Annotated in this window: 91 protein-coding genes and 2 tRNA genes (2 of these 93 cut by a window edge); 53 read left to right on the top strand and 40 right to left on the bottom strand. The window is 61.5% G+C overall.

All coding sequences use genetic code 11. The features are described from left to right. The 7 genes from FH041_RS03785 to FH041_RS22640 form a co-directional block, all read right to left on the bottom strand. A protein-coding gene (locus tag FH041_RS03785; RefSeq protein ID WP_177438141.1) for a hypothetical protein crosses the window boundary here: on the bottom strand, positions 1-618 show its start. Its footprint begins 972 nt before the window's first position; the window shows 618 of its 1,590 coding nt (coding positions 1-618); it begins with the start codon at positions 616-618; the stop codon falls past the left edge of the window. Next, complete coding sequence (locus FH041_RS03780; protein WP_088523333.1) at positions 587-1,639, bottom strand: nucleoid-associated protein; 1,053 nt, start codon at positions 1,637-1,639, stop codon at positions 587-589. The genes FH041_RS03785 and FH041_RS03780 overlap by 32 nt, the downstream gene beginning before the upstream one ends. A gap of 843 nt (positions 1,640-2,482) precedes the next feature. After that, positions 2,483-3,139: a hypothetical protein gene (locus tag FH041_RS03775; RefSeq protein WP_140174184.1), complete on the bottom strand. Its 657-nt coding sequence runs from the start codon at positions 3,137-3,139 to the stop codon at positions 2,483-2,485. Then, a complete protein-coding gene (locus FH041_RS03770) occupies positions 3,108-6,488 on the bottom strand; it encodes a hypothetical protein (protein WP_140174183.1) in 3,381 nt (1,126 codons plus the stop codon). The genes FH041_RS03775 and FH041_RS03770 overlap by 32 nt, the downstream gene beginning before the upstream one ends. A 148-nt stretch (positions 6,489-6,636) precedes the next feature. Beyond that, complete coding sequence (locus FH041_RS03765; protein WP_140174182.1) at positions 6,637-8,064, bottom strand: site-specific integrase; 1,428 nt, start codon at positions 8,062-8,064, stop codon at positions 6,637-6,639. 217 nt (positions 8,065-8,281) lie between these two features. Further along, positions 8,282-8,371 (bottom strand) — tRNA-Ser (locus tag FH041_RS03760). A 39-nt stretch (positions 8,372-8,410) separates the two neighbouring features. After that, positions 8,411-8,509 (bottom strand) — tRNA-Ser (locus FH041_RS22640). A gap of 127 nt (positions 8,510-8,636) precedes the next feature. On the opposite strand from FH041_RS22640, the gene FH041_RS03755 reads away from it, so the two are divergent. The 8 genes from FH041_RS03755 (at position 8,637) to FH041_RS03720 (ending at position 14,421) form a co-directional block, all read left to right on the top strand. Then, positions 8,637-9,308 (top strand): Bax inhibitor-1/YccA family protein, encoded by a 672-nt coding sequence (locus tag FH041_RS03755; protein WP_023534840.1) that lies wholly within the window; start codon positions 8,637-8,639, stop codon positions 9,306-9,308. 229 nt (positions 9,309-9,537) lie between these two features. Further along, positions 9,538-10,917 carry a nucleobase:cation symporter-2 family protein gene (locus tag FH041_RS03750; protein WP_028686523.1) on the top strand — a complete coding sequence of 460 codons (1,380 nt, stop codon included), beginning with the start codon at positions 9,538-9,540 and terminating at the stop codon, positions 10,915-10,917. 68 nt (positions 10,918-10,985) lie between these two features. Continuing rightward, the gene (gene tusD, locus FH041_RS03745) at positions 10,986-11,378 is read left to right on the top strand and encodes a sulfurtransferase complex subunit TusD (protein ID WP_027916164.1); all 393 of its coding nucleotides are present in this window, start codon (positions 10,986-10,988) and stop codon (positions 11,376-11,378) included. Continuing rightward, positions 11,379-11,738, top strand: a complete 360-nt coding sequence (tusC, locus tag FH041_RS03740; RefSeq protein WP_027916165.1) for a sulfurtransferase complex subunit TusC — start codon at positions 11,379-11,381, stop codon at positions 11,736-11,738. Then, a complete protein-coding gene (gene tusB, locus FH041_RS03735) occupies positions 11,738-12,034 on the top strand; it encodes a sulfurtransferase complex subunit TusB (RefSeq protein WP_027916166.1) in 297 nt (98 codons plus the stop codon). The genes tusC and tusB overlap by 1 nt, the downstream gene beginning before the upstream one ends. Then, positions 12,031-12,366 (top strand): TusE/DsrC/DsvC family sulfur relay protein, encoded by a 336-nt coding sequence (locus FH041_RS03730; RefSeq protein WP_023534859.1) that lies wholly within the window; start codon positions 12,031-12,033, stop codon positions 12,364-12,366. Before tusB ends, FH041_RS03730 begins: the two co-directional genes overlap by 4 nt. Then, positions 12,363-13,364, top strand: coding sequence for a glycosyl transferase family protein (locus FH041_RS03725; protein WP_028686525.1), 1,002 nt, complete (start codon positions 12,363-12,365; stop codon positions 13,362-13,364). The genes FH041_RS03730 and FH041_RS03725 overlap by 4 nt, the downstream gene beginning before the upstream one ends. A gap of 94 nt (positions 13,365-13,458) precedes the next feature. After that, a complete protein-coding gene (locus FH041_RS03720; protein ID WP_028686526.1) occupies positions 13,459-14,421 on the top strand; it encodes a glutathione S-transferase family protein in 963 nt (320 codons plus the stop codon). 27 nt (positions 14,422-14,448) lie between these two features. Here the strand turns inward: FH041_RS03720 and FH041_RS03715 are convergent, their stop codons facing one another. After that, positions 14,449-15,231, bottom strand: coding sequence for an SDR family NAD(P)-dependent oxidoreductase (locus FH041_RS03715; protein ID WP_033695162.1), 783 nt, complete (start codon positions 15,229-15,231; stop codon positions 14,449-14,451). Between the two features lie 87 nt (positions 15,232-15,318). Continuing rightward, the gene (locus FH041_RS03710) at positions 15,319-16,350 is read right to left on the bottom strand and encodes a sigma-54-dependent Fis family transcriptional regulator (RefSeq protein ID WP_081783923.1); all 1,032 of its coding nucleotides are present in this window, start codon (positions 16,348-16,350) and stop codon (positions 15,319-15,321) included. A gap of 159 nt (positions 16,351-16,509) precedes the next feature. On the opposite strand from FH041_RS03710, the gene FH041_RS03705 reads away from it, so the two are divergent. Beyond that, positions 16,510-17,433 (top strand): LysR family transcriptional regulator, encoded by a 924-nt coding sequence (locus FH041_RS03705; RefSeq protein WP_042139073.1) that lies wholly within the window; start codon positions 16,510-16,512, stop codon positions 17,431-17,433. 69 nt (positions 17,434-17,502) lie between these two features. On the opposite strand, the gene FH041_RS03700 is transcribed toward FH041_RS03705, so the two are convergent. Genes FH041_RS03700 through FH041_RS03690 form a run of 3 tightly spaced genes read right to left on the bottom strand, consistent with a single transcriptional unit; the run spans position 17,503 to position 21,218 of the window. Then, the gene (locus FH041_RS03700) at positions 17,503-18,294 is read right to left on the bottom strand and encodes an SDR family NAD(P)-dependent oxidoreductase (RefSeq protein WP_042139069.1); all 792 of its coding nucleotides are present in this window, start codon (positions 18,292-18,294) and stop codon (positions 17,503-17,505) included. A 12-nt stretch (positions 18,295-18,306) separates the two neighbouring features. Further along, positions 18,307-20,187, bottom strand: coding sequence for a TRAP transporter large permease subunit (locus tag FH041_RS03695; protein ID WP_050437972.1), 1,881 nt, complete (start codon positions 20,185-20,187; stop codon positions 18,307-18,309). Next, positions 20,187-21,218 carry a TRAP transporter substrate-binding protein gene (locus tag FH041_RS03690; RefSeq protein ID WP_028686529.1) on the bottom strand — a complete coding sequence of 344 codons (1,032 nt, stop codon included), beginning with the start codon at positions 21,216-21,218 and terminating at the stop codon, positions 20,187-20,189. Before FH041_RS03690 ends, FH041_RS03695 begins: the two co-directional genes overlap by 1 nt. Positions 21,219-21,606: 388 nt before the next feature. Between FH041_RS03690 and FH041_RS03685 the strand changes: the two genes are divergently transcribed. From FH041_RS03685 to FH041_RS03665, 5 genes are all read left to right on the top strand, one after another. Beyond that, positions 21,607-22,776: an acetyl-CoA acetyltransferase gene (locus FH041_RS03685; protein ID WP_028686530.1), complete on the top strand. Its 1,170-nt coding sequence runs from the start codon at positions 21,607-21,609 to the stop codon at positions 22,774-22,776. After that, positions 22,773-24,353 (top strand): acyl-CoA synthetase, encoded by a 1,581-nt coding sequence (locus FH041_RS03680; RefSeq protein WP_028686531.1) that lies wholly within the window; start codon positions 22,773-22,775, stop codon positions 24,351-24,353. The genes FH041_RS03685 and FH041_RS03680 overlap by 4 nt, the downstream gene beginning before the upstream one ends. Next, positions 24,350-24,901: a hypothetical protein gene (locus tag FH041_RS03675; protein ID WP_027916177.1), complete on the top strand. Its 552-nt coding sequence runs from the start codon at positions 24,350-24,352 to the stop codon at positions 24,899-24,901. The genes FH041_RS03680 and FH041_RS03675 overlap by 4 nt, the downstream gene beginning before the upstream one ends. Next, positions 24,898-25,296 carry a PPC domain-containing DNA-binding protein gene (locus FH041_RS03670; protein ID WP_028686532.1) on the top strand — a complete coding sequence of 133 codons (399 nt, stop codon included), beginning with the start codon at positions 24,898-24,900 and terminating at the stop codon, positions 25,294-25,296. Before FH041_RS03675 ends, FH041_RS03670 begins: the two co-directional genes overlap by 4 nt. A gap of 65 nt (positions 25,297-25,361) precedes the next feature. After that, complete coding sequence (locus tag FH041_RS03665) at positions 25,362-26,687, top strand: OprD family porin (RefSeq protein WP_027916179.1); 1,326 nt, start codon at positions 25,362-25,364, stop codon at positions 26,685-26,687. A 142-nt stretch (positions 26,688-26,829) separates the two neighbouring features. Here FH041_RS03665 and cysG read toward each other — a convergent pair whose 3' ends face one another. The 6 genes from cysG to FH041_RS03635 form a co-directional block, all read right to left on the bottom strand. Beyond that, positions 26,830-28,221, bottom strand: a complete 1,392-nt coding sequence (cysG, locus tag FH041_RS03660; RefSeq protein ID WP_028686533.1) for a siroheme synthase CysG — start codon at positions 28,219-28,221, stop codon at positions 26,830-26,832. Beyond that, a complete protein-coding gene (serS, locus tag FH041_RS03655; RefSeq protein ID WP_027916181.1) occupies positions 28,222-29,502 on the bottom strand; it encodes a serine--tRNA ligase in 1,281 nt (426 codons plus the stop codon). A 29-nt stretch (positions 29,503-29,531) separates the two neighbouring features. After that, entirely contained in the window at positions 29,532-29,906 is a 375-nt protein-coding gene (gene crcB, locus FH041_RS03650; RefSeq protein WP_027916182.1) for a fluoride efflux transporter CrcB, read from the bottom strand. Further along, positions 29,903-31,228: a replication-associated recombination protein A gene (locus tag FH041_RS03645; protein WP_027916183.1), complete on the bottom strand. Its 1,326-nt coding sequence runs from the start codon at positions 31,226-31,228 to the stop codon at positions 29,903-29,905. The genes crcB and FH041_RS03645 overlap by 4 nt, the downstream gene beginning before the upstream one ends. A 12-nt stretch (positions 31,229-31,240) precedes the next feature. Then, entirely contained in the window at positions 31,241-31,864 is a 624-nt protein-coding gene (gene lolA / locus FH041_RS03640; RefSeq protein ID WP_088523337.1) for an outer membrane lipoprotein chaperone LolA, read from the bottom strand. 62 nt (positions 31,865-31,926) lie between these two features. Further along, the gene (locus FH041_RS03635) at positions 31,927-34,461 is read right to left on the bottom strand and encodes a DNA translocase FtsK (RefSeq protein ID WP_176417772.1); all 2,535 of its coding nucleotides are present in this window, start codon (positions 34,459-34,461) and stop codon (positions 31,927-31,929) included. Positions 34,462-34,904: 443 nt separating this feature from the next. On the opposite strand from FH041_RS03635, the gene aat reads away from it, so the two are divergent. The 3 genes from aat (at position 34,905) to infA (ending at position 36,669) form a co-directional block, all read left to right on the top strand. After that, entirely contained in the window at positions 34,905-35,585 is a 681-nt protein-coding gene (aat, locus tag FH041_RS03630) for a leucyl/phenylalanyl-tRNA--protein transferase (RefSeq protein WP_027916186.1), read from the top strand. A gap of 56 nt (positions 35,586-35,641) precedes the next feature. Beyond that, positions 35,642-36,349 (top strand): arginyltransferase, encoded by a 708-nt coding sequence (locus FH041_RS03625; protein WP_027916187.1) that lies wholly within the window; start codon positions 35,642-35,644, stop codon positions 36,347-36,349. A gap of 101 nt (positions 36,350-36,450) precedes the next feature. After that, positions 36,451-36,669: a translation initiation factor IF-1 gene (infA, locus tag FH041_RS03620; RefSeq protein ID WP_002553999.1), complete on the top strand. Its 219-nt coding sequence runs from the start codon at positions 36,451-36,453 to the stop codon at positions 36,667-36,669. An 86-nt stretch (positions 36,670-36,755) separates the two neighbouring features. Here infA and clpA read toward each other — a convergent pair whose 3' ends face one another. Beyond that, a complete protein-coding gene (gene clpA, locus FH041_RS03615) occupies positions 36,756-39,026 on the bottom strand; it encodes an ATP-dependent Clp protease ATP-binding subunit ClpA (RefSeq protein WP_023534842.1) in 2,271 nt (756 codons plus the stop codon). 30 nt (positions 39,027-39,056) lie between these two features. After that, complete coding sequence (clpS, locus tag FH041_RS03610) at positions 39,057-39,419, bottom strand: ATP-dependent Clp protease adapter ClpS (protein ID WP_023534830.1); 363 nt, start codon at positions 39,417-39,419, stop codon at positions 39,057-39,059. A gap of 229 nt (positions 39,420-39,648) precedes the next feature. On the opposite strand from clpS, the gene cspD reads away from it, so the two are divergent. The 11 genes from cspD (at position 39,649) to FH041_RS03555 (ending at position 52,892) form a co-directional block, all read left to right on the top strand. Further along, a complete protein-coding gene (gene cspD / locus FH041_RS03605) occupies positions 39,649-39,906 on the top strand; it encodes a cold shock domain-containing protein CspD (RefSeq protein ID WP_088523364.1) in 258 nt (85 codons plus the stop codon). A 462-nt stretch (positions 39,907-40,368) separates the two neighbouring features. Beyond that, on the top strand, positions 40,369-42,594 hold the full coding sequence (locus FH041_RS03600) for an NADP-dependent isocitrate dehydrogenase (RefSeq protein WP_027916189.1): 2,226 nt from the start codon (positions 40,369-40,371) through the stop codon (positions 42,592-42,594). Between the two features lie 95 nt (positions 42,595-42,689). Continuing rightward, entirely contained in the window at positions 42,690-43,130 is a 441-nt protein-coding gene (locus FH041_RS03595) for an NUDIX hydrolase (RefSeq protein ID WP_088523338.1), read from the top strand. Positions 43,131-43,188: 58 nt separating this feature from the next. Then, complete coding sequence (mnmA, locus tag FH041_RS03590; RefSeq protein ID WP_088523339.1) at positions 43,189-44,313, top strand: tRNA 2-thiouridine(34) synthase MnmA; 1,125 nt, start codon at positions 43,189-43,191, stop codon at positions 44,311-44,313. Continuing rightward, positions 44,310-44,936, top strand: a complete 627-nt coding sequence (gene hflD, locus FH041_RS03585) for a high frequency lysogenization protein HflD (RefSeq protein ID WP_027916192.1) — start codon at positions 44,310-44,312, stop codon at positions 44,934-44,936. Before mnmA ends, hflD begins: the two co-directional genes overlap by 4 nt. Before the next feature lie 273 nt (positions 44,937-45,209). Continuing rightward, positions 45,210-46,580 (top strand): adenylosuccinate lyase, encoded by a 1,371-nt coding sequence (purB, locus tag FH041_RS03580; RefSeq protein WP_023534849.1) that lies wholly within the window; start codon positions 45,210-45,212, stop codon positions 46,578-46,580. Between the two features lie 81 nt (positions 46,581-46,661). Next, positions 46,662-47,828: a cupin domain-containing protein gene (locus FH041_RS03575; protein ID WP_059183843.1), complete on the top strand. Its 1,167-nt coding sequence runs from the start codon at positions 46,662-46,664 to the stop codon at positions 47,826-47,828. After that, complete coding sequence (locus tag FH041_RS03570; RefSeq protein ID WP_027916195.1) at positions 47,821-48,255, top strand: GNAT family N-acetyltransferase; 435 nt, start codon at positions 47,821-47,823, stop codon at positions 48,253-48,255. Before FH041_RS03575 ends, FH041_RS03570 begins: the two co-directional genes overlap by 8 nt. A 298-nt stretch (positions 48,256-48,553) precedes the next feature. Beyond that, positions 48,554-50,524, top strand: a complete 1,971-nt coding sequence (locus tag FH041_RS03565) for a DNA topoisomerase III (protein WP_088523365.1) — start codon at positions 48,554-48,556, stop codon at positions 50,522-50,524. 81 nt (positions 50,525-50,605) lie between these two features. Then, positions 50,606-51,979, top strand: coding sequence for a glutamine synthetase family protein (locus tag FH041_RS03560; RefSeq protein ID WP_140174181.1), 1,374 nt, complete (start codon positions 50,606-50,608; stop codon positions 51,977-51,979). 133 nt (positions 51,980-52,112) lie between these two features. Then, a complete protein-coding gene (locus tag FH041_RS03555) occupies positions 52,113-52,892 on the top strand; it encodes a TSUP family transporter (protein ID WP_027916198.1) in 780 nt (259 codons plus the stop codon). 59 nt (positions 52,893-52,951) lie between these two features. Here the strand turns inward: FH041_RS03555 and nudC are convergent, their stop codons facing one another. Both nudC and FH041_RS03545 read right to left on the bottom strand, forming a co-directional pair. Further along, positions 52,952-53,785: an NAD(+) diphosphatase gene (nudC, locus tag FH041_RS03550; RefSeq protein ID WP_027916199.1), complete on the bottom strand. Its 834-nt coding sequence runs from the start codon at positions 53,783-53,785 to the stop codon at positions 52,952-52,954. Positions 53,786-53,820: 35 nt separating this feature from the next. Next, complete coding sequence (locus tag FH041_RS03545; RefSeq protein WP_028686540.1) at positions 53,821-54,633, bottom strand: crotonase/enoyl-CoA hydratase family protein; 813 nt, start codon at positions 54,631-54,633, stop codon at positions 53,821-53,823. A 180-nt stretch (positions 54,634-54,813) separates the two neighbouring features. Here FH041_RS03545 and FH041_RS03540 point away from each other — a divergent pair, with 180 nt between their 5' ends. After that, positions 54,814-55,374, top strand: a complete 561-nt coding sequence (locus FH041_RS03540) for a lipocalin family protein (RefSeq protein WP_027916201.1) — start codon at positions 54,814-54,816, stop codon at positions 55,372-55,374. Between the two features lie 30 nt (positions 55,375-55,404). Next, positions 55,405-56,364 (top strand): MBL fold metallo-hydrolase, encoded by a 960-nt coding sequence (locus tag FH041_RS03535; protein ID WP_111475320.1) that lies wholly within the window; start codon positions 55,405-55,407, stop codon positions 56,362-56,364. Positions 56,365-56,706: 342 nt separating this feature from the next. Here FH041_RS03535 and FH041_RS03530 read toward each other — a convergent pair whose 3' ends face one another. Then, entirely contained in the window at positions 56,707-57,990 is a 1,284-nt protein-coding gene (locus FH041_RS03530; protein WP_111475319.1) for a Zn-dependent hydrolase, read from the bottom strand. A 76-nt stretch (positions 57,991-58,066) separates the two neighbouring features. Further along, positions 58,067-59,557, bottom strand: a complete 1,491-nt coding sequence (locus tag FH041_RS03525; protein ID WP_027916204.1) for an NCS1 family nucleobase:cation symporter-1 — start codon at positions 59,555-59,557, stop codon at positions 58,067-58,069. A 338-nt stretch (positions 59,558-59,895) separates the two neighbouring features. Here FH041_RS03525 and hydA point away from each other — a divergent pair, with 338 nt between their 5' ends. From hydA to preA, 3 genes are all read left to right on the top strand, one after another. Beyond that, positions 59,896-61,335 (top strand): dihydropyrimidinase, encoded by a 1,440-nt coding sequence (gene hydA / locus FH041_RS03515; RefSeq protein ID WP_027916205.1) that lies wholly within the window; start codon positions 59,896-59,898, stop codon positions 61,333-61,335. 139 nt (positions 61,336-61,474) lie between these two features. After that, the gene (locus tag FH041_RS03510; RefSeq protein WP_028686543.1) at positions 61,475-62,842 is read left to right on the top strand and encodes an NAD(P)-dependent oxidoreductase; all 1,368 of its coding nucleotides are present in this window, start codon (positions 61,475-61,477) and stop codon (positions 62,840-62,842) included. Then, on the top strand, positions 62,843-64,117 hold the full coding sequence (preA, locus tag FH041_RS03505; protein WP_088523344.1) for an NAD-dependent dihydropyrimidine dehydrogenase subunit PreA: 1,275 nt from the start codon (positions 62,843-62,845) through the stop codon (positions 64,115-64,117). 201 nt (positions 64,118-64,318) lie between these two features. On the opposite strand, the gene FH041_RS03500 is transcribed toward preA, so the two are convergent. The 5 genes from FH041_RS03500 to gnd all read right to left on the bottom strand — a co-directional run bounded on the left by FH041_RS03500 (position 64,319) and on the right by gnd (position 69,757). Then, the gene (locus FH041_RS03500; RefSeq protein ID WP_088523345.1) at positions 64,319-64,939 is read right to left on the bottom strand and encodes a TetR/AcrR family transcriptional regulator; all 621 of its coding nucleotides are present in this window, start codon (positions 64,937-64,939) and stop codon (positions 64,319-64,321) included. Then, the gene (locus FH041_RS03495) at positions 64,939-65,295 is read right to left on the bottom strand and encodes a VOC family protein (RefSeq protein WP_027916209.1); all 357 of its coding nucleotides are present in this window, start codon (positions 65,293-65,295) and stop codon (positions 64,939-64,941) included. The genes FH041_RS03500 and FH041_RS03495 overlap by 1 nt, the downstream gene beginning before the upstream one ends. Positions 65,296-65,383: 88 nt before the next feature. Continuing rightward, a complete protein-coding gene (locus FH041_RS03490) occupies positions 65,384-67,177 on the bottom strand; it encodes a glycoside hydrolase family 15 protein (protein ID WP_027916210.1) in 1,794 nt (597 codons plus the stop codon). A gap of 91 nt (positions 67,178-67,268) precedes the next feature. After that, positions 67,269-68,777, bottom strand: coding sequence for a glucose-6-phosphate dehydrogenase (gene zwf / locus FH041_RS03485; protein WP_088523346.1), 1,509 nt, complete (start codon positions 68,775-68,777; stop codon positions 67,269-67,271). Further along, positions 68,774-69,757 (bottom strand): phosphogluconate dehydrogenase (NAD(+)-dependent, decarboxylating), encoded by a 984-nt coding sequence (gnd, locus tag FH041_RS03480; RefSeq protein WP_027916212.1) that lies wholly within the window; start codon positions 69,755-69,757, stop codon positions 68,774-68,776. Before gnd ends, zwf begins: the two co-directional genes overlap by 4 nt. A gap of 663 nt (positions 69,758-70,420) precedes the next feature. Here gnd and glgA point away from each other — a divergent pair. The 6 genes from glgA to glgX all read left to right on the top strand — a co-directional run bounded on the left by glgA (position 70,421) and on the right by glgX (position 81,170). Further along, a complete protein-coding gene (glgA, locus tag FH041_RS03475) occupies positions 70,421-71,980 on the top strand; it encodes a glycogen synthase GlgA (RefSeq protein ID WP_088523347.1) in 1,560 nt (519 codons plus the stop codon). Between the two features lie 13 nt (positions 71,981-71,993). Then, entirely contained in the window at positions 71,994-73,742 is a 1,749-nt protein-coding gene (gene treZ, locus FH041_RS03470; protein WP_028686549.1) for a malto-oligosyltrehalose trehalohydrolase, read from the top strand. Continuing rightward, positions 73,739-75,808: a 4-alpha-glucanotransferase gene (gene malQ, locus FH041_RS03465; RefSeq protein ID WP_088523348.1), complete on the top strand. Its 2,070-nt coding sequence runs from the start codon at positions 73,739-73,741 to the stop codon at positions 75,806-75,808. The genes treZ and malQ overlap by 4 nt, the downstream gene beginning before the upstream one ends. Next, positions 75,805-78,579 (top strand): malto-oligosyltrehalose synthase, encoded by a 2,775-nt coding sequence (locus tag FH041_RS03460; RefSeq protein WP_088523349.1) that lies wholly within the window; start codon positions 75,805-75,807, stop codon positions 78,577-78,579. Before malQ ends, FH041_RS03460 begins: the two co-directional genes overlap by 4 nt. Before the next feature lie 16 nt (positions 78,580-78,595). Then, on the top strand, positions 78,596-78,889 hold the full coding sequence (locus FH041_RS03455) for a DUF2934 domain-containing protein (RefSeq protein WP_027916217.1): 294 nt from the start codon (positions 78,596-78,598) through the stop codon (positions 78,887-78,889). 127 nt (positions 78,890-79,016) lie between these two features. After that, positions 79,017-81,170, top strand: a complete 2,154-nt coding sequence (gene glgX / locus FH041_RS03450) for a glycogen debranching protein GlgX (protein WP_049695751.1) — start codon at positions 79,017-79,019, stop codon at positions 81,168-81,170. Between the two features lie 308 nt (positions 81,171-81,478). Here glgX and glgB read toward each other — a convergent pair whose 3' ends face one another. The 3 genes from glgB to FH041_RS03435 all read right to left on the bottom strand — a co-directional run bounded on the left by glgB (position 81,479) and on the right by FH041_RS03435 (position 89,095). After that, positions 81,479-83,689, bottom strand: a complete 2,211-nt coding sequence (glgB, locus tag FH041_RS03445) for a 1,4-alpha-glucan branching protein GlgB (protein WP_028686553.1) — start codon at positions 83,687-83,689, stop codon at positions 81,479-81,481. Then, positions 83,686-87,006, bottom strand: coding sequence for a maltose alpha-D-glucosyltransferase (gene treS, locus FH041_RS03440; protein ID WP_088523350.1), 3,321 nt, complete (start codon positions 87,004-87,006; stop codon positions 83,686-83,688). The genes glgB and treS overlap by 4 nt, the downstream gene beginning before the upstream one ends. Before the next feature lie 70 nt (positions 87,007-87,076). Next, positions 87,077-89,095, bottom strand: a complete 2,019-nt coding sequence (locus FH041_RS03435) for an alpha-1,4-glucan--maltose-1-phosphate maltosyltransferase (RefSeq protein WP_140174180.1) — start codon at positions 89,093-89,095, stop codon at positions 87,077-87,079. A 391-nt stretch (positions 89,096-89,486) separates the two neighbouring features. Between FH041_RS03435 and FH041_RS03430 the strand changes: the two genes are divergently transcribed. After that, complete coding sequence (locus FH041_RS03430; RefSeq protein ID WP_088523351.1) at positions 89,487-89,732, top strand: hypothetical protein; 246 nt, start codon at positions 89,487-89,489, stop codon at positions 89,730-89,732. Positions 89,733-89,764: 32 nt separating this feature from the next. Here the strand turns inward: FH041_RS03430 and FH041_RS03425 are convergent, their stop codons facing one another. Beyond that, positions 89,765-91,441 carry an AMP-binding protein gene (locus tag FH041_RS03425; RefSeq protein ID WP_088523352.1) on the bottom strand — a complete coding sequence of 559 codons (1,677 nt, stop codon included), beginning with the start codon at positions 91,439-91,441 and terminating at the stop codon, positions 89,765-89,767. 232 nt (positions 91,442-91,673) lie between these two features. Here FH041_RS03425 and FH041_RS03420 point away from each other — a divergent pair, with 232 nt between their 5' ends. From FH041_RS03420 to FH041_RS03405, 4 genes are all read left to right on the top strand, one after another. Continuing rightward, positions 91,674-92,837, top strand: coding sequence for an isovaleryl-CoA dehydrogenase (locus tag FH041_RS03420; protein WP_023534776.1), 1,164 nt, complete (start codon positions 91,674-91,676; stop codon positions 92,835-92,837). A gap of 96 nt (positions 92,838-92,933) precedes the next feature. Then, positions 92,934-94,541 (top strand): carboxyl transferase domain-containing protein, encoded by a 1,608-nt coding sequence (locus FH041_RS03415; protein ID WP_132578221.1) that lies wholly within the window; start codon positions 92,934-92,936, stop codon positions 94,539-94,541. A gap of 4 nt (positions 94,542-94,545) precedes the next feature. Further along, the gene (locus tag FH041_RS03410) at positions 94,546-95,361 is read left to right on the top strand and encodes a gamma-carboxygeranoyl-CoA hydratase (RefSeq protein WP_088523353.1); all 816 of its coding nucleotides are present in this window, start codon (positions 94,546-94,548) and stop codon (positions 95,359-95,361) included. Then, positions 95,358-97,310 carry an acetyl/propionyl/methylcrotonyl-CoA carboxylase subunit alpha gene (locus FH041_RS03405; protein WP_088523354.1) on the top strand — a complete coding sequence of 651 codons (1,953 nt, stop codon included), beginning with the start codon at positions 95,358-95,360 and terminating at the stop codon, positions 97,308-97,310. The genes FH041_RS03410 and FH041_RS03405 overlap by 4 nt, the downstream gene beginning before the upstream one ends. Before the next feature lie 64 nt (positions 97,311-97,374). On the opposite strand, the gene FH041_RS03400 is transcribed toward FH041_RS03405, so the two are convergent. Then, positions 97,375-98,028, bottom strand: coding sequence for a LexA family transcriptional regulator (locus FH041_RS03400; protein ID WP_140174179.1), 654 nt, complete (start codon positions 98,026-98,028; stop codon positions 97,375-97,377). A gap of 130 nt (positions 98,029-98,158) precedes the next feature. Between FH041_RS03400 and FH041_RS03395 the strand changes: the two genes are divergently transcribed. Both FH041_RS03395 and FH041_RS03390 read left to right on the top strand, forming a co-directional pair. Then, entirely contained in the window at positions 98,159-98,470 is a 312-nt protein-coding gene (locus FH041_RS03395; protein WP_027916229.1) for a DUF6124 family protein, read from the top strand. Between the two features lie 439 nt (positions 98,471-98,909). Then, on the top strand, positions 98,910-99,425 hold the full coding sequence (locus tag FH041_RS03390) for a DUF4880 domain-containing protein (RefSeq protein ID WP_027916230.1): 516 nt from the start codon (positions 98,910-98,912) through the stop codon (positions 99,423-99,425). Between the two features lie 37 nt (positions 99,426-99,462). On the opposite strand, the gene FH041_RS03385 is transcribed toward FH041_RS03390, so the two are convergent. From FH041_RS03385 to FH041_RS03370, 4 genes are all read right to left on the bottom strand, one after another. Further along, positions 99,463-100,716, bottom strand: a complete 1,254-nt coding sequence (locus FH041_RS03385; protein WP_104926340.1) for an OprD family porin — start codon at positions 100,714-100,716, stop codon at positions 99,463-99,465. A 63-nt stretch (positions 100,717-100,779) separates the two neighbouring features. Beyond that, the gene (locus FH041_RS03380; RefSeq protein WP_027916232.1) at positions 100,780-102,084 is read right to left on the bottom strand and encodes a CitMHS family transporter; all 1,305 of its coding nucleotides are present in this window, start codon (positions 102,082-102,084) and stop codon (positions 100,780-100,782) included. Between the two features lie 118 nt (positions 102,085-102,202). Then, on the bottom strand, positions 102,203-103,522 hold the full coding sequence (gene dctA / locus FH041_RS03375; protein ID WP_027916233.1) for a C4-dicarboxylate transporter DctA: 1,320 nt from the start codon (positions 103,520-103,522) through the stop codon (positions 102,203-102,205). A 72-nt stretch (positions 103,523-103,594) separates the two neighbouring features. Next, positions 103,595-104,674, bottom strand: a complete 1,080-nt coding sequence (locus tag FH041_RS03370; RefSeq protein ID WP_027916234.1) for a 4-oxalomesaconate tautomerase — start codon at positions 104,672-104,674, stop codon at positions 103,595-103,597. A gap of 147 nt (positions 104,675-104,821) precedes the next feature. On the opposite strand from FH041_RS03370, the gene FH041_RS03365 reads away from it, so the two are divergent. The 4 genes from FH041_RS03365 to FH041_RS03350 all read left to right on the top strand — a co-directional run bounded on the left by FH041_RS03365 (position 104,822) and on the right by FH041_RS03350 (position 108,652). Continuing rightward, positions 104,822-105,715, top strand: coding sequence for a LysR family transcriptional regulator (locus tag FH041_RS03365; RefSeq protein ID WP_027916235.1), 894 nt, complete (start codon positions 104,822-104,824; stop codon positions 105,713-105,715). Positions 105,716-105,795: 80 nt separating this feature from the next. Further along, complete coding sequence (locus tag FH041_RS03360; RefSeq protein WP_027916236.1) at positions 105,796-106,590, top strand: substrate-binding domain-containing protein; 795 nt, start codon at positions 105,796-105,798, stop codon at positions 106,588-106,590. 98 nt (positions 106,591-106,688) lie between these two features. Next, entirely contained in the window at positions 106,689-107,609 is a 921-nt protein-coding gene (gene glsB, locus FH041_RS03355; protein WP_023534785.1) for a glutaminase B, read from the top strand. 116 nt (positions 107,610-107,725) lie between these two features. Then, entirely contained in the window at positions 107,726-108,652 is a 927-nt protein-coding gene (locus tag FH041_RS03350) for a methyltransferase domain-containing protein (RefSeq protein WP_140174178.1), read from the top strand. 280 nt (positions 108,653-108,932) lie between these two features. Here the strand turns inward: FH041_RS03350 and FH041_RS03345 are convergent, their stop codons facing one another. Next, positions 108,933-109,649, bottom strand: a complete 717-nt coding sequence (locus tag FH041_RS03345; protein WP_049695742.1) for a hypothetical protein — start codon at positions 109,647-109,649, stop codon at positions 108,933-108,935. Between the two features lie 122 nt (positions 109,650-109,771). After that, complete coding sequence (locus FH041_RS03340; protein WP_231977275.1) at positions 109,772-111,007, bottom strand: hypothetical protein; 1,236 nt, start codon at positions 111,005-111,007, stop codon at positions 109,772-109,774. 181 nt (positions 111,008-111,188) lie between these two features. Here FH041_RS03340 and FH041_RS03335 point away from each other — a divergent pair, with 181 nt between their 5' ends. The 3 genes in view from FH041_RS03335 to FH041_RS03325 are tightly spaced (each overlapping or abutting the next) and all read left to right on the top strand, a layout consistent with a single transcriptional unit that may run on beyond the window. Then, entirely contained in the window at positions 111,189-113,357 is a 2,169-nt protein-coding gene (locus FH041_RS03335; RefSeq protein ID WP_140174177.1) for a type VI secretion system Vgr family protein, read from the top strand. Then, the gene (locus FH041_RS03330) at positions 113,327-114,277 is read left to right on the top strand and encodes a DUF4123 domain-containing protein (RefSeq protein ID WP_373456137.1); all 951 of its coding nucleotides are present in this window, start codon (positions 113,327-113,329) and stop codon (positions 114,275-114,277) included. Before FH041_RS03335 ends, FH041_RS03330 begins: the two co-directional genes overlap by 31 nt. Further along, positions 114,270-115,343 carry the start of a T6SS effector BTH_I2691 family protein gene (locus FH041_RS03325; RefSeq protein ID WP_140174176.1) on the top strand. 1,914 nt of this gene lie beyond the right edge of the window, so only the first 1,074 of its 2,988 coding nucleotides appear in the window; the start codon lies at positions 114,270-114,272; its stop codon lies off the right edge, out of view. Before FH041_RS03330 ends, FH041_RS03325 begins: the two co-directional genes overlap by 8 nt.

Below are 115,343 nucleotides of genomic sequence, written 5' to 3'. Positions count from 1 at the left end.
GCTACCACTGGTGTCGATTTCGTTCGCAAAGCAACGGCTGAGAGCACCGAACGCCTGCCCTGCCCAGAGCATGTGTAAAGGATCAGTCTCATCGAGATGGTGTCCTTCTGCGAGCAACCAATGGCGCACATCCTCCGGTACTTTGCGGAGGGTCGCTGATTCTTTCACCAGGAGCCGAGGTGACTTGGTCGCCTGTGATTCGGTGTAGTCGCCCCCTTCACCCCAACCACAATATGCCCTCGCTCTGGTATTGAAAGGCTGAGTGAGGCCAAGCAGGTGCCAACGTGCAGCAGCGTGTCCATTGACCAGGAACGCCTTGAAGCCTACTTCCGTCGCCACATAGAGGGCCTGTTCCTGGACATGGTCTTCCGGAAGTGGTTTCTCCAGCTCAACGCGGAACGGCCCGAAATCTTCATCCTCGTCATCGACGTCAGTTTCGCTACTCGCGCAGTCGTAAATCGTGAATGACCAGGCAGCATCGACAGCGGCTTTCTTGATCGACCGAGCAGTTTCCGCTGATAGGTCGGAAACGATGAGGGTAAGGTTGCCCTCTGTGATTAGGGCCTGACGCTTGCGCGATAGCTCGTTAATCAGGCTGGCCAGGCTTTGGTGTGACAACGCTGTCCTCCTTGACTCGATCTGTATCGACGATGATTTGTTTCTTATCTCCGTCGAGCTGTATCACCTGGACGTTGGGATTTTCCTTCCGATCAGGGAAGAGAATGGTGACGCCCTCAGCCGTGACGATCTTGCGCATGTAGGGCTGACGGAGGATCCGGCGGTCGGGCTTGAAGCTCAGCTCGTGAAGCTTGCTCTTCCTGACACGACTCCGAGTCTCACGCTCCAGGCGGTTGGCTATTTTCTCATCCTCAGGATGACCCGCTGCCATCATCACTGCCTCAACGATCGTCTCTTCATCAATGCGTCGACGAGTGCCCAAGTTGGCTTGGGCCCGCTGCAGCGCCTTGGCTATATCCTGACCGGGCAGGTGCTCAATGCAGGTCTGCAGTGCAGCCTTTAGGACTTTGCGGGTTATCTCGCTCAGCTCAGTGTCCGAGACTGCTCTGCTCACAGCCAAGAAATCGGCGAAGTAGTCGGCAAGATCCACCCCTTGCTTGGTGCGATCGGTAGCCGAAATGTTCTGGTCGGCAACCCCGCTGATCACCCGAATCAGTGCCGTTTTCTGAATGGCCTTTTTCTCGTCTACCAAAGCATTCACGATACGCCGCAGCTTCTTTCCTGGAGCACCGTCGTTCTGCTCCAACGCAAGCTTGTAGTCGTACTTGATCAGGCTGTAGATCTTCACATCCGGGTCTGCGACCGACAGCTCGAACATCAACAGAACGCCATCAGCACTGCCGCCCACGTGCGCACGGTTGAAACTGGCGGCTAGGGCCTGAGCGCCGGCCACGAAGGACGTGTCCGCACTTGCGATCGCCTCGACCTCGTTACGGGTCACCGATACCGCTTTGAACATGAAGACCGGCGCGGTGGCCATGTCTACGATCTTGCCGATGAAGAACGCTTCCTCCTCCAGAGCCCGCTCTGGCATGGCCGCGAAGTCCTTGGTACCCACTACATGCAAGATCATCCGTGTGATCTTGAGTGAATCAATCTCTTCGTCTGAAAAAAAGCTCATGCCATCTCCATGGAATCCGCCCCGTCCTAAGCAGGAAGAGGAACCACCCGCCTCGGCATGCGCCCAGACGACAATTACGCATCAATTGCAGCCTGCAGAGCCGATGGCCATTTCCGCGTAGGGCTGGATGTGATGCTGTGGCAGGAGCATATCCGGAAAGAATGGCCAGCGGCCAGTACAACAACGCTGTGGGTGCATTAGCCAACTTAAGCAGCGTAAGGCCATCCCACAGCTGCAACGCCGATCAGCTTTTGCTGCCAGAAATCTTCACAACCGCCTGGCTCCTCCATTAAAGAGTACATTTGTACTCAAACGCTACAAGTTTCTGTGTTGAGTTTATCAATGGACGAAACTCTGCTAATTCACATGACCCGGAATAGATGAAAGAGTGAGCGATGAAGGAAGGTTGCGTATCAACAGAAAATAGTTAGAGGAGTCATTGAAATATCATTGAAACCAATAACACCTAACCAAGGAGTCAAGGCTTGGAAAATCGTCAGATAGGTTGAAGAATTAGATACTGAGTGAAGCCATCATGCTTTAACCAAGAACTAACCTCAAACGCCTAATTCGCTCTAACACTGCGCCATTTATGAATGGCGATGCAACTCAGCAGAACCACCGGCAAGGTGAGCTTCCAGCGGAGCGATATTATAAAGTCAAGCACTCTACCTACTTACCCCCGTCACCCACGCCATCTAAATGCTCTTAAAACCGCTTGATATCTAATAGCACAAAATATAAAGCAAGGGAGACTGACTTTTAGCCCATTGATTTATAGCGGACACACTAAAACCCGGAAAATTCCGAGCAAAGTTAAAAAGGGAAAAACTTGAATGCTCTTTAACCCAATCGTTTCCTAATTCTATCTAGCTCTCTAAGCTCATCCAATGTCGATATCTTAGCCCACGGCCCATAAAACCCTGGCTCTGGGAAGTTTTCGGATTCCTCCCCTTCTAGAACTGTTTTATATATATCTGCCGCTTGCTCTACCATGCCATCAATCATCTTTAAGAATGTAACCAACGCATGCCTTAAAATCTCATACTCATCCACCACAGCTTGGTCTATCTTTCCCTGCGCTGGCAAAGCTACTAAATCAATGCTTCTAATCTTTTCTTTAAGCAATAAATTCTGCGACTCAAGGCTCGCATTGCGTATTCTTAAAGCTTCTATATCGGTTATGACACTACCTGAAATTGCCTCCACGGAGGCCTCCATCCCCAAAAAGTCTTCAAGTAGCTTACGGTAACTTGTATTCCTGAGCAGCGTAACGTGGCTCACAGGCTTACAAAGCTCCTCACGCTCTGAACCCATCTGAGCGAAGAACGCTTTCAACTCAAACTCCGTTACCAGCTTAGCCACATCCTTGGCTAACCTGGTAACATTATTATACTTAGCATTAGAAAGAACAATCAGTGCCTTCCTAATGAACTCTATACGCTGTTGTCTATGATTTTCCCTATACTCATCGAACGTGTCCTTTTTCGGGTTCAGCATCGTGTTTCTCCACTTGGCCGTGCCCGATCCTCTTGGTTATCAGCAAATCGGGTTTCACGGGCACTGGCGGTTTGGCTGCCGCCTGACTGATCTTGAAGACGTCCATAACGTCTAGTGCCTGTGAATTTACCATACTGCCAATTTGCGAAGCTAACGCCACGCCTGGTGGATGCTCACTGATATTGAGGACGCTATCTAGATCCCCCTGCTTCATTTGCAACATTGCTCGAAGATAGGCGAATTTAGTGTCCAGATCGGCGCTAGATGCGTCCGGAAAATTCTGGACGTCGATGAGACGCTTGACCAAATGCTCCCCCTCGGTGAGCTCCACCCGCTTGAAGTGGATCAACAGATCATCCTTCCTGGGCACGAACAGCTTATCCGCCTGCCCATTGAGTGCCATTTGGTACAGCTGCTGCTCGATAGCCTCGTACGCAAAGACCTCACGAGCATATCTATCGTGATCCTCACTCAGCGTCTCGATCACCTGCCGATCAGCTGCGGTGCGCTTCAGATTCCGATAATGTTGCAGCTTGCGAAGCACCTCTACCATTAACTCCTTGCATTTGTCCTTTTCGGCACTGATCGTCGGTAGGTGACAAACTCCGCGAATGGCGTAATGACACATATCACAGGGCCTGCCAGCCCCCAGCAGCTCCAGAATCTCTTTGGGGCACCGATTGTTGAATGGACAGATGTGAGTTGGGTTGAAGGCAAATACCGTATCCTTACGAGCCCTTAGAATCTCAATTCCGCTTTGATCTTCCTTCACTCCAATCAAGCTCATCAGCCCATGCGTTTTAATAGCTTGAGCGGGATCAGTTTTGATGTCAGCAGCTAATCGTGCATTGAGCTTGATGACCGCAGCAGCCAGCTCCGGAGCCTCTGCATCATTGAGTTTCTCAGTATTTTTCAGCAAATAATTCGCTAGTAGTTTCTGGTGACTCGGAAGGTCATCTTCTTCAAATACAGAGTAATACCACACATGCGGCTCGGACTGACCTGTCATATATTGACCGACAACCCATGCAGGGAGGAACCTGACTGCTTCCGAGACGAAGCCAGCGCGCAGCCCGTGAGGCGTATAATCACTGACCATAGAGTCAACAGTGATCCCCGCAAAAAATTCGTCGGTGTAAACAATAGGGATCTCACCCCCACCATTTCTCCTTCTTACGAAGACCAGGTCAGGGACTTTCAGATCTTTGAGTTGATTATGAATAAAGCACTGCAAAATCGACAGCATCACAGGATAATATCGATAGCTAGCCCAACTATTTTGCCCTTCCAGCGGCATTCTGAACAATGGCTTGAATTTGCCAAATTTAGAGCTCTCCTTATTTCCATACCATAAAGGCTCTCTATAGTTTTGCGCACTGCACTGTCCGTACCATTTCCTCTGCCTGTCAAGGATGGCCATCACCGGACGAGCAACAATCGCAGTCCACTCGCCATGCGACTTATCACTACTAACAAACAGCGGCGACAGCTGGCTACCACTGCTGCGATCCAGCATGCAATCGTATCGATCCTTATCAAGCCAGATGAGATGCTTCTGACGAAGGCCTGTCTCACACATAAGTTGCGTCAGGCGAACGTGATTAGGCACGATCCTTGGCACAACTTCGCCCCCAATTTCATAATCGATCGTACGATAGAAGCGGGGAAGAAATTCAAACTTATGGATTTTTCCATCGCAGTAGAAAATAGGACAATAGTTTAATTTACTCTGATCAATAACCGTGACCCGAGCCGCCCCCCTACCCCACATCGACTCCCATTCAGAAGATTCTTGTAGTTCGGCCAGGCTAGGTTGATACAGCGACCCCTGAATGACCCCTGGCATTTGACCGTCAGCCATCATATTCAGGTGCATAACCAAATATTCCATGGAATAAAGCATACTCACAAAGGCACCAAAGTACGCTCGGGGAATTGGCCGTTTGACTGTACCGTTCCGCCGCCTCAACGGTGGATAGCAGGCTGACGAGAAATTATTGGTAAAGCGATCAGCATTTGGGATGGTGAACCGGTGCTCTTGCACCCAATCACAAAACTCGTCTGCACAAAGGACGCGCGAATACCACGACTCATTCCCCCAATCGTTAAACTTAGCGTAGCACTCAAGAAACTTCAGAAATGTCATGGGAGGTTCTTTCTCATACACAAGAACCCCATCTACAAAGTTAGCCTCACGAGTAAAATACAACACGCAATCGTAATCATTGAAAGACGCCGGGTAATTTCGCAGATCTCCATCGCGAGCCAGGAAGAAATTAGGCAGATAGGTCGACAAGTATGCCAACTGCAAATTCAGCAGAAAAATCTGAGTTTTTTCGCTTTGCAACCGCTTCGATTTTACAAATGATCGGAAGGTGGCGTCCACTCCAGCACAGAAGACCCTGACCTTCTCAGGCAACCTAGCATAAAACTTCGCACCACCCTCTTGCATATCAAATACAGGTTTAAGCATGTACGACTTGACGCAACGAGTGAAAAGAGCATCAAGATCTACGGGCTTAATGCCATTCCCATACTCGACGCCCTCGTCAAACGCGATGTCTGCAGCGGCCTTTTTTGCAGGCTTCTTCCTGTTTTCCCGAGCAATTTTATTGACGTCGTCGATTTCCCTCCTGACTTCCGTGACAACCTCTTCTACCATTTCCCGAGCTGCAACGTTATCCCCGGCCAAAAAATACAGGAACTGCAACACACGGTATTGACCAAGAGGCTTTTTTCGCCCAATACTATCTTTATAAACCGCAACACAGTACTCCCGAGTCAAATCATCTGAAGAGTAAACCTGACCACTTAGCAACAGCTTAGTCCAACGTGTATAAGCGCTCTTGTCAAAATGACGATCGTGCTTGCTGGCGTATAACTTGTCATGATTCATATTCTTTCGTATCTGTTGGAGCGCAGGCGCGCCACCCAATGCGATCACTTTTTCGAGGACGCTATCCAGGTGGCTTACGGCCCTCATCGAAAGAGGCAGGATGACCTGCCTCCTCGACCACATGAGAATAAAGACTAGCTTGAAGAAATTTGCGAGGGCCTGTTCTTGCCGTGGAGTGCACGAAGTCAGCTGGGGATGAACATCCGCGAATTTCGCATCGGGATCATCAGTGCAGCAATTCACCAGCGCGCGATAGTGAGATTTCTCCCACAACGAGAAGTTAATAAACGCCCCCTGAAAATAGCTATCAACCTGATAGGTTGCATCGGGAGTTACCCCTGAAGAGTGTTCCTGATAGAAAGCTCTGACCTCTTTGCAAGCGCCTTGAATCGCAGATGCGATCTCCGACCCAGGAATCAACCACATCATCGAGTTTTTGTATAAAATCTTCATACCATGTTTACTCTTTAAGCAGAACGAAATAGCGAATTTTGGACAAGAGAAGCCCGCAGGCCGCACTTTATAATTACGTGCACCCGGATATTCCGCGCGTTTTTTGACTAGACGTTATTTACAGGGGCCAAATAGCACCAAAGGTAGATCAAGTCTCGCTGCTTACAAATTTTTCAAGATGAGCAATTTGCTGCCTCAAGTGCTCAATCTGTACCTTAGCTACATTGAAGGTACTATCTCGCATTCTCATAAGGTTCATCGCAGCCATGGACGCTCGAAGCATGTGGCTATCTTTGCGCGCATACCGCTCGACTGCAGTAGCAGAGGAGTGCCCAAGTAATTTCTGGACAACGCCAAGCTCGAAGCCAAACGCACCAGGTTTGAAAGGATTTGGGCAGTGGTTGTGCAAGTAGTATGCATACATATGGCGAAGAGAATGAAATCCATAGCTCTCACCCGTCAACGCTTTAGCGGCTGCGTTGAAGCGCTCCCACACGGCTTGATAGGAGGATGGCATGCCCTCTCCGTTGAGAAGATTTCTAAACAGAAAGCGATGCGATACAGGCCTGTGGCGCTTCATTTCCAGAGCACGCTGTTCGGCGATGTAAAGATCTAGATTCACCCAAAAATGAGAAGCGAACGGCTCTATCAGGAAGGTTTCGGGGTGCAAACGCCCTTTGTGGCTCAGCTTGCTGATAGCCACATCGGTCATGAAGCGGGACAGCTCTTTGATTCGACTGTTCGGATCGATGATCTGAACGTAGCTGTCAGCTGGCTTCCCAGGATAGATACATACATCAGACGTAAACATAGTCAGCGCTTCTGAGATACGGCAACCGCAGGCCGCTAGCAGTGACCATAGCGTCTTGTCCCTGAGGCACGTCGCGCTCTCAATAAGCTTCACACATAGGTCAATCGGAAAGACTTTTTCATCGCCACCATAGCTATCAGTATGTGCCATGGTTGACGGCTTGGAGGTGGCGACCAGCCCCACCTGTCGTATCCGTTTTGCCCCACCCGCTATGCATCCTGCCAACCAGCTACTGTTGCCGATTGCAACGCTGATCTTCCTGGGCGCAGCTACGTACTGGGAGGTGATTGCCGGCAGCGCTGAAATGAGATCTTTGCCTACGTAGCCGGTCTCCTGGAGCTGAAAGATTGCCTTTCTGAAAGTCTCACTCGCGTCGATGAAGTTGTTGACGGCAGTAAGGTGCTTCCGGATCGAGCTACCCCCCATTTTCCGGTTACCCAAAATCCTCGCGACGGATCGGCTCAGCTTGACAGTACTGCCCGTGCCATAAGCCAGGAAATTCTCGTACCCCTCGATCGCTTCAGTCAGAAGCAAAGGCGTGAGGCCCCCATTCCGATCGGCGACCACCTGGATGTATTGGATGAACAGCAGCACTGCTGGGCCATAGGATTTCACGGTGTTCCAGGCCTGACGCTTCGAGAGCTCGAAGATCCAGGTGTCAAAGAACTCGCTGGTCACCACGTCAGCAGAAAGCATGCGGTACGTTGGCCTTCCGGCGCGAAACGTCTCCATGATGCTGATCGACACATCTACCACTGCAGCCATTAAGCCCCCGTCTTGGATGTAGGTTTGCTGGAATGGGCAAACCCCTAAGATGCAACTACCAGTTGCAACGGATGGCGATACTGCAACAAGACGCAACAACACGCAACAAAAACGTTGCACGCTTTAGTTTTCTTGTGGGCTTAGCGAGGTCGGGGTTAAGAAAATCGAGACGAAAAAAAGGGCCTAGATTGCTCTAGGCCCTTAATTCATTGATGTTTGGCGGGAAACCAGGGATTCGAACCCTGGGAACGCTCTCACGTTCGCCGGTTTTCAAGACCGGTGCATTCAACCACTCTGCCAATTTCCCGGGGTGTTCGTAGCGCCACTGGACAACGGCGCTATAAGATGCAACTAGAAGGGGCTTTAGATAAGAACTCTAGGATAGTTGCCCATCGACGGTTTTCAAGACCGTTGCCTTAAACCACTCGGCCACGCTTCCAGCTGCTTTGCGGCCGCCATAATACCGGAATGAAACACGCTGTCAAACTCTCTGTGTCGCGGGTTGCAGGAGCTCTGGTAGACTCCTACCATCTTCGACGTTTCATATCTCAGGTTCACCAAGGAGTGTCGCCATGCGCGAACAGGATTATGCCGTACACCACGGCCAGCAGGTCGAGCAGCAGGAGATCAGCAAGGTCCTGCGCAACACGTACAGCCTGCTGGCACTGACCCTCGCTTTCAGCGGTCTGATGGCCTTCATCTCACAGCAGATGCGGTTCGCGTACCCGAACGTGTTCGTCGTGCTGATCGGCTTCTATGGCCTGTTCTTCCTCACCGCCAAGCTGCGCGACTCGGTATGGGGCCTGGTCTCCACCTTCGCCCTCACCGGTTTCATGGGCTTCATTCTCGGCCCTATCCTCAACCGCTACCTGGGCATGAGCGGCGGCGCTGAAGTCGTCAGTTCGGCCTTCGCCATGACGGCGCTGGTGTTCGGTGGCCTGTCGGCCTATGTGCTGATCACCCGCAAGGACATGAGCTTCCTCAGCGGCTTCATCACCGCAGGCTTCTTCGTCCTGCTGGGTGCGGTCGTGGCCAGCTTCTTCTTCCAGATCAGCGGCCTGCAACTGGCCATCAGCGCCGGCTTCGTGCTGTTCTCGTCGGTGTGCATCCTGTTCCAGACCAGCGCCATCATCCACGGTGGTGAACGCAACTACATCATGGCGACCATCAGCTTGTACGTTTCGATCTACAACCTGTTCATCAGCCTGCTGCAGCTGTTCGGCATCATGGGTCGTGACGACTGATACAACGACGTGTGTGAAGAAGCCCGCCTACGCGGGCTTTTTTTGTCCCTGCCGTTTCTACCGAACATGCACAGTCGCAAAGCGGTGGCTGCGCTCAGACTTATTGACTTAAAAGTCAGGTAACGAAGGCGATGATCGTCGAACAGGCGGCTAACCGGCATTCCCCTACCGCATTCCCCATTCTGCCCGTAGAATGCGCTCCTTTTTTATAGACGGGCAGCGCTGCGCAATGAGCTCACAGGAACACAGCCCAGGTGCGACAGCGCCTGACAACGAACTAGTACTGGGTCTGGAAGACAAGCCGCGGCTGCTCATCGGCTTGCTGGCAGCGCTGCAACACCTGCTGGCGATCATTGTGCCCATCGTCACCCCTGGCCTGCTGATCTGCCAGGCGTTGGGCGTCTCTGCCCGTGATACCAACCTGATCGTGTCCATGTCCTTGGTCATCTCCGGCATCGCCACCTTCATCCAGTGCAAACGCTTCGGCCCCTTCGGCGCCGGCCTACTGATCGTGCAAGGCACCAGCTTCAACTTCGTCGGCCCGCTGATTGCCGGCGGGGCCTTGATGGTCAAGCAAGGCACGCCTGTAGAAGGCGTCATGGCCGCCATTTTCGGCGTGGTGATTGCAGGCTCTTTCGTCGAGATGGGCGTCTCGCGCATCTTGCCTTTCGTCAAACGGCTGATCACCCCGCTGGTGACCGGTATTGTTGTGCTGATGATCGGCCTGACCCTGATCAAGGTCGGCCTGATCAGCATGGGCGGTGGTTTTGGCGCCATGGCCAACGGGACCTTTGCCAACGGCGAGAACCTGCTGCTGTCAGGCGTGGTGTTGGCAATCATCGTCATCCTCAACCGCATACCTGTGGTCTGGCTGCGCAGTTGCGCCATCGTCATCGCACTGGCGGCGGGCTATGCCCTGGCCGGCTACCTAGGCCGCCTGGACTTTACCGGCATGCACGAGGCCGCGCTGTTCCAGGTGCCGACACCCATGCACTTTGGCCTCGGTTTTTCCTGGGCGCTGTTCATCCCGATGCTGGTGATCTACCTGGTGACCTCTCTGGAGGCCATCGGTGATGTGACGGCCACCAGCAAGGTCTCGCGCCAGCCCGTGGAAGGTCCCGTGTGGATGCAACGGATCAAAGGCGGTGTGCTGGTCAACGGCGCCAACTCACTGCTGGCTGGCGTGTTCAACACGTTCCCAAGCTCGATCTTCGCCCAGAACAACGGCGTCATTCAGCTGACGGGTATCGCCAGCCGTCACATCGGTGTATGGATTGCGGCGATGTTGATACTGCTCGGCTTGTTCCCCAGCGTTGCCGGGGTGATCCAGGCGGTTCCGGAGCCTGTGCTGGGCGGTGCGGCCATGGTCATGTTCGGTGCCGTGGCAGCTTCGGGTATCAATATCCTGGCCAGCACCCGCCTCGATCGCCGCGCCCTGTTAATCATCGCCGTATCGCTGGCCTTGGGCCTGGGCGTGGCACAGGTACCCGAGTTCCTCGCCCATATGCCAGCGGCGATTCGCAATGTGATGGAGTCGGGGGTTGCCACCGGAGGCATCTGTGCTTTGGTCCTGAACTGGTTCTTGCCTGAGGGCAAGGAGAAGGCCTGACGACCACAGGCCTGCAGCAGCCAGGCCTTTTTGTTTATCATGGCGCGATTCCATAGCACGAGTTCGCCATGAAATTCGCTATCGCGGTGTTTTCCCCCGCACAGGCGCCCGCTTCCCGCCGGGCGCTGCGCTTTGCCGAGGCAGCGTTGGCTGCCGGGCACGGCATCACCCGCTTGTTCTTCTACCAGGACGGTGTGCACAGTGCTTCATCCAATGTGGTAGCCCCTCAGGACGAACAGGACATCGCGCAGCAATGGCGCACGTTCCTACAGGCCAACCAGCTGGATGCGGTGGTGTGCATCGCCGCTGCCCTGCGCCGTGGCGTATTGGACGAACGCGAAGCCAGCCGCTATCAGCGCCCTGCCGTGAACCTGCAGCAACCCTATGAACTGTCCGGGCTCGGTCAGCTGCATGAAGCCGCGCAAACGGCCGACCGGCTGATCTGCTTTGGAGGCGATTGAATGGCCAAGTCCATGTTGATCATCAGTCGCCAGGCGCCCTGGAGCGGGCTGTCTGCTCGCGAAGCGCTGGATATCGTCTTGGCCGGCGGCGCCTTCGATCTGCCGCTGGGCATGTTGTTTCTGGACGATGGCGTGTTCCAGCTTGCCTGCGACCAGCACCCCACCGCCCTTGAGCAAAAAAACCTGGCGGCGAACCTGCAGGCATTGCCCATGTTCGGCGTGGACGCGCTATACGCCTGTGGCCACAGCCTGGCACGGCGCGGCATGGCCCACGCAAGCCTTGGCCTGCCGGTAGAGGTACTCGACGATGCGCAGCTTGCGGCATTGATCGCACAGTTCGACCAAGTGGTGACGCTCTGATGACAACCCTGCATGTAATAGCCCACTCCCCGTTTGGTGACGAACGCCTTCACAGCTGCCTGCGCTTGCTGGGCAGCGAAGACGCCGTACTGCTGTGTGGCGATGCGGTCTACGCCCTGCTCTCGGGCAGCGAGCCTTTGCGTCTGCTGGAGCAGGCCGAGTTGGTCGGTCGCCTCTATGCCCTGGAAGAAGACATGCAAGCCAGGGCCATTTCTTCCTCGCTGGCAACGACGGTCGACTACCCAGGCTTCGTTGCGCTGTCCCTGCACCATGACAAGGTCAACAGCTGGTTATGAACACGCTCGATATCGAAGGCAAGGCCATTGCCCTGGACAAGGACGGCTTTCTGGTCAACCTTGAGGACTGGTCACCGGCCACCGCGCAAGGCTTGGCCACCCGCGAAGGCATCGCCCTGACGCCTGACCATTGGGAAATCCTGTCATTGCTGCGCACGTTCTACCAGGAGTACCAGCTCTCGCCCGCCACGCGCCCGCTGATCAAATACGCAGCGCTCAAGCTGGGCCCGGAAAAGGGCAACAGCGCCCATCTGAATCGCCTGTTCAATGGCACTCCCGCCAAACTTGCCGCCAAGCTGGCGGGCCTGCCCAAGCCGACCAATTGCATATGACCAGCCCTCGCCCACTGACCCTGGAAACCCCCGCTGAACACCCCTTCGCCGAGTACGTACGCATCCTTGGCAAAGGCAAGCGTGGCGCGCGCGGCCTGACACGCGAAGAAGCCCGCGCCGCCATGGGTTTGCTGCTGGAAGGTAAAGTCGAAGACGCGCAGCTGGGCGCCTTCCTCATGCTGCTAAGGCACAAGGAAGAAAGCGCAGAAGAGCTCGCCGGCTTCACCGAAGCGCTGCGCGCGCACCTGCAAGCGCCTGCCATTGCAGTGGACATCGACTGGCCGAGCTATGCCGGCAAGAAGCGCCATTTGCCGTGGTACCTGTTGGCAGCCAAGTGTCTGGCCAGCAATGGGGTGCGTATCCTGATGCACGGTGGCGGCGCGCACACCGCAGGCCGCCTGTACAGCGAGCAACTGCTCGCGCTGTTGCACATTCCCCTGTGCCGCGATTGGCAGGCTGTCAGTGAAGCCCTGGACCATCACCACCTGGCCTTTTTCCCACTGCAGGACTGGGCGCCTCAACTTCAGCGCATGATCGACCTGCGTAACACCCTGGGCCTGCGCTCGCCGATCCATTCCCTCGCACGGGTGCTGAACCCGCTCGGCGCACGCTGTGGCCTGCAGAGCATCTTCCACCCGGGTTACCAGGCCGTACACCGCGAGGCCAGTCGGTTATTGGGCGATCACGCGGTAGTGATCAAAGGTGACGGTGGCGAAATCGAGATCAACCCGGATGTCATCAGCCATCTCTACGGCACCACTGACGGTAAGGCCTGGGGCGAAGAATGGCCCGCGCTGAGCGAGCGTCGGCACGTCAAGCCGGCATCGCTTGAGCCCGAGCACATGCTGGCCTTCTGGCGTGGTGAAGTTGAAGACAGCTATGCCCAAAAAGCGGTGCTGGCCACAATGGCGCTGGCGCTTCGTGGGTTGGGGCAAGACCGCGAGCAGGCGTTTGCCCACGCGCAAGGGTGGTGGGCTGATCGCGATCGATCGATTTAACCGATCATACCGCCCCACTCTTTGCGCTATTGGTTCGAACGTCTTTCTCTAGACTGAGCTCCAACGACAAATCGCTTTTGTTAAGGAGCTCATCATGGGCCTGTTGGTCGACGGTCGCTGGCATGACCAGTGGTATGAAAACGGCAAGGACGGCGCGTTCAAGCGTGAAGACTCGCAGCGGCGCAACCCGCTGCCTGCCGCCGAGCCAGGTCGTTACCACCTGTACGTTTCGCTGGCCTGCCCCTGGGCGCATCGCACCCTGATCATGCGCGCGCTCAAAGGCCTTGAGCCGCTGATCGACGTCTCGGTGGTCAGCTGGCTGATGCAAGGTGACGGCTGGACCTTCGACCGCCAGAACGGCTCATCCGGCGATCACCTCGATGGGCTCAAGTACCTGCACCAGCGCTACACCCAGGACGATCCCCATTACACTGGCCGCGTGACGGTGCCGGTGCTGTGGGACAAGCACGAAAACCGCATCGTCAATAACGAGTCGGCGCAGATCGTGCGGATGTTCAACCATGACTTCAATTCGCTGACCGGCAACCTGCTCGACTTCTACCCGCAGCCGTTGCGAGCGGACATCGACGCCTTGAACGAACGCATTTACCCGGCGATCAACAACGGCGTTTACCGCGCCGGCTTCGCGACGACACAGCAGGCCTACGAAGCGGCCTTCGACGAGGTGTTCAGCGAATGGGATCACCTCGAAGACGTGCTCAGCCGACATCGCTACCTGGCAGGCGAGTACCTCACCGAGGCCGACGTACGCCTGTTCACCACGGCGGTACGCTTCGATGCCGTTTACCACGGCCATTTCAAGTGCAACCTGCGCCGTCTGAGCGACTACCCCAACCTGACCCACTGGCTGCGGGAGTTGTACCAATGGCCAGGGGTAGCCGACACGGTAAACATGCAGCACATCCAGAACCACTACTACCTCAGCCACACCACCATCAACCCCAACGGGATCGTGCCAAAGGGGCCGCTGTTGGACTTCAGCCTGCCCCACGATCGCGCTCGCTTGCCCGGGAAGGGTATATGGGGTGGGAGCTGAATCAGCCTGTGCCCTGGCCAGATGGCATCAGTCGCGCATGAACCCGCCATCGACGTCCATGATCTCGCCGGTCACGAACCCGGCCTCCCGCGAGGCCAGGAAGCATACGGCGGCGGCGATGTCGCGCGGCGTGCCGGCGCGGCCAAGCGGCATCTGTGCGAGCACTTCGGCCCTGGCCTGAGGCGCTAGCGCGCTGGTCATCTCGGTGTCGGTCAGCGCCGGCGACACGGCATTGACGGTGATGGCATAGGGGCCGGCTTCTCGCGCCAGCCCTTTGGTCAACGCGATCACCGCGCCCTTGGCTGCCGCGTAGCAGCTATTGCCCAGCAAGCCCCCCCCACGCTTGCCTGCCACCGACGCGATATTGATGATGCGCCCACTCTGGCGCGCCATCATGCCCGGCAGCACGGCCTTGGCGCAGAAAAACACGCTGTTCAGGTCAATGGCCATTACCCGGTTCCATTCCGCAGTGGTGACCTCCAGCAAGGGGCCGGTCGAAACGATCCCTGCGTTGTTCACCAGGATGTCGACCCCTCCCAACATAGCTTGCACCTGGCCCACCATAGCCTGCACCTGGGCCTCATCGGCAACATCCGCTCCCACCCCAACAGCCTCGATCCCGACTTCTCGCAACCGAGCCGCAGCCGCCTCGGCCGCCTCGGCATCCAAATCGCACACCCCTACTCGTGCACCGGCCTGGCCCAGTGCCATGGCGATCGCATGACCAATGCCACGGGCAGCGCCCGTTACCAGGGCCGTGCGGCCGGTCAGGGTGAAATTGAGTGCAGCATGCACAACGGGAGTGCTCATGATCGTCATCCATCGAAAGTGGCCGCAGCCAGGCGCGCCTGCTCATTGGCAGCAGGCGGTCGTCAAAGGTGTTGGAGGGTCAGGGCATCAGGCGGTGCCGCAGGCGCCGAGCGCTAATTGCTCCTTGAGCGGGGGAATGTCCAGCCGGCGCATCACCCGGTACAACGAGGGCCGGCAAATCCCCAGAGCGCGGGCCGCCGCCGACATGTTCCAGTGGCAGCTCTGCAAAGCGTGCAACACGTCACTGCGCTCATCGCCTGACGGGGCCGCCCGGCGGATGGGCGTGATGTTGGCAGGCAACGCAGCCGGGGCCTGGCACTGCTCGAGAACGTCCAGCGGCAGGTCGCTGCGCAGCATACGCGGGCCTTCCATCACTGCGCAGGCGTAGCGCACGACCGCCCGCATCTGGCGCAGATTCCCAGGCCAGGTATGGGCCATCAGCAAACTCCACACCTGCGCCAGTACCTGGCGAGGGTCACAGCCTGGAAGCTCATGGGCCACCATGTTGCACAGCAGCTCACCACGGTCCTGACGCTCGCGCAGCGGCGGTAACTGCACTACGCCTGTGGCGATGCGATAGAACAGGTCCTCGCGGAAACTGCCCTCGGCAACACGCGCCGAGAGGTCCTGGTGCGTCGCGCAGACCAGTGCGAAGTTGACCGGGATGCTGCGCTCGGCACCCAGGGGCGTCACCTCACGTTCGGCAATCACCCGTAGCAGGCGCGTTTGTTGTTCCAGGGGCATGTCGCCGATTTCATCGAGAAACAGCACGCCGCCATCGGCTTGCTGAACCTTGCCTTTCTTGCCGCCCGGCAGAGCACCCGAAAACGCCCCGCGGCTGTAGCCGAACAGCTCGCTTTCGATGAGGGTTTCGGGAATGGATGCGCAATTGAGCGCCACCCATGGCGCCGCGCGGCGCTGACTGTGTGCATGCAGAGCGCGGGCGAGGATTTCCTTGCCGGTACCGGTCTCTCCGCGGATCAGTACGGCGATGCCACGCTCCATCAGCCGCAAGGCCCGGTTGAAGGCCTGGCGCACTCCAGGGTCACTGTCTTGAGCGATGTTGCACGCCTCCACGACGGGTTGGGGCGCACGCACGGCAGGGTTACAAGCGGTCATTAGCGTCACCTTTTTTCTTGTTCTATAGCTTTTGACTATGTCGACGGGCGGGCTTGTGACACCGCCTGGGCCGAATGACGTTGCACGGTTCACATTAGGGAGGCGCAGTTATATTTTCCAATACATAATCATGCATCGACTGATACCTTCGAGAGCATCATGATCGAGCTGAGGCATCTGCAGTATTTCCGCACGCTGGCCGAAACCCTTCACTTCGGCCGCGCGGCCGAGCGCTTGCATATTTCACAGCCACCGTTGTCGCGGCAGATCGCGCTGTTGGAAGAAGAGCTGGGGGTCAAGCTGTTCGACCGTTCACGGCGCAGGGTCGAGCTGACGGAGGCCGGCCAGCGTTTCTACCTCGACACCGGCACGGTGTTCGCCGCCTTCGAGCAAGCCAAGCGCAATGCCCTGGCCGCCGCGCGCGGTGCGGCGGGGGCGCTTTCCGTGGGGTTCATGATGTCCACCGCCTACAGCATCACACCGGCGATCACCCGCCGTTATGCCGCGCTGTTTCCCCAGGTGAACTTGAAATTGACCGAGACGCTGCCATTGGACCTGGCCCAGGACATCACCAGCGGCAACAAGGATGTAGCGATCATGTACCGGCCTCAGGACTGCACGGGCCTGGAAACCGTCACGTTATACCGCGAGGAAATGACCCTGGTACTGCCGCCCGGCCACCGCCTGGCCGAGCAAACCGTTGTGGAGCCACGTGAGCTTGCCGGTGAAACCTTCATCATCGTGCCACGGCGTATTGCTCCTGCCCTGCATGACATGATCTGCAACTACTGCCTCCAGCATGGGGTCACCCCGAACATCGGCCTTGAGATCAACATGCAGCAGACCATCGTCAACCTGGTGGGCGAAGGCCTGGGGGTGGCTATGGTCCCCCGGTCGATGCGCAACATGCGCCTGGCCAGCACCAGCTTCAGGCCCCTGCGCGAAGCACCGGTCATCGAAGTGGTGGCCGTGTGGAAGGCCGACAACCACAACCCCTGCATTGCCACCTTCGTCGAGACGGCCCTGCAAGCCGGGGAACAGGCGACTCGAGAGGATGAGGCGCAACGCGGCGCAGAGCAGTGAGGAACTGATCTGGAAGCCGGCGAATTGTCATGTGAGGCCGAAATCCTGGGGCTGCTCGGCAGCCCCCGCTCAAATCTCCAGAATCCCGGACGCCATGAACCCCCCGTCCACCGGGATCACATGCCCACTGATGTAGGACGCATCATCGGACGCAAGAAACGCCACCGCCCCCGCCATCTCCGCCGGTGTGCCATAACGGCGCAAAGGCACCGCACGGGCATAGGATTCGCGTGTCGCCGCAGAATGCAGTGTCTGCGTCAAGGGCGTGTCCACCGGGCCCGGGGCAATGCCGTTTACCGTAATGCCATGCTCGGCCAGTTCGATGGCCATCTGCCGGGTCAGGCCGATCACCGCTGCCTTCGACGTGCCATACGCGGTGCGCCCCATGCTCGCCCGCATGCCGCTGATGGAGGCAACGTTGATGATGCGTCCCCACCCGTGTTCGCGCATCACCTGCGCAGCGTGCTGGCTGCACAGCAGTGTGCCGGTCAGGTTGACGTTCATCAGCCGCTGCCAGCCTTCCAGGTCCGTGTCCAGAAATGACTGGGTGCGAGCGATACCGGCATTGTTGACCAATACATCACAGCGCCCGCAGCGCGCGCGCAGCTCATCGAACAAGGCCGTGATCGACGCTGCATCACCGATGTCGATCACCAGTGCCAAGGCATCGATGCCCTGCTCGCGCAACCCCTCCACCCTGAGCTCGGCAGCCTGCAGGTCGATGTCGGCCACCACCACCGTGTGGCCATCATGCCCCAGGCGTTCAGCGATGGCCGCGCCGATCCCCATGGCCGCACCGGTGACCAGCGCCACGCGGCCCACGGCAGTTGCAGGCAAAGTCTTTTTCGCAAATTGGCTCATGTCAGCGCTCTCTTAAAGGAAACCGATGGAAATCCACGGGAAACAGGCAACGATCACCAGCGCCACCAGCAACGCCCCGAGGTACCCCCAGACGCGGCGAATGACATGATCGGATGACGTCTTGCTGATGGCGCACGCAGCGTAGAAACCCACACCCAAAGGCGGTGCGAACAAGCCGATGCCCATGGCCAGGATCACGACCATGGCGTAGTGCACCGGGTGGATGCCGAGCATTTCGGCCAGGGGGAACATCAGCGGGCCGAACAGCACGATGGCCGGGATACCCTCCAGCACACTGCCCAAAATCAGGAAGGTGAGGATGGTCACCACCATGAACCCCATCACCCCGCCGGGTATGTCCTCGATCAGTTCTACCAGCGACTGCGAGAAGCCCGATTGGGTCAGCGCCCAGGCCATCGCCGAGGCCATGCCGATGATCAGCAGGATCGCCCCGGACAAGGCCGCCGCTTCCAGCAACATCGGGTACAGCCGGCGCCATTCGATATGGCGCATGAACAGGTGCATCACCAGCCCCACCAGCACCACGTAGGCCACACCGATGGTCGAGACTTCGGTCGCGGTGGCCGCCCCTTCCAGCACCGCCACCCGGATCAGCAACGGCAGCGCCAGAGCCGGCAGGGCAACCAGGAACGTCTTGGCCACGCGGGACAAGGGTGCCCGCGCAATCGCCGGCGCTTCGTCCTTGCGCGAGCGCCACCAGCACACCACCGCAATGGCCAGGGTGGCCACCACCGCAGGCATTAACCCGCCAATGAACAGCGCCGTGATCGACACGCTGCACACCGCACCGATGGTGATCAGCACCAAGCTTGGCGGAATCGTCTCGGTCATCGCCCCTGTGGCCGACAACAGCGCTGCCAACTCTTCAGGCTTGGATCCGCGCCGCTTCATTTCAGGAAACAGCGCCGGGGCCACTGCCGCCATGTCGGCAACCTTCGACCCTGAAATACCCGACACCAGGAACATCGCCCCCAACAGCACGTATTGCAGACCGCCACGCACGTGCCCCAGCAGCGAGGCCATGAAGTCGATGAGCGTGCGGGCCATGCCCGACAACTGCAGCACCACACCCAGCAACACGAACAGCGGCACGGCCAGCAGGACCATGTGCGACATGCCTTCGTCCATGCGACCGACCACGATCGACAGGGGCGCGTGGGTCGCCAGGGCCAGGTAAGCCATGGTCGCCGTGCCGAACGCAAAGGCAATGGGGATGCCGCCGAACACGCAGGCGCCCAGCAGCACCAGGAAGAACACCACCAGGTTGTAGTTGCCCATCGCTGCCAGTACCGGCTGCGCCAGCCACAAAGCGGCGGCTACCGTAGCCACGACTGCCAACCCGGCCATGAACTGGCGCACGGTCGAATAACGGGCCATGCGCGCGACGGCCGCCAGCAGCATCAGCACCGCTCCAACGGGCAGCGCCGCAGCACGCACGCCATCGGGAATGCCCAGCGCCGGGGTGGTGATCCACATCTGTTCGTGGGAATGCTGCATGGCCGGCGAGATGATCATCGCCACGAACAGGCAGACGATCAGCGCCGACAAGGTTTCGCTGAAACCGCGCCAGGCCTGCGGCAGCTTGTTGACCAGCGCCGACATGCGCATGTGCTCGCCGCGGTCCAGCGCCAGTACGGCGCCGAACATCGCCAGCCAGATGAACAACGACGAGGCCAGTTCGTCGGACCAGATCAATGGGCTATGCAGCACGTAGCGGGCAATCACGCCGGCCAGCAGCACGCAGGTCTCGATCACCATCAGGGCAACCGCGATCACGCCCACCAGGCGCATGGCCCACTGGTTGAGGCAGATGAGCACCCGGGCCGGCAGGCGCTGCGAAACGGTGGAGGCCGGAAGCGCTGGCGCGCGCATCACGCCAGCTTCCCGGCGTATTGTTCAAGGATGCTCCAGGCCTGGTCGCCGAACTTGTCGTGCCAATCGGCGTAGTAATTGGCACTGCGCAGCTTGTCGCGAAACGGATCGGCAGGCGCCTCGACCAGTTCCAGGCCTTGTCCTTTCAAGGTATCGCGGGTACTGCCTTCGAGCTTGGCCAGGTCCTGGCGTTGGCCTATCACCGCCGCGTCGATGTGCTTGCGCAGGATCGCCTGCATATCCGCCGGCAGGCGCCCGATCGAGGCACTGTTGCCGAGCATCCAGAAGCCATCCCACACATGGTTGGTCAGCGAGCAATATTTCTGCACTTCGTAAAGTTTGGCCGTCGATACCAGGGTCATGGGGTTTTCCTGCCCTTCGACGATCCGGGTCTGCAAGGCCGAATACACTTCGGCGAAGTTGATGCTGGTCGGCGCAGCTTCCAGAGCGCGGAAGATCGACATGATGATCGGGCTGGGCGGAACACGCAGCTTCATGCCGCGCAAGTCGTCCGGGCTCGCGACCGGTCGGGTGCTGGTGGTGGTAACGCGAAAGCCGTTGTCCCACATGTGGTCGAATGCGAACAGGGTGCCGGTCTTGGCGATCTCAGCGCGCACATGCTCACCCAAGGCACCGTCCATTGCGCTCCACACCTGCTGGTAATCCTTGAACGCAAAGCCTACGGCGCTTATCTGCACCGACGGCACCATGGTGCCCAGGATCACGGGCGAGAGGGAAAACAGATCGACCGCCCCGGAGCGCACCTGGGCAAGAGTATCGGTGTCGCTGCCCAGCTGGCTGCTTGGAAATACCTGCACCACCAAGGCGCCGTTGGTCTCCTCCTTGATGGCCTTGGCCATGGCCCGGGCGCGCACGTTCATGGGGTGGCTGATGGGCAGGTTGTTGGCAAACTTGAGTTTGAAGTCGGCAGCCCGGGCACCAGTGCTGTAGAGGCCCAGGCCGGCAGCGGCAACGGCCGCCGATGCCAGGGAGGCCGTCTTGATGAAGGAACGGCGGGTGAAATCGCTCATGAAGCTCTCCTGACCTATTTGTTCTTATTGATCGAGTGGGATACGGCGATGGTGCAGATGACGTTGCAATAGAGGTGCCACACTCAAGCGGATGTACGGTGTAGCGTAGTGGGCATCCGCCATACGCGCTTAACTGCTTGATTTTAAAATGCTAAATAAAATCCACTGACGCGTCTTGCTGTGCCAGTGGGCATCTCGCCACTGCCTGAGTGTGTAACAGGTGTCTCCCTTGGGTGTCGCTTGCCAAGTCAAGGCGACACCTGTAGCACGTGCTCGCTACCCGTCGCCACCGTCGAACGTGCCACGAATGCGCGTGGCAGAGCGCTTGCCGCAGGCCTGGCACCGTTCTTGCCCTCGACCTCGCCAACCCCGAGCGAGGATTACTCTCATGCATTCACCCCTCATCAACGGCTGGTACCACGCCCCCTTCGGCAAGTTTCCCGACATCGACCCCGAGCACATGATGGCTGACGCGGCCCTCGGCGCCCTGAATCACGCAGGGCTCGATGCACAGCAGATCGATTCGGTACACGTCGGCCACTTCAATGCAGGTTTTCTCTACCAGGACTTCCCGTCCGCCCTGCTCGCCAATCACCTGCCAGCACTGCGTTTCACTCCGGCCGTGCGCGTGGAGAACGCCTGCTCCACCGGTTCAGCGGCGATTCACTCGGCCTTGCACGCCGTGCTGAGCGGACAATCGCGCCATGCCCTGGTAGTGGGCTTCGAGAAGATGAACAGCCTGCCCACGGCCGAGGTGGGGAAGATCCTGCTCAAGTGCTGCTATACGCCCGAAGAAGCCAACATCGAGAACGGCTTTGCCGGGGTGTTCGGCAACATCGCCAGCGCCTATTTCGATCGCTATGGTGATCAGTCCGACGCACTGGCCATGATCGCCGCCAAGAACCACGCCAACGGCGCGCTCAACCCGTATGCGCACATGCGCCGCGACGTGGGCTACGACTTCTGCCGCACATCTTCGGACAAGAACCCCTTCGTGGCGGGGCCCCTCAAGCGCAGTGATTGTTCACTGATCAGCGACGGCGCGGCCGCCCTGGTGATCAGCCGGGGCGATCAACCCACCGGGAGCGGCCAGGCCGTTCGCTTTCGCGCAGCCGTCCAGGTCAACGACTTCCTGCCATTGTCACGGCGCGACCCCACGGTATTCGAAGGCGCTGCACGTGCCTGGCAGCAGGCGCTGAGCCAGGCGCGCCTGACGCTGGAAGACCTGTCCCTGGTGGAGACCCATGACTGCTTCACCATCGCCGAACTGCTCGAATACGAGGCCATGGGCCTGGCCGAACGCGGTCAAGGCGCACGGGTAATCGCCGACGGCGTCAGCCGCAAGGACGGCAGGCTCCCGATCAACCCCTCCGGTGGCCTCAAGTCCAAGGGCCATCCCATTGGTGCGACCGGCGTCTCGATGCACGTGATGGCGGCCATGCAGCTCACCGGCCAGGCCGGCGACATGCAACTGCCGCGCGCAGACCGAGCCGGCGTGTTCAACATGGGCGGGGCCGCCGTGACCAACTACGTGAGCATTCTGGAGAGCGTGCGATGAACGGAATCGACAATGTCATGAACCTGGGGGAGTTGCTGGCCCAGGTGGCTAGGCGTTTGCCTGACCTGCCAGGCTTCATTCGCGGCGATCACCAGGTGTCATGGCGCCAACTGCTGCACCGTGTTGACAGCATCGCTGCCGCGCTGCGTGCACGCGGCTTGGGCAAGGGCGACCGCTTGCTGGTGCACTCGCGCAACAACCTGCCGCTGTTCGAAAGTGCCTGGGTGGCCTTTCGCCTGGGTATGGTCTGGGTGCCCACCAATGTGCGCATCACCCCACCCGAAGCCGCCTACCTGGGCAGTTCCAGCGGCGCAGTAGCGATGCTCTACGACGAAGGTTTCGGCCATTATGTGGACGCTGTGCGACAGGCATCACCGGCACTGCAGACCGTGATTGCCATGGCGGCGCCACGCCCGGGTGAACTGGCCTACGCTGCCCTGCTCGATGAAGGCGCCCAGCTTCAGCCAGGGTTTCGCCCTGCCGAGGTGAACTACAACGACCCGCTCTGGTTCTTTTACACCTCGGGCACCACCGGGCACCCCAAGGCAGGGGTACTGACCCACGGGCAAATGGCATTCGTGGTCAACAACCACTTGGCCGACCTGATGCCCTGCCTGAGCCAGCAGTCACGTTCGCTGGTACTGGCCCCCTTGTCCCACGGGGCCGGTATTCATGCACTGGTCAACGTAGCCCGGGGTGCTGCTTGCGTGCTCCCTGTCGGGGACCGGCTGGACTGCGACGAGGCCTGGCGCCTGGTGCAGCAGCACCGTATCGACAACCTGTTCACGGTACCGACCATCGTCAAGATGCTCACCGAAGACCCGGCCATCAGCCGTTACGATCACAGCAGTCTGCGCTACGTCATCTACGCAGGCGCCCCCATGTACCGCGCGGACCAGTGCCATGCGCTGCGCACATTGGGCAAGGTGCTGGTCCAGTATTACGGCCTTGGCGAGGTCACCGGCAACATCACGGTGCTGCCCGCCGACTGCCATGATGCCGACGATGGCCCCCAGGCCAAGGTCGGTTCCTGCGGCTACCCGCGCACCGGCATGCAGGTGGCCATTCTCGACGACAAAGGCCACGAGCTGCCCACGGGTACGGACGGCGAAATCTGCGTGCGCGGCCCGGCCGTGTTCGCCGGCTATTACAACAACCCTCAGGCCAATGCCGAATGCTTCCGCCATGGCTGGTTCCATACCGGCGATCTGGGGCATGTGGACGCGCACGGTTACCTGTTCATCACCGGGCGCGCCTCGGACATGTACATCTCCGGTGGCTCGAACGTGTATCCACGCGAAGTGGAGGAAGCGTTGCTGACCCATCCTGCCGTCAACGAAGTGGCCGTACTCGGCATGCCAGACGACAAATGGGGCGAATGCGGTTGCGCGGTGATCGTTACCACGGCCGAGGTCAGCGATGAGCAACTGCTCGCGCACCTGGAGCCGCGTCTGGCGCGCTACAAATGGCCCAAGCAGTTCGTGCGCTGGCATGAGATGCCAAAGTCCGGCTACGGCAAGATCGTCAAGAAACACATCCGCACGTTGCTCGAGACTGGCACGGAGCAATCGGCATGAGGCCCCATTTCGAATTGCGCAGCGGGGTGCGCCACTTCAAGCACGCAGGCCCGGCCCGCCTACCCCGGCTGCTCGACTGTGAAGTGGCGTGCAGCCAGGAACTGCGCGTGGAGCTTGCGTCCGGCAGCCAGGTGGCCGAAAGCCTGCTGGCGGTGCTCGAGCGCTGTCGCTACCAGAGCGCGGTCGGCCGCGTGCTGTGGGGCAGCGCGTGCGCCTTGGCCTACCACCGCATGGTGACCACGAGCGACAGCCAACGCCCTTACGACTATGGCAAGCCCGTGGAGCTCACAGGCCCTGTGACGTTCATCAGCGGTGCCTTGACTGTCGGCAGGGATGCCAGCGGTGCCCCGTTGCTGCATTGCCACGCCGGCATGCTCGACAGCCTTGGGCAACAGCACGGTGGGCACCTGGTATTGCAGCGGGTCGTGGTCGGTAGCGAACCCTTGGTGCTGCGGCTATGCCTGTTCGAGCACGTCGCCTACCAGGTGCAGCCTGACACCGAGACCCACTTCAACCTGCTGCACCCTGTGATCAAGGAGGCCTCATGACACCTGCCCTGTCCACGACTACCTCGCAGGTCCAGCAAGGCCGCCTCGGGCGGCTGGTGGTCGCCCGCCTCAAGCCCAACGAAGATGTGATCGACAGCGCCGAAGCCCTCTGCGCCAGCCACGGCATCGCCTGCGCCGTGGTCCGTGGCGGGCTGGGCAGCCTGATCGACGGCGAACTGCGCTACCACGGTGAGCGCGGACATCAAGCCATTCATGTACCCGGGCCCGGTATCGAGATCCTCAGCCTGAGCGGTGAGGTCATCGCCGGCCGAAGCCACCTTCAGGCAGTGCTCGCCGACGCCGATGGCAAGCTCTTTGCCGGCTGCCTGCAACGGGGCCGCAACCTGTCCTTCATCACCGTGGAGCTCACCCTGCAGGAGTGGCTGCAGGACTGATTGCCCACCCTGCAGCACCCTTTGCGCCCGCTCCCTGGGCGCCTATCACCCTCAGGAAGAAAACAATGACAAGAACGCCCTACGTGCCCCTGTACCTACTCACCTTGACCACCTTGGCCGTTCCGGCTGCCAAGGCGGCCTTCATCGAGGACGGCAAAGCCAACCTGCACCTGCGCAACTACTACTTCAACAACGATTACCGCGACCGCCCCGGCCCTGCCGGCCAAAGCAAGACGGCCGAATGGGCGCAGGGTTTCATGCTCGACTACAAGTCGGGTTTCACCGACGGCACCGTGGGGTTTGGCGTTGACGCCCTCGGCTTGCTGGGCCTACGCCTGGATGGCGGTGCAGGCAATCACCGAGGCAGTTCGATGATCCCGGATGCCAGCGATGGCAGCGCGGTGGACGAATGGAGTCGCCTGGGCTTGACCGGCAAGGTCCGTTTTTCGCAGACCGAGGCACGCTACGGTACGCTGCAACCGAAACTGCCGATTCTGGTGGCCAACGATGGGCGCTTGCTGCCACAGACCTTCGAAGGCGGGATCGTCACCTCCAAAGAAATCGATGGCCTGACCCTGACCGGGGGTCGCCTGGAGCACACCACCGGCCGTGGCTCGACCAACCGCTCAGGCCTGGCCGTGGCAGGCGGTACACGCGAGAGTAATGCGTTTGTGTTTGCCGGGGCTGATTACCAGCTCACCCCCGCCTTGAAGCTGCAATATTACGGCGCCCAGCTGGAGGATTACTACGTCCAGCATTTTGCGGGGCTCGTGCACACCTGGGCCCTGAGCGACAACCAGTCACTGACCACCGACCTGCGCTACTTCAAGACCGACGCCGATGGACGCAACGACTCGGCCAGCGGGCGCGCGGCGGGGTATCGCGTCACCGGCCTGGGCGACACCCCAGGCAAGATCGACAATGATACCTGGAGTGCCATGTTCACTTACGCCATTGGTGGCCACTCGGTGTTGCTTGGCCATCAGCGGGTCTCGGACAGTGGCAACTTCGTGCAGATCAACCAGGGCAATACGGGCGAAGGCGCAGCGGGCTCGAGCCTGTATCTGTTCACCGACCGGCTGGTGACCAGTTTCACCCGTGCAGGTGAACGCACCACCTTCGGCCAATACAGCTACAACTTTGCGGCATTGGGCATGCCTGGCCTGATTGCCTCGCTCACCTACCTCAAGGGCACGCACATCCGCACCACTGCCGGTGGTGATGAAAAGGAGTGGGAACGTGACATCGCCCTGGACTATGTGGTGCAGGACGGTGCGCTGAAGGGGCTGGGCTTGAGCTGGCGCAACGGCATGCTACGCAGTGGATTGCCCAGCGAGTGGGCACAGGATCAGAACCGGGTGACCGTCAGCTATACCGTGCCATTGTTCTAGGCCACGGTTGTCCGTATTCACGCAGCCTCTGTGGGAGCGGCTTTGCCGGGGCGCTCCCACAGGTGGGGGGGTGGACTCGATCTGCAAGCTTGCGGATGTTAGGGACAACTGCCTCGCTCATCCCCAAAGCGTCCGCAGACTGTCAACCGTGCTGTGCCCCCTCGAACCACGCCAGCTTTTCACGCAGCTGCACCACCTCACCCACGATCACCAAGGTAGGCGCATGCACTTCGTGGCGTGCGACCAGGGCGGGCAAGTCGGCCAGGGTGCCGGTGAACACACGCTGGTTGCGCGTCGTGCCTTGTTGGATCAAGGCGGCCGGGGTGCTCGCTGCCCGCCCATGGCGGATAAGTTCTTCGCAGATAGTCGGCAAGCCGACTAGGCCCATGTAGAACACCAGCGTCTGGGCAGGCGCGACCAGGTCGTCCCAAGGCAAGTTGCTGCTACCGTCCTTCAGGTGCCCAGTGACAAAGCGCACCGACTGGGCATGATCGCGGTGGGTCAGCGGGATGCCGCCGTAAGCGGCACAACCACTGGCAGCGGTGATGCCCGGCACGACTTGAAACGGGATATTGTGCTCGGCCAGCTCCTCGATCTCCTCGCCGCCACGGCCGAAAATGAACGGATCACCACCCTTCAGGCGCAGCACCCGCTTGCCCTGCTGGGCAAGGTCCACCAATAACCGGTTGATCTGGTCCTGGGGAACGGCATGCTCTGCACGACGCTTGCCCACATAAATGCGCTCGGCATCCCGACGGCACATGTCGATGATCGCAGGCGCTACCAGGCGGTCGTACAGCACCACATCGGCCTGCTGCATCAACCGTAGCGCGCGGAAGGTCAGCAAGTCCGGGTCACCCGGGCCGGCACCGACCAGGTAGACTTCGCCGCCCTGCTGCACCGGCGCGCCATCGACCATCGCCTGCAACAACCGCTCGGCCTCTGCGCCCTGCCCGGCCAGCTGGCGTTCGGCAATCGGCCCCTGAAAGACGGTCTCCCAGAAACCCCGGCGCTGGTTCACATCCGGGTACAACGACTTGACGGTGTGTCGGAAACGCGCCGCCAACCCGGCCAATTCACCGTAGGCAGCAGGAATCCAGGCTTCGAGCTTGGCCCGAATCAAGCGTGCCAGGACCGGTGCATCGCCCCCGCTGGACACGGCTATCACCAAAGGCGAGCGGTCGACGATGGCCGGGAAGATGACCGTGCACAGCGCCGGCGCATCGACCACGTTGACCGGCAAACTCAGGGCCTGGGCATCGGCCGAAACCTGGGCATTGAGCCCAGGATCGTCCGTGGCGGCGATCACCAGCCGGCAACCTGTGAGGTCCCCCGGCTGGTAACCGCGCACCAGGACCTGGCCACCGCCTTCGCGCGCCATGCTGGCCAGCTGGCCATCGATTTCCGGGGCCACCACGCGCAGCGCGGCGCCAGCATCGGCCAGCAGACGCGCCTTGCGCAATGCGATCTCGCCACCACCAACCACCAGCACCAAGGCGCCCTGCAGCTTGTGGAACAGCGGCAGGTAGTCCATTTAGCGGATCACCTCAACGCCGCCCATGTAGGGCTTGAGCACTTCGGGGACCCGGATCGAACCGTCGGCTTGCTGGTAGTTTTCCAGCACCGCGACCAGCGTGCGGCCCACGGCCAGACCGGAGCCGTTCAGGGTGTGCACCAGCTCCGGCTTTCCGGTTTCCGGGTTGCGCCAGCGCGCTTGCATGCGGCGGGCCTGGAAGTCGCCGCAGTTGGAGCACGAGCTGATCTCGCGGTATTTGTCCTGGCTGGGCACCCACACTTCCAGGTCAAACGTCTTGACGGCGCTAAAGCCCATGTCACCGGTGCACAGGGCCAACACACGGTACGGCAGCTCGAGCAGTTGCAGCACACGCTCGGCATTGGCCGTCAGGCCTTCGAGCGCTTCCATCGACTTGCCGGGCTCCACCACCTGCACCATCTCGACCTTGTCGAACTGGTGCTGGCGGATCATGCCGCGGGTGTCTCGGCCCGAGGCACCGGCTTCACTGCGGAAGCACGGTGTGTGCGCCACGAACTTGAGCGGCAGTTGCTTGGCGTCGAGAATTTCCCCAGCCACCAGGTTGGTCAGCGACACCTCGGCGGTCGGGATCAGGTAGAAGTCCGCCTCGCCTTCGCGGGTGATCTTGAACAGGTCTTCCTCGAACTTGGGCAGCTGGCCGGTGCCCTGAAGGGCTGGCGCCTGCACCAGATACGGGGTGTAGTGCTCCTCGTAGCCGTGCTCACCGGTGTGCAGGTTGATCATGAACTGCGCCAGTGCGCGGTGCAGGCGTGCAATCGGGCCGCGCAGCACGGCAAAACGCGCGCCAGACAGCTTGGCCGCCGCCTCGAAGTCCAGACCACCGCTGATTTCGCCCAGGGCGACGTGGTCCTTGATTTCAAAATCGAACGCCTTGGGGGTGCCCCAGCGACGCACTTCGACGTTCTCGTCTTCGCTGGCACCGACCGGCACACTGGCATCGGGCAGGTTGGGGATGGTCAGCACGATGCTGTCCAGCTCTGCCTGGATACCGTCGAGCTCGGTTTTGCCGGCGGCCAGCTCATTGGCCATGCGTTCCACATCCGCCATCAGCGGTGCAATGTCTTCGCCCTTGGCTTTGGCCTGGCCGATGGATTTGGAACGGGCATTACGCTCGGCCTGCAGTTGCTCGGTACGGGTCTGTACCGCCTTGCGGCGCTCTTCCAGTGATTCGATGCGCGCGACATCCAGGCTAAAGCCACGGGAGGCCAGGCGATCCGCCACTTCCTGAAGTTGGCCGCGTAACAGTTTGGAATCGAGCATATCGTTCTCTCGTTATGTGTAGGTGTTGGTCAGAATCGAGTGAGGGACAATCCCGCCCAGGTCGCGAGCAGCCCGCCCACGACGCTGATGGCCGAATAACCCAACGCCAGAGGCACCTGCCCGCTTTCCAGCAAGCGTACGGTGTCCAGCGAAAATGAGGAAAACGTGGTCAGGCCGCCCAGAAAACCCACGATCAAACCCGCCCGCAACTCCGCCGGGACCATGGGTTTGTGCAGGAACAGGCCGTACAGCAGGCCGATCAACAAGCAGCCCACCAAGTTGACGGCAAGCGTACCTATATAGAAGTGTCGCGGCCAGTGCGCGACGACCCAATTGCCTGCGGCAAAGCGCAACAGGGTACCGGCGATACCACCGGCACTGACGGCGGCGATCAGCGTAATCATGGTTTTCTCCGCTGTCGCGGACTGCTGCGATCAAGCTCGGCCAGGTGCCGGAGCTTTTCGCCAATCTTGAGCTCGAGCCCGCGCGGCACCGGTTGGTAATACTGGCGCGGCTCCAGCGCCTCCGGAAAGTAGTCTTCACCGGCTGCGTAGGCATCCGGTTCGTCGTGGGCATAGCGGTACTCATCGCCGTAACCCAGCTGTTTCATGAGCTTGGTCGGCGCGTTGCGCAAGTGCAGCGGCACCTCCAGCGAACCGTGCTCCGCCGCTTCGCGCAGGGCGGTCTTGAAGCCCATGTAAACGGCATTGCTCTTCGGAGCGCAAGCGATGTAGGTAATGGCCTGTGCCACTGCCAGTTCACCTTCGGGGCTGCCCAGCCGCTCCTGCACGTCCCATGCTGCCAGGCACAGGCTCAAGGCGCGGGGGTCGGCGTTGCCGATGTCCTCACTGGCCATGCGCACGACCCGGCGCGCAATGTAGAGGGGGTCGCAGCCGCCATCGAGCATGCGTGCAAACCAGTAGAGCGCCGCGTCAGGGTCCGAACCCCGCACGGATTTATGCAGCGCTGATATCTGGTCATAGAACGCCTCCCCGCCCTTGTCGAACCGGCGACGGCTGTCTCCAAGCAGGCTTTGCAGCAGATCAACGTCGATTTCACTGCCGTCTTCGGCCAGGTCAGCGGCATTCTCCAGGAAATTGAGCATGCGTCGCCCGTCACCATCGGCGGCGGCCCTCAGCATGTCGAAGGCCTTGTCGCCAACGCGCAGGTTGCGTTTGCCAAGCCCCCGCTCCTCGGTCAGGGCGCGGTCCACCAGCTTGCGCAGCGCGGGCTCGTCCAGGCTCTTGAGCACGTAGACACGCGCCCGTGACAACAGCGCGTTGTTCAATTCAAAAGACGGGTTTTCGGTGGTAGCACCGATGAACAGCAAGGTGCCGTCTTCCACGAAGGGCAGGAAGGCATCCTGCTGAGACTTGTTGAACCGGTGCACTTCGTCGACGAACAGGATGGTACGGCGCCCGTACTGGCCGGCCTGCTGCTTGGCCACTTCCACCGCCTGGCGGATTTCCTTCACGCCGGCCAGTACCGCCGACACCGTTTCGAAATGCGCGTCGCAAAATTGCGCCAGCAGCCGCGCCAGGGTCGTCTTGCCAACCCCCGGCGGGCCCCAGAAGATCATGGAGTGCAGCGCACCCTGCTCCAGTGCTTCACGCAGCGGTTTACCGCGGGCAAGCAGGTGCTCCTGGCCGACATACTCGTCCAGGTTGGACGGGCGCAGACGGGCGGCCAGGGGCTGGGCGACAGGTTCGCTTCTAAACAGGTCCATGACTGGCTCTGGTTACTCCTTGATGACGTCCGCACCTTTGGGGATGTCGAACTTGAAGGTGCTGTCCGCTACCGTCTGGTTGGCCTTGACCCCATTGAACAGGATGTTGGTGCGCTGGCCAACGCTGTCGATCAGCTGCATGTCATTGATCAGGCCCTTGCGGAACGATACACGCAGCGAGTCGAACAGCGTGTCCTTGGTCTTGGGCTTGAGGGTAAAGTCCATCACATCGCCCTGCTCACGGGAGACGATATCGAAGCTTTGGCTGATCTTCGACACATCACCGGAAAGCAGCAGCGCCGGCGTCTGGTTCAGACGCACGTCGAGTTTCTTGACGGTGGCCTGCTCAAGGTCAGGGTCCCACAGGGTGACGTTCTCACCGTCCGATACCACCACCTGCTCCTGGGGCGCATTGGTGTGCCAGTAGAACAGGCCTGGGCGCTTGACCGTCATCTTGCCGGTGGTTTCCTGCAGGCTGGTGCCGCCTGCATCCAGGGTCAGCTGGGAGAAATTGGCTTCGATGGTCTGCGACTTTTCCAGCAACTGGGTCAGGCGCTGGACATCCTGCTCGCCGGCGAACGCCGAGACCGGGCCCAGGGCAAGGGCCGAAACCAACAGCATGCGAATAGCGCGCATGGGAATCCTCATTAAGCGTTGAAGGGGGCCGGACACCACCGTTGGCGCCCGGCAGGGTGATATCAATCGCGCGGGCCGCCCGGGGCGATCACTTCCCGCGAGCCGTTGCTGTTCATCGGAGTCACCACGCCAGCCATTTCCATGGCTTCGATCATGCGGGCCGCCCGGTTGTAGCCGATCTTTAGCTTGCGTTGTACGGCCGAAATGGACGCGCGGCGGCTCTCGAGCACGAACTGTACGGCTTCGTCGTACAGCGCATCGCTTTCGGAATCGTCGCCATCGCCACCGCCACTGCTACCTTCAAAGCCGCTGCCGGCTTCTTCGACACCGTTGAGGATGTCGTCGTTGTAGTCAGGGGCACCGCGCTGTTTCCACGCCTCGACCACCCGGTGCACTTCGTCATCGGACACGAATGCGCCATGGACCCGAATCGGCAGGCTGGTGCCAGGCGGCATGTACAGCATGTCACCGTGGCCCAGCAGTTGCTCGGCACCGCCCTGGTCGATGATGGTACGCGAGTCGATCTTGCTCGACACCTGGAACGCCATGCGCGTCGGGATGTTGGCCTTGATCAGACCGGTGATCACATCCACCGACGGTCGCTGGGTCGCCAGGATCAAGTGAATACCGGCAGCCCGCGCCTTCTGCGCGATGCGCGCGATCAGTTCCTCGACCTTCTTGCCGACGATCATCATCATGTCGGCGAATTCGTCCACCACTACCACGATGGTCGGCAGCGTCTTCAGGGCAGGTGGCTCATCCTCCATGCTTTCGCGGCGATACAGCGGGTCGTGAATGATTTCGCCGGCTTCCTGGGCATCCTTGACCTTGCGGTTGAAGCCCGCCAGGTTGCGCACGCCCATGGCGGCCATCAATTTGTAGCGCCGCTCCATTTCCGCCACGCTCCAGCGCAGGGCATTGGCCGCGTCCTTCATGTCGGTGACCACGGGGCACAACAAGTGTGGGATGCCTTCGTAGATCGACAGCTCGAGCATTTTCGGGTCGATCATGATCAGGCGCGCGTCTTCGGGGCTGGATTTGAACAGGATCGACAGAATCATCGCGTTCACGCCCACCGACTTACCCGAGCCGGTCGTACCCGCCACCAGCAAGTGCGGCATCTTTGCAAGGTCGGTGATGACCGGCTTGCCGCCGATATCGTGGCCCAGGGCCAGGGTGACCGGCGACTTCTGTTCGTCGTATTGCGGGGTGGCGAGCACTTCGGAGAAACGCACCATCTGGCGGTTCTCGTTGGGAATCTCGATACCCACAGTGGTCTTGCCCGGAATCACCTCGACCACCCGCACGCTGGTCACGGCCAGCGAACGCGCCAGGTCCTTGGCAAGGTTGGCGATACGGCTCACTTTGACACCGGCAGCCGGCTGGATTTCGTACCGGGTGATCACAGGCCCTGGGTGAATGGAATCCACCGCCACTTCGACACCAAACTCCTTGAGCTTGATTTCCAGCAATTGGCCAACGCCCGCCAGGGACTCGGGGGAATACTCGATTTTTTTCTGTTCAGCCGGGTCCAGGATGGAAATCGGCGGCAAGGTGCCTTCCACTGCGCTGTCGATGAATTGCGGCGCCGGGGTTTCTCTGGCAATGCGCTTGACTGGCTCAGGCGCCTTGGCGGCCGACGGTGGCACGATATTGGAGATCAGGGCCGGGGCGGCTACAGGCGCAGAAGGCCGCGCCGCTGCCGGTTCGCGTGTGATCACAGGTTCACGCTGCACCCCTGGGTCACGCGCAACCGAGTCGCGCATCGTCACAGGCTCACCGCCCAGGGTCGGCTCGCGCGGCTCGGGCTGAGCAGACGCAGGCTCGCGCTTGAACAAGCGCTCGCGCAGAGCAGGCTTGGCCGGCTCACGTGGTTCGGGCGCCACAGGCTTGGCCTTGACGACGGGCTCATCCTCGCGCAGCTGCGCTTCCAGGCGCTTGCGTTCGTTACGCGCCTCCCACCAGCGCGAGGCCGCGCCCTGCACCAGTTCCAGCAGATCCAGCGTGATCTTGCCGGTCATGTCCATGACCTTGAACCACGACAGGTCGGTGAACACCGTCAGCCCGAACAGGAACAGGGCGATGAACATCAGGGTACTGCCCTGCACGTTCAGGAAGTTGCGAGCCAGATCGCCCAGGCTTTCGCCCAGGGCGCCGCCGGCCGAGAACGGGATGCTTGCCGGCGGATGAAAGTGGATATGGGCCAGCGCAGCCCCGGACAGCACCAGGAATACCAGGCCTATCAATCGCCAGGAGAACAACCAGCCGCTCCAGTCCCAGGGCTGGTGGCGCTGACGGAAAATCTGCCAGGTCTTGATCGCCAGCAGCAGTGGGAAGATGTAGGCGAAGTAGCCCAGCACCATGAACAGGATATCGGCGAAATAGGCACCGGCTCGCCCGGCGGCATTCTGCACCTGGTCGACGGTGGCGGTGTGGCTGAAGGCCGGGTCCGAGGTGTCATAGGTCAGCAGCGCCATCCACAGGTACAGGCACAGGGCGCCGACAGCGATCAGCGCACCCTCCTTGAGGCGATAGTGCAGCTGCTGCCGCCACAGGGGCACGGGCAAGGGAGCTGGGGTTGCGGTGGATTTCTTCAAAACGCGTCTATTCCTGCGCATGGTGCGCGTCCAATAGTGATCGGCCAGGGCCGAAGCCAACGGATCACTACTTTTAACATTACTGCCCGCCAGCCGCCATGGCGGCACGCCGTCTGGGGATCTGGCCGGGGGCGACTTTCCAATAGCTGCAATTTGAGCACGCATTGTCTTCTGTGACAAAGGCTTATGCTGTGTTTTTGCACAGGTGTGACAGCAAATGTGGCTGATGGTGCCGGCCGTAGCTGCAATGTATCCGAAATTGCCTGAATGGCTGCGGGACACTGCCTACACCGGCCCTGCCCAGGCCCGCCATTCAGCGGAAGCAACCCGATTGCTTGTGGAATGGGCGATCACGTATCGCCCACCTGCGGCCGTGAAGCGATTGACCCCATTTCCCCATCGCGCCATGCTGGCCACTCCCCTCCCCTACCGCATGACCGACCATGTTGACCTGGCTGAAACGCGATTCCTTGACCTTCCCTGCGCTGGACCGCGCCCTGCAAGAGCCCAACGGCCTACTCGCCGCAGGCGGCGACCTGACGCCCGAACGGCTTGTTCAGGCTTACCGCCATGGCTGCTTCCCGTGGTACCAGGATGGCCAGCCGATCCTGTGGTGGTCGCCCGACCCGCGCACCGTGCTGGTGCCTGCCCGATTGCACGTGTCGCGCTCCTTGGCCAAGTGGATGCGCCAAGGCCGCTACCAGGTCAGCTTCGACACCGACTTCGCCGCGGTGATCGCAGCCTGCGCGGCGCCGCGCGATTATACAAACGGCACCTGGATCACCGACCCCATGCGCATGGCCTACTGCGAACTGCACGCGCGCGGCATTGCCCATTCGGTCGAAGTTCGTCAGGACGGTGAACTGGTCGGCGGCCTGTATGGCCTGGCCATGGGGCAGCTGTTTTTCGGGGAATCCATGTTCAGTCGCGCGGACAATGCCTCGAAGGTGGGCTTCGTGACGTTGGTCCGACACCTGGAAGCAGCCGGCTTCGTGCTGATCGACTGCCAGATGCCGACCGATCACCTGCAAAGCCTGGGTGCTCACGCCATCAGTCGCCGCGAATTCGCAGGCTACCTGGCCCGCCACCTCGATCAGCCCAACACCGCCACATGGGTTTGCTAGGCGCGTTTTTCACACCTGGCTTACACTTAGGCAAAGTCTCACCGAAGGGGTTGATCATGACAGAGCTGGCGCGGTTGAAGTTTTATGCCACTCAACCCCACTCCTGCAGTTACCTCCCCGACGAGCAGGCCACCACGTTGTTCCTGGACCCCAGCCAGCCCATGGACGTGAACGTGTACGCCGACCTGTCGGAGATGGGGTTTCGCCGCAGTGGCGATCACCTTTATCGCCCTCATTGCCAGAACTGCAATGCATGCGTGCCTGCGCGCATACCGCCGGCACGGTTTGTGCCCAGCCGACAGCAGCGCCGGATTCTCAAGCGCAATGCCGATGTGACGGTGACTGCTGCACGCCCTGCCTTCAAGGAAGAGTATTTCGACCTGTACCGGCGCTACATCGAGGCACGTCATGCCGATGGAGACATGTATCCACCCAGCCGTGATCAGTTCTCCACGTTTCTGGTGCGCCAATTGCCGTTCTGCTGGTTCTACGAATTTCGCGCCAGCGGGCGACTGCTGGCAGTCGCCGTCTGCGACTTGCTGCCCAATGGCCTGTCTGCCGTGTACACCTTCTACGAGCCTGATGAGGAGCGCCGCAGCCTGGGCAGGTTTGCCATCCTCTGGCAGATCGGCGAGGCGTTGCGGCTCGATCTGGACGGCGTGTATCTTGGCTACTGGATCAAGAACTGCAAGAAAATGAACTACAAGACGCAGTATCGGCCTATCGAGTTGTTGATAAACCAGCGTTGGGTTGCCCTCAACTGAAAGCATTGGCTTGACACACAGTTTTCGGGCATAATCCACGCCACTTTTTTGCCCGGTGCGGTTATGCGTCGGGCCAACACTGGATCCGAGGGCTCTACTGCATGTCGAAAGAAGACAGCTTCGAAATGGAAGGCACTGTCGTCGACACCCTGCCCAACACCATGTTCCGCGTGGAGTTGGAAAACGGGCACGTCGTAACCGCGCACATCTCTGGAAAGATGCGCAAGAACTACATCCGTATTCTCACTGGCGACAAGGTTCGCGTCGAGCTGACGCCGTATGACCTGAGCAAGGGCCGCATCACGTACCGTGCGCGCTAAGCTCCAGCCATGAAAAAGCCCGGCATCTGCCGGGCTTTTTTGTGCCTGCCTGGGTCAGGAAGGGGCCGCATTGCGGCCCCCGAGGCTTACGCCACTTCGGCAGTGGTCTCGTAGTCGAAGACCAGTTCGCCATCGCGCAGGTCCACGTGCACCACCCCGCCGTGCTCGGCCAATTCGCCGAACAAAATCTCCTCGGCCAGAGGCCGCTTGATCTTGTCCTGAATCAGTCGACCCATCGGCCGCGCACCCATCTGCACGTCGTAGCCCGACACCGCCAGCCAGCCACGTGCCGCGTCGCTGACCTCCAGAAGCACACGCTTGTCCTCAAGTTGCGCCTGCAGTTCGATGAGGAACTTGTCGACGATACTCTTGATGGTCTCGGTGCTCAGACGGCCGAACTGGATGATGGTATCCAGGCGGTTGCGGAACTCCGGCGTGAAGCTCTTGCGGATAACTTCCATGGCATCGGACGCATGGTCCTGGTGGGTAAAGCCGATGGACGCTCGCGCAGCGGTTTCAGCGCCCGCGTTGGTGGTCATGATCAGGATCACGTTGCGGAAGTCGGCCTTGCGCCCGTTGTTGTCGGTCAAGGTCCCGTGGTCCATGACCTGCAACAGCAGGTTGAAGACTTCCGGGTGGGCCTTCTCGATCTCATCGAGCAGCAACACGCAGTGCGGCTGCTTGGTGATGGCTTCGGTCAACAGACCGCCCTGGTCGAACCCGACGTAGCCAGGCGGCGCACCGATCAGGCGCGACACGGTGTGACGCTCCATGTATTCGGACATGTCGAAACGCACCAACTCGACACCCAGCGCCTTGGCCAACTGACGCGCTGCCTCGGTCTTGCCCACGCCGGTAGGGCCGGCGAACAGGAAGGAACCGACAGGCTTGTCAGGCGACTTGAGCCCTGCGCGCGACAGCTTGATGGCGGTCGCCAGCGAGTCGATGGCCGCGTCCTGACCGAACACGGTCAGCTTCAGATCCCGCTCCAGGTTACGCAACAGCTCCTTGTCGGAACTGCTGACATGCTTGGGTGGAATACGGGCGATCTTGGCGACGATGTCCTCGACCTGAGGCACGTCGATTCGCTTAACGCGATTGGCCTCAGGCTGCAGGCGCTGGTAGGCGCCGGCTTCGTCGATGACGTCGATGGCCTTGTCGGGCATGTGCCGGTCATTGATGTAGCGCGAGGCCAGCTCCGCCGCTGCACGCAATGCCTCGTCGCTGTACTCGATGTTGTGATGGCTTTCGAAGCGCCCTTTGAGGCCGCGCAGGATACCGACGGTGTCCTCCACGGAAGGCTCGCTCACATCGACCTTCTGGAAGCGCCGCGCCAGCGCCCGGTCCTTCTCGAAGATGCCACGAAATTCCTGGAACGTCGTGGAACCGATGCAGCGGATTTCGCCCGACGACAACAATGGCTTGAGCAGGTTGGAGGCGTCCATGACACCGCCAGACGCTGCGCCGGCACCAATGATGGTATGGATTTCGTCGATGAACAGGATGGCCTGTGGCCGCTTGCGCAGTTCACCGAGCAGCGCCTTGAAGCGCTTCTCGAAGTCGCCGCGGTATTTGGTACCGGCCAGCAAAGCACCCAGGTCGAGTGAATAGACCACGCTCTGGGCCAGCAGATCGGGCACCTGACCGTCGACGATGCGCTTGGCCAAACCTTCGGCAATGGCTGTTTTACCCACGCCGGCCTCACCTACCAGCAGGGGATTGTTCTTGCGGCGACGGGCGAGGATCTGTGCCACGCGCTCGACTTCCTGCTCGCGCCCAACCAACGGGTCGATACGCCCGGCGCGGGCCAACTCGTTGAGGTTGCTGGCGTAGGCGTCCAATGGATTGCTCGAAGAGGTGGTTTCACCGCCCTCATCGTCCGGCATTTCCTGGTCACTGTCTGAATGCGGCCCATGGCCGGGCACCTTGGAGATGCCGTGGGCAATGTAATTGACCACATCGATGCGGGCCACGCTCTGCTGCTTGAGCAGGAACACAGCCTGGCTTTCCTGTTCGCTGAAGATCGCCACCAGCACATTGGCACCGGTAACCTCGCGCTTGCCGGAGCTCTGGACATGGAACACGGCACGCTGCAGCACACGCTGGAAGCCCAGGGTCGGCTGAGTCTCGCGGTCTTCGTCGCTGACGGGAATCAAAGGGGTCGTAGAATCGATGAACTCTTGCAGATCATGCTTGAGCTTGTCGAGATTGGCGCCACAGGCGCGCAGAACGGTCGCGGCAGCCTCATTGTCAAGGAGAGCCAGCAGCAGATGCTCGACCGTCATGAACTCATGACGCTTCGAACGGGCCTCCTTGAAGGCAAGATTGAGGGTGACTTCGAGCTCGCGGTTTAACATAGCTTCACCTCATACCCAAGTGGTCGGCGATTAACCGTCCTTCTCGATTTCACAGAGTAGCGGATGCTGGCTTTCCCTGGCGTATTGGTTGACCTGCATGGCCTTCGTTTCGGCGATGTCGCGGGTAAACAATCCGCATACTGCCCGCCCCTCGGTATGGACGGTCAGCATGATCTTGGTCGCCAGCTCGCGGTTCAGATTGAAGAACGTTTCGAGCACTTCGACGACGAAATCCATCGGCGTGTAGTCATCGTTGAACAAAACCACCTTGTACATAGGTGGCGCCTGCAGGATCGGCTTGGCTTCCTGAACCGCCAGACCAGCGCCATCGTCCTCGTTGGATTGAGGGCGATCCTGATTGAATGTTAGTCGAATCTGGCTGTGTGCATGCATGGAAAGAATTTCATCACATCGACAGGATAAGGTTATGGGTTGACCCTGCAGCAAGCGATACGGCCTGGCCGCTGCATGACCTTGACTATCGGCAAAACGGTGTTACAACCAATAGGAACACACCGTGGTCAATAAAGATCCGCGCAACCAGCCCGATTTTTTCGAAGGCTCATTGGCGGATGATGTGGATGATACTCCAGTGATGGAGTCCTTGCAGAGGGACATAGGGATGGCAAACGGTAAAGTCAAGTGGTTCAACAACGCCAAAGGGTATGGGTTCGTGGTCGAGGATGGCAAGAGCGAAGACCTCTTCGCCCACTTTTCCGCTATCCAGATGGACGGCTACAAGACCCTCAAGGCGGGACAGGCAGTTCATTTCGATGTCATTCAAGGCCCCAAAGGCCTGCACGCTGTCAATATCCGCACCCAAGAGGCTGCCCAGGCGCTGCTACCTGACTCGACACTGGCCACCACTGTGAGTGCGTGACGCCGGTACGTCCATCCTTGAAGGATCGCACGCGTGTCGACCACCAGCGTGCGGCCTATCTGTACGCATGAAGTTACAACTCTGTTATCAAGACTTCCCTCCGCTTCTGCACGACCCGCGAGGCTGCCGCATGCGACAACCGGTCACATTGTCGCTACGTCTTTGGTCTTATAAATGGGCCGATATCACTCAGTCTTGATGATTAGGCTGATTGGTTTGATATACTGCCCCGCGACCGCAGGGTCACCGGGGCGATCCCTAGGAAAATGCGGACCGTCCCAGGCCATCTCAGGCCACTAAGCCCGGGTTGTTACCGCAGCTCGGCACTTGACGCTCGACTGATGCATCCACCATCACAGCTCGCAGCCTCTCGACTTTCCGCCCATGGCGCTGCCAGGGCGGTGTGCCTACCCGGTGCACCACGAGACTCGAGCACGCTCAGCACACAGAGAGTTAGCCCGCATGCCCACCCGTTCCAAGATCATCTATACCTTCACCGACGAAGCTCCTGCCCTCGCCACCTACTCGCTGCTGCCGATCATCGAAGCCTTCACCGCTTGCGCTGACATTGCCGTCGAAACCCGCGACATCTCCCTGGCAGGCCGTATCCTTGCAGCCTTCCCGGAGCAACTCGGCGCAGAAAAACAGGTAGGCGATCACCTGGCGGAACTGGGCCAACTGGCCACCACCCCTGAAGCCAACATCATCAAGCTGCCGAACATCAGCGCCTCGGTACCGCAGCTCAAGGCCGCGATCAAGGAGCTGCAAGGCAAGGGCTTCAACATCCCGGACTACGCCGACGAACCGGCCACCGCCGAGGAAAAGGAATCGCGCGCCCGCTACGACCGCATCAAGGGTTCGGCCGTGAACCCGGTCCTGCGCGAAGGCAACTCCGACCGCCGCGCACCGCTGTCGGTCAAGAACTACGCACGCAAGCACCCTCACAAGATGGGCGCCTGGGCGGCCGACTCCAAGTCGCACGTGGCTCACATGAGCCAGGGCGACTTCTACGGCAGCGAGAAGGCTGCACTGATCGAGGCTGACGACAGCCTGCGCATCGAGCTGGTCGGCGCCGACGGCACCACCACCGTCCTGAAAGAGAAAACCGCCGTCAAGGCAGCTGAAATCATCGACTGCGCCACCATGAGCCGCAAGGCCCTCAAGGCCTTCGTCGCCGAGCAGATTGCCGACGCCAAGGCATCGGGCGTGCTGATGTCGGTGCACCTCAAAGCGACCATGATGAAGGTTTCCGACCCGATCATGTTCGGCGTCATCGTCGAAGAATTCTATAACGATGTACTAGCCAAGCACGCGGCTGCCCTGGCCGAAGTCGGCTTCAATGCCAACAACGGCATCGGCGACCTGTACGCCCGCATCAAGGACCTGCCCGCCGAGAAGCAAGCCGAAATCGAAGCGGACATCCAGGCCTTGTACGCCGAGCGCCCTGCCCTGGCGATGGTCAACTCCGATAAAGGCATCACCAACCTGCACGTGCCGAGCGATGTGATCGTCGATGCCTCGATGCCGGCCATGATTCGTGATTCGGGCAAGATGTGGAACAGCGCCGGCGAGCTGCAGGACGCCAAGGCGATCATCCCGGACCGCTGCTACGCTGGCATCTACCAGGCCACCATCGAAGACTGCAAGGCCAATGGCGCCTTCGACCCGACCACCATGGGCAGCGTGCCGAACGTTGGCCTGATGGCGCAGAAAGCCGAGGAATACGGCTCCCACGACAAGACTTTCCAGATCAAGACCGATGGCGTCGTGCGCGTTGTCGACACCAAGGGCAACCTGGTGCTGGAACAGAAGGTAGAAGCAGGTGACATCTTCCGCATGTGCCAGGTCAAGGATGCACCCATCCAGGACTGGGTCAAGCTGGCCGTCAACCGCGCCCGCCTGAGCGATACCCCGGCCGTGTTCTGGCTGGACCCGGCTCGCGCCCACGACAGCGCCATGATCGAGAAGGTGCAGACCTACCTCAAGGACCACGACACGTCCGGCCTCGATATCCGCATCATGTCCCCGGTCGAGGCCATCAAGTTCTCCCTGGCTCGCATCCGCGAAGGCAAGGACACCATCTCGGTGACCGGCAACGTGCTGCGCGACTACCTCACCGACCTGTTCCCGATCATGGAACTGGGCACCAGCGCCAAGATGCTGTCGATCGTGCCGCTGATGAATGGCGGTGGCCTGTTCGAAACCGGCGCTGGCGGCTCGGCCCCCAAGCATGTGCAGCAGTTGGTAGAAGAGAACTTCCTGCGCTGGGACTCGCTGGGTGAATTCCTGGCCCTGGCCGCTTCCCTGGAGCACTTGGGCAACACCTACGAGAACCCACGCGCCAAGGTGCTGGCCCAGACGCTGGACCAGGCAACCGGCAAGTTCCTGGACACCAACAAGTCGCCTTCGCGCAAGGTCGGCGGCATCGACAACCGCGGCAGCCATTTCTACCTGACCCTGTATTGGGCACAAGCACTGGCCGCCCAGGACGACGATGCAGCCCTGAAAGCTCGCTTTGCCCCTCTGGCCAAGGCCTTGAGCGACAACGAAGAAAAAATCGTTGCCGAACTCAACGCTGTTCAAGGCAAGCCAGTGGACATTGGTGGCTACTATGCCCCTGACGCCGACCTGACGGCCAAGGTCATGCGCCCAAGCCAGACCCTGAACAGCGCCATCGCCGCCCTGTAAGGCTCGCTTGACGTAACCCACGAACCCCGGCCACGCACCGGGGTTCGTGCTTTCTGGGCCGCACAACGGCCAACTCGCTCACCCTGGAGCACTGCATGACCTGGCACCCTCATATCACCGTCGCCACCGTTGTCGAAGACAACGGCAGGTTTCTGTTCGTCGAAGAGTTCAAGGCCGGGCGACACGTCTTCAACCAACCTGCCGGCCACCTCGAACCCAATGAAACCCTGGCCCAGGCGGCGCTGCGTGAAACTCTGGAAGAAACGGCCTGGGAGGTGGCGCTGACCGGGCTGGTGGGTATTTACCTGTATACGGCGCCGAGCAACGGCGTGACCTACCAGCGCATCTGCTTTGCCGCCCGCCCTGTCCGGCATCGCGTCGACAGCCCCCTGGACAGCGATATCGAGCGCGCCATGTGGCTGACGCGTGACGAGCTGCTCGCCGATCCGGCGCGCTGGCGCAGCGAACTGGTGCCACGCTGCCTTGACGACTACCTGCAGGGCCCGCTGCACAGCCTTGACCTGCTGCGCGACTGACGCGCCGCCGCGGGTTTGGTAGTATCGGCGTTTTTCCTCTTGATCTACATCGGTAACCATGACCAGCCCAGCACTCAAAGACCCCGCCAAGACCCGCGTCATCGTCGGCATGTCCGGCGGCGTGGACTCTTCCGTCTCCGCCCTTCTGCTCATGGAGCAGGGTTACCAGGTGGAAGGGCTGTTCATGAAGAACTGGGAAGAGGACGACGGCACCGAATACTGTACGGCCCGTGAAGACCTGGCAGATGCCCAAGCGGTTTGCGACCGCATCGGCATCACCCTGCACACCGCCAATTTCGCGGCCGAGTACTGGGACAACGTGTTCGAGCACTTCCTCGAGGAATACAAGGCCGGCCGCACCCCGAACCCCGACATCCTTTGCAACCGCGAGATCAAGTTCAAGGCCTTCCTGGACTATGCCCTGTCCCTGGGCGCCGACCTGATCGCCACCGGTCACTATGTTCGCCGTCGCGACACCGGCGAACTGACCCAGCTGCTCAAAGGCCTGGACCCGAACAAGGACCAGAGCTACTTCCTGCATGCCGTGGGCGGCAAGGAAATCGCCCGCACCTTGTTCCCGGTGGGCGAGCTGGAAAAACCCGAGGTGCGCGCCATTGCCGAGAAACACGGCCTGGCCACGGCCAAGAAGAAAGACTCCACCGGCATCTGCTTTATCGGTGAGCGACGTTTCAGCGACTTCCTCAAGCAATACCTGCCGGCCCAACCCGGCGACATCGAAACCACCGACGGTGAAGTGATCGGTCGCCATCATGGCCTCATGTACCACACCATCGGCCAGCGCCAGGGCCTGGGTATCGGCGGCCTGAAGGATGCTGGGGACGAGCCTTGGTACGTGCTGCACAAGGACCTGACGCGCAATGTGCTCGTGGTCGGCCAGGGCAATGAACACCCCTGGTTGTTCTCCCGCGCCCTGCTGGCCTCCGAAATCTTCTGGGTGAACCCGGTCGAACTCGATAGCCCGCGCCAGCTCACTGCCAAGGTTCGCTACCGACAACACGACCAGCAGTGCACCCTGCACCGTACGGCCACTGGTTATCGGGCCGTCTTCGACGAGCCGCAGCGCGCAGTTACCCCTGGCCAGTCGGTGGTGTTCTATGACGGCGAGGTGTGCCTGGGCGGTGGCGTGATCGAAGCAGCCGAGCCGTGGAGCCCACGCTCGTGAACCGCGTGCAGGAACAGTTGATCGCGCTGGGCGGCGTATTCCAGGCAGCCGTGCTGGTGGACCGTATCGCCCGTACCGGGCAGGCCAGCGAAGCTGATATCGGCTGCATGCTGGGCAGCCTGCTGGTGCGTGATCCCAAGGATACGCTGGAGGTCTTCGGTGGCGATGACCTGAACTTGCGCGACGGTTACCGCGCGCTGGTCGGGGCATTGGAGCGCGACCCCAGCAGCCTGCAGCGCGAGCCTTTGCGTTATGCCTTGTCGATGCTGGGCCTGGAACGGCAGCTGAACAAGCGCGGCGACCTGCTCGAGACCATCGGTAACCGCCTGCCGCAGATCCAGTCCCAGGCCGATCACTTCGGCCTGGTGCACGAGAACGTCATCGCGTCGAGCGGCGCGCTGTACCAGGACACCTTGAGCACCTTGCGTCAGCGCATCCAGGTGCACGGCGACATGCGCTTCCTGCAGCAGCCCAACAACGCCTCCAAGATCCGCGCCCTGCTGCTGGCCGGTATCCGCGCTGCACGGCTATGGCGCCAGCTCGGTGGGCACCGCTGGCAGCTGGTGTTCAGCCGACGCAAATTGCTCAACGAGCTGTACGACATGATGCGCACAGCGCCCTGAAACCCAGCCTCACACATTCGGGCGCACAGACGCGAACGCGCCTGGCTGACCACACTCCTTGCAGGAGGGGCCTTGTGCCCCGACGGGCTGCACGGCAGCCCCGACGCGCGCTGACAGAGATCAGTCAATGGCGTTGCTCCGCCACCGGATCGGTGCAGCGCCCACTCAGCAAACCGAGCAGATTGAAGCAACCTTTGGTCAGCCCCCCGACTCCAGCGCATTTTTAATGTATGATATGCGCCCTCCAAAAGCCTGACTGTCCGAGAACACCCCATGCAGCTTTCTTCGCTCACTGCGGTTTCCCCTGTAGACGGCCGTTACGCCGGCAAAACCCAGGCCTTGCGCCCCATCTTCAGCGAATTCGGCCTGATCCGTTTCCGCGCCCTGGTCGAAGTGCGCTGGTTGCAGCGCCTGGCCGCCCACCCGCAGATCAGCGAAGTGCCGGCGTTCTCCGCCGAAGCCAACGCGCTGCTGGACAACCTGGCCACCGATTTCAAGCTCGAGCACGCCGAGCGCGTCAAAGAAATCGAGCGCACCACCAACCACGACGTCAAGGCGATCGAATACCTCCTCAAGGAGCAGGCCGCCCAGCTGCCTGAGCTGGCCAAGGTCAGCGAATTCATCCACTTCGCCTGCACCAGCGAGGACATCAACAACCTGTCCCACGCCCTGATGCTGCGCGCCGGTCGTGACGAGGTGCTGTTGCCGCTGATGCGTCAGATCGCCGACGCCATTCGCGCCCTGGCCCACGCCCATGCCGATGTGCCGATGCTCTCGCGCACCCATGGTCAGCCTGCCTCCCCGACTACCCTCGGCAAGGAGCTGGCCAACGTCGTGTACCGTCTGGAACGCCAGATCGCCCAAGTCGCTGCCGTGCCGCTGCTGGGCAAGATCAACGGCGCCGTGGGCAACTACAACGCCCACCTGTCGGCCTATTCGCAGATCGATTGGGAGCAGAACGCCCGCGCCTTCATCGAAGACGAGCTGGGCTTGCAGTTCAACCCCTACACGACTCAGATCGAGCCGCACGACTACATTGCCGAGCTGTTCGACGCCATCGCGCGCTTCAACACCATCCTCATCGATTTCGATCGGGACGTGTGGGGCTACATTTCGCTGGGCTACTTCAAGCAGAAGACCGTTGCCGGCGAAATCGGCTCCTCGACCATGCCGCACAAGGTCAACCCCATCGACTTCGAAAACTCCGAAGGCAACCTGGGCATCGCCAACGCCCTGTTCCAGCACCTGGCCAGCAAGCTGCCGGTTTCGCGCTGGCAGCGTGACCTGACCGACTCCACCGTGCTGCGCAACCTGGGCGTGGGCTTTGCCCACAGCGTCATCGCGTATGAAGCCAGCCTCAAAGGCATCGGCAAGCTCGAAGTGAACCACGCCCGTATCGCGGCCGACCTGGATGCCTGCTGGGAAGTGCTGGCCGAGCCGATCCAGACCGTGATGCGTCGATTCAACATCGAGAACCCCTACGAGAAGCTCAAGGAGCTGACCCGCGGCAAGGGCATCACCCCGGATGCTCTGCTGAGCTTCATCGATGGGCTGGACATGCCCGCCGAAGCCAAGGCCGAACTCAAGCAACTCACGCCCGCTACCTACATCGGTAACGCGGCTGCGCAGGCCAAACGCGTCTAACGCGCGCTCTGCGCCCAACGCCCGGCCTGGCCGGGCGTTTTTATTCCCGTCTGAAAATTACGTTTTTTCAATAGGTTGAAGATGAATCCTGATACTCCACTGCAGCTGCTGGGCGGCATTACAGCCCGTGAATTCATGCGCGACTACTGGCAGAAAAAGCCGCTGCTGGTGCGCCAGGCATTCCCCGATTTCATCAGCCCCATCGATCCGGACGAGCTGGCTGGTCTGGCGCTGGAAGATGAGGTCGAGTCCCGTATCGTGCTCGAGCACGGCGCACACCCGTGGGAAATGCGCCGCGGTCCGTTCAACGAGGACACGTTTGCCGAGCTGCCGGAAAAAGACTGGACGTTGCTGGTACAAGCCGTCGACCAGTTCGTGCCGGAAGTGGCAGAGTTGCTGGAAAACTTCCGCTTCCTGCCCAGCTGGCGTATTGACGACGTCATGATCAGCTTCGCTACCCCAGGCGGTAGCGTGGGCCCGCACTTCGACAACTACGACGTGTTCCTGCTGCAAGGCCACGGGCAGCGTAACTGGAAGATCGGGCAGATGTGCGACAGCGACAGCACCCTGCTTGAGCACAGCGACCTGCGCATCCTGGCCGATTTCGAGCAAAGTGACGAGTGGACCCTGGAGCCTGGCGACATGCTTTACCTGCCGCCGCGCCTGGCTCACTATGGCGTTGCCGTGGACGACTGCCTCACCTACTCGGTCGGTTTCCGCGCACCGAGCGCCGCCGAAGTGCTCACTCACTTCACCGACTTCCTCGGCCAGTTCCTGCCGGACGAAGAGCGCTACAGCGACGCCGATGCACAGCCAGTCAGCGACCCTCATCAGATCCAGCATGATGCCCTGGACCGCCTCAAGGCCCTGCTGGACAAACACATGGGTGACAAGGACCTGCTGTTGACCTGGTTCGGCCAGTTCATGACCGAGCCGCGTTACCCCGAGCAGATCGTTGGCGAGGAGTTGTCCGAGCAGGAGTTGCTCAATGCCTTGCAGCAGGGCGCCATCCTGATCCGCAACCCGAGCGCCCGCATGGCCTGGTCCGAGTTCGACAGCGACCTGCTGCTCTTTGCCAGCGGCCGTAGCTGCCCGCTGCCTGGAAAGCTGCGCGACCTGCTCAAGCTGGTGTGCGCTGCCGACGCCCTGCACAGCGAGAACCTCGGCCAGTGGCTGCAGGATGAAGATGCATTGATGCTGATCCAGCAGTTGGTCAAGCAAGGTAGCCTGGGTTTTGCCGATGAATAAGATTCGGGTGCGCCTGGCCGATTGGGTCAAGGACAACGCCGACATTCGCCGCATCCGTGAGGCGGTGTTCGTCGCCGAGCAGCACATACCGGTCGAACTGGAATTCGACTCCGAAGACCAGGATGCCTTGCACTTCCTGGCACTGGAGGGCGACTACCCGATCGGCACCGCACGCTTGCTCGCCGATGGCACCATCGGCCGAATCTCGGTGCTCAAGGACTGGCGCGGCCTGAAAGTGGGCGACGCACTGGTCAATGCCGTCATCGCCGAAGCGCAGGCCCGTGACCTCAAGCCTCAACGCCTCAGCGCGCAGGTGCATGCCACACCGTTCTACGAGCGGCTGGGTTTCAAAGTGGTCAGCGAAGAGTTCCTCGAGGCCGGCATCCCTCACGTAGACATGGTGCGCGAGTCGCACTTGCCTTCTTGAAGCGTGCCAGGCCTGTTCGCATCTGACTCCGGCATGCCGGCGCGACCGCCGCTCTTGTCCCCACAGGAGCGGTTCAAGCTCACGCGCGTACACGTCCCCGTCAGGCGCCGGCTTGCCGGCGACAGGCTGACCGTTAGCCGTATTCAATCGCGCTGCTAACGTACCGATCCTGTGCCGGCTCACATCACCGGCACATCCGGATACGCCTCGCACTGTACATCCATCCACATAAAACTTGCCTACTTCGTTGCGCACCCGCATCCTAGCGCTCATCTCCATCGATGAAGCGTCAATGGTCATGCGGCTGTTTCTGTGTGAAAAACCCTCTCAGGCAAAAGACATCGCCAAAGTGCTCGGCGCCAATCGCAAAGGCGATGGCTGTTGGCAAGGCACCGACGTGTGCGTGACCTGGTGCATTGGCCACCTGCTGGAAACGGCCCCACCCGACAGCTATGACGAGCGCTACAAGCGCTGGAACCTGGCCGATCTGCCGATTATCCCGCAACAATGGAAAATGCTGGTCAAACCCAAGACCGCCAGCCAGTACAAGGCGGTCAAGCGCCTGCTGGGAGAGGCCCGCGAGCTGATCATCGCGACCGATGCCGACCGCGAAGGCGAAATGATTGCTCGCGAGTTGGTCGAACACTGTCGCTACCGTGGCCCGGTGCAACGCCTGTGGTTGTCCGCGCTCGATGATGCGTCGATTCGCAAGGCCCTGGCCCGCCTGCTGCCGGGGCATGAGACCTTCAACCTTTATCACTCGGCGCTGGGCCGTTCACGAGCCGACTGGCTGATCGGGATGAACATGAGCCGACTGTTCACCCTGCTCGGTCGTCAGTCCGGCTACCAGGGCGTACTACCAGTGGGTCGCGTGCAAACGCCGACCCTGCGCCTGGTGGTAGATCGAGACCGCAGCATCGCACAGTTCGTGCCCGTGCCCTTCTGGGCCATCGACGTGCGTCTAAGTCATGCCAACCAAACGTTCATGGCCCAGTGGCGGGCGCCGGAGGACGTCTGCGACGACCAGGGTCGGTGCCTTAACCAGGCGTTGGCGCAGCAAGCGGCCGCTGCCATCGAGCAGGCCGGCGTTGCCCAGGCCGTGAAAGTCGCAACGGAACGGGTGCGCGAAGCCGCGCCCCTGCCCTTTGACCTCGGTACTCTGCAAGAGCTGTGCTCGAAGAAGTTCGGCCTCGGCGCCCAGGAAACCCTGGATATCGCCCAGGCGCTGTACGAGACTCACAAGCTGATTACCTACCCGCGCAGCGACTGCGGTTACCTGCCGATGAGCCAGCATGGGGAAGCGCCCGCCATTCTTGCGGCGCTACAGCGGGCTGATGCCAGCCTGGCGCCCTTGCAACCTCATCTGCAACCCCAGCGCCGTTCACGCGCCTGGAACGATGCCAAGGTCAGTGCCCACCATGGCATCATACCGACGGTCGCCGCCAGCGACCCAGGGCGCCTGCCGGCCAAGCACAAGTCGGTGTATACCCTGATCCGCGCGCGCTACCTGGCGCAGTTTCTACCTCACCATGAGTACGACCGCACCCAGGCCGACTTCGACTGCGCCGGTCATGCCTTGCGCGCCGTGGGCAAGCAGATCGTCGAGCCAGGCTGGCGTCGCGCCCTGCCGGAGGCCTTGACGCCGGCCAAGGGCCGCGAAGCCGCCCCGCCCCAGGTACTCCCGGCGTTGCGCGAAGGCCAAGCGTGCTCGGTCCAGGATGTCCAGCTCAAAGACCTGTGGACCCAACCCCCCAAGCCCTTTACCGAAGGCGACCTGATCAAGGCCATGAAGAACGTGGCCAAGCTGGTGGACGACCCTCGGCTCAAACAAAAGCTCAAGGAAACCACTGGGATCGGTACCGAAGCCACCCGTGCCAGCATCATCCAGGGTCTGCTGGACCGGGGCTACCTGGTCAAGAACGGCAAGGCCCTGGCAGCAACGCCTGCTGCCTTCAGCCTGATAGACGCTGTCCCCCGTGCTATCGCCGACCCCGGCACCACTGCTATCTGGGAGCAAGCACTGGACATGGTGCAAAGCGGCGACATGAGTCTGGAAGAATTCGTGGCCCGGCAATCGGCCTGGATGGGCAAGCTGGTAGAACGTTGCAGCGGCCTGCGCATGACCATTACCGGCCCGGCGGCGGGCACTGCCCCGCCTTGGAAGAAAAAGCGCAGAAGCGGCGGCAAGGTCCGGTCAAGTTCAGGCAAGGCAGCAGGTGCCAAAGGTGGCGCAGGTAAAGCCAGGCAACCGAGGAAGAAGTCCACCTGAGCCTGTGGATGCAGGCTACAGCGGGCGGATTGGGCGGCCTCTGCTACATTTCCCTGGATCTATTCGCCTGTGGAGTTGCCCATGAGCCCGGACTTGGAACGCACGCCTGCCCAAACGAGCTTCCCGGACGTACTCGCTGAGGTTCGCGCCTTTCGTGCCCAGTATCCCGGCGTGCGCCATGTCGACCTTATCAGCCTCGACATCCCAGGCCATTTCTATGGCAAGCGCTACCCGATCGACATGCTTGAGAAGGTCGCCGCCGGCAGCCCGCTCAAACTCCCCCAGAACGCAGTGCTCCTTGGCACCCAGGGTGGCCTGTTCCAGATCGGCGACTACTGCTTCAACGACGGCGACCCTGACGCCCTGCGCCGGCTGGTGCCCGGCACGTTGAAGCCCGTCATATGGGAAGCGCACCCCTTGGGGCAGATGCTGATCAGCAGCGACGCAACGCCAGCCCCCATTGCGTTCGAACCCCGAGAGGTGCTGGCGAGGGTTCTGCAACGCCTGGCACGCCGCGGCATTCATCCAGTCGTGGCGTTCGAGCTGGAGTTCTACCTGTTCGACCGCGCGCTCACAGCGGGCCTGCCACAGTTTCCCCGCGATCCTCTGAGCGCCGATGAAGACGACCAGCCCAACTTGCACATCGAGCGCTTGAGCCGCTTCGCAGAGGTACTGCATGACATGGTTGCCACAGCCAATGTGCAAGGCGTGGATGCTAACGTCATCACCGCCGAGCTGGGGCCAGGCCAGTTCGAGATCAACTTCGGACACTGCAACGATGGGCTGCAAGCGGCAGACTGGGCGGCGTTGTTCAGCCGTAGTACGCGCGGTGTCGCACGCAAGCACGGCCACCGCGCCTCGTTCATGAGCAAACCTTACTTGCATGCGCCCGGCAGCGGCATGCATGTGCATGTCAGCCTGTATGACGAGGGGGGCAACAACCTGCTGGCCGACGATGGCCAGCGTCCGCTGCGCCAGGCGGTAGCCGGATGCCTGTCTCTGCTGCCTCAGTGCATGCCGATCTTCGCCGCCAACCACAATGCCTTCCGCCGTTATGGCGCCATGGTCAACGCCGCCAGCCGGGCCAGCTGGGGATACGAAGACCGCGATGCCTGTATTCGCATTCCAGAATCCGATGCCCGCAACCTGCGCATCGAACATCGCCTGGCCGGCGCCGATGCCAACCCCTACCTGGTGCTGGCCGCCATCCTGTGCGGTCTGGAACAGGGCCTCGACGCCGCGCAGGACCCTATCGCACCGTTGAACGAAGACCGCTCCAGCGGCATCGACTTTCCCAAGGACATGCTAAGCGCAGTAACGGCCATGCAGCACGCGCCTGCGGTTATCGAAGGCTTGGGGGCCGAATTCGTCAGGGTGTATTGCGAGAACAAGCGCCAGGACCACTTGGCGTTTATGCAGGAGATCAGTGCTCGGGAGTACCGCTGGTTTTTGTGATCAGAGCCAGCTGACGCTGGCGCGGGTCCCTTGATCGATACCCGCGTTGGCACTTGCGCGGTCGGGGTATTAACATGTCCGGCTTATCACGCGGCGTTTTGTCGCATACCGTCTCATTGCCTGCCAGATTCCCATGCCCTTCGAACTTACCGTAGAACCCTTGACCCTGCTCATCCTGGCAGGGGTCGCTTTCGTCGCCGGTTTCATCGATGCCATCGCTGGCGGCGGCGGCCTGCTGACCACCCCCGCCCTGCTGACAGCCGGCATGCCGCCTCACCTGGTACTGGGCACCAACAAGCTCAGCTCCACGTTCGGCTCGGCCACGGCCAGCCTCACCTACTACAGGCGCAAGCTCTTTCACCCGGCGCAGTGGCGTCGGGCCCTGTTTGGCACCTTGGCCGGGGCCCTGCTAGGGGCGGTCGTTGCGCACTACATGCCTGCCGAGTGGCTGAACAAGATGCTGCCGGTGATCGTGTTCGCCTGCGGCCTGTACCTGTTGTTCGGCGGCACGCCAAAGGCGCCACTGGACGCCGATGCCCCGATTCGCAAGAAGTGGCAGCTGCCGCAAGGCCTGACCTTGGGTTTCTATGACGGCGTGGCTGGGCCGGGTACAGGTGCTTTCTGGACGGTCAGCACCCTGCTGCTTTACCCCATCGACCTTGTCCGCGCCAGTGGCGTGGCCCGCAGCATGAACTTCGTCAGCAACATCGCAGCCCTGACGGTGTTCGTGATTTCCGGGCAGGTGGATTACATCGTCGGCCTGTGCATGGGCCTGTCGGTCATGGTCGGCGCCTTCTTTGGCGCCCGGACGGCGATCAGCGGCGGTAGCAAGTTCATCCGTCCCGTATTCATCACCGTGGTGCTGGCCCTGACCGTGCGCCTGGCCTGGCAGCACTGGTTTGGCCAGGCGTGATCAGCCAGGAACTGCACGCGTAAGGGACTGGGGTCTCGACCTGGAGCGAGCCTGATCGGTCACTGCCCGGGGAACGCAGGGTCGGCACGGCCCAATCGGCGGGCTACGTACAGGTCGATCAGGTAACGGGCAATCGACCGTCCAGCCGGCAGCGGCGGTAGATCGTGCACATTGAACCAGCGGGCATCCTCTATTTCATCCGGCTGCATGACGATGGCGCCCCCGGCGTATTCGGCATGAAAGCCCAGCATCATCGAGTGCGGGAAGGGCCAGCACTGGCTACCCACGTACTGGATGTTCTTGACCTCCAGCGCCACTTCTTCGCGCACTTCGCGCACCAGGCAGTCTTCGGCCGACTCGCCGGGTTCGGCGAAGCCCGCCAGGGTGCTGTACACGCCTGCCACGAAGCGCGGCGAGCGCGCCAGCAGGATCTCGTCGCCTCGTGTGATCAACACGATCATGCTGGGCGAGATGCGCGGGTAGCTGCGCAGGTCGCAGGCCCTGCAGTGCATGGCCCGCTCCCAGCGAATTTGCGTCATGGGCTGACCGCAACTGCCACAGAACCGGTGCTCGCGCGCCCAGGTGCCGATCTGCGCGGCGTAACCCAGGATCGTGTATGTCTCGGCATCCCCTTCGAGCATGAACGTGCGCAGGCCCCGCCAGCTGCAACCGGGTACCTGGCCGGCACTGGCCAGCTCAAGCAGAAATACCGGCTGGCCATCGAAGTGACCGATGCCGTGCTCGCACAGCACATCCAGCCCCTGGCCCTTGAGCCAGTCGCGCGGGAACAACGCGCCCTCTTCCCCGACCAGAAAGCCCTCCGGGCTGTGGGCCACGGCCAAGCCGGCGGGCGTTTGCGGGTCGAGTACTGCGGTCGTCCAGCGTGCTGACATAAGGGCATTCCTGTAAGGTGCGCCCGTCGACTCTGTCAGTCGGCGAACGACGGTTTGTGTTTGTTCATGTGCGCGGCCATGGCCAGGCGCATGTCTTCGGACTGCAACATCGCCGCATTCCAGGTGGCGATGTACTCGAGGCCGTCGTCGATGCGGTGATCGCGCATGTAGCTCAGCATGTGCTTGGTACCGGCCACGGCGATCGGTGATTTGGCTGCGATGTCCCGGGCAATGGCGAACACACCCTCGAGCAAGGCGGCTTGATCATCGTAGACCCGGTTCACCAGGCCGATGCGCAGCGCCTCCTCGGCCTCGACGGTACGTCCGGTGTAGGCCAGTTCTCGCATGATGCCGTCGTTGATGATGCGTGGCAAACGCTGCAATGTGCCGACGTCCGCGGCCATGCCCATGTCGATTTCCTTGATGGAGAACTGCGCGTCACCGCTGCAATAGCGCATGTCGCAGGCTGACAGCAGGTCGATGGCTCCGCCGATGCAGTAGCCCTGTACTGCCGCCAGCACTGGCTTGCGGCAGCGGTCGACGGCGTTGAACGAGGCTTGCAGGGCCAGGATGGTCTTGCGCAGCGTGCGGGCGTTGCGCGCAGGGTCCTTGCCCATCTGCCCGGCGACCGACGCCAGCATGGCCAGGTCGATGCCGGCCGAAAAGTGCTTGCCAGCACCGCTGATGATTACGGCCCGGACCGCGTCGGTGTCGTCCACCCACTGGAAGATCTCGATGATTTCCTCCCAGAACGCGGCATTCATGGCGTTGAGTTTTTCCGGGCGGTTGATCTGAACGTGGGCAATGTTTTCGTTCAGCTCTACCTTGAACGCGCTGTATTGGGTCACGGGCGACACTCCTGTGGGCTCTGGCAATGACAGCGATGGTAGCGCAGCCCGGTTGCCGTGCGTCTGCCAAAAGCGGGACTGCGGGAATAGGCGGACGGCTCAGGCCAAGCAACGCGCGTACAACTTTTGCCCGAGGCTGGCATCGAACCTGTGTAAGCACTCACTCTCAGGAGAAACACAATGGCGATACGCAAGGCATTGATGCTTTCCTGCATGGCCCTTGCCCTGGTTGGCTGCGCCGGCAACGATCACCCTGCCCCACCACGCACGCAGCAGGTCGACCTGCAACGCTATCAGGGCACCTGGTACGAGCTGGCACGGCTGCCGATGTTCTTCCAGCGCAACTGTGTGCAGTCCGAAGCTCACTATGCCCTGCGCACCGATGGCCGCATCGATGTAACCAACCGCTGCATGGAGAAGGACGGGCAGTGGAACGAAGCCAAGGGCATCGCCGAAGCTCAGCAGCCGGGCAGCACCGACAAGCTCTGGGTACGCTTCGACAACTGGTTCAGCCGCCTGGCGCCTGACCTGACCAAGGGCGAGTACTGGGTGCTCTACCACGACAAGGACTACCGCGTAGCGCTGGTCGGCCATCCTAACCGCGAGTACCTGTGGCTGCTGTCCCGCACCCCGGCCATTCCGGACAAGACCCGTGACCAGCTGCTGGACATCGCGCGCGAGCAAGGCTATGACACCAGCAAACTGGTCTGGCGCCAGGCTGACAGCACGGGCGTGGAGTAAGACTTTGATGGCGCATGACAAGGAGTAGACATGGACCTGCTGTTTCTGGGCACCAGCGCCGGTGCCCCGACCAAGGCCCGCAATGTCAGCGCGACGGCGCTGCTGGAGGCGACGGGCAAACGCTGGTACCTGATCGATTGCGGTGAGGGCACCCAGCATCGCCTGTTGCACACACCGCTGTCGACTCAGGACCTGGCCGGCATTTTCATCACTCACGTACACGGCGACCACTGCCTGGGTTTGCCCGGCTTGCTGGCCAGTGCGAGCATGAACGGGCGGCGCCAACCCTTGGATGTGGTGTTGCCCCGGGCCTTGCACGAGTGGTTGCGCATCAGTCTGGCGGTGACCGACAGTCATCTGTCCTTCGATCTGCGGCTGTTGCCCGTCGAAGATTTTAATGGCTGGCACAACGCGGCCGTCACGGTGAGCACCGTTACTTTGTCACACCGCGTGCCCAGCGTGGGCTACCTCTTCGAGGAGCGTTGCCCCGAGCCACGGCTGGACAGCGTGCGCCTTGACGCCGAAGGTGTCCCTCGCGGGCCATTGTGGGGGACGCTAGCAAAAGGCCTGGCGGTGAGTCACCAAGGCCGTGAGCTGCAAGCGGCGGACTACCTGCAGCCTGGTCGAGCTGCCCGCCGCATCATTGTTTGCGGCGACAACGACACGCCCGAGCTGTTGGCCGAGGCTGCGGCAGGTGCCGATGTGCTGGTGCACGAAGCGACCTTTACGCAACCTGCGGTGGAAAGATCTGGCGTGACCTATGGCCACAGTACTGCGGCGGCAGTGGCTCGCTTTGCCCAAGCCGCCGGGGTGCGTAACCTGGTGCTGACGCACTTCAGTGCGCGCTACCAGGCTGACAATCGGCGCAGCCCTTCGATCGATGACGTAAGGCAGGAGGCTGCCCTGCATTATGCTGGCAACCTCACGTTAGCCGTGGATCTTCAGCGGTATCATTTGGGGCGTGAGGGTGTGTTGTTGCCCGTCGATTGAGCGGACAGCGTGTATCTGGGTGGTATTGGTAGGGTATGAACAGCCTTGGATGTCCAGGGTGAGTCATAGATTGTGAGGTCCGCTGCGCGGTCCATCGCGGCATATGCAAGACAGTCGCTCTCACAATGGATCTGCGTAGTCCTCACATTGCAGCAAGTACCGCTAGCCGTGAGCAGCCTTGCTGGGGCGCCGGACCGGCCGCGATAGGCCGCGCAGCGGACCCGGCAATGTAAACTGCGAAGCTGAAACCATCGCACTGCCCACAGTTTCATCCCCGCAGCTCCCATCAACCAGACCACTGTAGCGCCCACAGCGTCCACGACAGCATGAACAGCCCCGAAACTAAGCCGCCAAACGCCCCTTGGCCACCGCCTCGGACGCCGCCAACATGGCGCGCAGCAACACGGCACACCCTGCCGCTAGATCCTCAGGCGTGGCGTTCTCGATTTCGTTGTGGCTGATGCCGTTTTCGCACGGCACGAAAATCATGCCAGCCGGCCCAAGTTCAGCCAGGAAGATCGCGTCGTGCCCTGCCCCGCTGACGATATCCATGTGCGGCAATCCCAGCGCCTGGGCTGACTCACGTACCGCACTCACGCAAGCGTCGTCGAAATACAAGGCCGGGAAATCTGCGGTCGGCACCAGCTCATACGTCAGCCCATGCCGCTCGCAGGTCTGTTCAATCACACTGCGAACCTCGGCAATCATTCCCTCAAGCCGGTCTCCTTCGAGGTGACGCAGATCCAGGGTCATGCGCACTTCACCTGGAATCACGTTGCGCGAGCCAGGATAAGCTTGCAGGCAGCCCACCGTGCCGCAGGCGTGCGGCTGGTGACCTAAGGCGGCGCGGTTGACAGCCTCGACCACGGCAGCGGCGCCGACCAAGGCATCCTTGCGCAGGTGCATGGGCGTTGGGCCAGCATGGGCCTCCACCCCACGCAAGGTCAGGTCGAACCATTTCTGGCCCAGGGCGCCTAGCACCACGCCGATGGTCTTGGCCTGGTCTTCCAGGATCGGGCCTTGTTCGATGTGGGCCTCGAAATACGCGCCCACCGGATGGCCCGTCACCGCGCGGCTGCCGGCGTAGCCGATTTCATTCAGCGCCTCGCCCACGCTAATCCCCTGCGCATCGCGTTTAGCCAGCGTCTGCTCGAGACTGAACTTGCCGGCAAAGACGCCCGAGCCCATCATGCACGGTGCAAAGCGTGAGCCTTCCTCGTTGGTCCACACCACCACCTCCAGTGGGGCCTCAGTTTCCACGCCCAGGTCGTTGAGGGTGCGGATGACCTCCAACCCGGCCATGACCCCGTAGCAGCCATCGAACTTGCCACCGGTGGGCTGGGTGTCGATGTGACTGCCCGTCATTACCGGAGGCAGTGCGGCATCGCGCCCTGGCCGGCGGGCGAACAGATTGCCCACCCCGTCGACCGTCACCGTGCACCCTGCCGCTTCGCACCACTGCACGAATAGGTCGCGGGCCTGGCGATCCAGGTCGGTCAGGGCCAGTCGGCATACGCCACCCTTGGGCGTGGCGCCCAGGTGCGCCAGGTCCATGAGCGATTGCCACAGGCGTGCGCTATCGACATGACGGGCAGTCGATTGAAGAACGTCTTGAGCGCGGGTCATAGGTCTCTCCTCAGGCTTTTCTTGTCGGATGTGTAAGCCACGGCGCGGGCCTGCCCGCACTGCGACGAGCAGGTATTCAAGGCAAAGGCTTGGCCATGCGCGTCGGGCTAGGGGCGGCCATGGCAGCGAAGACGTAGTACAAGCCAGCCCCGAGCAGCGAGCCGGTGAACCAGCCATAGTCGTAGAACCAACTGAAGTGACTGTTGCCAATGGCCAGCACCGTGAGCGCCACCGGCAGCGCAAAGGCCGCGAAGCCCGGCCAGTGCCACGCAGGATAGACGTCATCACGATACAGCCCGGCCAGATCCAGGTGCTGACGCCGTACCAGGAAGTAATCCACCACCATGATCCCTGCAATGGGACCGAGCAGGCTGGAATACCCCAGCAACCAGTTGGAATAGACGCTTTCAAGGCTGATGTCGGAAACGATCCAGCCCAGCTTCTTGAGAAGCTCGTGGCCCATCAGCGCCAGTCCGATGAAACCGGTCAGCCACACCGCCCGGCTGCGCCCGATCAGGCGCGGTGCAATGTTCTGGAAATCGTTGGTGGGCGAGACGATGTTGGCCGCCGTGTTGGTGGACAAGGTAGCGATCACGATCAGGGCCATGGCCAATGCTACCCAGAAGGGGCTCTGAATCTTGCCGATCAGCGTCACCGGGTCGGAAACGGTCTCGCCCACCAATGAGGCCGAGGCCGCCGTCAACACCACACCCAGCGAGGCAAACAGGAACATGGTCAGGGGCAAGCCGAATATCTGCCCCAGAATCTGGTCCTTCTGGCTGCGGGCATAACGACTGAAGTCCGGGATGTTCAGCGACAGGGTGGCCCAGAAGCCCACCATGGCAGTGAGCCCTGCGCAGAAATAACCCACCACGCTGGCCCCTTGAGGACGCTTCGGTGGCTGGGCCAACAGTTCGGTCATGGACATGTGCGGCAGCGCCCACACCAGCAGCCCGACACCCACCGATACCAGCAAAGGCGCTGACAAGGTTTCCAGCCACTTGATCGATTCTGCACCGCGCAGCACCACCCACAGGTTCAGGCACCAGAAGATCATGAAGCCGATCACCTCGCCGGTGCCGCCCAGGGCCTTCCAGCCCTCGAATACCGAGCCCAGGAACAGATGAATCGCCAGCCCGCCGAACAGCGTCTGGATCCCGAACCAGCCGCAGGCGACCACGGCCCGCACCAGGCACGGTACGTTGGAACCCAGAATGCCGAAGGATGCACGCAGCAGCACCGGGAATGGAATGCCGTACTTGGTGCCGGGAAAGGCATTGAGCGTCAGTGGAATCAGCACGATGAGGTTGGCCAGCAAGATGGCCAGCAACGCTTCACCCACGCTCAGACCGAAATACGCCGTGAGCACGCCGCCCAGGGTGTAGGTAGGCACGCAGATGGACATGCCCACCCACAGGGCGGTGATGTGCCACCTGTTCCAGGTGCGCTGATGCACCTTGGTGGGGGCGATGTCGGGGTTGTAGCGCGGGCTGTCGAGCACGTCGGGGCCTTCGCACAGCTCTACCAGGCCGTTGCGTTCAACCTCGTGCGATCTGCTCTGTTGCATGGGGCCTTCTCCAGAATGTTGTTGTAGTTGTTCGCTCATCGGGGCGAGTCGATGGCCGGAGTACACACGCAGAATGTGGGTAGAAATTTCGACCAAATTTCAATCTTGTCAAGTTAGTCAATCTCTTGCGAAACGCCTGTGCTAGAGCTATTCGTAATTTAATTTCTTTATTAATCAGTAAGTTAAAAACCACAAAATTCGTGGGATTTATTTCTTGCCGAATCCAGAATCTGCATCTAGCCTCGAATCTTGTCAGCGCTGACAGGATCTAGCTGCCCGCCTGACCTGCACAATTTCAAGAACCGGCACAGACCGGTCAGCCTGCGAGGAAAAACGGCATGTCTCTGTTGATCCGTGGCGCCACCGTGGTCACCCACGAAGAAAGCTTCAGCGCCGATGTCCTGTGTGCGAACGGCCTGATCCAGGCCATTGGCCAGGACATCGACCCACCCGTCGGTTGCAATGTGCTCGATGGCAGCGGCCAGTACCTGATGCCCGGCGGGATCGACCCGCATACCCACATGCAGTTGCCGTTCATGGGCACGGTAGCCAGCGAGGACTTTTTCAGCGGCACCGCCGCCGGGCTGGCAGGCGGAACCACCTCTATCATCGATTTCGTGATCCCCAATCCCCAGCAGTCGCTGATGGAGGCGTTTCACACTTGGCGCGGTTGGGCAGAAAAGAGCGCCAGCGATTACGGCTTTCACGTGGCCATCACGTGGTGGAGCGACCAAGTGGCCGAGGAGATGGGTGAGCTGGTCGCCCACCATGGGGTGAACAGTTTCAAGCACTTCATGGCCTACAAGAACGCCATCATGGCCGCTGACGACACCCTGGTCGCCAGCTTCGAGCGTTGCCTGCAACTGGGCGCCGTGCCCACGGTGCACGCCGAGAACGGCGAGCTGGTGGATCATCTGCAACGCAAGTTGCTGGCCCAGGGCATGACAGGGCCCGAGGCGCACCCGTTGTCACGTCCACCCCAGGTTGAAGGCGAAGCGGCCAGCCGCGCTATCCGTATTGCCGAAACCCTCGGTACGCCGTTGTACCTGGTGCATGTCTCCAGCCGCGAGGCGCTGGATGAGATCGCCTACGCTCGCGGCAAGGGGCAGCCGGTATACGGCGAGGTCTTGCCTGGCCATCTGCTGCTGGACGACAGCGTCTACCGCGACCCGGACTGGGCCACGGCAGCGGGCTATGTAATGAGCCCGCCGTTCCGACCGCGTGAACACCAGGAGGCGCTGTGGCGCGGCCTGCAGTCGGGCAATCTGCACACCACCGCCACCGACCACTGCTGTTTCTGCGCCGAGCAAAAGGCCATGGGACGCGACAATTTCAGCCGCATTCCCAATGGCACGGCCGGTATCGAGGACCGCATGGCGGTACTGTGGGATGCCGGTGTGAACACAGGTCGCCTCTCCATGCACGAATTCGTCGCCGTTACCTCTACCAACACGGCGAAGATCTTCAACCTCTTTCCACGCAAAGGCGCCATTCGTGTCGGGGCCGACGCCGACCTGGTGCTGTGGGACCCACAGGGCACGCGCACCCTCTCGGCCAAGACCCATCACCAGCAGGTGGACTTCAACATCTTCGAAGGCCGTACCGTGCGCGGCGTGCCCAGCCACACCATCAGCCAGGGCAAGGTGGTGTGGGCCGACGGTGACTTGCGCGCCGAAGTCGGTGCCGGACGGTATGTCGAACGCCCGGCCTACCCTTCGGTGTACGAACTGCTCGAGCGTCGGGCAGAACACCACCGGGCCACCCCCGTGCCCCGCTAGCCGCTGACACTGATCGACCGGCTTTCACTGCAACACCGACCCCTCAGGCCGACACCGTGCGCGGGGGCCGGCGTGCCGGTGATCGGGGCTGCCCGCGCCCCACTTTTCAAGCCCACGACAAGAAAGAGAGGCTACCACCGTGATAGACGCACTGAACCATTTGCCCCGCCCAAGGGCCGGCAGCGACCAGTTGGCCGAGCATTTCAGCGACCTGGTCCCACCCCTGACCGCGCGCCAGGCCGCCGTGGAGAGCGCGCGCTGCCTGTACTGCTACGATGCCCCGTGTATCAATGCCTGCCCCAGCGACATCGACATTCCGTCCTTCATCCGCCGCATCAGTGATGACAACCTGCAAGGCGCTGCTGAACGGATCCTGTCGGCCAACATCCTCGGTGGCAGTTGTGCCCGTGTCTGCCCCACCGAAATCCTCTGCGAACAGGCCTGCGTGCGCAACAACGCGCAGGAATGCGCGCCGGTGCTGATTGGCCAATTGCAACGCTATGCCTTGGACAACGCCCAGTTCAGCGAACACCCCTTCCAGCGCTCCCCGGCTACCGGCAAGCGCATCGCAGTGGTCGGCGCCGGCCCGGCGGGCTTGTCTTGTGCACATCGTCTGGCCATGCACGGGCACGATGTGGTCGTCTTCGAAGCCAGTGAGAAACCGGGTGGCCTGAACGAGTACGGTATCGCCCGCTATAAGTTGGTTGATGATTTCGCCCAACGTGAAGTGGCGTTTTTGCTGGGCATCGGGGGCATCGAGATCCGCTATGGCCAGCGCCTGGGCAGCGACCTGGGGCTCGGTGACCTGCGGGATCAGTACGATGCCGTCTTTCTCGGCCTTGGGCTCAGTGCCGTGCGGCAACTGGGCCTGCCCGATGAACAGGCACCTGGCGTGCTGGCTGCCACCGACTACATCCGCGAACTGCGCCAGGCCGATGACCTGAGTCGGTTGCCCTTGGCCGACCGTTGCCTGGTGATCGGCGCCGGAAACACAGCGATCGACATGGCCGTGCAGATGAGCCGACTGGGGGCGCGCGACGTCAACCTGGTGTATCGCCGTGGGGCGTCCGACATGGGCGCCACGGGCCACGAGCAAGCCATCGCCAAGGCCAACCAGGTGCGTCTGCATACCTGGGCGCGCCCCGACGCCGTACTGCTGAGCGACGATGGCAAGGTACGCGGCATGCGCTTCGCTCGCACCGCAATGGTAGACGGTCGCCTGGGCGACACTGGAGAAACCTTCGAACTGGCTGCCGACGCGATCTTCAAGGCCATCGGGCAGCGCTTCGAAGACCAAAGCGTGGCGGACCCGGTCGCCGCGCAGCTGGCGCGCGACGGCGAGCGCATTCGCGTCGATGCGTGCATGCAGACCAGCCTGCCGGGCGTGTATGCCGGCGGTGACTGCACCGCCCTGGGCCAGGACCTCACCGTGCAGGCCGTACAACATGGCAAGGTAGCTGCCCAGGCCATCCATGCCCAACTCATGCTCAACGTGGAGGCAGCGTAAATGGCTGACTTGTCTATCGTCTTCGCCGGCATTCGCGCCCCCAATCCCTTCTGGCTGGCCTCGGCCCCGCCCACCGACAAGGCCTACAACGTGGTACGCGCCTTCGAAGCGGGTTGGGGTGGCGTGGTCTGGAAAACACTGGGGGAAGACCCAGCAGCGGTGAACGTGTCATCGCGATATTCGGCGCACTTCGGCGCCAATCGCCTGGTTCAGGGCATCAACAACATCGAGTTGATCACCGATCGATCACTGGAAATCAACCTGCGGGAGATCACTAAGGTCAAGAAGGACTGGCCGGACCGTGCACTGATCGTGTCGCTGATGGTGCCGTGCGAGGAGGCATCGTGGAAATTCATCTTGCCACTGGTAGAAGCCACAGGGGCCGATGGAATCGAACTGAACTTCGGCTGCCCCCACGGGATGCCCGAGCGGGGCATGGGGGCGGCGGTGGGCCAGGTGCCTGAGTATGTGGAGATGGTCACCCGCTGGTGCAAGACCCACTGCTCACTGCCGGTGATCGTAAAGCTCACCCCCAACATCACCGACATTCGCCAGTCGGCTCGAGCAGCGCATCGAGGCGGCGCTGATGCGGTATCGCTGATCAACACCATCAACTCCATCACCAGCGTGGACCTGGACCGCATGGTGGCCCACCCAATTGTCGGCGACCAAAGCACGCACGGCGGTTACTGCGGCTCCGCCGTCAAACCCATCGCCCTGAACATGGTTGCGGAGATCGCCCGCGACCCCGCCACCCAGGGCTTGCCGATCTGCGGGATCGGCGGTATCGGCAATTGGCGTGATGCTGCCGAGTTCGTGGCTCTGGGCAGCGGCGCGGTTCAAGTCTGCACCGCCGCCATGCTGCATGGCTTTCGCATCGTCGAGGACATGAAGGACGGCCTTGCACGTTGGATGGACCAGCATGGGCATGCCCGTCTTGAAGACTTCAGAGGCCAGGCGGTCGGTCACACCACTGACTGGAAGTACCTGGACATCAACTACCAGTCCATTGCGCACATCGATCAGCACGCTTGCATTGGTTGCGGCCGGTGTCATATCGCCTGCGAGGATACCTCCCACCAGGCCATCGCCAGTACGGTGAAGGCCGACGGTACCCATGCCTACAGCGTGATCGAAGAGGAATGCGTAGGCTGCAATCTATGCCAGATCACCTGTCCCGTTGAAGACTGCATCGAGATGGTGGCACAAGACACCGGCAAGCCGTACCTGAACTGGACGCAGGACCCGCGCAACCCGTATCGGGAGGTTGGCTGAGGGTAGGGAGTGTGGATGCAGGCGCGGTTTCGCCAGACGCCGGATCCGTCGCGGTGGGGCGCACATGGGCCCTGATGTTTATGATTCACGGCTCAAATCCTGGGGCCGCCCAGCGGCCCCAGGGTCTATACTCCCCGCATCATCGTGCGCCGGGACCGCTGCACGCCCTCTGCCAGTGGCAGTCAACAGCCGTCTGACGCCTCAAGGCTCTAACCCAATACCTCGCAGGATTACACGGGTGACCGTCTGCACAGCGTTTTCGAAGTCTCGGTCGGACAGCGGCTCGCCTTCGTTGAGCAAGGCCACCTGGTAACCGAAGTCGGCATAATGCTGGGTCGATGCCCATATCATGTACAGCAGCGCCGACGGCTGCACCGGCAGAATGCGCCCCTCCTCCACCCAGCGGCGGATCTTCGCCTCCTTTAGCCTGGCCCAGGGCACCAGGCTCTCATCCAGGTCCGCCCTGAGCACCGGCGCACCGTGCAGCATCTCCTCGGCCCAGATTTTCGAGCCCAGCGGCCGTGAACGGGAGTGTGCCATCTTCGCGCGGATATAACTGGTCAGCACGACGCGAGGGTCATCGAAGTGCTCGAAGCTCAACGCGTCTTGCTTCCAGACTTCGAGCAAGTCCTGCAGCACCGCTCGAAACAGGTCGTCCTTGGTCTTGAAGTAGTAGTGAAGATTCGAGCGCGGCAGCTGCGCCTGTTCGCCGATATCGCCCATGGAAGTGGCAGCGAAGCCCTTTTCGGCGAATACGCGCTCGGCAGCCTGCAGAATCTTTTCGACGTTGCGACGACGGATTTCAATCTTGTGGTTGGCCATCAGGCGTCGGCCGTCCACACGGCCAACTCGAACCCATCCGGATCGGTGAAATGAAAACGGCGACCGCCCGGAAACGCGAACACTGCCCTGCTGACGGTGCCGCCCGCTGCTTGCACCCGTCGCTGGGTGACCTGCAAGTCATCTGCATAGAGAATGACCAGAGGCCCTCCTGGCCGCACGGGCTCACCTGTAGTGAAACCACCCGTCAGCCGGCCGTCGCTGAACTCGGTGTAGGCTGGCCCGTAATCGGTGAACTTCCAGCCGAACACCGCTGCGTAGAATGCTTTGCTGCGCGCGATGTCGCTGACGTTGAACTCGATGTTGTCGATCTGACGATCCCTACCGCGAATACCCATGAACGCTCCGTGCTCTCGGAAATGTTCCGTAGTCTACTCCGCTTGCGTAGCGAAACCATGAGCCGGCGCAAGCGCCGGCTACCAGGCTTCAGGCGCTGGCGCGCACGCGCGCAGGGCATTGCGCACGGTGCAGGTTGAGCGCGGTATTGATGATGCCGATATGGCTGAACGCCTGCGGGAAGTTACCCAGCATGCGCTTGCCTACCGGATCGTACTGCTCGGCCAGCAGGCCCACATCGTTGCACAGCTCGGTCAGCCGTTGATACAGCGCGTGCGCTTCGGCCTGGCGTCCCAGCAGCACGTACACGTCGGCCAGCCAGAAGGAGCACACCAGGAATGTCCCCTCGCCTGCCGTCAGGCCATCGGTGCAGCTGTCGGTGTCGTAGCGCAGCAACAGGCCGTTGTGCAACAGGCGCTTTTCGATCTGGGCCAAGGTTCGCAGAAACCGCGGGTCGTGGGCCGGCAAGAAGCCGGTCAACGCGATGTGCAGCAGGCTGGCATCCATCTCGCAAGAGCCGTAGGCCTGCACGAAGTGCTGGCCCTGAGCATCGAGCCCCTGCTCGCACACTTCCCGGTGGATCTGATCAGCGACCTGCCGGTAGTGAAGGCCGCGTTCACGGTCCTCCTCGGTGGTTTCGGCAAGCCCCGCAGCGCGGTCGAACGCCACCCAGGCCATGACCTTGGAGTGTACGAAGTGCTGCCGACCACCGCGTACTTCCCAGATGCCTTCATCAGGCTCACGCCAGATGCTTTCCAGGTACGGCATGATCACCCGGCTGATCGCGGCACTGCGCGGATGCCTGGGCAGGCCACCACGGATTGCCTGGCTCATGGCGTCGGCCAGTTCACCATAGATATCCAGCTGTGTTTGCGCGGCGGCTGCGTTGCCCACCCGCACAGGCTGGGAGTGCTCGTAACCGGCCAGCCAGGGCAACGTGTACTCCTGAAGGTCACGCTCACCGGCCAGGCCGTACATGATCTGCATCTGCTCCGGGTTGCCCGCCACCGAACGCAGCAGCCATTCACGCCAGGCCTGGGCTTCTTCGAAGTACCCCAGGTTCATGAAGGCCAGCAAGGTCATGGTGGCATCGCGCAGCCAGCAGAAGCGGTAGTCCCAGTTACGCTCACCGCCCACGCGCTCGGGTAGCGAGGTCGTCACCGCCGCCACGATCCCGCCCGTGGGCGCATAGGTCATGGCCTTGAGCACCAGCAGCGAGCGGCGGACCAAGGCCGTGTACGGTCCCACGTCCGGGCACTTGGCTGCAAAGGCCTGCCACTGATCCACGGTGGCCTTGAGGCAGGCATCGACGTCCTGTTCGGCGGGAACCGCCAGGTGCGAAGGGTGATGACGCAAGCTGAACACATGCCGCTCGCCCTCGCCTACCCGCATACGCGCCACCGTGTGATGATCGCGAGCATGGGGGGCCACGGTCGAGGACAGGATCAAGCGGTCCGGGCCTGCTACCGCGCTGAGGGTCAGCGGGTCGAGCCGCTCTACCCAAGGGACGCTGCGCCCGTAGTCAAAGCGCATCACCAGGTCCATTTCAAACGTGGTCTGGCCCGAAAGCCCTTCGACAATGCGCACGACCGCGTTCTCGTCACCCAAGGGCATGAAATCCAGCACCCGCGCCTTTCCCGAGGCCGTGACCCAGACGGTTTCAAGCACCAGCGTGTCGTCCAGGTAGCGCCGGGTGCGCTCTGTCACGGGGTCCGAGGGCGCCAGGCGCCAACGCCCATTTTCCTCGTTACCCAGCAAGGCCGCGAATACCGCTGGCGCATCGAAACGCGGCAGGCACAGCCAGTCGAGCGAGCCATCGCTGCTAACCAGGGCTGCACTGCGGCAGTTGCCCAGCAGGGCATAATCTTCAATATGGGCAGGCATCGATACTCCTGGAATTCAGTGCGTCAATGGTGCCGGACCCGCTTTCGCGGACAGGCCCGGCATCACGCGATCGGATCGAAACGGTGCAACGTCAACCCAGCCGGTGCCACTCGCGCTTGTCCCGGGCCAGCAGCTCGTTGCCCGCCTCCGGGCCATCCTGGCCGGCCTCGTAGTCGTGCACTTCCCCGCCCTGGGCCCAGGCATCGAGAAACGGCTGGACGGCGCGCCAGCCGTTCTCGATGTTGTCGGCACGCTGAAACAACGTCTGGTCGCCTGTCAGGCAGTCGTAGATCAAGGTTTCGTAACCGGTGGCCGGGGTCATCTTGAAGAAGTCTTTGTAGGCGAAACCCAGCTCGACATTCTCCATCACCAGTTCCGGCCCTGGCCGCTTGGCCTGAAGGTCGAACCACATGCCTTCGTTGGGCTGGATCTGGATCTTCAGGTAATTGGGCTTGGGCCTTTGCAACGCGGACTCTCGGAACTGGGCATACGGCGCCGGCTTGAAGCAGATGGCGATTTCCGTATCGCGCACGCTCATGCGCTTACCGGTGCGCAGGTAAAAGGGCACACCGGCCCAGCGCCAGTTGTCGATCATGATCTTCATGGCCACGAACGTTTCGGTCTGGCTGTCAGACTCCACCTTGCTTTCCTGGCGGTAACCCGGCACGTGCTTCCCGCCCAGGGTGCCGGCTACATATTGGCCGCGAACCGAGTTCTTCAATGCCATCTTGGTCGACCACGGGCGGATCGCGCCGATCACCTTGGCTTTCTCCCCGCGAACCGCGTCGGCGGCAAACGCTGCAGGCGGCTCCATGGCCACCATTGCCAGCAGCTGGAACAGATGATTGGGCACCATGTCGCGCATTGCACCGGTGCTGTCATAGAACGCACCACGGGTTTCGACCCCTACGGTTTCAGCGGCGGTGATCTGCACATGGTCGATGTAATGATTGTTCCAGAACGACTCGAACAGCCCGTTGGAGAAACGGCTGACCAGGATGTTCTGGACGGTTTCCTTGCCCAGGAAATGGTCGATCCGGTAAATCTGACGCTCGCCCATCACGTTCAGCAGGCAGGCGTTGAGCGCCTCGGCGCTGGCAAGGTCGTGTCCGAACGGTTTCTCGATGACCACCCGGCGAAACCCGCCGCCCGATTCGTCCAGCAACCCGGCTTCCCCGAGGCGCTTGGCCACTTCGGGGAAGAACCGTGGGGAGGTCGCCAGGTAGAAAATGGCGTTGCCATGGCTGGTCTTGTCGATGCGCTGGGCGATCGCCTCATAAGTCGCCGCGTCGAGAAAGTCCCCGGTCTGATAGTCCAGGCGCTTGGCAAGGCTGGCCCAGAGCTTTTCGTCCAGGTTCGCTGGAGCACCCTCGCCACCTTTGTCGCGCTCGGCCATGAACGCATGCAAACGTTCAGCAAATTCCTCGGCGCTGACAGCATTGTGGTCGACACCCACGATGCGCAGGTCCCGATCGAGCAGGCCATCACGGCTGAGGTTGTAGAGCGCAGGCATCAGCAGTCGCTTGACCAAGTCGCCATTGGCGCCGAACAGGAACAAGGTGCAGGGTGGAGCAGCGGGCGTTGCCGGTTTTTTGCTCATTCAGGTTTCTTCTCAACGTGCCCACCGAACCCAAGGCGCATGGCCGAGAGAATCTTGTCGCCATACGTGCCTTGTTGTTGGCGCGAACGGAAACGCGCGAACAGCGCACTGGACAGCACCGGGACTGGCACTGCCTGCTCGACGGCCGCGTCGATGGTCCAGCGCCCTTCCCCGCTGTCCGACACCGAGCCGCTGAACTGGGCCAACTGAGGGTCGGCCACCAGCGCGTCGGCGGTCAGGTCCAGCAGCCAGGACGTGACCACGCTGCCACGGCGCCACACTTCGGCGATCTCGGCCACGTTCAGGTCAAAGCGCTGGTCCTCGGGCAGCTCGTCACCGCCTTTGCTGCGCAGCAGGTCGAAGCCTTCGGCGTAAGCCTGCATCAAGCCGTATTCGATGCCGTTGTGCACCATCTTCACGTAGTGCCCGGCACCCGGCGGGCCGGCATGGATATAGCCATGCTCGGCACGCTGTGGTTCTCCGGTGCGTCCGTGGGTGCGCGGGATGTCCCCGACACCGGGTGCGAGTGCTGCAAACAGGGGCTCCAGACGTTCGAACACGTCCTTTTCCCCGCCGATCATCATGCAGTAACCGCGTTCCAGGCCCCATACCCCGCCTGAGGTACCGACATCCAGGTAGTGAAGCCCACGCTGGGCCAGTTCTGCGGCGCGGCGCATGTCGTCTTTGTAGAAAGTATTACCACCGTCGATGATCGAATCGCCAGGTTCCAGCAAGTCAGCCAGCTGGGCAATGGTCTGCTCGGTAGGCGCCCCGGCGGGAAGCATGACCCAGACGGCACGAGGCGCCTGGAGTTTCTCGACCAGTGCAGCCAGGTCAGCCGCCCCGACGCTGCCTTCGCCCTCCAGAGCAGTAACGGCTTGTGCGTTGCGGTCATGCACCACGGTGTGATGGCCAGCGAGCATAAGCCGCCTTGCGATGTTGCCGCCCATGCGGCCCAGCCCGACGATTCCCAATTGCATGAGCAGGTGCTCCCCTTCTGGAATGAGTGACGACGTTTCGCCTTTCAGGTTAGTCCAGTGGACGGCATGAGGGTTCAGCGACGGGCGGTATGTTCATGTTGGTTTATTGGGGACGAGACGCCGCGCTATCTGCCATTCAGGGTGCGCAAGATCAATTTAACAGCGCTCGATCGATCAAGGCCCCGTCATACAGCACGGGTCGCACCGTTAAGGTGCAAAGCAATACACACAGCGCCGCTCGTCGCCTCTCGCCGGCGTGCAATAAAAACGCCCTGAATGCTCGGCGAGCCGATGCCAACGTTTGCGTCTAGCACGGGGGCCGCCTGGAATGACCGTTCGGTCACATTTGTAATATTTCTCGCCTACACTCAGGTTCCGGCCCGCCATTTGCTCATTGGAAGAGCAACGGAAAAAAAGTCGAACTTTAAGGAAAGCCGACAGGTCAGGAACTAAGCAGGCCAGATGAAATGGGTTATTCCCACGCACGGCCCGCCCACCCCAACCAGTCCACTCGCCTTTTGGCCGGAATGCCAAATGCGCTGTGCCTGTGCGCACGACTCGGGGGCAAGGATTGCAGTACGCAGAATTCGCAAAGAGAGAATCAACACGAAAGACCGCCGCGGTTTATCAGTGCCCGGCCAAGCTTAGGGACGGAGAGAAAGAATGATCAGTGCCGCTGTCGCGACTCAAGTAGCTACCTTTACATCGGAACATCGCGAACCGCTCACCCCGGAGCTCGCCAAGACAGGCAAGGCACCTGGCGCCCAGCGCCAGAACAACCCGAACAAACGCAAGATCCTTTTCGTCACCTCGGAAATCGCTGACCTGGTGAAGACCGGTGGTTTGGGCGACGTCTCCGCGGCGTTGCCTCGCGCCCTTGCCCACCTGCACGACGTGCGTGTGCTGATCCCGGGTTACCCGCAGGTGGTGGAAAGCGACAACCCCATCCACATCGTCGGTGAGCTGGGCGGCCATGCAGCCTTGCCCCCTTGCAAGATCGGCCGGATGGACTTGCCCGACGGGCTGGTGATCTACGTGTTGATCTGCCCAGAGCTCTACCAGCGTCCCGGCACGCCTTACGCAGCAGAAAACGGTCGCGACTGGCCGGACAACCATATCCGTTTCGCCCGCCTGGGCCTGGCGGCTGCAGAAATCGCAGCCGGTGAAGGCATGATCCATTGGAAACCGGAAATGGTGCATGCCCATGACTGGCCAGCGGGCCTGGCCCCTGCGTACATGCACTGGCGCGGCTTGAGCACCCCGACCCTGTTCACCATTCACAACCTGGCCTACCAGGGCGTCTACAGCCGTGGCTGCAGCCCGGAACTGGCCATACCCGACCATGCCATGCAGCAGGAAGGCATGGAGTTCTACGGCAAGCTCTCCTTCCTGAAAGCTGGCCTGGCCTACTCCAGCCATATCACCACGGTCAGTGCCACCTACGCCCAGGAAATCACCACCCCCGAATTCGGCTGCGGCCTGGACGGTTTCCTGGCCAGCAAAGCGCAACAGGGGCTATTGGGCGGCATTCCGAACGGCATCGACGAAAGCTGGGATGCAGCGACCGACAAGCACCTGCAGCACAATTTCAGCATCAACGACTGGGAGGGCAAGGCGCGCAATGCACAGGCAGTGCGCGAGCTGTTCCAGCTGGACCCCTCCGAGGGCCCATTGTTCGCCGTGGTCTCGCGCCTGGTCTACCAGAAAGGGCTGGACCTGACCCTGGGCGTTGCCGAGTACATCGTCGAGCAAGGCGGCCAAATTGCAATCATTGGTCGTGGCGAGCCTGAAGAAGAGCAAGCCATGCGCGAACTGGCCCTGCGTCATCCCGGCCGTGTGGGTGTACGCATCGGCTTCAACGAAACCGACGCACGCCGCATGTTCGCTGGCAGCGACTTCCTGCTGATGCCTTCGCGCTACGAGCCATGTGGCCTCAGCCAGATGTACGCCCAGCGCTTCGGCTCGCTGCCCGTTGCACGCAAGACCGGCGGGCTGGCCGATACCATCGAGAACGGCGTAACAGGTTTCCTGTTCGACGAGTCGACGGTAGAAAGCTACCGCGAGGCGCTCAGCCGGGCGTTCTACATCTACCAGAAGAAAGACCTGCTCAATGCCATGCGTTGCCTGTCCATGACCCAGCCATTCAACTGGTGCCAAGCGGTGGAACCCTACGCACGCTTGTACGAAGACCTGGTCAAGCAAGCCCAATTGGCTCATTACTGAAGAGAGGTCGAAGATGCAAAGGCATGGCGCACATGTTGAGGACGCCACGTCGGCGCGCTTCGCCCTCTGGGCACCCGACGCGCGCAGCGTGAGTTTGGAATTGCAGCACCAGGACGCCGTCGACCTCGTTCCCGATGACGATGACGATGGCTGGTTCATTGGCACCGCCCCTGCCAAGCCAGGGGACCTGTACCGCTACTGCATCAATGGCGAGCTTCGCGTTGCCGACCCCGCATCGCGCTTTCAACCCGAGGGCGTCCACGGCCCCAGCCAAGTCGTGGACCTGGCCGGCTACACCTGGCAGCATCCTTGGCAAGGCCGCCCCTGGCACGAGGCGGTGATCCAGGAGCTGCATGTGGGCGTACTGGGTGGCTATGAAGGTGTGTCGAGCCATTTGCACCGTATTGCCTCGACCGGCATTACCGCCATTGAATTGATGCCGATCAGCCAATTCCCGGGCACCCGCAACTGGGGGTACGACGGCGTGCTGCCTTATGCAGCGCAGCACAACTACGGTACACCCGAGCAACTGTGCAGCTTGGTGGACCAGGCGCATGGCCACGGGCTGATGGTGATGCTCGATGTGGTCTACAACCACTTCGGCCCCGATGGCAACTTCCTGCATGAGTACGCCAGCTCGTTCTTTCGTGAAGACCGTCAGACCCCCTGGGGTGCCGCCATCGACTTCCGCCGGCCCGAGGTGCGTGAATATTTCATCCAGAACGCCCTGATGTGGATCTGCGATTACCGGATCGACGGCTTGCGTCTGGATGCGGTGCATGCCATCGATCAGCCTGACTTCCTCAAGGAACTGGCCAAGCGTGTGCGCGAGACCGTCGAGCCGGGCCGACACGTGTGGCTGGTGCTGGAAAACGAGCACAACCAGGCGTTCTTGCTCGAACAAGGCTTCGATGCACAGTGGAACGACGATGGCCACAATGCGCTTCACGTGTTGCTGACCGATGAAACCGAAGGCTACTACGAAGACTACAAGGATGACCCGATCGGCAAGCTGGCGCGCTGCCTTGGCGAGGGCTTCGTCTTCCAGGGCCAGCTCAACCGCCATGGCGAACCACGCGGTGAACCCAGCGGCCACCTGCCGCCAAGCGCCTTCGTGCTGTTTCTGCAGAACCATGACCAGATCGGCAACCGCGCCATGGGCGAGCGTCTAACCCGGCTGACATCGCCCGCGGCCCTGCGCGCGGCAACCGGGCTACTGTTGCTGAGTCCGATGATTCCTTTGCTGTTCATGGGCGATGACGACGGCAGCCGTGCACCCTTCCTGTTCTTCACCGACTTTCATGATGAGCTCGCCGACGCGGTGCGCGAAGGCCGGCGCGGTGAATTCGAGCATTTTGCCGCCTTCGCCGACCCCGAAAAGCGTGCGCGTATTCCCGACCCGAACGCCGAGCAGACGTTCCACGCCTCCAGGCCTGACCCGCAGGATGTGATTGCCGGCTGGCATGGGCTGTACCAGCAGCTGCTCACTACGCGCCGCCAGCACCTGGTCCCGCGCCTGCCTGGCACCCGTTCCCTGGGCGCCGAGGTATTGGCTGACAAGGCGCTGACTGCACGCTGGCAGCTGGGGGATGGCAGTACCTTGCGCATCGACCTGAACCTGGGCGACCAGGCGCAGCACCTGGCGGCTGCGCCTGCAGGCACCTGCCTTTTCGACAGCGGCGACAAGGCGCACGCCGGCTCGACGCTTTCGCCCTTCAGCTGTGTGGTCACCCTGCTACCCCCAAACCAGGAGATGCCATGAGCGATTCCCTGCTTCACCGGCTCGCTCAACGGGCGGGCCTTGCCCGAAACTGGGTGGATGCCAACAACAAACCGCAGCAAGTGACCGACGAGGTACTGCGCAAACTCCTCGAAGCCCTGGGCCATCCGGCTGGCGACGACGCGCAACTACAAGACAGTCTATCCAGGCTTGAGCACAGCGATGACGCCCAGCACGTCCCGCCCCTGCTCACTGCCGACCAGGGCAAGCCGCTCGACCTCTCGCGGTATTTCCCAGCGCAGGCCCCGGTGTGTGGTCAGCTGGAAGATGGCAGTCACATCGACTTGCAGCTTGATGCCCAGGCTTGCCTGCCAGGTGATTTTCCAGTCGGCTATCACCAACTAGAAGTGGCGCAGCATCGATTTACGCTCGCGGTCGCACCGCCTGGTTGCCCGTCGTTGCATGATCTGGTCGAGGCGGCACCTGCGCGCTGCTGGGGCTTGTCGGCGCAGCTCTACAGCCTGCGCCGCCCCGGCGATGGTGGTTACGGTGACTGCATGGCCCTCGAGCAGCTGGTACGCAGTGCGGCCGAACGGGGCGCCGATGCGGTGGCGATCAGCCCTATCCATGCTTTGTCGGCCTTCGATCAACAACATTACAGCCCCTACTCGCCTTCGAGCAGGCTGCTGCTCAATACGCTTTACGCAAGCCCGGCGGCCATTCTGGGTGAACGCACCGTGCGCCTGGCGGTCGAGGCCTGCCACCTGGAACAGACCCTGACCTCGCTCGAGCAAGCGGCTTTGGTGGACTGGCCGCGCGCAGCCGATGCGCGCTACAAGCTGCTGGACGCGCTCTACCAGCACTTCAGCCAAGGCGATCACCCGCAACGCGCCGATTTCGAGAGCTATCGCCAGGCCGCAGGCGAGGCACTGGAGCACCATTGCCGTTTTGAAGTGCTGCAAGCCGAGGCGGTCGACAAAGGCCATGGGGCTGATTGGCGCAACTGGCCAGAGGCGTGGCGCGACCCCTTCGGAACCGAAGTCCGCGCCTTGGCCGAAAGTTATCCGGCCAGGGTAGAGTTTCACGCCTTCTGCCAATGGCTGACCGAGCGCAGCCTGCAGCGCGCTCAAGAGGCAGCCAAAGGCAGCGGCATGGTAGTCGGCCTGATTGCCGACCTCGCCGTTGGCGCCGATGGCGCCGGCAGCCAAGCCTGGAGCCGTCAGGACGAACTGCTGGCCAACCTCACCGTTGGCGCGCCACCTGACATCCTCAATCGCTCAGGCCAGGACTGGGGCATCTGCGGGTTCTCTCCCGAAGGGCTCAAGCGCAACGGCTATCGCGCGTTCATCGAGATGCTGCGTGCCAACCTGGCCCATGCCGGTGGCCTGCGCATCGATCATGTGATGGGTTTGCAACGGCTTTGGCTGATCCCGCGTGGTGGCAAGCCCAATGAAGGCGCCTACCTGTATTACCCGCTCGAAGACATGCTTCGCTTGCTGGCGCTCGAATCCAGCCGCCACGGTGCAATCATCCTGGGTGAAGACCTGGGCACGGTACCGGACGGGCTACGCGAGGCCTTGGCGCAGAAAAACATCCTGGGCATGCGCGTGCTGCCCTTCGAGCAGGCGCCTCGAGGCCAGTTCACCCCTCAGCTTCAGTGGCCCGACGATGCCTTGGCGACCACCGGCACCCATGACCTGGCGACCGTGGCGGGTTGGTTGCAAAACCGGGACGTGGAGTGGAGCCGGCGACTGGGCCTGATTGATGAGTCCACCGAACAGCAATGGCGCGATGACCGCCGCAAAGAACACGAAGGCTTGCGCCGCACGCTTGAAACCCACTATGGCCCGCTGAAGGACGACACTGCCGTGATCGATGCCGCTATTGGTTATGTAGGCTACACCAAAGCTCCGCTGGTGCTGGTCCCGCTTGAAGACCTGCTGGGTCTGGAAGAACAGCCGAACATGCCCGGCACCACCGAAGGGCATCCCAACTGGCGCCGCCGTTTTGCCGAACCGGCAAGCCACATGCTTGACAACGAGGATGCCGCACGGCGCCTGGAAGTGTTGGCGCAAGCGCGCGAGCAGGCGTGGGAGCGCGACCGATGAAACCGCTCACTGCGACCCTGCGCCTGCAGTTCCACAGCGACTTTACCTTAGACCATGCTCTACCGCTGGTCCCCTACTTTGCTCAACTGGGCATCAGCCACCTGTACGCCTCGCCGATACTCAAGGCCCGAGCAGGTTCACGCCACGGTTACGACGTCGTCGATCCCACGCAGGTCAACCCGGAACTGGGCGGCGAAGCGGCCCTGGAGCGCCTGGTCAAGGCGCTGCGCCAGCACGGCATGGGCCTGATCGTGGACACCGTGTCCAACCACATGGCCGTAGGCGGCGCCGACAATCCCTGGTGGCAGAGTTTATTGGCATGGGGCCGTCGCAGCCCATATGCGGAGTTCTTCGATATCCAGTGGCATTCCACCGACCCGCTACTGGCCGGTCAATTGCTGCTGCCGTTCCTGGGCAGCGATTACGGGGTAGCACTAAAAGAAGGCCAGATTCCCCTGGAATTCGACGCCGACCATGGGGTGCTACAAATCGCTCATTATGAGCACCGCTTCCCGATCTGCCCGGTCGACTACGGCTGGGTGCTGGCGCTAAGCGCTGACCCGACGCTGACCAGCCTGGCCGAACAGTTCACTGCCCTGGCCGAGTCGGCCACCCCGCTTGACGATGCCGCACCGCTGCAGGCCGAACTGGCTCGTCGCGTGCGCGAAGGCGCCGACCTGGCGTCGGCCCTGGTGGCATTTGACAGCCGCAGCGAGGCCGGCTTCAAGCGCCTGCACCTGCTGCTGGAACGCCAGACCTACCGCTTGGCCAGCTGGCGCACCGCTGCCGACGACATCAACTGGCGGCGCTTTTTCGACATCAATGAGCTGGGCGGTTTGCGGGTCGAGCGCCCGGTGGTGTTCGAAGCCACCCACGCCAAGCTGTTCGAGTTGATCGAACGCGGCCTGGTCGATGGCCTGCGCATCGACCACATCGACGGCCTGGCAGACCCACGCGGTTATTGCCGCAAGCTGCGCCGGCGCGTGGACAGCCTGATGGCCAGCCGCCCGCTGGACGCTGACGTGGAGCACTTCCCCATCTACGTCGAGAAGATCCTCGGCGTCGATGAGCATCTGCACCGCGACTGGCTCACCGATGGCACCACCGGCTACGAGTTCATGAACCAGGTGTCGTTGTTGCAGCACGATCCGGCCGGTGAGGCCCCGCTGACCGAACTGTGGTCGACGGTCAGCGAGCGCCCCGCGTTCACTGAAGAAGTACGCCTGGCGCGCCATCTGGTGCTCAACGCCAGCCTGGCAGGTGATTGCGAGTCGGTGGCGCAAGCCCTGCTGCAAGTCGCGCGAAACGACCTGATGACCCGCGATCTGTCCTTGGGCGCCATTCGTCGCGCCTTGCAGGCACTGGTGGCGCACTACCCGGTTTACCGCACTTACTTCAATGCCTGCGGCCGCCCGGCCGAGGACGAGGCATTCTTCCAGCAAGCCCTGGCCGATGCGCGCCAGGACCTGAGCGAGGCCGACTGGCCATTGCTCGAGCAACTGGAAAAATGGCTGGGCGGCGAAGGCTGGCGCCAGCTGCCACCGGGTCGTACCCGCAAGCAACTGCGCCACGCCTGCGTACGCTTCCAGCAATTGACCGCCCCCAGCGCGGCCAAGGCCGTCGAAGATACCGCGTTCTACCGCAGCGCGAGGTTGCTCTCGCGCAACGATGTGGGCTTTGAAGCCGAACGCTTCAGCGCACCGCTTGAGCACTTCCACAACGAGGCCCAGCGACGCCTGCGGGACTTCCCGGACAACCTGCTGGCTACCGCCACCCACGACCACAAGCGCGGTGAAGACACACGCGCTCGCCTGGCTGTGCTGAGCGAACGCGGCCCCTGGCTGGCCAGCCGCATGGCGCACTGGCGCGAGCTGGCAGCGCCGTTGCGCGCACAGCTGGAAGATGGCATGGCGCCGAGCCCTGGGGATGAAATGCTGCTGCTCCAGACCCTGCTGGGCACCTGGCCCTTGGGCTTGGCCGTCGATGACGCCCAAGGCTTGAAGCAGTTCGCCGAACGTGTCGGTCAGTGGCAACAGAAGGCGTTGCGCGAGGCCAAGCTGCGCAGCAGTTGGAACGCACCCAACGAAGCCTACGAAAAGGGCTGTGCTCGCTATCTGGAAGGGTTGCTGCTGGAGGCCGATGCCCTGCCCCTGCGTACCTCCATCGCCGATGCGGCGCAGCTGATCAGTTGCCCGGGAGCGCTCAACAGCCTGGTGCAGGCGTTCATGCGCATGACCGTGCCAGGGGTGCCTGATCTCTATCAGGGCAACGAATACTGGGACTTCAGCCTGGTGGACCCGGACAACCGCCGACCCGTCGACTACCCCGCTCGACGCAGCACCTTGGCAGAGGCCGCGCCGCTCGACGCGTTGCTAAGCCACTGGCACGACGGCCGGGTCAAGCAGGCGCTAGTGGCCCGCGTACTGGACTGCCGCATGGCCAACCCAGAGCTGTTCCGCCGGGGCAGCTACCTGCCATTGACCGTCAAGGGACGCCATGCCGACAAGATCGTCGCCTTCGCCCGCCTGGGCGATACCCAACGCGCCGTCATCGTCGCGCCGCGCCTGGCCAGCGAGCTGCTGGGGGCTGCGCAGAGCCCTCACGTGCCTGCCCAGAACTGGGAAGATACCCGGGTCATATTGCCGTTCGACTTCTCACCTGCCAATTCGACTGGACTTTTCGGCGGGGCCGTTGTCAGCCCTGTAAGAGAGTTGATGGTTTGTGCTGTGCTGTCGGACTTTCCAGTCAATCTGTTGATCGAAGATAACTAGCATTCAGGAGCGTCATATGAGTGTCGATGATAAACGCATACGCGAGTTTGCCTACCAGATCTGGGAGTCGGAAGGTAAGCCACACGGTGAGGAAGAACGTCACTGGGACATGGCCCGCAAACTGGCAGAAGCCGAGGCCAAGGCTCCGGGGGCCAAAGCCAAGTCACCCGCCAAGCCCAAGGCGCCTGCCAAGCCCAAAGCCGCTGCTGCACCCAAGCCGCCAGCCGATCCCAAGGTCGCTGCACTGCCAGGGGTGAAGCCTGCGGCTTCGAAGAAGCCACGCGCACCGAAAAAGCCGACCGCTAGCTGAACCATCCACGGCCCTGCCGTCTTCAGCGCCGCACTGGCACCGAGCCCCTCGGTTGCCAGGCCTGATGACGCCAGGGCCGTTGTAGTACTTAACCTTATTTTCCAGACAAGGCCATTCGAGGATTGCCATGAGCCCGCGCACCGCAAAGAAAACCCGCTCCGTTGCACCGTCGCGCATTCGCGAAGGCTTACCCTACCCCCTCGGCGCCACCTGGGACGGCCTGGGCGTGAACTTCGCCATCTTTTCGGCGAACGCCACCAAGGTCGAGCTGTGCGTCTTCGACGCCACCGGCGAGAAAGAGCTCGAACGGATCGAGCTGCCTGAATACACCGACGAGATCTACCATGGTTACCTGCCTGACGCGCATCCGGGTCTGATCTACGGCTACCGCGTACATGGCCCTTACGAGCCGGAGAACGGCCACCGCTTCAACCCCAACAAGCTGCTGATCGACCCGTATGCCAAGCAGTTGGTCGGCGAGCTGAAATGGTCCGAGGCGCTATTTGGCTACACCATTGGCCACCCAGACGGTGACCTGTCGTTCGACGAGCGCGACAGCGCCCCCTTCGTGCCCAAGTGCAAGGTCATCGACCCCGCATTCACCTGGGGCCGGGACAACCGTGTACAAACCCCGTGGGACCAGACCGTCGTGTACGAGGCCCACACCAAGGGCATCAGCAAGCGCCACCCGGCTGTGCCTGAGAACCTGCAAGGCACCTTCGCAGGCCTGGCCAACGACGAGCTGCTCAAACACATCAAGGACCTGGGCGTTTCCAGCATCGAGCTGCTGCCCATCCATGCCTTCGTCAACGATCAGCACCTGCTCGACAAAGGTCTGAACAACTATTGGGGCTACAACACCATCGCGTTCTTCGCGCCGCACCCAAGCTACCTGGCCAGCGGCAAGATCGCCGAATTCAAGGAGATGGTGGCGCACCTGCACGACGCGGGCCTGGAGCTGATCCTTGATGTGGTCTACAACCACACCGCCGAAGGCAACGAGATGGGCCCGACGCTTTCCATGCGCGGCATCGACAACGCCTCGTATTACCGCCTGATGCCCGACCAGAAGCGTTACTACATCAACGACTCGGGCACCGGCAACACCTTGGACCTGAGCCATCCGTGCGTCCTGCAGCTGGTGACCGATTCGCTGCGTTACTGGGCAGGCGAGATGCATGTCGACGGCTTCCGCTTCGACCTGGCGACCATTCTGGGTCGCTACCACGAAGGCTACAGTGAGCGTCACAGCTTCCTGGTGGCCTGCCGCCAGGACCCGCTGCTGCGTCAGGTCAAGTTGATTGCCGAGCCATGGGACTGTGGCCCGGGTGGTTACCAGGTGGGCAATTTCGCACCCGGCTGGGCTGAGTGGAACGACCGCTTCCGTGACACCGTGCGCGCCTTCTGGAAGGGCGACGAGGGCCAACTGGCCGATTTCGCCGCACGCATGACCGGCTCTGGCGACATGTTCAACAACCGTGGTCGCAGGCCGTATTCGTCGGTCAACTTCATCACTGCCCACGACGGCTTCACCTTGCGCGACCTGGTGTCGTACAACGAGAAGCACAACGAGGACAACGACGAAAACAACCAGGACGGGACCAGCAATAACCTGTCCTGGAACTGCGGGGCCGAAGGCCCCACCGAAGACGCGGAAATCAATGCCCTGCGCATGCGGCAGATGCGTAACTTCTTCGCGACCCTGTTGTTTGCCCAAGGCACGCCAATGATCGTTGCCGGCGATGAATTCAGCCGCACTCAGCATGGCAACAACAATGCCTACTGCCAGGACAGCGAAATCGGTTGGGTGAACTGGGACCTGGATGAAGAAGGCCAGGCGCTGCTGACGTTCGTCAAGCGCCTGACCCGCCTGCGCCAGAAATATCCGGTGCTGCGCCGCTCCAGCTTCCTGGTGGGCGATTACAACGAGGCGATCGGCGTCAAGGACGTCACCTGGCTGGCGCCGGATGGCAACGAGATGAGCGTTGAACAGTGGGAAGACCCCAATGGTCGTTGCCTGGGCATGCTGATCGACGGCCGTGCTCAGGTCAGTGGCATTGCCCGTCCAGGTTCGGAGTCCACCGTGTTGCTGATCGTCAACGCCCACCACGACACCGTGCCGTTCAAGCTGCCAAGCGTTCCAGAGGGCGAACACTGGAGCTGCGTGATGGATACAGACCAGCCACAACTGCGCAAACCCAAGGACCTGCCCTTCGACAGCTCATTTGACCTGACCGGGCGCTCGGTAGCTCTGATGGTGCTGCAACATAGCGAAGAGTGATGGCAAACGCGGTACGTCACGCGCAACGCGTGACGTGATCGTTCCTAGCCCGTCGGGCAATCCCAGCCAGGGATTGACCGGCGGGCTTTTTCTGGTAGGTCAACCATCGCCGCTTGTGCCTGCGCCAACGACGTTCAAAACGATTGCCGGGTTGACCGACCCATGGCTCACGATGGTCAGATGATCAAGTGCGCGTAGGGTACCAAGGCCGCTCATTCAAAGAATGCTTTTCTGCCACATCGCGTCCATGACAGCCTAACAGGGCCCTGAATTCACCCGCGGGCAGGACGCCCGCGGGTGGTTGGCGATCAGACTGGCTTGAGTACCAGTATCGCCAGCGGCGGAAGGTTCAGCGTCAGCGACAAGGGCTGACCATGGCAAGGGGTCTGCTGCGTGGCGACCGCGCCCATGTTGCCCACATTGGAGCCCGCATAGGCTTCAGCATCGCTGTTGAGCAGTTCCTGCCATTGTTCCCCGAACGGCACACCGATGCGGTAAGCCTCGCGCACCACCGGGGTGAAGTTGGCAACCACAAGCACCGGCTCACCCGCGCTGCTCCACCGCAGCCAGGCGAATACGCTGTTCTGCGCGTCATCCCCGATCAACCACTGGAAGCCTTCGGGCTTGCAGTCCTGCTCATGCAGGGCCGGCACGTCACGGTACAGGCGGTTCAGGTCGCCTACCAGGCGCTGTACGCCCTGGTGCTCGGGATACTGCAGCAGGTACCAGTCCAACTGGTGATCATGATTCCATTCGCGCCATTGGCCGAACTCGCAGCCCATGAACAGCAATTTCTTGCCAGGGTGCATCCACATGAAGGCCAGGTAAGCTCGCAGGTTGGCGAACTTCTGCCAGCGATCGCCCGGCATCTTGTCGATCAACGAGCGCTTGCCGTGCACCACCTCGTCATGGGAAATGGGCAGGATGAAGTGCTCAGAGTAGGCGTACACCAGGCTGAAGCTCATCTCGTTGTGGTGATGCGTACGGTGCACCGGGTCGTTCTGGATGTAGCTGAGCGAGTCATGCATCCAGCCCATGTTCCACTTGTAGTGGAAGCCCAGGCCACCCTCTTCGGTTGGCTTGCTCACGCCAGGCCAGGCAGTCGATTCCTCGGCAATGATCAAGGCACCCGGCGCTTCATGCGCCGCCACGCCGTTGAGGTGGCGGATGAAGTCGATGGCTTCCAGGTTCTCACGCCCGCCGTGGCGGTTGGGTACCCACTCTCCGGCCTTGCGTGAGTAGTCGCGGTACAGCATCGATGCCACGGCATCTACCCGCAGCCCGTCGATGTGGAAATGTTTGAGCCAGTGAAGCGCCGAGGCCATCATGAAACCCCGCACCTCGTTACGCCCGAGGTTGTAGATCAGCGTGTTCCAGTCCTGGTGATAGCCTTCGAACGGGTTGTCGTACTCGTAGAGGGCCGTTCCGTCAAAGCGCGCCAGGCCGTGTTCGTCCGTGGGGAAATGCGCCGGCACCCAGTCCAGGATCACGCCGATGCGGGCCTGGTGGCAGGCGTCGATGAAGGCGGCAAAGTCCTCTGCCGTGCCGTAGCGCGACGTGGGGGCGAACATCGAGAGCGGCTGGTAGCCCCACGAGCCGCCGAATGGGTGTTCCATGATCGGCAGCAGCTCGATATGGGTGAAGCCCAGCTCCTGCACGTAAGGCACCAGGCGCTCGGCCAACTCGCGCCAATTGTAGAAACGCCCCACTTCGCCGGCTTCATCCAGCTCGCAGCGCCACGACCCTGGGTGCAGCTCGTAGATGGACAATGGGGCGGTATAGGCGTGGCGCTGGGCGCGCTCGTCCATCCACTGCTGATCGCGCCATTCATGCCCAAGCGCCCCCGCCACCTTGGACGCGGTGCTGGGCGGCAACTCGGTAGCACGGGCCAACGGGTCTGCTTTGAGCGGCAGGATCCCGTCCTTGCCCAGCACCTCGAACTTGTAGGTTTCACCCACACCCAGACGTGGAATGAACAGCTCCCAGACACCGGCACCGTGGCGCAGGCGCATCGGGTGCCGACGGCCGTCCCAGTTGTTGAACTCGCCCACGACCGATACCCGGCGCGCATTGGGTGCCCAGACCGAAAAGCACACCCCATCCACCCCGTCGACCTGTGCCGGTTGGGCACCGAAGCGCCCTGCCAGGTCCCGGTGATTGCCCTCGGCGAACAGGTGCAGGTCGATGTCGCCCAGCTGCGGGCCGAAGCTGTAGGGGTCTTCCGTGACTTGCTCGCCGCCGGCCCAGTTGATGTGCAACTGATAGGGATGCGCTTCGTTCAGGTGCGCGGTGAACAGGCCAGGCAATGCACCTGGCCGCATGTCGGCCAGCACGCGCTGGTCGTCGCGCGCCAGCACGCGGGCGCCCAGGGCATTGGGCAGGTAGGCACGAATGGTCATGCCCCCTGCTGGATCGGTGTGAGGCCCCAGTACCGCAAAAGGATCGGCGTGCTCGGCGCGCGCCAGGGCATCCAGGTCCCGTTGCCCAAGCCCGCCGTTTTCACGCGTTGAAACGTTCATTCTGACTCTCCCCAGGTACTGATCAGTCCATGCAGGCCATGCAAAGGCACGGCCAGCCAGCTTGGACGATTTTCGGCTTCATAAGTTATTTCGTATGCCGCTTTTTCCAGGCAGAACAGCTCAAGTGCCGCACGCTCGCCTTCGGCTTGCTCCCAGGCGTGGGGCATGGCCGCGGTGGCCAGGCCATAAGCCTCGATGAACGCATGCCGGGACTGGTGAAGGTACTGTCGTGCCACCCGCTGCCGAGCTTGTCGCGCCGGCTCGGAAAGGTCCATCGTAGACGCGCTGCGCAGGATCATCGCAGCAGCATAGTCGAAAGAGCGCAACACACCGCTGACATCTTTGTACGGGCTGTGCTTCGCCCGGCGCTCTTCCAGTGGTCGGGACGGTTCCCCCTCAAAGTCGATCAGGTAGGCATCGCCTTGCACCACCAGCACTTGGCCCAGGTGAAGGTCGCCATGCACGCGCATCAACAGCCCACCCTGCGCCTGCCGTGCAAGTTCTGCCACGCGTTGGGCGAGCCCGTCGCGCTGCTGCTGCAAGTCATCGACCAACGCCTGGCTTTCAGGGTCGAGTTTGTCACGGTGCTGCACCAGCAGATCCAGCGCGTGGGTCAGCTCCGTGCTGATCTGCGCACTCCACCGCTCGCTGTCAGCGTCAGTGCTGGGATAAGGCGCGAAGGCCTGGTCCTCGGTAGGTGCGGCGAGCATCAGATGCATCTCGCCCAGGCGCTGACCCAGCAAAGAAGCGAAGTCGCGCAGTTCGCTGACCGCGTCGGTATGGGGTTCGCCTTCGGCACTGGAGGGCTGCATCTGGTCGCGAATGGCGCGCTCCAAGGTGTTCTGGGACCAGGCCCAGGCATCGCCCTGATTACTCAGATAGCCCTGGGCAATCATCAACAGGTGTGGCGCGCCTTGGGCATCCTCGCGACTGACCCAGGCCAGCAACGGCGAGATATTGGCGAAGCCCGCAGCGGTGAGATAAGCGCTCATTTCAAGCTCTGGGTGAATGCCTGCGTTGACACGCCGGATCAACTTGAGCACCACCGAATCGCCCACCACTACCGAACTGTTGGACTGCTCGGCGCTCAGGTAGCGCACCGAGCTGTCATCGCCCAGTGCCAGGCCAGCCAGCTGCTCGGTGTGATTGAAATGCAGTTCGCCCTGATCGTTCCCGCAGGTCAGGCGCACGCCCTCCTGGCAGGCCTTGAGCACCGCACGAATGAAGGGTTCGAGGACGAAGGCATCGGTGATCAGGCCCACCTCATTGGCCCGTCGCACGCGCGACAAGGCCAACTGCTGCGGCAGAGCCGTGCTGATTTGCTCTTCGGGCAGCAAGCCGAACGGTAGCTGGTAGCGGCTGGTCACCCCGTCGCTGGTCACCTCGATTTCACTGAACAGCACGGGCATACCGGCCGTGGCCATGCGCACGCCATAGCTCAGGTCGACCTGATCGACAGGCCCTTCCTTACCCGCGAACCAGCGTCGCTTGGGCAAATACTGGGGCAGGATGGTGGACTGCAAGGCGTCGCGTGAAGGCGACTCGAGCAGCTCTTCAAGACGTTTGCGTAGCACTAATGTGGTCAATTCCGGTAACCCCTCAGTAGGCTGGTTGTGCCAGCTGGGCATGCGGTCGTGGGCAGCCAGCACGAACCAGTAGAAGCCATAAGGCGGCAAGGTCAGCAGGAACGGCAACTGCCCGATGGGCGGGAAGGCGCTGCCGCCGATCATTTCCACGGGGACCTTGTCGGCGTACTGGGACAAATCCAGTTCCGCAGCCTGGGCCGCCCGGGACACGTTGGCGACACAGAGAATCACCTCGGTGTGGCCATCGGCGTCGGTGAATTCCCGGATGTAGGCAAGGATGCGTCGGTTGCTGGGTGTCAGCGTGCGCAGCGTGCCACGGCCGAAGGCTTTTTGCTGCTTGCGCACGGCGAGCAGGCGACGCGTCCAGTTCAGCAATGAATGAGGATCGTGGCTCTGTGCTTCGACGTTGACCGTCTGGTAGCCATAGAGCGGGTCCATGATCGGTGGCAGCACCAGCCGCTGCGGGTCGGCCCGGGAGAAGCCGCCGTTGCGGTCAGGCGACCACTGCATGGGCGTGCGCACGCCGTCGCGATCGCCCAGGTAGATGTTGTCGCCCATGCCCAGCTCATCGCCGTAATACAGCGTTGGCGTACCTGGCATCGAGAGCAGCAGGCTGGTGAGCAGCTCGATCCTGCGCCGGTCGCGTTGCAGCAGCGGCGCCAAGCGGCGCCGGATGCCTAGGTTGATCCGGGCGCGGCGGTCCTCGGCGTAGTAGTTCCAGAGGTAGTCGCGCTCGCGGTCGGTGACCATCTCCAAGGTGAGCTCATCGTGGTTGCGCAGGAAGATGGCCCACTGGCAGTTGGCCGGAATCTCCGGGGTCTGGCGCAGGATGTCGGTGATGGGAAAGCGATCTTCCATGGCAAGCGCCATGTACATGCGTGGCATCAGCGGAAAATGGAACGCCATGTGACATTCGTCCCCGTCGCCTTCGCCAAAGTAAGGGCGGGTATCCTCCGGCCACTGGTTGGCCTCGGCGAGCAACATGCGATCAGGGTAATTGGCATCGATCTCGGCCCGGATCGCCTTGAGCACATCATGGGTTTCGGGCAGGTTCTCGTTGTTGGTACCGTCGCGCTCGATCAGGTACGGGATGGCGTCAAGCCGCAAGCCATCGACACCCAGGTCCAGCCAGAAGCGCATCACGCCGATCACGGCCTTGAGCACCTGCGGATTGTCGAAATTCAAATCCGGCTGATGGGAGTAGAAGCGGTGCCAGAAGTACTGGCCTGCCACCGGGTCCCAGGTCCAGTTGGATTTCTCGGTATCGAGGAAGATGATGCGGGTGCCGTCGTACTTGTGGTCGTCATCGGACCACACGTAGAAGTCGCGGGCCTTGCTGCCACGCTTGGCATGGCGGGCACGTTGAAACCACGGGTGCTGGTCGCTGGTGTGGTTGATGACCAGTTCGGTAATCACCCGCAGCCCGCGTTTGTGCGCCTCGGCAATGAAGCGGCGGGCGTCGGCGAGGGTGCCGTAGTCTGGATGCACTGCCTTGTACTCGGCGATATCGTAGCCGTCGTCGCGTCGGGGCGAGGGATAGAACGGCAGCAGCCACAAGGTGTTGACGCCCAGGTCGGCGATGTAGTCGAGCTTGCTGATCAACCCGGCGAAGTCACCGATACCGTCATTGTTGGCATCGAAGAACGACTTGATGTGCAACTGGTAAATCACCGCATCCTTGTACCACAGCGGGTCGTCAATGAAGGCTGCCGGGCGGGTACGCTTGGCCATGTACCATTCCTCTGAATGCTTGATCGGTAAAAAACCGTCAGAGAGCAGGCGGGCCCGCTCTCCGCCAGGCTCAGCTGACTTTACTGATTCGCCAGATACCGAAAGGCTGGTGCCAAGGCTCGATGCGCATGAACTGGGTCTTGCCGTACCACGACCAGCGATGACCGTTCATCAGGTCCTCGCCGTGCGTCTCGGCACCGTCATCAAGGCCCAGCTCCCACAATGGCAGTTCGAAATGGGCTTCCTGGGCATTATGCGGGTCGAGGCTGACGGCGATGAGGATGTAATTGTCACGCGCAGGCGTGCGCTTGGCGAAATACAGAATGTTGTCGTTCCAGCAATTGAGCAGCGTCAGGCCCAGGTGGCTCTGCAAGGCCGGGTTCTGCCGGCGGATACGGTTGAGCTGGGCGATCTCGGCAATGATGTTGCCCGGCTGGGTGAAGTCACGCGGGCGGATCTCGTACTTCTCCGAGTCCAGGTACTCTTCCTTGCCCGGCAGCCCTGCCGCTTCGCACAACTCGAACCCCGAATACATGCCCCACAAGCCCGACCCCATGGTGGCCAGCGCGGCCCGGATGAGGAAGCCTGCGCGGCCGTTCTGCTGGAGGAAGAACGGGTTGATGTCTGGGGTGTTGACGAAGAAGTTCGGCCGGTAGCACTGGCTCCATGGGGGCTGGTTGAGCGTTTCGAAATACTCGCTCAGCTCCTGCTTGGTGTTGCGCCAGGTGAAGTAAGTGTAGCTCTGCGCATAGCCGACCTTGCCCAAGCGCACCATCATGGCGGGCTTGGTGAACGCCTCGGCCAGGAACAACACGTCCGGGTATTGGCTGCGTACATTGGCGATCAGCCACTGCCAGAACGGCAGGGGTTTGGTATGCGGGTTGTCCACCCGGAACGTCTTCACGCCCTCCTCCACCCAACCGATGATCACATCGCGCAGTGCAATCCACAGCCCAGGTACGGCGTCGGGTGCGTAGAAATCGACATTGACGATGTCCTGGTACTTTTTCGGCGGGTTCTCGGCGTAGCGGATGGTCCCGTCCGGGCGCCAGCTGAACCAGCCTGGATGCGCTTGGAGCCAAGGGTGGTCCTGGGAGCATTGGATGGCGAAGTCCAGGGCGATTTCCAGACCATGCTGGGCTGCGGCCGACACCAAGCGGCGGAAATCTTCACGCGTGCCGAGTTCGGGGTGGATCGCATCGTGCCCACCGTCGGCACTGCCAATTGCGTAAGGGCTGCCAGGGTCGCCCGGCTGTGCCTGCAAAGCATTGTTCCGGCCCTTTCTATGCTGCATGCCGATGGGGTGGATGGGCGGGAAATACAACACGTCGAAGCCCATGTCGCGAATCATCGGCAGGCGCTGGTGCACATCATTGAAGGTACCGTGGCGCTGGGGATCATCGGTGATCGAACGGGGGAACAGCTCATACCAGCTGGCGAATTGCGCGGCCGGGCGGTCCACATCCAGCGGGTAGTCGCAACTGCGAGTCAGGTAGCTGCGGTGCTCGGCGGCAGCCATCATCTGCGACGCCTCGGCGCCCAGCAGCAGGGCCACTTGTTCGTCCTCGGGCAGCGTCTGCAAGGTGCTTTGCAGCGCCTGTAATTGCTCGCGCAGAGCGCCGCTGCTCAATTCGATGCCCTTGCCCAGCAGCAAACGCCCTTCCTCAAGCTCAAGCTTTACGCCGACACCGGCATTGAACTTCTTCTCCAGGTCGTAGCAGTACGTGGCATACGGATCGATCCAGGCTTCGATGCTGAACACATGCGGCCCGATTTCAGTCGGGGTGAATTCTGCCAGCCACAGGTCATTGCCAGGCGAGGTCATGGGCACACAATGAATGCGTCGGCTACCGGCCTGACGCCAGTTCAACACCACGGCCATGCGGTCATGGCCGTCAGTGAATACTTTGGTGCTGACCGAAACCGGCTGATTGCTGATGGCCTTGGCGGCAAAGGCGCCGCCATCTAGCACCGGCTGGGTGTCCTCGATGGCGATACGCGGTGCCATCAAGGCCTGGGACAGGCTGATGACCTGCTCCGGATGATCGTTTGCCGTGGGCACGCTTTCGAAGGGCTCGTTCAAAGACATCAGGCCTTGCTCCCTGGGACTGGTGGCGGTAAGGGTTGAGAGCGCGGCGACCGAGTCTGGGTTCAAAAATGAATTGATTCACGGCACCAGCGGTCGAACGCTGCAGGACAGGTTCACTCAACCCCACGAGGCATGGCCATGACGCTCCCAACGCCCCCGGAAACGCCCGATCCGAACATTGACGATCCCAACCTCCCGCCCCCGGAGCCTGAGCGTGATCCGGATGAGCTGCCGATTCAGCCGACGGTTCCGCCAACCGTGGGTGATCCACCCAGCCAGGAACCCCCGATAAAGGCGGGCGACTGAAGTCGAAAACTGTCAGTTTTGCCAGTGGCGCATCGGCCGCGTTGTTCCGATCATGAGTCACCTTTGTGATTCAGGAGTTACGGATATGACGCTTGACGGTATGAGCCACAGCGAGCGAAATGAATACGAAGCCTATGTCATCGAGTGTCTCCAGGAGGCAGGCATCAAGGATCCTAATCCTGCGACAGTTCTGAAGACACTCGATAAGGACGCCTTCAGGCGCGCCATTGGCCAGATGAAGGACGATTTCGATTTCGGTTTCAAGCCTGAGTCGATAACATCTGTCGCTCAACTGGCCGAGGCAATTTGGCGAGCATCGCAGTCGAGGTGAGGGATCACCCCTGGGGCACATCACTGAAGGATCTAGGTGATCTGCCCCAGTTCCGCCATGCTGATTTCTCGCATTTTGAACTTCTGCACCTTGCCCGTCACCGTCATGGGAAATTCATCGACGAAGCGAATATGGCGGGGCACCTTGTAGTGGGCGATACGGGACTTGCACCAGGCCTGCAGTGCCTCTGCAGTAGCCTGGTGACCCGGATGCAGCTTGATCCAGGCGACGATATCCTCGCCATAGCGGCTGCACGGGATACCAATGACCTGGGCATCGGCCACCGCCGGGTGGGTATAGAAGAACTCCTCTATTTCACGTGGGTAGATGTTCTCGCCACCGCGAATGATCATGTCCTTGTTGCGCCCGACGATACGCACATACCCCGCCTCGTCCATCACCGCCAGGTCACCGGTGTGCATCCATCCGGCCGCGTCGATGGCGCTGGCTGTCGCCTGGGGGTTATCCCAGTAACCCAGCATCACGCTGTAGCCGCGCGTGCACAGCTCACCGGTCTGACCGCGTGCAACCGTGCCGCCCTGCGGGTCGATGATCTTGCTTTCCAGCTGCGGCTGGGTACGGCCCACTGTGGTGACGCGCAGTTCCAGCACGTCATCCGGCCCGGTTTGCAATGACACCGGGCTGGTTTCGGTCATGCCATAGGCGATCTGCACCTGGGCCATGTGCATCTGGTCGATGACCCTGCGCATCACCTCGATCGGGCAAGTGGCGCCTGCCATGATGCCGCTGCGCAAGGACGACAGGTCCACGTGCTGGCGAGCCGGATGGTCGAGCATGGCAATGAACATGGTGGGCACGCCGTACAGAATGGTGCCACGCTCCTCGGCCACGGCGCGCAAGGCCAACTCGGCATCGAAGGCGTCGCTTGGGTAGATCATGGTAGTGCCATGGGTGATGCAGCCCAGGTTGCCCATGACCATACCGAAACAGTGGTACAGGGGCACCGGGATCACCATGCGGTCGCGTTCAGTCAAGCCCAGGCTGGCGCCGACCATGAAGCCGTTGTTCAGGATGTTGTAATGGCTGAGGGTAGCGCCCTTGGGCGCGCCAGTGGTGCCGGAGGTGTACTGAATGTTCACCGGTTGGTCGAAATGAAGGCTGTTCTGCCGGGCGGTGCACGCCTCGCGGCTGACGGACGCGCCCCAAGTGGCCAGTGCCTCCCACGGCAGGAAGCCAACAGGCGGGTCGTTGGCCAGGCTTATCACCCCGCGCAAGGCAGGCAGCGAGGCACTGGTGACCTGACCGGGTGCGGCGGTAGCCAATTCGGGCACTAAGGCCTGGATCATGGCGTGGTAATCGGAATGCTTGAACGCATCGGCACAGACCAGCCAACTGCACCCTGACTGGCGCAGCACGTATTCAAGCTCGCCCACACGGTAAGCCGGGTTGACGTTGACCAGGATGGCACCCAACTTGGCGGTTGCCACCTGGAGAATGCACCATTGCGCGCAGTTGGGTGACCAGATGCCCACGCGGTCACCGGTTTCGATCCCAAGGGCCATCAGCGCTCGAGCACACGACTCAACCTGCTCTGCCAGTTGCCGCCAGCTGTAGCGCAGGCGCTGGTGCCGAGCCACCAACGCTTCCTGCTCGTGCAGGCGCGCTACTGTAGCGTCGAAGGCCTGGCCGATGGTTTGGGTAAGCAAAGTGCGGTCCTGGCGACCGCGGGTATAGCTGGGTTGAGTCATGTGCGTCCCTTCTTTTGATTGTTCTGGATAGGGGCCAAGCGCGCGCCAATCACTTTGGCTCAGATTTACGTTTACGTAAAGGTGATGGATAAATTGACAAAAAAGCAGGGGCAGGTTTACGTTTACGTAAAGGTGATAGGCAGCAACGCACGTTGTCGGCGTCAGCCGCCTGCCCAGGTAAGCTTGCCGCTAGCGGCGTGATCCCATTTCAAGAACAACAAGGTGCCCCCGCATGCATTACCCCAGCCTGAACTTCGCCCTGGGCGAGACCATCGACATGCTTCGCGACCAGGTGCGCACCTTCGCCGCCGCCGAGCTCGCCCCTCGCGCCGCGCAGATCGACCACGACAACCTGTTCCCTGCCGACATGTGGCGCAAATTCGGCGACATGGGCCTGCTCGGCATCACCGTGCCGGAAGAATACGGTGGCGCAGGCCTGGGTTATCTCGCCCACGTGGTGGCGATGGAGGAGATCAGCCGCGCCTCGGCCTCGGTCGCGCTGTCCTACGGCGCCCACTCCAATTTGTGCGTCAACCAGATCAACCGCAACGGCACGCCCGCGCAAAAGGCCAAATACCTGCCCAAGCTGGTCAGCGGCGAGCACGTCGGCGCCCTGGCAATGAGCGAACCCAATGCCGGGTCGGACGTGGTGTCGATGAAACTGCGCGCCGACAAGCGCGGCGACCACTATGTGCTCAACGGCAGCAAGACGTGGATCACCAACGGACCCGATGCCAACACCTACGTCATCTACGCCAAGACCGATCTGGAAAAGGGCCCCCATGGCATCACTGCGTTCATCGTCGAGCGCGAGTGGGCAGGCTTTAGCCGCAGCAACAAGTTCGACAAACTGGGCATGCGTGGCTCGAACACCTGCGAGCTGTTCTTCGATGACGTGCACGTGCCCCAGGACAACATCCTCGGTCAACTCAATGGCGGCGTACGGGTGTTGATGAGCGGCCTGGACTACGAACGCGTGGTGCTATCCGGCGGCCCGACCGGCATCATGCAGAGTTGCATGGACCTGGTGGTGCCGTACATTCATGACCGCAAGCAGTTCGGGCAAAGCATCGGCGAGTTCCAGCTGATCCAGGGCAAGGTCGCCGACATGTACACCCAGCTCAATGCCAGCCGCGCCTACCTGTATGCCGTGGCCCAGGCCTGCGACCGCGGCGAGACCACGCGCAAGGATGCGGCCGGGGTGATTCTCTACACCGCCGAGCGCGCCACGCAGATGGCCTTGGAAGCGATCCAGATTCTTGGCGGTAACGGCTACATCAACGAATTCCCCGCAGGTCGCTTGTTGCGCGATGCCAAGCTGTACGAAATCGGCGCCGGCACCAGCGAAATTCGCCGAATGCTGATCGGCCGCGAGTTGTTCAACGAGACCCGCTGAACGCGCTGGCGCCACGGCAGGCTCATCACGCCAGCCGTGGCCACACTGGCCAACCTTGCAGGGCCGCGCCAAGGGCGCGCCACTGCACCAGGAGTCATGATGATTCTGAAATCCCAAGTGAACCCCAGGTCACCCGAATTCGCCCAGTGCCAGGCGGCCATGCAGGCCCAGGTGGACAACCTGCGTGAACTGCTTGCCCAGGTAGCCCAAGGCGGCGGCGCCAAGGCGCAGGAGCGGCACACCTCGCGAGGCAAACTGTTGCCCCGCGAGCGAATCGACCGTCTGCTCGATGCCGGTTCTGCCTTTCTCGAGATCGGTCAGTTGGCTGCACACCAGGTCTATGGCGAAGACGTTCCGGCAGCCGGCCTGATCGCCGGGATCGGGCGCGTGGAAGGCGTGGAATGCATGATCGTGGCCAACGACGCCACGGTCAAAGGTGGCTCCTATTACCCGTTGACGGTGAAAAAGCACCTGCGAGCGCAGACCATCGCCTTGCAGAACCGCCTCCCATGCATCTACCTGGTGGATTCGGGCGGCGCCAACTTGCCGCGTCAGGACGAGGTGTTTCCCGATCGTGAACACTTCGGGCGGATTTTCTTCAACCAGGCCAACATGAGCGCACTGGGCATCGCCCAGATTGCCGTGGTAATGGGGTCATGCACCGCAGGCGGCGCCTATGTGCCGGCGATGGCGGACGAGGCGATCATGGTGCGCCAGCAGGCCACCATCTTCCTTGCCGGTCCACCGCTGGTGAAGGCTGCCACGGGCGAGGTGGTGAGCGCCGAGGCGCTGGGCGGCGCCGATGTACATTGCCGTACCAGCGGTGTAGCCGACCATTACGCCGACAATGACGAGCATGCCCTGGCGCTGGCCAGGCGCTGCGTGGCCAATCTCAACTGGCGCAAGCTCGGCGCCGTGCAATGCATACCACCGGTTGCGCCCTTGTATCCAGCGCAAGAGCTCTACGGCGTGATTCCGGCTGACGCCAAGCAGCCTTTCGATGTACGCGAAGTCATCGCACGGCTGGTCGATGGCTCGGTCTTCGATGAATTCAAGGCCCTGTTCGGAACGACCCTGGTGTGCGGTTTCGCTCACCTGCACGGCTACCCGATCGCCATCCTGGCCAATAACGGCATCCTGTTTGCCGAGGCTGCGCAAAAAGGCGCGCACTTCATCGAACTGGCTTGCCAGCGCGGTATCCCGTTGCTGTTCCTGCAGAACATCACGGGGTTCATGGTGGGCAAGAAGTACGAAGAAGGCGGCATCGCCAAGCATGGCGCCAAGTTGGTCACGGCCGTGGCCTGCGCGCAGGTGCCCAAGTTCACGGTCATCATTGGCGGCAGTTTCGGCGCCGGTAACTACGGCATGTGCGGGCGCGCCTACGACCCGCGCTTTCTCTGGATGTGGCCCAATGCGCGCATCGGGGTGATGGGCGCCGAACAGGCTGCCGGCGTGCTGGTGCAGGTCAAGCGCGAGCAGAGCGAGCGCAGCGGCGAGCCGTTTGGCGCCGAGGACGAGGCCAGGCTCAGGCAGCCGATCCTCGATCAGTACGAGCATCAGGGCCACCCGTACTATTCCAGCGCCCGCCTGTGGGATGACGGCGTCATCGACCCGGCGCAGACCCGCGATGTTCTGGGCCTGGCCTTGTCCGCTGCGCTGAACGCACCGATCGAACCGAGCCGCTTCGGCATATTCAGGATGTGACCCCATGAGCGATTTCACTACGGTAGAAGTGAGCCACGACCCACGTGGCTTCGCCACCTTGTGGCTCAGCCGCGAGGACAAGCACAACGCCTTCAATGCCTTGATGATCCGCGAGCTGAACATTGCCCTGGGGCAGCTGGCCGATGACGCGGGCATACGCTTCGTGTTGCTGCGCGGGCGGGGGCGGCATTTCAGTGCCGGGGCCGACCTTGCGTGGATGCAGCAGTCGGCGCAGCTGGACTTCAACACCAACCTGGATGACGCACGCGAGCTGGGCGAGTTGATGTATGCACTGCACCGCATCAAGGTGCCGACCTTGGCGGTGGTTCAGGGCGCCGCATTCGGCGGTGCCCTGGGCCTGATCAGTTGCTGCGACATGGCCATTGGCGCCGAAGACGCCCAGCTGTGCCTGTCGGAGGTACGCATTGGCCTGGCGCCGGCGGTCATCAGCCCCTTCGTGGTCAAGGCCATCGGCGAGCGCGCAGCCCGCCGTTATGCACTTACGGCAGAGCGCTTCAGCGGGGCGCAGGCCCAGGCGCTTGGGTTGTTGGCCGAGGTGTACCCGGCCAGCCAATTGGAGGCCAACGTGGGTCAGTGGGTTGAAACCCTTTTAGCCAACAGCCCCCAGGCGATGCGCGCGACCAAGGAGCTGCTGCGCGAGGTCGATGGCGGTGCCTTGAGCCCCGGCCTGCGTCGTTATTGTGAGAACGCCATCGCGCGCATTCGTGTAAGCGCCGAGGGCCAGGAAGGCCTGCGGGCGTTTCTGGAAAAACGCCAACCTGCCTGGCAAGCCAATGCGAACAAGGAGCCACACCCATGAACCGCCCGCCATTGACAACGTTGCTGGTGGCCAACCGCGGCGAAATCGCCTGCAGGGTGATGCGCACCGCCAAGGCCATGGGCCTGACCACGGTGGCCGTGCACAGCGCCATCGACCGTAATGCCCGGCACAGCCGCGAAGCCGATGTGTGCGTGGACCTGGGTGGCAACAAGGCGGCAGACAGTTACCTGCAAATCGACAAGCTGGTGGCGGCGGCCAAGGCCAGCGGTGCCCAGGCCATTCACCCGGGCTATGGCTTTCTTTCGGAAAACGCAGACTTTGCCCGCGCAGTCGAAGCCGCTGGCTTGATGTTTCTGGGCCCGCCAGCGTCAGCCATCGACGCCATGGGCAGCAAGTCGGCAGCCAAGGCCTTGATGGAGGCCGCAGGCGTGCCGCTGGTGCCGGGCTATCACGGCCAGGCACAGGACCTGGAGACCTTCAGGCAAGCCGCCCGGCACGTGGGCTACCCGGTCTTGCTCAAGGCCAGCGCCGGGGGTGGTGGCAAGGGCATGAAGGTGGTCGAGGACGAAAGCCAATTGGCCGACGCCCTGGCGTCGGCGCAACGCGAAGCCCTGTCATCATTTGGCGATGCGCGGATGCTGGTGGAAAAGTACGTCTTGAAGCCGCGCCATGTGGAGATCCAGATTTTCGCCGATCGCCACGGTCACTGTCTGTACCTCAACGAGCGCGACTGCTCGATCCAGCGCCGTCATCAGAAGGTGGTCGAGGAAGCCCCTGCCCCAGGCCTTTCGGCAAATCTGCGCCGCGCCATGGGCGAGGCGGCAGTACGGGCGGCCCAAGCGATTGGCTATGTTGGGGCCGGCACCGTGGAGTTCTTGCTCGACGCCCGTGGCGAGTTCTTTTTCATGGAAATGAACACGCGCCTGCAAGTGGAGCATCCCGTCACCGAGGCCATCACCGGCCTGGACTTGGTGGCCTGGCAGATTCGTGTGGCCTGCGGTGAGCCCCTGCCCATCACTCAGGACCAGGTCCCGCTCAACGGTCATGCCATCGAAGTGCGGCTGTACGCCGAAGACCCTGCCAATGACTTCTTGCCGGCCACTGGCACCCTGACGCTGTACCGGGAACCGGCTTGCGGTGCAGGCCGGCGCGTGGACAGCGGTGTGAGCGAAGGCGATACGGTGTCGCCCTTCTACGACCCGATGCTGGGCAAACTGATCGCCTGGGGCGAAGACCGGGAACAGGCTCGCCTGCGTTTGCTGGCCATGCTGGATGAGTTCGCGGTAGGCGGTGTCAAAACCAACATCGCCTTCCTTCGACGCATCCTGGCCCATCCTGCATTCGCAGCAGCCGAGCTGGATACCGGCTTCATCCCGCGTCATCAGGATGTGCTGTTGCCCACCGCGCAGGCCTTGTCGGATGAGGGCTGGGAGGCTGCAGCCCAGGCGTGGTTGCAAAGCGAACCGCCCCGCACACGTTTGGATGACCCCCACTCCCCATGGGCCCAACGAGACGGGCTGCGCCTGGGGGCGGGCACCTCGACGACTGTGCATCTGACCCGCAACGGCCATGATCAGGTCATTACGCTCAACCAGACGTCCCAAGGCCTGTGGGGCCTGCAAGGCGATTGGCTGATGCGGGAGCAGTCAGGCCTGCGCACTCGCCACCTGGCCATTCGCAGAGGCGCCAGCCTGTATCTGCACTGGGACGGAGAGCTCCACACCTTCGAGGCATTCGACCCGGTTACCGAAGCGGCCATCGACCTTGCCCACCAAGGCGGCCTGACCGCTCCCATGAACGGCAGCATCGTGCGAGTCTTGGTAGAGGTAGGCCAGGCGGTAGAAGCGGGTGCGCCGCTGGTGGTGCTGGAAGCCATGAAAATGGAGCACAGCATTCGGGCCCCCAAGGCCACCACGGTCAAAGCCTTGTTGTGCCAGGAAGGCGACATGGTCAGCGAAGGGGCAGCATTGGTCGAGCTGGAATCTTGAGCGCCTCGGGGTCGCGGTGCCCGACGGCCTGCGGCCCTTGCCTCACCGCTCGGGCCACGTGGCCTCAGAACGCGCCGTGTACCCGCACCACCACCCCCAGGAACTCGCAGCCGGTTTCGCACAGCACCGTGGGGTAACGGGTGTTCAACGGCTTGAGCATCTTGTCACCGCCTTCTTCGACCAACTGGCGTAGCACAGGCGCTTTGCCAGGCTGGCGGGCAATCACCAACCGGCCGGGCTCGGCTGGCAAGCTGGTGTCGACCAGCACACGCATGCCTTCCGGCACGCTCTTGCCGCTGGCGGCGTTCATCGAGTCGTTTTCCACGGCAAGCCAGAATGCATTGCCCGCAGGCATGTAGTCGGTCTGCTCATGTACCTCACTGGTTTCAGGCAAGGGGCCCTGCAAGTCCGCCCACTTGAGCACTGGAAAGCGGAAGCTCGCATAAAGCAGGGCCTGTGCGGAAACAGGCGGCTCAGCGCCGTAATTGCCGGGAGATTCACGCACGAGGTCGCGCTCGACCACCATGACCTGCGCCTCCAGAAAGACCAGCCCGAGCTTTTCCAGTTTTTCGTTGATGGTCTCCAACGTAGGGCGGCGCGTGCCGCGAAGCCAGTGCCCTACCCCACCCTGCGTCATGCCCAGGCGCTCGGCCAGTTTCAACTGGCTGAGGTTGTGTTCGCGCTTGTAGCGCTTGAGAAATGCATTCCAGTTTTCCATGAGCGGCAACAATACGGACTGTATTGGAAGCAGCAATACACAATCTGAATTATTTATTTGGCGCTAGAAAATACAAATTGACCTATGCTCTGAGTTCATTGTGTTTGACGAGAACCTGGAAGGTATCGCAATGAAACATCCGAAAAACGACGAAACAGATCTCGACAGCGAAGCCGCCCGCCGCGCGCTTGATTATTACCTGAACCCCAACCCGCCGCGTCCCACGCCCGAAAACAGGATCTGGACGCTTCACGAGGGCGTCACACGCGATCAAGCCCAGGAGCACGCCATCGCCCTGCTGCGCTGTGCGGCGGCAACCGCCCAGGAAACCGCCACCCACCAGCATGGTAGCCAGCGAGAACTGATGTTTGCGTTGATGCACATGATGGACATGGCTCGCGCGCTGCTGGAACACCAGCGCACGGCAGACCCCGCCGATTGAGGCAGGTAGTGGAGAATGCGAGGGGTCAAAGTTGGCGCATGGCGTGTGAAGCCAAGGCCCTGGTTTGGGGGACAAGGAAGCGCAGCGGTAGGTATTCTACCGTCATGTATAAAAAAATCATTTGACTGGCAAATGATAACGATTATTATTGCACTCAGCTGATCGCGAGATCCGCTGGATAACCCTGAGCTTAGGTCGCTCTAGGATTATCTCCTCATCAGGCTAATCACGGTTTTTGACCCAGCTTTTTGCTGGGTCTTTTTTTTGGCTCTTCAGGCTAATGAAGATCGTGATGGCGGCGATGGTAGCAAAAGTGTTTCCAAGGGTGAACGGCCATTACAAAAGTTTGCCGGTTCAGCACTTGAGAATCAATCTCGTTCAGCTTAAGCTCAGCGTCACGGATACTCTCCCAGATGCTCGCTTCAGCAAGGAACTGCTCATGACCCGCATGCTCTTGCGCCTCCCCACGCCCTTACCCAAGCACGCTGCCGATAGCGATGCTGCCCTGTTGCTCGCACTCAAGCGCCTGCCACGCGCTGTGCGCCAGGTGTTTCTGCTAAGCCGTCTCGATCAGTTGGCCCAGGCCAGGGTCGCCACACGTCTTGGCTTGCCGCTACGCAGTGTCGAGCGTCTCATGGTGCAGGCGTTGCTCGCCGTCCAGCCCCGCCCCGATGCCCCGACGCGCCAGGCAGCACAGTGGTATGTGCGTTTGCAGAGCCCGGACGTCACCGCATGCGAGCGTATCGACTTTCGTCGCTGGCTGGACGCCTCGCCCAACCACCTGCAGGCGTTCCACGCCACCGAGCTGTGCTGGCGCAGCTTGTACGAGCCTGCACTGGCCCTGGGCCGCGATGGCTGGTATCGCAAGGGTCGCGCTGCCCTGGCGCTGGGTGGTTGCTCCTTTGCTGCCGCGCTGGGCATGGCCGTATTGATCATGCTGGGGCTGTGGGCGTGAAACGGTTGCCAGCGCACGCGTCTTGATGCTCGCGACCTCACCACAGCGCGATATCGTACGTCAGGTACAGCCGATTGCTGTCACGGCCACGCGCAACGTCCGAGCGGTACACGTAGTTGCGCAGCTTAACGCCAAGCCCTTTGGCGGGGCCTGATTGCACGACATACGCAAGCTCTGCATCGCGCTCCCACTCGCTCAGACCCGCCGCGCCAGAACGGCCGTTATCGCCGCTCAGGTAGCGGGTCATGAAGGTCAACCCCGGCACCCCGGCCGCTGCGAAATTGTAGACATAGCTCGCCATCCAGGTCTTTTCATCTTCTTCGATGAACTTGCCAATGCCCACGTTGCTGAATGAATACACCGTCGCCCCGCTGATGTACGGCAGCCCCGCTTCGCCATTGAGCGCTTGATAACCTGCACCGAACGTGTGGCCGGAATGCGTGTAGGCGATTTGCCCGCTGAGCATGTCATTGTCGATCGGGCCACCGTAGGCCGCACCGGTGCTTTTGCTTTTGAAATAGCGCAGGTCCGTGGTCAGGACACCGCCAGCCAGCGCATGGTCGTGAATCACCCCGGCGAAGTCCTGACGATAGAAATGCTCGAGCTGACCGTGATAGTAGCTCAGGCGCAGCTGTTTGCTGACGGTGTAGTCGGCGCCGGCGAAGCTGAAGTCTCCGGCTTCGCCGCCACTGTAGCCGTCCAGGTACAGGCCGGTGCTGTTCGAAGAATCGCGCTGTTTGAAACGGGTCAGGTGCCCTGCCGTGAGGTTCAGGTTATCGATTGCGGCACTGGTGACCTGCGTACCCTGGTAGGTTTGCGGCATCAAGCGAGCATCGTTGTGCACCAGCACTGGGGTCTTGGGCAACAAGGTGCCATGCCTGACGACGTTCTGGCCAACACGCGCCTTGAAGGTACCGCCCGCACTGGCGAACGCGTCGGCGGCCCGGCCGTCGTCATGCACAGGCAACAGGCCCGTGCCACTGCGGCCACGCCCCGAATCCAGGCGCACGCCCAACAAGCCCAGTGCATCGAGCCCCACGCCGAGGGTACCGGGGGTGTAACCCGACTGATAATCGAGCAAGAAGCCCTGCGCCCACTCGGTACGCTCGCTCTTGGCGGTGGCTGCGGCGCGGGGGCTCATGCCCTGTTCGTCGCGAAAGTTTTCGTTGAAATAGACATTGCGCATTTGCAACTTGAGCTTGCTGTCATCGATGAAGCCAGTAGCGCCGGCCACAGGCAGGCAGCCGCAGAGCAGGCCACACGTGGCCCCTCGCACGAGGGTCAAGGACATGATCGGTACTCTATTGTTGTTTTTGGGGTGTCAGCGATGGCGGGCGCCTGACGCCCGCACCATTCAGACGAAGAACGACAACGCACCGGTCAACACCGCCAAGGCGGTGATGACCAGCGAAGTGAGCACTGCCCACTTCACCGTGGCCTTCTGGAAGTCGCCGATGTCCTTGTCCACCATGCCCACCAGCAGCAGGGTCGAGGCGACCAACGGGCTCATCAAGTGCACCGGCTGACCAAGCACCGAGGCGCGGGCGATTTCAACGGGGTCGATGCCATAGGCGGCGGCAGCATTGGCCAGGATCGGCACCACCCCGAAATAGTACGCATCGTTGGACAGCACGAAGGTAAGCGGCATGCTGGTCAGCGCCACCACCAGCGGGAACCAGTGGCTCCAGGCTTCCGGGATCCAGTCCACGAGGGTTTGCGCCAGGGCATCGACCATCTTGGTGCCCGAGAAGATGCCGGCGAAGATACCAGCGGCGAACACCAGCAGCACCACGGTCATGGCGTTGCCCGAATGGGCCAGGATGCGTTCTTTCTGCAGTTCCAGTTGCGGGTAGTTGATCATCAAGGCGGCAACGAAACCGATCATGAACAGGATCGCCGCGTGCATCAGGCCCAGCACCAGTGCGGTCATGACCACAATGACCAGCACCAGGTTCACGTAGGCCAGACGCGGACGCTTGTGGGGCGTGTCACCCAGGATTTCCTTGATGTAGCAATTGCCGCCGCCGGACTCCAGGGCCACGTTGCCGATGCGGCGTCGCTCGGCACGCCCGAGCAAGTAGGCGGTGAACACCACCCAGGCAGCCCCACCGATCACTGTGGGCAGCATGGGAATGAAGTAGTCGGTGGCATCGAGCCCAAGCGCTGCGATGGCACGGGTGGCAGGCCCGCCCCAGGGGCTCATGCCACTCATGATGCTCAACGACAGCATCGACACCGTTGCCAGGATCATCGGGTTCATGCCGATGCGCTTGTACAAGGGCAGCATGGCGGCGCAGGTGATCATGTAGGTGGTGGTACCGTCACCGTCCAGTGCCACTAGCAGCGACAGCAATGCAGTGCCAATGGCGATCTTGATGGGGTCGCCGTTGACGCGCTTGAGGATCTTACGGATCAGAGGGTCGAACAGGCCGGCATCGATCATCAAGCCGAAAAACAGGATGGCGAACAGCAGCAAGGCGGCCGACGGGGCCACCATTTTCAGCCCGTCGAGCATCATCTTGCCAAGGTCAGGCGCAAAGCCCCCCACCAGCGCGAAGACGATCGGTACGACCGTCAAGGCGACGATCGGGGACAGGCGTTTGCTCATGATCAGGTAGGTGAACGTCACCACCATGATCAAGCCCAGGAGTGCGAGCATGGCTTTTCTCTCTTGTTTTTATCCGGGTTGGGCCGCCGATGGCGCAGACGAGCCCCCTACCCGCGCGCGTTCCTGCACGCGGGTTGCTGCGTTTTGAGTTCAGGGTGTAGCGGACGTCTTAGCCGTGGTGGCCTGGCTTGGCGACCCAGGCGGCGTCGGGGCCTACCGTGGCCGGTGCCTGCTCGACCACAGGCTCGCCATTGAGGCGACTGAGCAGAACCTGCTTGTCACACGCATTCTCGGAAATCGACACCACCACGGTGGCCACGGCATTGCTGGCAAGGCTCGTGAGAGCGCGGGCTTCGGACATGAAGCGGTCGATACCGATCAGCAGGGCCAGGCCTGCCAGCGGAATGTCATGGACAACGGTCAGGGTCGAAGCCAAGGCCACGAAGCCGCTGCCGGTCACGCCCGCTGCGCCTTTTGACGACAGCAGCATGATCGCCAGCATGGTCACCACCTGGCCCAGGCTCAGGTCGATGTTGCAGGCCTGGGCAATGAACACGGCGGCCAAAGACAAGTAGATCGCCGTGCCGTCGAGGTTGAACGAGTAGCCGGTGGGCAGTACCAGGCCAACGACCCCCTTCTTGCAGCCAAGCTTTTCCAGCTTCTCCAGCATGCGCGGCAACACCGGTTCCGTGGAAGAAGTGCCCAGTACCACCAGGAACTCTTCGCGGAAATAGCGCAGCAGCTTCCACAGGCTGAAACCATGGGCGCGGCAGATGCCGCCCAGCACGACCAGCACGAAGAACGCACAGGCGATGTAGAGCGTGCCGATCAGCTTGGCGAGCGACCCCAGCGAGGTCACGCCGTACTGCCCGACCGTGAACGCCAGGGCCCCGAACGCACCGACCGGTGCGAAACGCATGAGGTAGCCGAAGATGCGGAACACCATGGTCGAGACCGCTTCCAGCACATCCAGCACCGGCTTGCCCTTCTCGCCCATGGACGACAGCGCGAACCCGCTGAGCACGGCGATGAACAGCACCGGCAGCACTTCACCCTTGTTGAACGCCCCCATGAAGGTGTCCGGGATGATGTGCATGAAGAAGTCCACCACGCCCAGCTTGGCGGCCGAGGCGGTGAACTGGGTCAACCCTTCGGTGCTCAGGGTGGCCGGGTCGATGTTCATGCCGACCCCTGGCTTGAACAGGTACACCGCGGCCAGGCCGATGATCAGGCTGACGATGGTCAGCCCCAGGAACAGCAGCAGTGTCTTGCTCATCAGGCGCCCGAGCGAGCGCTTGTCGGTCATGCCGGCTATACCGGTGACGATGGTGCAGAACACCACGGGCGCGATCATCATCTTGACCAGCTTGATGAAGGCATCGCCCAGAGGTTTGAGCGCAACGGCCTGTTGCGCCCAGAAGTGACCGACCACTACACCCAGCAGGACGGCGCAGAGGATCTGGAAGTACAGCGATTTGGCAAGTTTCATGAGGCATCACCCATTGTTCATATTGTGCGGATGCGCTTGTTGCAAGGTGCCGCGGTCAATCCATGCAGGTGGCTAGCCAGCCAACCTGCGCAAGGTAGGCGCGTAGACGAATCCTGAAAACAGCCGCCGGGCAGTACGTACCACCGAGGCTTGCAAGGTCTTGCCATCGGCGCCGCTGCGTGACAACGCGACGTCGATGCCACCGCTTGGATGCTCAAGGCGAACCTGGCTCAATTCCAGGGCGTGTTCACCCAGCAGATCCACAATGACGCTGCCAGGGCTGACACAGGCAGTGGCCAGCCCTACAGCACCCGTGATCGCCAGGGCACGGTGGCAATTGTGCGGCATGAAGTAGCGCACCTGGAGCGTGCCGTCGTAGCGCGGCTTGGACACCAGCACTGGCTTGGGTATCACCATGCCGCTGACATCGCCCAGGCCCATGGCCTTGCCGGCTTTGAGCCGCAGCGCTTCAAGGCGCTTGAGCAGAGGGCCGTTGGCGTCGAGCTCGTCGGGCGTTTCGGCGCCGGTCATGCCCAGGTCACTGGCCTGGATGACCATCATGGGCATGGCCATGTCGATACAGGTCATCGGCACGCCATCGATCACATCCTTGGCTTGCCCGGTAGGAAAGAGCTTGCCGGTCTTGCTGCCAACCGCATCGAGGAAGGTCAGGTGCACCGGCGCGGCGGTGCCCGGCACGCCATCGATGGCGGTACGCCCTTCATAGCGCACGATGCCACCTGGGGTTTCCACCAGCGAGTTGACGAAGGTGCCAGTGTTCAGGTTACGGATGCGCACCAAGGTCTTGCCTTCCTGGCCCTTGACCAGCCCCTGCTCGATGGCGAAGGGGCCGACCGCGCACAGCATGTTGCCGCAGTTGGGCGCAGTGTCCACGCGGCGCTGGGCGACCATCACCTGCACGAACAGGTAATCGACGTCGGCGTCGGCATGCAGCGACGGGCTGATGATCGCGACCTTGCTGGTCTGCGGGCTGCCGCCACCGATACCGTCGATTTCCAGCTCATGACCGGACCCCATCAGGTCGATGAGCAATTCATCGCGCTCGACCACATTGGCAGGCAAGTCCCACGCATGGAAAAACGGCCCCTTGGAGGTGCCGCCGCGCATGAGTACGCAAGGAATTCGTTGCATGATTTCGCACTCTTGTTGATCAATGGACATCATTGATGCCGTGAGCAAAAGAGTGACAGGGATGGATAAATCATTCCAATGCAAATATCGTAGTGATTATTCCGTTTCACAAAACAATAATAGGCATTTTTGGTGAGGAGGTGACTGGTGGAATATGAGCTTCAAGACATACGATCTTTCGTCAAAATCGCCGAACTTGGGAGCTTTCACGAGGCTGCCGAGGTATTACACCTGTCCCAACCGGCTCTGAGTCGACGGATCAAGAAGCTAGAAGAAGGTCTGGGCACGTCGCTGCTGGAGCGCACTACGCGCCGCGTCAGCCTGACCAGCGTGGGCCGTGATTTTCTGCCCAAGGCCAGGCGCTTGCTGGACGACTTCGAGGATTCGATTCTCAGTATCCGGGAGTTGGCCGAGCGTCAGACCGGGCAGGTGACGCTGGCCTGTATCCCGACTGCAGCGTTCTATTTCCTGCCGTCCGTGATCCGCGACTACAACGACCAATACCCCAAGATCCGCATTCGTCTGTTGGACCTGAGCGCCAATGATGGCCTGGAGGCCGTGCTGCGGGGTGAAGCCGATTTTGGCATCAACATGATGAGCGGCCAGCACCCGGACATCGAGTTCGTGTCGTTGGTGCAGGAGCACTTCGTGCTGGCCTGCCGGCGCGATCACCCTCTAGCGAACCGCGATGCGGTGACCTGGACCGAGCTTGCCGACTACCGTTTGATCGGCGTGGGTCGATTGAGCGGCAACCGCATGCTGCTCGACCACGCCCTGGCCGGGCTGAACCTGCGGCCGAAATGGTTCTACGAAGTGCAGCACCTGTCCACGTCGTTGGGCATGGTCGAGGCCGGCCTTGGCGTCTCGGCCATGCCTAGCCTGGCCATGCCCAGTGCAGACCACCCGACCCTGGTAAGCGTGCCGTTGATCGAGCCGGAGGTGACCCGCACCTTGGGTCTGGTCTACCGCCGCGGCGCCTCGCTGTCGCCGGCGGCAGAGAAGTTCGTGTCGATCCTGCTGGAGAAATGGCCGAACCGGTGAGCATGAAACATTCTTAACGCCGCTTAATTTAGCGCCGGGCCAGGCTGCCAATAAGCTGCCCGTTTTATCTGGAGTATCCCATGCTGAAAACGCTGTCCTGCACGGCACTGCTGGTCGCCACCTTTGCCTGCTCTGCCGCAGAACCCACCCATGACCAGGCCACCACGCTGACCGTGCTCAGCTCCGGCGGCATCATGGGTGCCATCCGCGGCGTTGCACCTGCCTATGAACACACCTACGGGGTAAAGCTGAACGTGCTTGCCGCGCCATCGATGGGCCAGACCCCGCAAGCCATCCCGAACCGGCTGAAACGTGGCGAGCCGGCCGATGTGGTGCTGATGGTGGGCTCGGCGTTGGACAAGCTGGTTGCCGACGGCAAGGCCGACCAGGCAAGCCGCATCGACCTGGGCAAGTCGTTCATCGCCATGGCCGTGCGCAAAGGCGAGCCCAAGCCGGCTATCGGCACGATGGGCGAGTTGCGTCAGGTGCTGCTGGATAGCCCTTCGGTCGCCTACTCCGACAGCGCCAGCGGGGTCTACCTGTCAAAGACCCTGTTCCCGAGCATGAACCTGGGCGAAGGCTTCGCCCACAAAGCCCATATGATCCCTGCCGAACCCGTCGGCAAGGTGGTCGCACGCGGTGAGGCAGCCATCGGGTTCCAGCAGCTGAGCGAGCTCAAGCCGGTGCCCGGCATCGACATCGTGGGGCTGATCCCGGCCGAGGGGCAAAAGATGACGATGTATTCGGGTGCGGTGGTTGCCAACAGCCAGCACCGGGCGGCGGCCCAGGCGCTGCTTGATTACATGGCCTCTGCCCAGGCGGACGCCGCTATCGAGAAAAGCGGCCTGACCCCACTGCCGCACTCGGCTCACTAAGCTTCGACGCTCGGCCAGGGCATGTGGGTAGAAGGCGTGCCCTGACGGCGTGCCGCAGCGTCTGAGACCCATCCTTCCTCCTTCCCAAGGCCGTCGCGATGCAAGACATGCTGCAAGAGATTCTCGACCAGGTGCGCCCACTGCTAAGCCAGGGTCAGGTCGCGCAATACATCCCTGCCCTGGCCCAGGTCGACCCTAACCAGCTTGGCATCGCAGTGCAGGGCCTTGATGGCCAGTTGCACTGCGCAGGCGATGCCTACACGCCCTTCTCTATTCAGAGCATTTCCAAGGTGTTCAGCCTGGTCCAGGCGATCAACCATAGCGGCGAAGACATCTGGTCGCGCTTGGGCTACGAGCCCTCGGGCCAGGCCTTCAACTCGCTGGTGCAGCTGGAGGTGGAAAAGGGTCGTCCGCGCAACCCGTTCATCAATGCCGGCGCACTGGTCATCTGCGACATCAACCAGTCACGCTTCGCCACCCCTGCCCTGTCGATGCGCGACTTCGTTCGCCGCCTGGCTGGCAACCCGCGCATCGTCAGCGACACGGTGGTGGCCGAGTCCGAATACCAGCACCGCGCGCGCAATGCCGCGATGGCCTGGCTGATGACTGCGTTTGGTAACTTTCATAACGACGTGGACGCCGTGCTGAGCAGCTACTTCCATCACTGCGCGCTGTCGATGAACTGCGTCGACGTGGCCCGGGGCTTTGCGTTTCTGGCCAACAGCGGCTATTGCCCCCACAGCGGTGAACACGTGCTCAGCGCACGTCAGGCCCAGCAGGTGAACGCGATCATGGCCACCAGCGGCCTGTACGACGAAGCCGGCAATTTCGCCTATCGCGTGGGCCTGCCGGGCAAGAGTGGCGTGGGCGGTGGCATCGTGGCAGTGGTCCCCGGGCGGTACAGCATCTGCGTCTGGTCGCCAGCGCTCAACGCTTCTGGCAATTCACTGGCAGGTATCCGTGCGTTGGAATTGCTGAGTGAGCGCATCACGGGGTCGGTTTTTTCGGCGGTGCCTTGAGGGTCATTCGTACACGTCGGAACCCTTGTCAGCTGTGCAAACACCTCGTTTACAGCCAAGTACGATCGTCCCAAGTAAAATCCTGATGCACACACAGGCCCTCAGGGAGAGCAGCCATGAGCATCAACAGCAAAAGACGACGTGACCTCAAGAAAGCCAAGAGACGGTCTGCTAGCGGCGGCGGCGGCGGCGGCAGTGGCCCGCAGCCGCAAGCCATCTACCAGCTGAACAGCTTTCGCAAAGCATACATCAAGAGCTGGGGCATCAACTCCGAAGGTCACTTGGCGCAGGGTCACTACACCTGGATGGCCGAACGCGTGAAGGGCTTCCCACGCACGCTGGAGATCGGGTGTGGCGTCGGCTATTCCACGCTGGCGCTGTTGCAACAGGGGCACACCGTCGTGTGCGTGGAAGAGAACCCCCAGTGCATTGCGGCGACGCGCAAGCGGCTCGCCGACGCGGGCTTCTGCGTCGAGGTCATTTCCAGGGAAACGCCGGTTAGCCTCGATGAGAACGCCTACCGGCTGATCTACAGCGAAATCGCAGAAGCACCCGAAGCGGACTGCGTGCTCATCGAGGGCGATGCCTTGAATGACCCCGCCCTCGAAGCATGGCTCGAACGTCAGCCCACGTTCGACGCCATCGCGTGCTGGTTGCTGGGTACCCATGATGCACGTGGACATAACGCCGCGGTCGATCTAGCACTGATGCCGACAGCCTATGAACATCGAATCTTCGTGCAGAACAGGGTTTACGAGATCGCCGATCGCATTCTTCGTTCTGGCGGCGTGCTGTCTGTAATTGACCGTGCTCAGACGCCGACCACACAGGATATGGTCGACAAAATACTGCAGCACCATCGCGAGCAGGCCAGCGTGACGTCACTGGTGGTACAACCTGTGGAACATACGCCGCACGTCGAGTCTGAGCAGCAAGGCGCCATGCGCATGATGACCACTCAGCCCCTCAGTGCTGCAATGGCATCTACGCCTGACGACCCGCCCATGATGTCGCTGTGCTCGACGACGTCCGTCAGGCCGTAAGCCAGGTGACTGCCCTGGTTTCTCAGCATTGACGTGATAGGCGGCTCGTACCCACGCTGGGGGTCAGGGCTGGATTGGTCTGCCTACCCAGAAATAGTGGTGCGAAAGAACTGGACCTGCGGCAGGCGCGCCCATGATTAGCATTCGGTTCAGTTCTTTCACACACGGCTGCAGTGCCAGAGGGAAAAGCGCCCTGCACAACTGGCAAAACTGACAGCTGTGCTGGGGTTTGAACATGCCTCTGCTCACCTATTCATCCAACCGGTATCGTTCAGCTTTATCAGGCCCGGCCACGCGGGATCCATGTATGCTGCTCAGCACACTGGACGCCAATCTGCAAATTGCGTTCATTGAGATAAGGCTCGCCCTGGCTATCAATCAAGTAAAAAACCTCATGCAAGTACTGATCTCCAGTGACGTCCTTGTAACAGCGGAATGCAGTGTTTGCAGGGAAGGTCTTACGAATCTCAGAGAACATCGTTGCGTTGCCGATCATCTGTTTGAACGCGGCCTCGTCCTCGAAGGTGACCACCTTGCGAAGCGTTACAAAGTTCTCGAAGTATTGCTGCATCGTCTGACCTGAACACGTGCCGTGCTTTTTCCATTCGTGCGCGAACATCCCGGCTGGATCGCTAGGCACCAACGCCCGCAAGTCGGCATTGTCAAGCACCTTATCCATGGCGTCTTCACTCATCGCGCATGCCTCACCTTCTGCGCAGGCCGGCGACCGAGTGCAGAACTGAGGATGGCGGTTGGTGTATTTACCAATACTCTCGCTGTAGGGCCAGACCCCGTGGGTTAAAAAGCGCTGAGGGGGTTGCTCGCAGCCAGCGGTCGTTGGTTTCATCTTGCAGAATGTCGGTTGCCAGGTCACGGAATACACCAGAAAGCGTGTAGGAGGTGCATCGGCGTAGGCTTGCTCGTTCGGATCCAGCGCCATGGCGGCGTTGATCCAGGCGAGCGGAAAAAGAAGCAGGCTTGCTTTCAGTAGGCGCATGAGTTCATTCCCTTGAATGTAAGCGCCGTCGGTGTGACGGCACCTCATCAGACGGGAATGGCGACACGAGGTCTACTGGCAAAACTATCAGGCTCCGTTCTTCCCCATGCGCACCAGCCCCATCAAGGCGTACTGAAGTCCACAATGTTATAGAAAAATTCGTGAGCCTCGCGCTGCCTGCTAACGTTCGGGTCCTTGACCCTGACACGATCGTCATCATGCACGACCAGCACATGATCGCGGTCGAGCACCTCGACGCCTTCTGGCTTGTGATTGAACGCAACTGCAGAGCCGTCCTTCTGTTTCACGGATTGGGGCTGACCTATCTGCTTACCCTCATAAGGCAGCACCCAGAGATAACCGCCGAGCTCGTCACTTTTTTCAAAACTGGTCACGGCGTAGAAACGGTCTTTGTTGTAGCGATCGAACTCAATGCCGGAGAGCCCCAGTTCCGGACGGGGTGAATGGGCTGGGCCCAGCTTTTTTGCCAACTCAGCTGCCGGGATACGCCAAACCACTTCAAGTTCGTCCCCCATGACGGCCTGTTGCTGGTCAATTCGAAAGGGTACGGACAATAACAAGAACGAGAAAACAGCGGCCTTGCTGTTCTCGCCATACTTGCGCACGCCTATCAGCAGGCGATCGTCTGGTGCCGTAGTCAGGGCTTCGATCTGGTAGTAAGGCGACCCTACGGCTTTACTGATGCGCTCACGCAAATCTCGCGAACTGGCAACATTTCCTCGTGTTGACTCATTGACGATTTTCGCCTCGGCAGGCGCGTCTGCAGGCCAATACAACAGTGTGTTGAGTGCATCTGCCCCGGGGTTTCCTGCCGTCCCCTCCTTGTTGAAGGCCGTGATGGCAATAACGTACTTACCGTCCAGCGTGGTCGTGAGCCCTTCATACTTGTCGGCTTGCTTGAGTGTTTGGCTATCCAGGTAACTCGGCGGTCCAGCCAGCCGGTTTTGAGCGTCCAGCCCGATTGTGAAAATGGCAGGGTCGCCAGGGTTGGGCATCTGCTTGTCGTTTGCCAGCACCACGCGCTCGCCCACTCGGGCGACGCCTGAGACCTCGCAATTCACCGTACTGCCTTTTTCATGACACGCCGCCAGATGCGTTTGCACAGATTGCGCAGGTGCGTTGATAGGCGCTGCGTGGAGGCTGGGCCAACAGGCTGTCGCTCCAGCAAACATGAACACCATGATTGATCTTTTCATTCGAACCTTCCTTGGCGAGGCCATTGCGTAAAGAAGGTAACGTACGTTGAGAACAGCCTGGGTGACACTGGCAATTTTGACAGGTACCTCGAGGCGCTTGTTGGCGCTCAGGTAATCGAAGTAAGCCGCAGCATCGAGCATGAGGGCCGGTCTGCAACGAAAATTCCTACGGAGAATCAGGAACTTCCTGCGAGGCGATAACAGCCCTTGTGAATATAAAATTTGGCATCTGGAACACTGTCCAGGCTTCAAATGAATACGCTGGCCGGCGACCTTGTGTTGGCGGTCCGTTCAAATCAAGGAAGGCGGACAAGGATCGCTTATGCCTCGCCAATCTGACCTGCGTTACAGCTTCCAACCCCTGGTTGGCGATGCAGAATTCGAAGTGGTGTCGTTCACACTCAAGGAAGGCATCAGTCAGCCATTCACCCTCGAACTGCAGCTGATCAGCTACGAACACGACGTCGACTTCGGCCATTTGCTCGACAAGCCGGTGCTGTTCACCCTCTGGAACGGCGCGCGTCCCGTGCGCTACGTGCACGGGTTGGTCAGCCGTTTCACCCAGGCTGAAAGCGGCTTCCACCGCACCTACTATCATGCGCTGGTCGAGCCACGCCTGGCCCGCGCCGGCCTGCGCTCGAACTGGCGTATCTTCCAACACAAGAACGTGCCGCAAATACTGGCGCTGATGCTCAAGCGCCAGGGCATCGACCCGTACGAAATCCACGCCAGCCTGGACCATCAGGTCCGCGAGTTCTGCGTCCAGGCCGGCGAGACGGACCTGGCGTTCATCGCACGCCTTTTAGCCGAAGAAGGCTTCGTCTATCGCTTCGCCCACAGTGAAAAACAGCACACGCTGATCATCACCGATCGGCTGCTGTCACTGGGGTTGATCAGCCATGGCGCCGTCACTGCCGACGAGGAAGACGAAGGCTTTCACGGGGACGATCAGCCCTTGGGCGCCCATACCATCCTGTACCACGCCAACAGCGGTGGGGACCAACCGGTTTTTTGCTTGCGCCGCTTGAACTACAGCGAACAGGTGCGCACGGCAAGCCAGGTTCAGCGTGACTACACCTTCACCAACCCGGCCTACCGCCAGGAACACAGGGCCACGGGCCCGTTCCTGGAGCACCAATCCAGGGACTACGAGTATTTCGACTATCCAGGGCGCTACAAGCGCGATGCCGTAGGTAAACCGTTCACGGAAAACCGGGTCATGGCGTTGCGTCACGATGTGCGGCTGGCGCACGTGCAAGGTGATGATGTGCGCCTGCAACCGGGCCTGAGCTTCACGCTGACCGGTCACCCCAGACGCGACCTCAATGCGCACTGGCGGGTGAACACGGTCACTCACCAGGGCAGCCAGCTCACCAGCCTGCAGGAAGAGGCGACCAATGCCGAGCAGAGCACGCGGTACGCGCTGAGCGCCGTCCTGGTCCCCGGCAGGATCGAATGGCGACCCTCGCCTCTGGCAAAACCGCGCATTGACGGCCCGCACATGGCTACCGTGGTCGGGCCGAAGGGCGAAGAGATCTATTGCGATGAGTGGGGGCGGGTCAAGGTCAGCTTTCCCTGGGATCGCGAGAGCGAGAACAACGAATTCAGCTCCTGCTGGGTGCGGGTGTCACAAGGCTGGGCCGGTGGCAGCTGGGGCTCGATGGCCATTCCGCGAATCGGCCAGGACGTGATCATCCAGTACGTCAACGGTGATCCTGACCAGCCGATGATCACCGGGCGCACGTACTGTGGCAATCAGCTGCCGCCCTACGACCTGCCTGAGCACAAGACCCGCATGACCATCAAGAGCCAGACCCACAAGGGTGACGGCTTCAATGAGCTGCGCTTCGAGGACGAACTGGGACGCCAGGAGGTGTTCATCCATGCCGAAAGGGATCAGAACAATGTGGTCAAGCACGATGAGACGACGACAATTGGCAACGACCGTAAGGAGCAGGTTGAGCACGACGAATCCATCCTGATCGGCAACCTTCGCGAAAAGACGATCGGCCATGACGAACGCGCGACGATTGGCAATGACGCCTTTCTGAAAATCGGCCGTAACCAGTCGATCACCGTTGCCAAGGACCGTGTTGAAACCATCGGCAATCATTGCCACCAACACATCACTGCCAATCATCACACTCGCATCGGCGGCAATCTGGAAGCGCACGTTCAAGGGCATGCCGAGCTGGAGGCTGGTGTTGAAATCCGTAGACGCACGCGTCTCTACGATCTGCGCTCATCGGAGACGGTGCTCATCCGGGGACCTGGCGGCTCCATCAGAATCGACGAACAGGGCATCACCCTGGACGGCTCAACCATCCACATCAATGGCCAACTCATCCAATCACCGGATGGCAACTCCAATCCCTTCTCCATCGCCAGCGGCTTTGTCAGCGGCAAACCGCTCGAGCGCCTGTGTGGGCGCCTCGCAGACGGCACATGCCCCCTGCCCGACTGCCGCTGCCTCAAGAGGCCGGGCCAGTGAGCACCGTGCCCGTGCAAGATCACGATAACGGCAATGTCGCCTACGACTGCCGGTTCTTACTGCTCATGACCAATACGCTCGAGGGCTGGGCGTATCGACCGGTGCCCCGTGACGGCGGATGGGTGCCCGCTTATGCCCCGTCGATAATCGACCTGATCAAAGACATCAGCCACGTTGCCCCACACGCCTGGCTCTGGAAGCGCAGCGCGCTGGATGAGCGGTATGACTTTGGCCCACTGCTGCTAGATACCTCAGAAGCAGAAGCGCTGCGTACTCATGCCATCGAGACCTGGATGCCCATTGATGGCGCCATCGCGTTGGACGCTGACGTCGACCTTGATGTACTCAATGCCCACCTCACCAGCCTGGTGCACGTGACGCTTGCCGATCAGGGTACCGCCATCTTCGAGTTCAGACCGGATCAGCTCTCGGCGTGGCTGAATGCGCTGAGCGAACGCAACCGCGAGCAATGGCTGGGGCCCATTTCCAGGCTGGCATGGCGAACCAACTGGGGTCCAGCCCATCAATGGCAGGTGCTCGAGCGCCGTCCAACAGCTGCGCGTTTTCTCACTGCGCCCGCATTGACCCTCGGCCCAGATGAACTGGAGCGACTGCAGGCCGGCCTGCACGAACACTTTGTCCTTTCACTGGCTCACGAGGTACTGGCCACGCCGGCCTACACCAACCGCACATTGGCCGAAATCCATCGCTGGATAGAAACCCTTCTGCCGCAACTCAAGGCGCTCAATTTCCGTGATGAGGACGTTGCCGGCCAATTCATTCGCATGACAGCCAAGCACATGTCCATCATCAGCAGCGGCCAGGCCGGGGATATCTACACCAACCTCGAAGAGTCACCTCAAGCACGACTTCGGCAACTTCAAGCGCTGATCGACAGCAAGGAAACACGCCATGACTGATGCCTCGGTCAGCAGTCCCACTGCCGGCCCCGCCTGCCGCGCGCGGGTGCCCATTGTGCCGGTACGTTACGCGGTCGTTCCCCGCCCTGCCGGTACGCCCCCTTGCCTCTATCACGACGCAGGTTTCACGCTGGAGCAGCGCCTGCCCCCGCTACGGCATTGTGCCTACACGCTTCGAGCCCTGCGCCCGGGTTACGTCTATGTGTTCATGAAAGGCCCCTTGGGCGAAATGCTGGTCATCCATGAATACGATGGAGAGGGCAACTACAGAGAGTTGCGCCATCGGGGGCTGGACAATTACCACCGACGCGATCGTTATCTCTCCGGCCAGACCATGGCTTGGGTATGGGCAGATACCTGCCAGGAATCAGCCAAGGAAGTCTGGATCGGTTACAGCCCCCACTTGTGGACCAACGCCACCACCGCGCGTATGTGCGCTTCGCCTGCCCTGCGCAAACGGCACATGCGCCTGCTGGACATGGCCGAACTGGTGGCGGGCAATCAGGCCCCCTCCTCCCAGCCGCACATCCTGCCCGTCAGCGCCTTGCAGCACTGGGTCGAAGATTTCAAGCCCGCCAACCGGCGCATGCCCCTGACCTGGAGCAGCCACCCCGTCACCGCGACCTTGCCGGTCGGGAGGCTCAGCGCAGTGGCTCGGCACTACCCGTGGTCGCAGCCGAAAGTACCGGTAGTGGTAGCGCTCGCTGACGCCGAGGGCGTGGCCTTGGATCTGGGCCTGTCGGTCTCGGCCTACCAGCATCAACTGCGCGATCTGATGCCCACCGAGCAACTGGAACACACAAAGCCCGCGCAGAGCCCCGAACAACAGCAGTTGCCGTCCTGCTTCAAGCTGGACGTGGAGCACGTGAGCCCAAGGAGCCGCGACTTTCACCACCGCAACCTGGTGGCCATGTTGCTGAACAAGACGCTGGAGAGCCTTTATCCGGTGGGTGCGCCTTCCCCGGAGCTGGCCGGTACCCGGTTGAGACCGACCCGCGACAATCCAGCCCATTCCCCCGCAGTTGTACGCTACCTGGCCCTCACCCACGAACGCTACTCCGAAAAT

The organism is Pseudomonas sp. SWI7, assembly GCF_006351945.1.
Classification (GTDB): Bacteria; Pseudomonadota; Gammaproteobacteria; order Pseudomonadales; family Pseudomonadaceae; genus Aquipseudomonas; species Aquipseudomonas fulva.
This window is presented reverse-complemented; position numbering and strand designations above follow the sequence as displayed.

Coding starts and splice junctions, on each gene's coding strand:
- FH041_RS03780 (WP_088523333.1), bottom strand. CDS start 1,639: ATGAGCTTTTTTTCAGACGAAGAGATTGATTCACTCAAGATCACACGG.
- FH041_RS03775 (WP_140174184.1), bottom strand. CDS start 3,139: ATGCTGAACCCGAAAAAGGACACGTTCGATGAGTATAGGGAAAATCAT.
- FH041_RS03770 (WP_140174183.1), bottom strand. CDS start 6,488: ATGAAGATTTTATACAAAAACTCGATGATGTGGTTGATTCCTGGGTCG.
- FH041_RS03765 (WP_140174182.1), bottom strand. CDS start 8,064: ATGGCTGCAGTGGTAGATGTGTCGATCAGCATCATGGAGACGTTTCGC.
- FH041_RS03755 (WP_023534840.1), top strand. CDS start 8,637: ATGCGCGAACAGGATTATGCCGTACACCACGGCCAGCAGGTCGAGCAG.
- FH041_RS03750 (WP_028686523.1), top strand. CDS start 9,538: ATGAGCTCACAGGAACACAGCCCAGGTGCGACAGCGCCTGACAACGAA.
- tusD (WP_027916164.1), top strand. CDS start 10,986: ATGAAATTCGCTATCGCGGTGTTTTCCCCCGCACAGGCGCCCGCTTCC.
- tusC (WP_027916165.1), top strand. CDS start 11,379: ATGGCCAAGTCCATGTTGATCATCAGTCGCCAGGCGCCCTGGAGCGGG.
- tusB (WP_027916166.1), top strand. CDS start 11,738: ATGACAACCCTGCATGTAATAGCCCACTCCCCGTTTGGTGACGAACGC.
- FH041_RS03730 (WP_023534859.1), top strand. CDS start 12,031: ATGAACACGCTCGATATCGAAGGCAAGGCCATTGCCCTGGACAAGGAC.
- FH041_RS03725 (WP_028686525.1), top strand. CDS start 12,363: ATGACCAGCCCTCGCCCACTGACCCTGGAAACCCCCGCTGAACACCCC.
- FH041_RS03720 (WP_028686526.1), top strand. CDS start 13,459: ATGGGCCTGTTGGTCGACGGTCGCTGGCATGACCAGTGGTATGAAAAC.
- FH041_RS03715 (WP_033695162.1), bottom strand. CDS start 15,231: ATGAGCACTCCCGTTGTGCATGCTGCACTCAATTTCACCCTGACCGGC.
- FH041_RS03710 (WP_081783923.1), bottom strand. CDS start 16,350: ATGACCGCTTGTAACCCTGCCGTGCGTGCGCCCCAACCCGTCGTGGAG.
- FH041_RS03705 (WP_042139073.1), top strand. CDS start 16,510: ATGATCGAGCTGAGGCATCTGCAGTATTTCCGCACGCTGGCCGAAACC.
- FH041_RS03700 (WP_042139069.1), bottom strand. CDS start 18,294: ATGAGCCAATTTGCGAAAAAGACTTTGCCTGCAACTGCCGTGGGCCGC.
- FH041_RS03695 (WP_050437972.1), bottom strand. CDS start 20,187: ATGCGCGCGCCAGCGCTTCCGGCCTCCACCGTTTCGCAGCGCCTGCCG.
- FH041_RS03690 (WP_028686529.1), bottom strand. CDS start 21,218: ATGAGCGATTTCACCCGCCGTTCCTTCATCAAGACGGCCTCCCTGGCA.
- FH041_RS03685 (WP_028686530.1), top strand. CDS start 21,607: ATGCATTCACCCCTCATCAACGGCTGGTACCACGCCCCCTTCGGCAAG.
- FH041_RS03680 (WP_028686531.1), top strand. CDS start 22,773: ATGAACGGAATCGACAATGTCATGAACCTGGGGGAGTTGCTGGCCCAG.
- FH041_RS03675 (WP_027916177.1), top strand. CDS start 24,350: ATGAGGCCCCATTTCGAATTGCGCAGCGGGGTGCGCCACTTCAAGCAC.
- FH041_RS03670 (WP_028686532.1), top strand. CDS start 24,898: ATGACACCTGCCCTGTCCACGACTACCTCGCAGGTCCAGCAAGGCCGC.
- FH041_RS03665 (WP_027916179.1), top strand. CDS start 25,362: ATGACAAGAACGCCCTACGTGCCCCTGTACCTACTCACCTTGACCACC.
- cysG (WP_028686533.1), bottom strand. CDS start 28,221: ATGGACTACCTGCCGCTGTTCCACAAGCTGCAGGGCGCCTTGGTGCTG.
- serS (WP_027916181.1), bottom strand. CDS start 29,502: ATGCTCGATTCCAAACTGTTACGCGGCCAACTTCAGGAAGTGGCGGAT.
- crcB (WP_027916182.1), bottom strand. CDS start 29,906: ATGATTACGCTGATCGCCGCCGTCAGTGCCGGTGGTATCGCCGGTACC.
- FH041_RS03645 (WP_027916183.1), bottom strand. CDS start 31,228: ATGGACCTGTTTAGAAGCGAACCTGTCGCCCAGCCCCTGGCCGCCCGT.
- lolA (WP_088523337.1), bottom strand. CDS start 31,864: ATGCGCGCTATTCGCATGCTGTTGGTTTCGGCCCTTGCCCTGGGCCCG.
- aat (WP_027916186.1), top strand. CDS start 34,905: ATGTTGACCTGGCTGAAACGCGATTCCTTGACCTTCCCTGCGCTGGAC.
- FH041_RS03625 (WP_027916187.1), top strand. CDS start 35,642: ATGACAGAGCTGGCGCGGTTGAAGTTTTATGCCACTCAACCCCACTCC.
- infA (WP_002553999.1), top strand. CDS start 36,451: ATGTCGAAAGAAGACAGCTTCGAAATGGAAGGCACTGTCGTCGACACC.
- clpA (WP_023534842.1), bottom strand. CDS start 39,026: ATGTTAAACCGCGAGCTCGAAGTCACCCTCAATCTTGCCTTCAAGGAG.
- clpS (WP_023534830.1), bottom strand. CDS start 39,419: ATGCATGCACACAGCCAGATTCGACTAACATTCAATCAGGATCGCCCT.
- cspD (WP_088523364.1), top strand. CDS start 39,649: ATGGCAAACGGTAAAGTCAAGTGGTTCAACAACGCCAAAGGGTATGGG.
- FH041_RS03600 (WP_027916189.1), top strand. CDS start 40,369: ATGCCCACCCGTTCCAAGATCATCTATACCTTCACCGACGAAGCTCCT.
- FH041_RS03595 (WP_088523338.1), top strand. CDS start 42,690: ATGACCTGGCACCCTCATATCACCGTCGCCACCGTTGTCGAAGACAAC.
- mnmA (WP_088523339.1), top strand. CDS start 43,189: ATGACCAGCCCAGCACTCAAAGACCCCGCCAAGACCCGCGTCATCGTC.
- purB (WP_023534849.1), top strand. CDS start 45,210: ATGCAGCTTTCTTCGCTCACTGCGGTTTCCCCTGTAGACGGCCGTTAC.
- FH041_RS03575 (WP_059183843.1), top strand. CDS start 46,662: ATGAATCCTGATACTCCACTGCAGCTGCTGGGCGGCATTACAGCCCGT.
- FH041_RS03570 (WP_027916195.1), top strand. CDS start 47,821: ATGAATAAGATTCGGGTGCGCCTGGCCGATTGGGTCAAGGACAACGCC.
- FH041_RS03565 (WP_088523365.1), top strand. CDS start 48,554: ATGCGGCTGTTTCTGTGTGAAAAACCCTCTCAGGCAAAAGACATCGCC.
- FH041_RS03560 (WP_140174181.1), top strand. CDS start 50,606: ATGAGCCCGGACTTGGAACGCACGCCTGCCCAAACGAGCTTCCCGGAC.
- FH041_RS03555 (WP_027916198.1), top strand. CDS start 52,113: ATGCCCTTCGAACTTACCGTAGAACCCTTGACCCTGCTCATCCTGGCA.
- nudC (WP_027916199.1), bottom strand. CDS start 53,785: ATGTCAGCACGCTGGACGACCGCAGTACTCGACCCGCAAACGCCCGCC.
- FH041_RS03540 (WP_027916201.1), top strand. CDS start 54,814: ATGGCGATACGCAAGGCATTGATGCTTTCCTGCATGGCCCTTGCCCTG.
- FH041_RS03535 (WP_111475320.1), top strand. CDS start 55,405: ATGGACCTGCTGTTTCTGGGCACCAGCGCCGGTGCCCCGACCAAGGCC.
- FH041_RS03530 (WP_111475319.1), bottom strand. CDS start 57,990: ATGACCCGCGCTCAAGACGTTCTTCAATCGACTGCCCGTCATGTCGAT.
- FH041_RS03525 (WP_027916204.1), bottom strand. CDS start 59,557: ATGCAACAGAGCAGATCGCACGAGGTTGAACGCAACGGCCTGGTAGAG.
- hydA (WP_027916205.1), top strand. CDS start 59,896: ATGTCTCTGTTGATCCGTGGCGCCACCGTGGTCACCCACGAAGAAAGC.
- preA (WP_088523344.1), top strand. CDS start 62,843: ATGGCTGACTTGTCTATCGTCTTCGCCGGCATTCGCGCCCCCAATCCC.
- FH041_RS03500 (WP_088523345.1), bottom strand. CDS start 64,939: ATGGCCAACCACAAGATTGAAATCCGTCGTCGCAACGTCGAAAAGATT.
- FH041_RS03495 (WP_027916209.1), bottom strand. CDS start 65,295: ATGGGTATTCGCGGTAGGGATCGTCAGATCGACAACATCGAGTTCAAC.
- FH041_RS03490 (WP_027916210.1), bottom strand. CDS start 67,177: ATGCCTGCCCATATTGAAGATTATGCCCTGCTGGGCAACTGCCGCAGT.
- zwf (WP_088523346.1), bottom strand. CDS start 68,777: ATGAGCAAAAAACCGGCAACGCCCGCTGCTCCACCCTGCACCTTGTTC.
- gnd (WP_027916212.1), bottom strand. CDS start 69,757: ATGCAATTGGGAATCGTCGGGCTGGGCCGCATGGGCGGCAACATCGCA.
- glgA (WP_088523347.1), top strand. CDS start 70,421: ATGATCAGTGCCGCTGTCGCGACTCAAGTAGCTACCTTTACATCGGAA.
- treZ (WP_028686549.1), top strand. CDS start 71,994: ATGCAAAGGCATGGCGCACATGTTGAGGACGCCACGTCGGCGCGCTTC.
- malQ (WP_088523348.1), top strand. CDS start 73,739: ATGAGCGATTCCCTGCTTCACCGGCTCGCTCAACGGGCGGGCCTTGCC.
- FH041_RS03460 (WP_088523349.1), top strand. CDS start 75,805: ATGAAACCGCTCACTGCGACCCTGCGCCTGCAGTTCCACAGCGACTTT.
- FH041_RS03455 (WP_027916217.1), top strand. CDS start 78,596: ATGAGTGTCGATGATAAACGCATACGCGAGTTTGCCTACCAGATCTGG.
- glgX (WP_049695751.1), top strand. CDS start 79,017: ATGAGCCCGCGCACCGCAAAGAAAACCCGCTCCGTTGCACCGTCGCGC.
- glgB (WP_028686553.1), bottom strand. CDS start 83,689: ATGAACGTTTCAACGCGTGAAAACGGCGGGCTTGGGCAACGGGACCTG.
- treS (WP_088523350.1), bottom strand. CDS start 87,006: ATGGCCAAGCGTACCCGCCCGGCAGCCTTCATTGACGACCCGCTGTGG.
- FH041_RS03435 (WP_140174180.1), bottom strand. CDS start 89,095: ATGTCTTTGAACGAGCCCTTCGAAAGCGTGCCCACGGCAAACGATCAT.
- FH041_RS03430 (WP_088523351.1), top strand. CDS start 89,487: ATGACGCTTGACGGTATGAGCCACAGCGAGCGAAATGAATACGAAGCC.
- FH041_RS03425 (WP_088523352.1), bottom strand. CDS start 91,441: ATGACTCAACCCAGCTATACCCGCGGTCGCCAGGACCGCACTTTGCTT.
- FH041_RS03420 (WP_023534776.1), top strand. CDS start 91,674: ATGCATTACCCCAGCCTGAACTTCGCCCTGGGCGAGACCATCGACATG.
- FH041_RS03415 (WP_132578221.1), top strand. CDS start 92,934: ATGATGATTCTGAAATCCCAAGTGAACCCCAGGTCACCCGAATTCGCC.
- FH041_RS03410 (WP_088523353.1), top strand. CDS start 94,546: ATGAGCGATTTCACTACGGTAGAAGTGAGCCACGACCCACGTGGCTTC.
- FH041_RS03405 (WP_088523354.1), top strand. CDS start 95,358: ATGAACCGCCCGCCATTGACAACGTTGCTGGTGGCCAACCGCGGCGAA.
- FH041_RS03400 (WP_140174179.1), bottom strand. CDS start 98,028: ATGGAAAACTGGAATGCATTTCTCAAGCGCTACAAGCGCGAACACAAC.
- FH041_RS03395 (WP_027916229.1), top strand. CDS start 98,159: ATGAAACATCCGAAAAACGACGAAACAGATCTCGACAGCGAAGCCGCC.
- FH041_RS03390 (WP_027916230.1), top strand. CDS start 98,910: ATGACCCGCATGCTCTTGCGCCTCCCCACGCCCTTACCCAAGCACGCT.
- FH041_RS03385 (WP_104926340.1), bottom strand. CDS start 100,716: ATGTCCTTGACCCTCGTGCGAGGGGCCACGTGTGGCCTGCTCTGCGGC.
- FH041_RS03380 (WP_027916232.1), bottom strand. CDS start 102,084: ATGCTCGCACTCCTGGGCTTGATCATGGTGGTGACGTTCACCTACCTG.
- dctA (WP_027916233.1), bottom strand. CDS start 103,522: ATGAAACTTGCCAAATCGCTGTACTTCCAGATCCTCTGCGCCGTCCTG.
- FH041_RS03370 (WP_027916234.1), bottom strand. CDS start 104,674: ATGCAACGAATTCCTTGCGTACTCATGCGCGGCGGCACCTCCAAGGGG.
- FH041_RS03360 (WP_027916236.1), top strand. CDS start 105,796: ATGCTGAAAACGCTGTCCTGCACGGCACTGCTGGTCGCCACCTTTGCC.
- glsB (WP_023534785.1), top strand. CDS start 106,689: ATGCAAGACATGCTGCAAGAGATTCTCGACCAGGTGCGCCCACTGCTA.
- FH041_RS03350 (WP_140174178.1), top strand. CDS start 107,726: ATGAGCATCAACAGCAAAAGACGACGTGACCTCAAGAAAGCCAAGAGA.
- FH041_RS03345 (WP_049695742.1), bottom strand. CDS start 109,649: ATGCGCCTACTGAAAGCAAGCCTGCTTCTTTTTCCGCTCGCCTGGATC.
- FH041_RS03340 (WP_231977275.1), bottom strand. CDS start 111,007: ATGCTCGATGCTGCGGCTTACTTCGATTACCTGAGCGCCAACAAGCGC.
- FH041_RS03335 (WP_140174177.1), top strand. CDS start 111,189: ATGCCTCGCCAATCTGACCTGCGTTACAGCTTCCAACCCCTGGTTGGC.